Origin of the sequence: Pseudomonas sp. CCI4.2 (genome assembly GCF_034350045.1) — a bacterium.
Taxonomy (GTDB): Bacteria; Pseudomonadota; Gammaproteobacteria; order Pseudomonadales; family Pseudomonadaceae; genus Aquipseudomonas.
On record NZ_CP133781.1, the window covers coordinates 4,590,753 to 4,706,095 of the forward strand.

Genomic DNA, 115,343 nt, shown 5'->3' on the forward strand with positions numbered 1-115,343 from the left:
GCTATTGGGAGGCGTGTTAGTTGTCTTGGTGCTGTTTCTGTTCTTGCTCAATATCCGTACTGCAATCATCTCGGCTACGGCGATTCCGCTGTCCTTGTTAACGGCGGTGATCGTGCTCCATCACTTGGGTGTGAGCCTCAACACCATGACCTTGGGCGGCTTGGCCATTGCCTTGGGAGAGGTGGTGGACGATGCCGTGGTCGACGTGGAGAACATTTTCCGTCGACTGCGCCAAAATCAAGCGCTGGAGCATCACATTTCTCCGGCATTGGTGGTATTACGCGCCTCATACGAAGTCCGCAGTGCCGTGGTGTATGCCACCCTTGTTGTTGCGCTGATTTTCCTACCCGTACTGGCACTGTCAGGGATCGCCGGGAAACTGTTCGCGCCCTTAGGGCTCGCCTATATCCTCGCGATTTTGGCCTCCCTTGTGGTGGCCCTAACGGTCACACCCGCACTCACGTTTATGTTGTTGACCACTAAGCCACTCCAATCGGACGAGCCAAAGTTGGTCCAGCGACTGAAGACCCGCTACCTGAAATTACTCGCCAGGGTCGAATCACACTCTCGCTCAATCGTATGGATGATCATCATTCTCTGCACAGTGGCGGCCAGCGCGCTGCCGTTTTTTGGCGGTAACTTCATACCGGAATTGAAGGAGGGACATTACCTGATCCATATGGCGTTGGCTCCCGGCTCTTCTTTGACCGAATCCATGCGCGTGGGTGACCGTGTGGCGAAGCAGCTGAGCACAGTTCCCGGCGTGCGACTGGTAGCGCAACGCGCAGGGCGAACCAGCGAAGTGGTCGACCCCACCGGCGTCCATGTCAGTGAGTTCGAAGTGGATTTGAATACCTTGTCCGCCGCCGAGGAAACCCAAACCGTGGCGCATATCCAACAAGTACTGGCCAGCTTTCCAGGGCTGACGACGTCGGTGAATACATTCCTGACTGAACGGGTGGACGAAAGCATCTCCGGTGTCACCGCGCCGGTCGTTATCAATATCTTTGGCACTGATCTGGATGTGCTGGAAAGCAAAGCCCAGGAAATTGCCCAGGTAATAGGTCGAATCCCAGGCACCATCGGCCTAAGAGTCGAGTCCGCCCAACATGTACCGCAATTGACCATCAGGCTGCGGCCTGAGCAATTGACCCATTGGGGGTTCGAACCGGTTGATGTGATGGAGGCGATTCAAGTGGCTTATGACGGAGTGACCGCCAGCCAAATCTATCAGGGCAACCAGACTTATGACGTCACCGTCTCGTTAACTCCCACGGCCCATCACAGCATCGCAACAGTTGGGTCACTGCTGCTACGCAACAAAACCGGAACAACGGTGCCGCTTGATCAACTGGCCTTGATCACTCAAACCACCAGTCGTTACCAAATCATGCACAGCGGTGGCCAACGCCTGCAAACCGTCTCGACCGCCGTACATGGCCGTGCGGTGAGCGACTTCGTTCAGGAGGCTCAACGGTTAATAAACAAGGAGGTAGCTCTCCCCAAGGGAACCTATGTTTTGTTTGCTGGTGAGGAACAAGCACGTGCGCAATCACAACAGGACTTACTGGTTTACACAGCTGCAGCGATCATTGGGATTGTGCTGCTTTTGTTTCTCGCCCTCAAAAGTATGCGTGCGTTGGTCTTAGTCCTCGTGAATCTGCCTTTCGCCTTAGTAGGCGGTGTAGTGACCGTGTTGGTGTGCGGTGGAAACTTGTCATTGGGATCGCTTGTCGGGTTTGTCACCCTGTTTGGGATCACGCTGCGCAACTCCATCATGCTCGTCTCGCATTACTCAAACCTGGTGAATGAAGAAGGTATGACATGGGGCCCGGAAGCCGCTCGAAGAGGTGCTGCCGAACGACTGGTGCCGATCTTGATGACAGCCGTGGTGACCGCGCTGGGATTGCTACCGCTGGCGCTCGCCAGTGGGGCAGCGGGTAATGAAATCGAAGGGCCTATGGCTATCGTTATCCTGGGTGGGTTGGTGACTTCGACCGCACTCAATCTGTTGGTGTTACCGACCCTGGCGTTGCATTTTGGACGCTTTGAAAAGCGCGTAGAAGAGTTCCCCGCTGACGTGGCAACTGCGTCATAACGGTTGTGTGACCTCTAGGGAAGAGGCGCATCTTGATTGCTTCATCACCGGTACTACATAGGCAGCCCATGCATGATGACGTCCCTGGTCTCATCGGTCATCGATTTCCTCACGGCGCATCCGCATGTTGCCTATCTGGCGGTGTTTCTTCTGGCACTTTCCGAGTCAATCCCGATCATCGGTGCCGTCGTTCCAGGCACTGCCGTGATCCTCGCGCTCAGTGCCTTGGTGCCAAGTGGCGTATTATTGCTCTGGCCGTTGCTGGTCGCCGCCACGTTGGGTGCCATCGCGGGCGATGGTCTTTCGTTCTCGCTCGGGCATCGATACCACCGTGAGATTCTAGGTTTCTGGCCCTTGAACCGCCACCCGGAACTGATTCAAAGCAGCGAGTCTTTTTTCGAGCGTCACGGGGCTAAGAGTGTTTTTCTTGCGCGCTTTGTACCGGGAGTCCGCGCCTTCGTCCCGCTCTTAGCTGGCATGATGGGAATGGCAGTCAGTCGGTTTTATGCCGTCAATATAGCCTCGGCGATTGCGTGGGCTTCGTCGCATATCCTGTCAGGTGTTCTCGTAGGCGCGACGTTCAGCATTCTCGGAGCCGCTGCAAAACCGCTTGCGATTCTGCTGGTCGTTCTACTCGTGGCGGGCTGGACGCTCCTGCATATCATGCGTTGGACGTTGCGACGCGGAGTCCCATACTTCATCGGCGCACTTGGGCGGCTGCGGTACTGGGCCGGCACCCATGACACCTGGTTGAGCCGCAGACTCTCCCATTTACTAGATCCTTCACGGCCCGAAGTACGGACTCTCGCAGTGTCGGCGGTGCTACTCGTCGGTGCAGCCTGGCTCTTCTTTGGCATCCTTGAAGATGTCGTCACCGGTGACCCATTGCTGCTCGCAGACAGCGCGATATACCACGCGCTTCAGGAGCTTCGTACAGTGCCAGGCGATATGGTGATGATCGCCATTACAGAACTCGGCGACACCACGGTCGTGGTTGCGGTAACGCTGATTGTCTTGCTGTGGCTCATGTGGAAACGCTCCTGGCGTACAGCTGCCTATTGGCTGATTGCGATTGCCGGCGCTTCAGCACTCAACTCGGTCATCAAAGTGGCGTTGCATCGAGCTCGACCCGGCGAGCTTCTCTACTCCGGCTGGAGTGCATTTTCCTTCCCTAGCGGCCATAGCACGGTCAATGTCGTGCTCTACGGCTTCCTCGCCTTCCTCATCGCGCGTGAGATCCGCCCAGCATGGCGCTTCGTGGTCGTTCTCGGCGCAGCAACTCTGATATTTCTGATTGCGTTTTCGCGCCTCTACCTCGGTGCGCATTGGTTTTCCGACGTGCTCGGAGGACTGGCATTCGGGTCGGCGTGGCTGGCACTGCTCGGACTGTCCTACCTGAAGCGCCAAGTCGGACACATTGGGCCAAAGGGCCTGCTCGCCGCTGGATGTTCAGCACTGATTTTCGTCGGAGGATTCAATATCTATCGTAGCCATGCCACCGACAGCGACCGCTATGCTGTCAAAGTAGTAACTCCATCCATGGCCGCCACCGATTGGTTGGCGTCGGGTTGGCAGCAACTGCCGGTACGGCGTATCGATCTGACGGGCGAGACAAATGAACCACTGACGTTCCAGTGGGCCGGTGGTCTGCCGGAGTTGCAAGATGTCCTGCAGCGTAACGGGTGGCGCGACTCAGCGGACTGGACACTGTTGAATACCCTGAATTGGCTTTCCGTCCAGAACGACCCGGCAGCTCTTCCGGTTATTCCACTTTTCGCTAGTGGCCGACTCCCCAGTCTGACGCTCGTTCGAACGAATAGTGGTGGCGCACTGACCAGCTCGCGCCTAGTGCTTCGAGTGTGGGTCGTCGATTTCGAGCTCACGAACGGGCGTACTTCACCGCTGTGGATGGGCTCAGTTGTCGAGGAGCGTTTCTATCATCCCCTATCCCTCTTCACGTTGACGTCGACACAGCAGGATGTGAACGCACCACGGGGCACGCTAACTACTACTTTTGAGGATGGGCGACTCCTTCCTCGCATCCCAGAGATGGCAGATGAGGATTGAGATGGCAAAGTCCTGCTAGCTCGCCATGCAGGGCCTACCCATTACTGACACGCTCTGTTCAACCGGTGAGTTGCTCGAACAGATCGAAACTCTTCCAATCTTTGCCTGAGGCATTATTGTTTCTTAATTAACAGTAAGAGCAGAGCTATTGCGGCAAGCAATGCCGCCATGAGGAACGTGCTGTCTGATCCAATGCTTTGCCATAGCCAGCCGGCAAGAACGCTGGCGATCAGCATGCATACGCCGCTAACTAGATTGAAAATGCCGAAGGCGGTGCCCTTGAGTTTTCCAGGCGCTTTATCTGCCACCAGCGAGGCAAGAATGCCTTGGCTGAATCCCATATGAAGCCCCCACAAGGCAACGCCCAGCAGCATCGTGATGACAGAGCTGGACTGAGCAAGAACCAGATCCGCCAGGACGAGTAGTCCCATACCCACACAGAGCAGTTTCGTGCGACTGATACGATCAGATAACCAGCCGGCAGGGTAAGCGGACAACGTATAGAAAAGAGCCATTACCACCATCACCAGCGGAATCCAGGTGACAGACAAGCCCATCTGCTGCGCACGTAAAACAAGAAACGCTTCACTGAACCGGGCAAGTGTAAACAACCCCCCAACGACGACAACCCACCAATACCCCGTGGAAAAATCGCGAAGGACTCGCCAATGAATTGGAGATCGGTATTTGTGTTCGCTGGAGGCGTGTGTGGGCTCTTTTACACCGGCCACAATGAGCATCACCGCTATTGCTGCCGGGATCACTGCAAACCACAGCACACGCTGGATATCTGCGAGCCATAGCATCAACACAATGGCCAGGGCGGGCCCAAGAAAAGCCCCTACGGTATCCATCGACTGCCGCAGTCCAAAGCAGGCGCCACGGATCTCCGGTGGCGACACATCCGCGACCAGAGCATCTCGTGGTGCCCCGCGAATGCCTTTGCCGATGCGATCCAGAAAGCGGGCTGTAAAGACCACATCTACCGAGTGAGCCAAAGGAAAAAGTGGTTTAGTCAGAGCGGCTAAACCATATCCGACCAGCAGCAATCCTTTGCGCCGACCGATAAAGTCGCTGATAGCGCCAGAGAATATCTTGACGAGCATGGCGGTCGACTCTGCTACCCCTTCGATTACCCCGACGGTTAATGCACTCGCCCCCAATGTAGTGACCAAAAATACGGGCAACAAACTGTGTACCAGCTCAGACGATAGATCCATGAATAAGCTAACAAAGCCCAACGCCCAGATCGCGCGTGGAATACGCAGAGGCTCAGCTTTGGTACTTGAAAATTCGCTACTCATATTTTCACCCTGCATGCGTATTTCGCTCATCGCGACCGATCATTTCGCTAACAACATGAACGATTTTTCCAACCAATTGCGCGTGCTCTAATTCCAACAATATGGGTTAACGATGCCGCTTGTCTTGCGTCTTTTTACGCCGCAGCGGGCATAACGTGCTGTAGCCCGGCGCAAACGCTCAATCCAGATCCAGATCCAACTCTCCGGCTGCCCTTCCGCGCGCCAAGTGTTACTATTACGCCCCTTTAAAGCCGCACTGACTGATTTTGGGTTGCGCGTTCTGCGTTCAACCTGCCTTGGCCGTGCGCTTTTTGGCTGTTTTGGGTTGACGCCCAACGCCATTGTGCCGGGCCCTCAAGCCTTTATGCCTTTGCTACCTTGCAGGACACACTTTTGATCTCCACAGCTAACATCACCATGCAATTCGGTGCCAAACCCTTGTTCGAGAACGTTTCGGTCAAGTTTGGCGGCGGCAACCGTTACGGCCTGATCGGCGCTAACGGCTGCGGCAAGTCCACCTTCATGAAGATCATGGGTGGCGACCTGGAGCCTTCGGGTGGGCAGGTGATGCTGGAGCCGAACGTGCGTCTGGGTAAATTGCACCAGGACCAGTTCGCTTACGAAGAATTCACCGTGATCGATACCGTGATCATGGGTCACGAAGAGCTGTGGAAGGTCAAGGCCGAGCGCGATCGTATTTATTCGCTGCCGGACATGACCGAAGCTGATGGCATGGCCGTCGCTGAGCTGGAAACCGAGTTCGCCGAAATGGACGGCTACACCGCCGAATCCCGCGCCGGTGAATTGCTGTTGGGCCTGGGTATCGGCATCGACCAGCACTTCGGCCCGATGAGCGAAGTCTCGCCGGGCTGGAAACTGCGCGTGTTGCTGGCGCAGGCGTTGTTCTCCAATCCAGAAGTGCTGTTGCTCGACGAACCGACCAACCACTTGGACATCAACACCATCCGCTGGCTGGAAAACATCCTGACCCAGCGCAACAGCACCATGGTCATCATTTCCCACGATAGGCACTTCCTGAACAGTGTCTGCACGCACATGGCCGACCTTGATTACGGTGAGCTGCGTCTGTTCCCAGGCAACTACGACGAATACATGACCGTGGCGACCCAGTCCCGCGAGCAACTGCTGTCGGACAACGCCAAGAAGAAAGCACAAATCAACGAACTGCAATCGTTCGTCAGCCGCTTCTCGGCCAACGCCTCGAAATCCAAGCAGGCCAGCTCACGTGCCAAGCAGATCGACAAGATCCACTTGGCCGAGGTCAAGCCTTCAAGCCGAGTCAGCCCGTTCATTCGTTTCGAACAGAACAAAAAGCTGCACCGTCAGGCGGTCATCGTCGAGCGCATGGCCAAAGGTTTCGATGGCAAGCCACTGTTCAAGGACTTCAGCTTTGTGGTTGAAGCAGGCGAGCGCGTAGCGATCATCGGCCCGAACGGTATCGGCAAAACTACTCTGCTGCGCACCTTGGTCAACGAGCTGTCGCCGGACGCCGGTACCGTTAAATGGACAGACGCGGCTGAACTGGGCTACTACGCCCAGGATCACGCGTCTGATTTCGAAGACGAATCCAACCTGTTCGACTGGATGGGCCGTTGGACTCAGGGCGGCGAGCAAATCGTTCGCGGCACCTTGGGCCGCATGCTGTTCTCCAACGACGAAATCCTCAAATCGGTCAAAGTGATCTCCGGTGGTGAGCAAGGTCGCATGCTGTTCGGCAAGCTGATCCTGCAGCGGCCGAACGTATTGATCATGGACGAACCGACCAACCACTTGGACATGGAATCCATCGAGGCGTTGAACCTTGCACTGGAAAACTACCCAGGCACCTTGATTTTCGTCAGCCATGACCGCGAGTTCGTATCGTCATTGGCTACCCGCATCATTGAGCTGAGCCCAAGCGGCGTCGTCGACTTCAGCGGCACTTACGATGACTACCTGCGTAGCCAAGGTGTTGTGTTCTGATTTGATGACCATGAAAAAAGCCCTGTCCTGATGACGGGGCTTTTTTTGGTCTGGCACTCTCTGTAGCCAACTTGTTGGCGAAGCGGCTTATTGCGGTGTATCAGGTAAGACGCTTCGCCAACAGGTTGGCTCCTATTACAGGTTGTGTACGGATCGACCAGGAGTCTGTGGCAAGCGCAAAACAATCGTTAGCCAGCTTCCTTTTACGCTCGGCCCACGCCATCATGTCGGTCTCCAACCGCCTACCAGCGAATGAGCCACATGTCTGCCGCACAACCTGCACCCTCCCCGGTCACACCCCCAAGTTCCATGGCGATCACCCTGCAGATCGTCTCCATTGTGTTTTATACCTTCGTAGCCTTTCTGTGCATCGGCTTACCGATTGCTGTGATTCCGGGGTACGTACACGACCAGCTAGGTTTCAGTGCTGTCATTGCGGGGCTTGCCGTGGGCTCGCAATATTTGGCGACGTTGCTCAGCCGCCCGCTTGCGGGCCGTGTGGCAGACAGCATTGGCACCAAGCGCGCGATCATTTATGGCCTGTCCGGAATTGTTATCAGTGGCGTAATGACCCTAGTGGCCACGCTGCTTGAAAGCCTGCCCGACCTGAGCCTGACGATTCTCATTATCGCGCGCCTGTTTCTCGGGGTGGCCCAAGGATTGATCGGCGTCGGCACCATCAGTTGGTGCATTGGCCAAGTTGGTACCGAGCACACCGGCCGAGCAATTTCCTGGAACGGCATTGCATCCTATGGCGCCATCGCCATTGGCGCTCCAATTGGGGTGGTCATGGTCGACGGACTGGGCTTCGTCAGCCTCGGCGTTGCGCTGCTGATCATCTCGTTACTCGCCTTGGCGTTGATTCGTAACAAGCCCTCAGTGCCTGTCGTCAGAGGCGAACGGATGCCGTTCTGGGCAGTGTTCGGCCGCGTTGCCCCGTTTGGCGTGAGCTTGACGCTGGCCTCTATCGGTTACGGCACCCTGACCACCTTCATTACCCTGTTTTACTTGAGCAGAGGCTGGAAAGGCGCCGCGTACTGCCTGACGGTCTTCGGGATCTGCTTCATCCTGTCGCGGCTGATTTTCATCAACGCTATCAAGCGCTTTGGCGGCTTCAACGCAGCCATCGCCTGCATGCTGGTCGAAACCGCTGGATTGGTCATGCTGTGGGTCTCGCCCAGCACCCAGTTCGCGTTGATTGGCGCGGGTTTGACCGGTTTCGGCCTGTCGTTGGTTTACCCCGCATTAGGCGTCGAGGCGATTAAGCAGGTACCAAATTCCAGTCGTGGCGCAGGTTTGAGTGCCTATGCGGTGTTTTTCGATTTGGCACTGGCCATCGCCGGGCCGGTGATGGGCAGCATTGCACTGGGGTTTGGCTATTCGATGATATTCCTCGCGGCCGCCCTGCTTTCAGTGGCTGGGTTGGCGCTGACCATTAGTTTGTCTCGTCGCCCCCGCTACTGATCTGTCCAAGCGTCAACGCTCCGACAATTTTCCGGGACGTTGCATTAGCCTCAGCAGCTTAAAGCGCCGCAGCCGTTAAGCTGCGACGCAGGGCACTGTCACTCCGGTTTCGGCTTCAAAATCAGCACCGCCAACGGAGGCAGGTTTAATTGCAGTGAAAACGGCTGGCCATGGCTTTTACCCTCCATCGCCTTCACTTCGCCGCCATTACCGACGTTAGAACCGGCGTAGGTGTCAGCGTCACTGTTCAACAGTTCAATCCATGGCCCTTCGAACGGCACGCCGACACGGTAAGACTCGCGTGGCACCGGGGTCAGGTTCGCCACGATCAACACCGGCTCGCCTTCGCAGCTCCAGCGCATAAACGCAAAGACGCTGTTGGCGGCGTCATCGCCAATCACCCATTGAAAACCCATCGGCTCGCAATCGCGCTCATGCAACGCAGGCTCTTGGCGGTAAAGACGATTGAGGTCGCTGACCAGTTTCTTCACGCCAATGTGTTCAGCATATTGCAGCAAGTACCAGTCAAGCTGCTCGTCGTGGTTCCACTCGCGCCACTGGCCGAACTCGCAGCCCATGAACAGCAGCTTCTTGCCGGGATGGGTCCACATGAACGCCAGATAAGCGCGCAGGTTGGCAAATTTTTGCCAGCGATCACCGGGCATTTTGTCGATCAGTGAGTGCTTGCCGTGAACCACTTCGTCATGGGAGATCGGCAAAACGAACTTCTCCGACCAAGCGTACACCAGACCGAAACTCAACTCACTGTGGTGGTGAGCGCGATGGATCGGGTCCTGCTGCATGTAATGCAGGGTGTCGTGCATCCAGCCCATGTTCCATTTGTATTGGAAGCCCAACCCGCCCTGTTGCGTCGACTGGCTAACGCCGGGCCATGCAGTGGATTCTTCGGCAATCACCATCGAGCCCGGCGCCTCCAACGCGACAACGTCGTTGAGGTGTCGCAGGAAATCGATGGCTTCGAGGTTTTCCCGACCACCGTGGCGATTGGGCACCCACTCTCCGGCCTTGCGCGAATAATCGCGATAGAGCATCGAGGCGACGGCATCGACCCGCAGGCCGTCAATGTGGAAATGTTTGAGCCAATGCAATGCCGACGCCAGCATGAAACCGTGGACTTCGGTGCGACCCAGGTTGTAGATCAGCGTGTCCCAATCCTGGTGGAAACCTTCTTGAGGATTGCCATATTCGTACAACGCGGTGCCGTCGAACTGGGCTAAGCCATGAGTGTCGGTCGGAAAGTGCGCCGGCACCCAATCGAGGATCACGCCAATTTCTGCACGGTGGCACGCATCGACGAATGCAGCGAAGTCTTGCGGCGACCCGAAGCGAGCAGTCGGGGCAAATTGTGACAGCGGCTGATACCCCCATGAACCACCAAACGGGTGCTCCATGATCGGCATCAGTTCGATATGAGTAAAGCCCAGCTCCTTGATGTAGGGGATCAGGCGATCGCCCAGTTCTTGCCAGTTGTACTGACGCACCACGAATTCATCGCTGTGGTCGAGCTGCCATGAACCGGCGTGCAATTCGTAAATCGACAGCGGTGCCTTCTGTGAATGCCGCTCGCCACGAGATTGCATCCAGTTGCCGTCTTGCCAGTCATGATTCAGCGGCGTGGCGACCACCGATGCGGTTTGCGGAGGCATTTGTGTCGCCAACGCCACCGGGTCCGCCTTGAGCGGAAGAATCCCGCCGGTCCCGAGGATTTCGTATTTGTAGGCTTCACCCGGCTTCAGGCGAGGGATGAACACCTCCCACACGCCGGACGGGTAACGTGCGCGCATCGGATGACGACGGCCATCCCAATTGTTGAACGAGCCTACCACCGAGACGCGTCTCGCGTTAGGCGCCCAAACCGCGAATCGAACCCCATCAATGCCATCGACATTCATCACCTGTGCGCCCAGGCAACTGCTCAGGTCCCGGTGATTACCTTCGGCAAACAGGTACAGGTCCATTTCACCCAACAGTTGACCGAAGCTGTAAGGGTCTTCGGTAATTTGCTCGCCACCGGCCCAACTGACCTTCAACAAATACGGTTGAGGGTGGGCAAGGTGTCCTACAAAAAAACCGGGGGTCGAACTCATGTCCAGCGTGGCCAATTCGTGCTCGCCGTCTCGAGCCAAAACTTTCACGCTCAATGCGTCCGGCAAATAAGCGCGAATGTATTGACCGCCCTTGCCATCGTCATGGGGGCCAAGCATCGAAAATGGGTCGTGGTGTTCGGCGCTAATCAACGCGTCCATGTCGGCCGCACCGGGCAGCATTTCCACTGTGCCCCTGCCGTATTCCTTAGGTGCATTCATGTTGGTTCTCCATCAGACAAAGTCAGCAGTCCACGTAGGCCTTGCAAGGGCACGGCCAACCAGTTGGGGCGGTGCTCGGCTTCGTAGACTACTTCATAAGCGGTTTTTTCCAGGGTAAATAATTCCAGCGCGGCGGCTTCGCCAGCGCTGTCCTTCCAGGCGTGGGCCATGTCCGTGGTTGCCGCTCGGTACCCGTTGATAAAGGCTTCCCGGGCTTGGGCCAAGTAGGTGTCGGCCACCGTTTGACGCGCGGTTTTCGCTTCCACCGAGGTGTCGACGGCCTGGGCATTGCGCACGGCCATGGCGGCCGCATAGTCGAACGAACGCAGCACGCCACTGACGTCCTTAAACGGGCTGTACTTGGCTCGGCGTTCGATCAGCGCACGTGCCGGCTCACCTTCAAAGTCAATCAAGTAAGCGTCGCCCTTGACCACCAACACTTGGCCAAGGTGCAAATCACCGTGCACCCGCAGCCGCAAGCCACCTACGGAACGCTCGGCCAAGTTTTTAATATGGGCCAGCACCCGCTTGCGTTGACTCAACAACCCGCTGACCAAGGCTTGGTCGTCCGCTTCCAACTTACTTTGGTGCTGCTCAAGCAACTCCAGCGCACGCTCCATTTGCGCCACAACACTATTGCCTGACGCTTCGCCGTCTTTAGCACTAGTAGGCTGCGCAACGAAGTCCGGATCGTCGGTCGGCGCTGCCAATATTTGGTGCATTTCGCCCAGACGCTGCCCCAATAAGGCCGAGAAATCCGACAATTCCAGCAGCGCGTTAAAGTGTTGATCCAAGTCTGAACGCCCGCGAGACAGCTCGTCACGGACAGCACGTTCGAGGTTGTTTTGAGTCCACTCCCACGCATCGCCCTGATTGCTCAGGTAGCCTTGAGCAATCATCAACAAATTGTCCTGCCCGTCGTTGTCGACCCGCACCACCGAGCCCAGTAACGGTGAAATGTGTTGGAAACCCGCCGCCGTCAGGTACGCGCCCATTTCCAATTCCGGGTGAGTACCCGCACTGACGCGACGAATCATTTTCAACACCAGACTACCGCCGACCACCACCGAACTGTTGGACTGCTCCGCCGACAAGTAACGCACTTCCGATTCATTAGTCAGCCCCAGACGGGTCATTTCTGGCGTTTGTTCAAACCGCAACTCGCCCTCACTGCAAGGCAATATGGTTTCAGCCTGCATCCCCTGAACCACAGCACGAATGAAGGTTTCCAAGGTAAACGCATCGGTGATGAAGCCGACCTGGCGTCCGCGGCGAACCCGGGCCAACGCCAATTGTTGAGGCAACGCGCTGCTGATTTCGTCTTCCGCCAATAGCCCGAACGGCAATTGGTAGCGACCTTGATGGTCGCCGGCCGTCACTTCCAGCTCGCTCAACAGCACCGGATGCTGAACATCGCCAAAACGCACGGCATAGGCAATTTTGACTTGGTCAATGACCTTGTCCTTGCCCGCAAACCAACGACGCTTCGGTAGATACACCGCCAGCGAGGTCTTCTCCATTACGCTGCGCAACGGCTCGTCGAGCAGTTCTTCGAGGCGTTTTTTCAGCACCATCGTTGGGAAGTCCGGCATGCTCTGCGCCGGCTCTACATGCCAGCTGGGCATCTGATTTTCTGCCGCCAGCAAGAACCAGTAATAACCATAAGGCGGCAACGTCAGCAGGTAGGTCAGTTGACCAATCGGCGGAAACGCACTGCCGCCGAGCATTTCCACAGGCACCATCCCGGTGAACGGCGAAAGCTCCAGCTCCGCCGCCTGAGCGGCGGCGGACACGTTGGCCACACACAGGATGATTTCAGTTTTACCGTCCGGCCCGGTGTATTCCCGGGTGTAGGCCAAAATCCTCCGGTTGCTCGGCGAGAGCATTTTCAATGTGCCACGGCCAAACGCCTTCTGCTGTTTACGTACCGCCAACATCCGGCGGTTCCAGTTCAGCAAGGAATGCGGGTCATTGTTCTGGGTTTCGACGTTCACCGATTGGTAGCCGTACAGCGGGTCCATGATCGGCGGCAACACTAGGCTCGCCGGGTCGGCGCGCGAGAAACCACCGTTGCGGTCAATAGACCATTGCATCGGCGTGCGCACACCGTCGCGGTCACCGAGGTAGATGTTATCGCCCATGCCTATCTCGTCGCCGTAGTACAAGGTTGGCGTACCGGGCATCGACAACAACATGCTGATGAGCAATTCAACACGTCGCCGGTCACGCTGGACCAACGGCGCCAAACGACGACGAATGCCGAGATTGATCCGCGCGCGGCGGTCGGCGGCGTAGTAGTTCCACAGGTAGTCGCGCTCACGATCGGTGACCATCTCCAAGGTCAGTTCATCGTGGTTACGCAGGAAAATCGCCCATTGGCAGTTTTCCGGAATTTCCGGGGTCTGGCGCAAAATATCGGTGATTGGAAAGCGGTCTTCCTGCGCCACGGCCATGTACATCCGAGGCATCAGCGGAAAGTGAAACGCCATGTGGCACTCGTCACCGTCTTTGCCTTTGGTGTCGCCGAAGTACATCTGCGTGTCTTCTGGCCATTGGTTCGCCTCGGCCAACAGCATGCGATCAGGGTAATTGGCGTCAATCTCAGCGCGAATTCTCTTGAGTACCTGATGGGTCTCAGGCAGGTTTTCGTTGTTGGTGCCGTCGCGCTCAATCAGGTACGGAATCGCATCCAGACGCAGGCCGTCGATGCCCATGTCCAGCCAATACCGCATCACTTCCAGTACTGCTTCCATCACCGCCGGATTATCGAAATTCAGGTCCGGCTGGTGCGAATAAAACCGGTGCCAGAAGTACTGGCCCGCGACCGGGTCCCAGGTCCAGTTGGACTTTTCGGTGTCGAGGAAAATAATCCGCGTCCCGTCGTACTTCTGGTCGCTGTCGGACCACACGTAAAAGTCACGGGCTTTGGAGCCGCGCTTGGAGGCACGAGCTTTTTGAAACCACGGGTGCTGGTCAGAGGTGTGGTTAATGACCAGCTCGGTAATGACTCGCAGACCGCGATCATGGGCTTCGGCGATGAATTTCTTCGCATCGGACATGGTGCCGTAGTCACTATGGACGCCACGGTAATCAGCGATGTCATAGCCGTCGTCCCGGCGTGGTGACGGGTAAAACGGCAGGAGCCAGATAGTATTGACCCCCAGTTGCGCAATGTAATCGAGCTTGGCAATAAGACCAGGGAAGTCGCCAATACCATCGTTATTCGAATCAAAAAAAGACTTTACATGGACTTGATAAATGACCGCGTCCTTGTACCACAGAGGGTCATCGATGAAGGCCGCACTCCTCGGTTTCTTCGCCATCTTTAGTTCCTTGTAAGGCTTAATTCGTGGTCTGGATACGCCAAATGCCAAAAGGCTGATACGTCGGGTCGATGCGCATCCATTGGTACTTGCCGTACCAGGTCCAGCGGTGGCCGGTCATCAAATCTTCCCCCAATGACGCCGCGTCGTCGGGCAGGCCCATTTCCCACAGCGGCAGTTCAAAGCTCGCTTCCTGGGCGTTGACCGGATCGAGGCTGATGGCAATCAAAATGAAGTTGCTGCCGTCGGCGCTGCGTTTACCGAAGTACAAAATGTTGTCGTTCCAGGCGTTGTAAAGCTTCAGGCCCAAATGGGACTGCAACGCCGGGTTCTGGCGACGAATGCGATTGAGCTGAGCGATCTCGGCAATGATGTTGCCCGGCGCGGTGTAATCCCGTGGCCGCAGCTGATATTTCTCCGAGTCCAGGTACTCTTCCTTGCCCGGTATCGGCGCCGACTCGCACAGTTCGAACCCGGAATACATGCCCCACAGTCCCGAACCCATGGTCGCCAGTGCCGCACGAATCAAAAACCCGGCACGCCCCGACTCATGCAGAAAACCAGGATTGATGTCAGGCGTATTGACGAAAAAATTCGGTCGGTAGCAGTCGCGCCATGGCGATTCGTTCAGTTGCGCAAAGTATTCCGACAGCTCGGCCTTGGTGTTGCGCCAGGTGAAATAGGTATAGCTCTGGGAGTACCCGACTTTACCTAAGCGCGCCATCATCGCCGGTTTGGTAAAGGCTTCGGCGAGGAACATGACGTCAGGGTGCTCATGGCGGATGTCGGCAATCATCCATTGCCAGAACGGCAGTGGTTTAGTGTGTGGGTTATCGACCCGAAAAATCTTCACGCCCTCCTCGACCCAGCCCAGCACTACATCCCGCAGCTCAAGCCACAAACTGGGAATCGCATCCGGCGCGTAAAAGTCGACATTGACGATGTCCTGGTATTTTTTTGGCGGATTTTCCGCATATCGGATCGAGCCATCCGGGCGCCACGAAAACCAACCCGGATGCTCGTTGAGCCACGGGTGATCCTGGGAACATTGAATAGCGAAATCCAACGCGATTTCCAGGCCGTGTTCGGCGGCGGCTTTGACCAGATTGCGGAAATCCACGCGGGTGCCCAACTGCGGGTGAATCGCGTCGTGGCCGCCTTCAGCACTGCCAATGGCGTAAGGACTGCCGGGATCGTCCGGCCCCGCGTTCAGCGAGTTGTTGGGGCCTTTGCGATGCGCCCGCCCGATGGGATGGATCGGCGGGAAATACAACACGTCAAAACCCATGTCATGAATCATCGGCAACCGACCGAGCACATCGTTGAAGGTGCCATGCCGTGCGGGATCGTCGGTGATCGAGCGCGGAAACAGCTCGTACCAACTGGCGAACTGCGCCAGCTCACGCTCCACGTCCACCGGAAACTCAATGCTGCGGCTCAAGTACGCATGGTTTTCCGCCTTGGCCATCAGCGCGGTCGTTTCACGGTTCTGCAACAGCGCGACTTGCGCCTCTAAATCGCTGCTCCCGAACTGCTCAACCACCGCAGCCAGACGCTCATGCAACTCGCCTTCACTGCGCTCCATTGCTTGGGTGAGGTGAATACGGCCCTCCTCCAACTCCAGCTCGATGGGCACGCCGGCCCCATGCTTTTTCTGCAATTCATAGCGGTAACTGGCGAATTGATCGATCCAGGCTTCAAGACGGAATACCGTGCGACTGATAGATGACGGGGTGAACTGACCCACCCAACTGTCGTTAACCAGCTCCTGCATCGGCGCGCTGTGCCACTGCTCTTCATCGGCAGCCCGCCAGCGAATCACCACCGTTAGCTTGTCGTGTCCGTCAGCAAATACCTTACTGGTCACCACAATCGGCTGACCAACGATCGCCTTGACCGCAAACAGCCCGCCCTCGATCGCCGGCATCGTGTCTTCAATCACGATGCGCGGCAATTGCAGCGCTTGGGTCAGGGTTAACGGTTGAGTTTGGTGCGGTACGTCACTGGCCAAAGAATCCGGGCCGTAGGGCTGATCTGCGGTCACATTCATCGAGCATCACTCCTCACGCCCTTATAAAAGACGCTCTCCGGCAAAAATCACACGATTGAAAAAAAAGAGCGAGCCCATCCTGCACCGATCCACCTCACTGGGCCGCATAGTTTCCGAACGTGGACGGACGGAAAAAGTTCAAAAGGGTTTGGGGGAGGCACACGCGTAGACATAGAACAGAACGCTATCTGAACGCAATGCCTTAGGCCTGGACGAAGTAGGTCGACCTGGCGAAAGCGAGGGGCAGAAACGATCATGAGACATCGGGAACGAAACGATCAAAACCAGTTAATCCAACGAACGAAACGGAAGAACTTAATTAACACGGAAAACTCCTACACACTAATAGGATGATAATTACAGTCACTTAGGACACTGCTCAATAATGACTGTAGACCGCATCTCACTTTTATAAAAAACATAATAAACCGCTAACAATTGACACCGCGCACTGTTCCAATTGACCGCACCCTGGCCCTGACCACGACGCCTTGAAGCCCCGCCGAACGGGACCCCGGCGCCGCCGATGAGTACTGAGAGGTCAATCATGCTAATAAAAACCTGCAACTACGAGGTCATGAATTTTGAATGTCACGACCCTGACCTTAATACTTTCCGGACGGAAAAATCATACTTTAGGCTCGACAGAAACTTACGGGATACATCACAGCAGCCCCCAATAATCACCCAACTTTTTCTGGCGATCTGTATCGTCACCCTGAACTGGCTCAGCCCACATTGCTGCGCTCAGAATAACGCTGGAATCAGGCAGCACTACTACTCGCTTTTTATTCAACCACTGCCCAACGCTTTACCCTTGCGCTTCGATGCTTGAACCGCAGGTCGCCAGCGTGGAGTCGTTTTCGACACGCAGTGGTCGTACGTTGAGCGCGCCGAATTGTCCGCGCGCTCGAACGATTACGAGGTGGAATCTATGAACATCCCCATCCCGGCAGAAACGCCTGATCCGATGATCGACGACCCCGCTTTACCCGTGACGCCGCCGGAGAAGGACCCGCCTCCGACGATGCCTCCGGTAATGGAGCCACCGAAGGGTGATCCACCTCCCGAGAAATCGCCGGCGATTCTGGGCGATGTGTTTTATGACTAATGTCTAAACCTTCGTGTGGGCGCAGTGCATAGGCCGAACGTTGATTCACGCCGAGGGTCACAGCGTTATCAACGACCTGAAAGGAGAACAGCCATGCCACTGGAATTCGACAACACCCGTGAACACTGCTCCGCCGTCATCGAAAAGGTGCGCTATCAAAGCCCCATTATTGAGGTGGTGATCATCACAAATGACAGCACTCACATGTCTGAAGCTCACATCGACGGCCAGAGTGTGTCCATCACCGAAGACGAGGCAGATTCATTGACGGTGTTAGGCGCGCTGGATAAACGGCACCACACCGTGGCGGAGTGACGGGTTTCTCGCGATGCAAACACAGGACGTGTAAGAGCCGCCGCAGGCCGCGAAGCCCGGGCGGCTCGATGATTTCATTGACGCAGTCGAACGCATGCAGCCGCAGATACTGTGGGAAATTCTATGTTTGAGGGCAACTCCCACAAAATTCCGGGAGTCTTAGGAAAGTAAACGCTGAACATTCCTCGCAGCCTTCGGCAGCTACGAAAAAATGTTTGCAACGCGACGTATGCGTTTGAGGGGTGCGCGTTGATCACTTTCCAGACAGCAAAAAGCCCGGATAACCGGGCTTTTTGGCTGACCCCTGTAGGGCTGTCAGTCAATCAATAACGCTGATACTGCGAACCAAATTCTTTGCGGTTTTCTGCAACGATAACGTTGCCGTGCAGGTCGCTGCTCAGACGGTCAAAGGTCTTGGACGAAGTGTCAGCGACACGAACGTGGGTCACTTCGGCGCTAACCGGTTTGGCAACCGAAGCCGTGGTTTGAGGGCTGGCAAAGGCTGAACTTGCAGCCAACACCGACAGGGCAAAGCCGAAAGCAAGGGTACGTTTCATGGTTAAGCTCCAGTAGGTCGTTCAAGTAAAAGGCGGGTTCGAGTGGATGGCGCTACGTTACTGTCCGGCCCCTCAGATAAAAAACCACGAGCAGGCATATTGACTATTGGCGGCGTTGATCGGTAACGCAGTTCTTAGGATGTGAATCAGATCGGCCCTCTTCGCAGGCAAGCCTGCTCCCACAGAATCTGTGCTTGCCAAAGGGTCTGTGTCAGATACAGATCCTGTGGGACCCGGCTTGCCGACGAAAGCGGTGTTACAGGTTGACCGACTCGCGCCTCTCACCAAAAAGTTCGCCCCTGCCCGGATTCTCATGCTTTATCCCACTAAATTCCTAGGACAAATACTCCATCTGATCCGCTTTTTATTCAAATGGCTGAGTCTGTTATGCAAACAGTTGCGCGCCCATAGTTCAGCGGCCTGATCGAGGCTGATGAGTACCTACCATGAGCGAACGCATCCCCGTCCAGATCATTGAACTGGTTGAACCTTCCCGAGCGAAACTGAAGGCCACGTCCAGCGACACGCTGATCCATACCCGCAGTTTCACTGGCCTGTTCCGTAATTTGCGCTTGAGCGGCGCTGGACTTTTATTCCTGCTGTTCTTTGGAACGGTATGGCTGGATTGGAGTGGCCGCCAAGCGGTGCTTTGGGATCTGGCCGACAGCAAGTTCCATATCTTTGGCGCGACGTTTTGGCCGCAGGATTTCATTCTGTTGTCTGCACTGCTAATCATCTGTGCGTTTGGTTTGTTCGCGATCACGGTTTTCGCCGGGCGCGTGTGGTGCGGTTATACCTGCCCACAAAGTTCCTGGACCTGGATCTTCATGTGGTGCGAAAAACTCACCGAAGGCGAGCGCAATCAGCGGATCAAGCTGCAAGCCGCGCCGTGGGGCGTGAACAAACTGCTAAGACGGTCCGCCAAACACAGCTTATGGCTAGCGATCAGCGTCTTGACCGGCTTGACCTTCGTCGGTTACTTCACGCCGATTCGGCCGCTGGCCATGGACATGCTGACGTTGCAATTGAGCGGCGTCAGCTTGTTCTGGGTGCTGTTCTTCGCGGCGGCAACGTACATCAATGCCGGCTGGCTGCGGGAAGCGGTGTGCATGCACATGTGCCCGTATGCCCGTTTTCAAAGCGTGATGTTCGACAAAGACACCCTCACCGTTTCTTACGACGCTGCACGGGGAGAAAATCGCGGCCCACGCAAACGTGACGTCGAGCCGGCCTCAGTGGGCCTGGGTGACTGCATCGATTGCCAGGTGTGCGTGCAGGTCTGCCCCACCGGCATCGACATTCGCGACGGTTTGCAGATGGAATGCATCGGCTGTGCCGCGTGCATCGACGCCTGCGACTCGATCATGGACAAAATGGGCTATGAACGCGGCTTGGTCAGTTACACCTCCGAACGCACGCTGCAAGGCGGTCATACCCACCTGCTCCGACCCCGCTTGATCGGCTACTGCGCGGTGTTGGTGTTAATGATCGGTGCGCTGGTGCTGTCGCTGGTCGAGCGGCCGATGGTCTCGCTGGATGTCAGCAAAGACCGAGGGATGTTCCGTGAAAACAGCCAAGGTCAGATCGAAAACATCTACAGCCTGAAAATCATCAACAAAACTCAGCAGCCACAGCAGTATCATCTGGCGCTGGTCGAGGGTAAGGGCTTCGAGTATCACGGCAAAACCGAGGTCAGTCTTGCGGCGGGGGAAATCATCGACATTCCGGTGTCGGTAGCGATGATCGCGGACCACCCGACCAGCAGTTCCCAGAGCATCAGTTTTGAGGTGGTAGACGACGCTGATTCCACGGTGCGCAGCCTGGCGCAAAGCCGTTTTGTTGCGCCGATCAACCGGTGATCACCCCAGAGCAGTCCGTGTACGATATTCCACCGATGGTCAGCCAGCGAGCACCGATGAAACGCTATGAAAAGTTTGCCGAGGACATCGCTGAACTGATCCGCTCCGGGGTTCTCGGCCCTGGCGAGCGGGTGCCATCGGTGCGTTATGCCAGCCAGTCTTATGGTGTCAGTCCTTCTACGGTGTTCCAGGCTTATTATTTACTGGAGCGTCGCGGGTTGATCAGGGCGCGGCCTCGCTCCGGCTATTTCGTCACCAACAATGCGCCTCGGCAGTTTTCTGAACCGGTGATTAGTCATCAGGTCAGCGAGTCCACCGAGGTGGATGTCAGCGAGTTGGTGTTCTCGGTGCTTGCTTCAATCAAAGACCCGCAAACGGTGCCGTTTGGTTCGGCGTTTCCAAGCCCCATGCTGTTTCCCTTGCAACGGTTGGCCCGTTCGCTGGCCAGCTCCGCCCGTGACATGGACCCGCGCTTGGTGGTCACCGACATGTCGCCTGGCAACCCACAGCTACGGCGGCAAATCGCCCTGCGTTACATGGTCGGCGGTTTGATGCTGCCCATGGAAGAATTGATTATCACCAATGGCGCGCTGGAGGCGCTGAACTTGTGTCTACAAGCGGTGACCGAGCCCGGTGATCTGGTCGCCATCGAAGCCCCTGCCTTTTACGCCTGCTTGCAGGTGTTGGAGCGCCTCAAGCTCAAAGCGATTGAAATCCCGGTTCACCCCCGGGACGGTATCGACCTTGAGGTGCTGGCCCAGACCTTGGATCGCCACCCGATCAAAGCCTGTTGGTGCATGACCACGTTCCAGAACCCCATGGGCGCGACCATGCCCGAAGCCAGGAAGCGCCAGTTGGTGGAGTTGCTGCGTCAGCATCAGGTGCCACTGATCGAAGACGACGTATATGCCGAGTTGTATTACAGCGCCCAAGCGCCCAAACCTGCCAAAGCGTTCGACACAGAAGGTTTGGTGATGCACTGCGGCTCCTTTGCCAAAAGCCTCGCACCCGGCTACAGAATTGGCTGGGTCGCCGCGGGACGCTATGCGCAAAAAGTCGAACGGCTCAAATTGATGACCTCGCTCTGCGCGTCGATGCCCGCCCAGGCCGCGATTGCCGACTACCTGCAACACGGCGGTTATGACCGCCATCTACGCAAACTGCGTTACGCATTGGAGGAACAACAAGCCGCCATGCTCAGCGCGATCGTCCGTTACTTCCCGGCACAAACCCGGGTCAGCCAGCCCGCAGGCGGCTACTTTCTGTGGCTGGAACTGCCCGAGCAAATGGATTCGTTGAAGTTGTTTCAGATGGCCCTGGCCCAAGGCATCAGTATTGCGCCCGGGCCAATATTTTCACCGACCCAGCGCTTTCGTAACTGCATCCGGCTTAATTACGGCAGTCCCTGGAACGAGACAGCAGAGAAAGCCATGGAAACCCTGGGGCGAATTATTCGTTCGTTCTGAGCGAAACGACGGCGAGGACGCAAACGATTATCTGCCGCCGCCCAAGTCGATAAATGTCCCGGTGGCGTAACTGGCTTTTTCCGACAGCAACCAGATGATCGCTTCGGCGACCTCTTCTGCGACGCCGCCACGGCCCATGGGAATGCCAGGTTCAAGCTTGCTGACCCGCTGCGGGTCGCCGCTCAGGGCATGGAAATCGGTATAGATGTAACCGGGGCGCACCGCGTTGACTCGAATGCCCTCGCCTGCCAATTCCCGCGACAGGCCGATAGTAAAGGTGTCGAGTGCGCCTTTGGACGCTGCGTAATCAACGTATTCCCCCGCCGAGCCCAACCGCGCGGCCACCGACGACACATTGACGATGCTCCCGCCTTTGCCGCCATGGCGCGGCGACATTCGCAGCACCGCGTGTTTGGCACACAGTATCGGTCCCACCACGTTGGTTTTCATAATCCGCAATAAGCGCAATTCAGACATGTCCTCGACCCGGGACGCCTCAGCGACCGTCCCCGCGTTATTGACCAGCGCGGTGACCGGACCAAATTCGGCATCGATCCTAGCGAACAGGCTGACGATCTGGGCTTCATCACTGACGTCCGCTTGTATCGACATCACCTGCGCGCCAAGCTCGCGAACCTTTGCGCAAGTGCGCTTGGCGGCGACGTGGTCCGACCGATAATTAATGCAGACCCGATAACCTTCACCGGCGGCCAACAAGGCGGTGGCCGCGCCGATGCCACGGGAGCCACCGGTGATAAGAATGACTTTTTCCATAAGTGAGTGCCTGATCGATGCCTGAAGACTGTCAGCCTAGCCCAGTTCACTAAAAGAAATCACCCACCTTAACCCTCAGATATAACGCTCGCGTGCTCACCCGCTTGTACTTCAGCTGCATGGATATCCGCCATGAATTTCTCGGGAGGCAATGGGTGTCCCAAGAGAAAACCTTGAAGCGAATCGCAGCCTAGTCGGGTCAAAAAGCTCTGCTGGAGGTTGGTTTCAACCCCTTCGGCAACGATGCGCAGGCCAAGCGCCTGGCCGACGGCAACGATGGCCGAGACAATCGCCGCGTCATCGCTACCGTGCTCCAAATCGCGGACGAAGCCTCGGTCGATCTTGATTTCATTGGCCGGTAAGCGCTTGAGGTACATCAGGCTGGAGTAGCCGGTGCCAAAGTCATAGATGGACAGGTCGACGCCCATTTCAGCCAACCGTTGCAGCACCTTCATGCTCGTATCGGCATCGCTCATGGCCGTGGTTTCGGTGATTTCCAGTGTCAGGCTGTTGGCGGGTAACTGGTGCAGTTCCAGCGCCGTGGCGACGCTACTGAGCAACCCGGCATGGCAGAACTGCAACGCCGAGAGATTGACCGCGATTCGCCAATGGTTATAGCCAAGCGCGTACCAGACGCGCATCTGCCGACAGGCTTCGTTAAGTACCCAATCGCCGATGGGGATTATCAACCCGGTCTTTTCCGCCAGGCCGATGAATTTGTCCGGCAGCAGCAAACCTTGCTGCGGATGGTGCCAGCGCAGCAGCGCTTCAGCCCCTATCGGCAAGCCCGTCACGGCATCGAATTTTGGTTGGTAATAGAGGCAAAACTGCTGTTCTTTAAGCCCAACACGCAGGTCTTGCAGCAACTGCAATTGATTGCGCGCGTTGGTATTCATCGAGACGTCAAAGAAGCTGTAGCCGTTTTTTCCTGCCGCTTTGGCGTGGTACATCGCGGCATCGGCGTTCATCAGCAATTGGTGCTGCGTCTCACCGCTCCCCGGATACAACGCAATGCCAATGCTCGCGGAAATTTGCACGGTGTTTTCGACGACGATAAAGGGTTGACCAATCAACGCAACCTGGCGGGCAGCGAACGCCGTAACGTCGGCCAGTTCGCCTAGGTCAACCAGCAGCACGAACTCATCGCCACCGATACGGGCCAAGGTATTTTGGCTGTTCAAGTTCTTGCGCAGCCGCAATGCGACTTGGCGCAACAGTTGGTCACCCAAGTAATGGCCGAACGCATCGTTGATCGGCTTGAAGCCATCCAGGTCCATAAACATCAGCGCGAAACTGCCGCCGTGTTTATCTGCCTTGCGCATGGCCTGTTCAACCCGCTCGGCCAGCAACACGCGGTTCGGCAGGCCGGTCAAGGTGTCGTGCAATGCCAGGTGCGTCAGCTCCAGGTTGGCAATGCTCAGGGAATCGGACAGGTCAGCAGTGCGCGCTTCCATCCGCGCATCAAGAATAGAGGTCAGCAAGGCGATGCCCAGCACCGCCAAGCTGGTGACCAGCACCAACATGTCCAGACCGTCGACGCGTAATCCGCTGCCGACTGAGCCACAGAAACTGCCGTCGGCAAACATCGCGGCGGCCATGCCGGTGTAGTGCATGCCAGCAATTGCTGCACCCATGAAAACTGAAGCCACGGCGCGGACCAGGCGCACATAAGGTTTTTCCTGACGCAGACGAAATGCAGTCCACAGCGCAGCAGCCGATGCACTGAAGGCTATCAGCAACGAAAGAGCAACACGAATAGGGTCGTAGGCGATGCCCGGCTGCATGCGCAACGCGGCCATCCCGCAATAATGCATTCCGCTGATCCCGGCGCCCATGATCAACGCGCCGAAAAACAGCTGCAGCAAGGGTAGCTGCGGCTGACTGACTAGCCAGAGGGCGAACCCGGACGCGAGAATCGCAATCAGCAACGACAACAGGGTAATCGGTATGTCGTAACCCAATTCGATGGGCAAGCTAAAGGCAAGCATGCCGATGAAATGCATCGACCACACACCGACGCCCATGGCTAATGCCCCACCGCCCATCCACAGGTACGCAGTGCGCCCTTTTGCAGTGGCAATGCGTCCGGTCAAATCCAGCGCGGTATAAGAGGCCAAGATCGCCACGAATATGGAAATCAAGACCAGCGCTGGCGTGTAATTACCAATGAGCATACGGCTTCTCGTGATCTAGGCGGACGACAGGTTTTTTGCCCAGAGAAAAGCTAAAGATTGTACGCACCTTGTACAAAAAGTCGCTGAATGTTTAGTGTTCTGAACCATCGACTTAAAAACATACGCCATTCGTAGGGGCTGTGTTCCTGGTCTCCCGAAGGGTTACTGGAGCGTCAACCCGCTTTCAGCATTCCAGCCACCGCCCAACGCCGCAATCAATTGAACACTGGCGATGAGTCGGCTTTGCAGCAGGGTCAGCACGCTTCTTTCATTACTCAACGCCGTGGTTTGCACGGTTACCACGTCGAGGTAAGCGATTAGCCCGGCTTTGTACTGGTTGTTGGTCAAGCGCAGTGATTCACGCGCAGCGTCCAACGCTTCAGCGCGCACCGCCGCCTCGTCTTGATAAACCTTGAGTTGAACCAGATAGTTCTCGACCTCTTGGAAACCGTTCAACACGGTCTGTCGGTATTGAGCCACGGTCTGATCGTAGACGGCCTCGGTGCGATCGACTTCAGCGGAGCGTTGTCCGCCATCAAATAACGTGGTCGCCAGTTGCGGCCCGACCGACCAGAAACGGTTTGGCAAACTGATCCAGTTGGTGAAGGTGGAGCTGCTGTAACCGCCGTTCATGCTCAAGCTCAGATCAGGGTAGTAGGCGGCTTTTGCCACACCAATGTCGGCGTTAGCGGCCATCACCGAGCGTTCCGCCGCTGCAATGTCCGGTCTGCGTTCAAGCAATTGCGAAGGAACTTCCAGAGGGATCTGCGGCAGCGCCGGAACCGTGGTGGTAGCGGCGAGGCTGAAATCGGCCGGGGCCTGGCCCATGAGTACTGCAATTGCATTCTCGAACTGCGCTCGCTGCCAAATCAGGTCGATCAAGTCGGCCTGGGTGCTTTTGAGTTGGGTCTGCGCCTGGGCCACCGCATCCTTTCCAGAGACACCGTGGCGGTATTGATTTTGGGTGGTGGTCAACGAGCGCTGGTACGCCTCGACAGTGGCGTCAAGCAAACGCTTCTGTTCATCGATGACCCGCAACTGCAGGTAATTCTGCACCAGTTCCGATTGCAGGCTCAGGCGCATTGAGGCCAGGTCAGCGAGGCTGGCCTGAGCGCTGGCTTTATCCGCTTCCATCCCGCGACGTAATTTGCCCCAAATGTCGGCTTCCCAACTGACGTTCAACTGAGCGTTGTAGGTGTCGCGGATACCGCTGCTCGAACTGCTCAGGCTCGAACTGCTACTGCCGGTGCCCTGGCTGGAGCGGTTCTTACTGGTGGTCAGGTCGAGTGTCGGAAAAAAGGCTCCTCGCGCGCTACGGATCAATGCCTGGGCTTGTCGATATTGGGCATCATATTGAGCGACGGTCTGGTTAGAGCTGTTGAGTTTTTCCACCAAGCCGTTGAGTTGCGCATCGCCATAGAGCTCCCACCATGCGCCCCGGACCAACGCGTCGTTAGGCGTTGCCTGACGCCAGCCCGCAGCTTGCTTGAACTGGGCCGGGGTAGTTACGGACGGTTTTTTATAGTCCGGCCCGACCGCGCAAGCGCTTAACAACAGCACGCACAGGCCGGTGCCCAGCCAACGCACGAGACGCTGAAAAACGGAAGGGAGGTGCAGGCGATCGGTCATAACGGAGTTTCCAATGCGGCATCGGTGCGCACGCCACGCCATTTGTTGACACGATGGCGAAGGCGGTCGAGGTAAAGGTAAACCACCGGAGTGGTGTAGAGGGTCAGGATTTGACTGAAAATCAAACCGCCAATAATGGTCAGGCCCAGCGGATGGCGCATTTCTGCCCCTTCAGCGCTGCTCAGCAATAAAGGCACAGCACCCAAAATCGCCGCCAAGGTGGTCATCAGAATCGGTCGCAGCCGTTGCAAGCACGCGCTGCGGATCGAATCCATCGGGCTCATACCCAGCTCCCGCTCCAGTTGCAGCGCCAGGTCGATCATCAGAATGGCGTTTTTCTTCACCACGCCGATCAACAAAAACAGGCCCAGCAGCGAGATCAGGCTAAATTGCCCGCCCACCATGTAGATGGTGAGCAAGGCACCCACGCCTGCTGACGGCAAGGTTGAAAGAATGGTCAGCGGGTGAATGTAGCTTTCATAGAGAATGCCCAGCACCAGGTACACCACAACCAACGCGCCAAGAATCATGAACGGCTGAGTTTTCTGTGCGGCGGCAAAGGCGTCGGCGGTGCCGGCCATTTTGGCAATGACTTCAGTCGGCAAGCCGACTTTGGCCACGGCCCGCTCCACCGCTGCCGAGGCTTGTTCAAGGGTGGCGCCTTCGGTCAGATCGAAAGATATGTCTTCGGAAGCGAACTGCCCGTCGTGGGTCACCCGGTCATCCGCAAGGCTGCGCTCGTAGTGAGCAATGCTCGACAACGGCACGCGGTCGCCGGCGGCGGTAATTACCTGCACCTGATCGAGGGTGATCGGGTCTTGGGCGTATTTCGGATTGACCTCCATAACCACTTCGTACTGGTTGAGGCTGTCGTAAATCGTAGAGATTTGCCGCTGGCTGTAGGCGTTATTCAACACCGCCGTCACCATGTTCATGTCAATGCCCAGGCGCTTGGCGGTATCGCGGTCAACCTGCAGCGTCACTTGTTGCGCGCCCCGGCCTTCGCGACCGTCAATCGCGGTGAGTTCCGGCACTGATTTGAGGGCTTCGAGCACTTTCGGGTACCACAAGCGCAAGCTGGCCAAGTCGCCGCTTTGCAGGATGTATTGATACTGCGAAGTGGTCTGCTCACGACCGCCACCAAACTGCAGGTCCTGATCAGCCTGAAGGAATAACCGTCCCCCAGGCACCAGCGGCATGTTCTTGCGCAAACGGTCGATGACCTTATCGGCGGCCAATTTGCGCTCAGCGAGCGGCTTGAGGCGCACGATAATCGTCGCGTTGCTGGTTCCGCCGTTACCGCCCACAAAGCCTGCCACACTATCGACGGCAGGATCAGCAAGCACCGCGCGCCGGAAAATTTCCATCTTGGGCTGCATCACTGCGAACGAAAGGCCGTCATCGCCCCGGATGAAACCAATCAACTGTCCGGTGTCCTGTTGGGGCATGAAGGTTTTAGGCACTACGATATACAGCGCGACGTTGACCCCAATGGTGACGAACAGGCTCAACAACGTCAGCCGAGGATGTCGCAACACCCAGCCAAGGGAGCGATCGTATCCAGCGATCAGTCGGTCGTTTAGCCCACGGCTCCAGCGTTGCAGGGCATTTTCTTTTGTCGGGTCGTGGGGCTTGAGCCAGCGTGCGCAGAGCATCGGGGTCAAGGTCAGGGAGACCACTAACGAAACGACGATGGACGCCGCCAAGGTAATGGAAAACTCGCGGAACAGGCTGGCAACGATCCCGCCCATGAACAAGATCGAGAGGAAAACCGCCACCAGTGACACGTTCATCGACAGCAACGTGAAACCAACTTCTTTGGCGCCGAGGTACGCGGCTTCCATCGGCGGCACGCCTTTGTCGATGTGCCGGGAGATGTTTTCCAACACCACGATGGCGTCGTCCACCACCAATCCGGTGGCCAAAATCAGTGCCATCAGCGACAAGTTATTCAGCGAGAAGCCATTCAAATACATGACGGCGAAGGTACCCACCAGCGATACCGGGACCGCCAGCGTCGGAATCAGCGATGCGCGGAAGTTTCCGAGAAAGAAGAACACCACCAGAATCACCAACACCACGGCAATCAGCAACGTGGTTTCGGCTTCATGCAGCGTCGCCTTGATCACTGGCGAACGGTCCATGGCCAGGTCCAGTTTGACGCTGGCCGGGAGCACCGCTTGCAGGGCCGGGAGCTGGGCCTTTATCTGCGCCACGGTTTCGATAATGTTGGCGCCCGCCTGACGGTTGATGACCAGCAATACAGCTTGTTTATCGTTGAAAAAACCGGCGTTGTAACGGTCTTCCACGGCGTCGGTGACTTTGGCCACATGGCTCAGGCGCAAGGCTGCGCCATTCTGGTAACGGATAATCAGCGGTGCGTAGTCCTTGGCTTTCTCTAACTGATCATTGGCCTGGATCTGCCAATGGTGGTTGGCGTCTTCCACCGACCCTTTGGGTTTACGGACGTTGGCGGCGGCAATAGTGGTGCGCACATCGTCCAGCGACACGCCATATTGACTGAGTAACTGCGGCTCCAGCTCGACCCTTACCGCTGGCAACGAACTGCCACCAATCTGCACCTCGCCAACGCCGCTCACTTGAGACAGGCTTTGGGAAAGAATGGTCGAGGCCAAATCGTACAACTCGCCCTTCGCCAATACGTCGGAGGTTAACGACAAGACCATGATTGGCGCTTGAGACGGGTTGACCTTTTTATAGGTCGGCATGCTGCGCATACCGCTGGGCAACAGATTGCGCGCCGCGTTGATCGCGGCCTGAACTTCCCGCGCTGCACCATTGATGTCGCGGTCCAAGTCGAACTGCAAAATCACTCGCGTGGAGCCCAGGCTTGAACGGCTGCTCATGGTAGCGATGCCGGAGATGGTGCCCAGCGAGCGTTCCAAAGGCGTGGCCACGGTGGAAGCCATCACTTCTGGACTGGCCCCGGCCAAGCTGGCCGAAACGACGATCACTGGGAAGTCCATGTTCGGCAGTGGCGACACTGGCAGCAGATTAAACGCAACGCTGCCCAGCAGGATGATCGCCAGGCTCAAGAGCATCGTCGCCACCGGTCGACGAATGAACGGCCCCGACAGGTTCATACTTGCGCCTGCTCCAAATCGGCTGCAGCGTCCGGTTTACGGCCCCAGCGTCGGCCTAACCGGTCGAAGTACAGGTAAATAACCGGGGTGGTGAACAACGTCAGGACCTGACTCACCATCAGTCCGCCGACCATCACCAGACCCAACGGCTGACGCAACTCCGCGCCCGAACCGCTGGCCAGCATCAACGGCACGGCACCGAACAACGCCGCCAATGTGGTCATTAAAATCGGTCGAAAACGCAGCAGCGCCGCTTCGTAGATCGCAGTCTCCGGGTCGACACCACGGTTACGTTCGGCGTCGAGTGCAAAGTCGATCATCATGATGGCGTTTTTCTTAACGATGCCAATCAACAGGATGATCCCGATAATCGCGATCATTCCCAGATCGTTGCCACTGATCAACAAGGCCAGCAATGCACCGACCGCCGCAGACGGCAAGGTCGAAAGAATGGTGATTGGGTGAATGTAACTTTCGTACAGCACGCCCAATACGATGTACATGGTCACCACCGCCGCCAATATCAGCAGCAAGGTGCTCGACAACGAGGCCTCGAACGCCTGAGCAGCGCCCTGGAATTCAGTCTGCACGCCAATCGGCATGCCGATGTCCTTCTGCACCTGATGAATCACTTCAACCGCTTTGCCCAGCGCAACGCCCGGTGCCAGGTTAAAGGACATCATGACGGCCGGAAACTGGCCTATGTGGGCGATCGCCAACTGCCCCTGACGCTGCTCAATCCGGGCCAGGCTCGACAGTTTGACCTGGGTTCCCGCCGTGGTTTTGACGTGAACCTGTTCCAGCGCCTGCGGGCCGAGGTCTACGCCCACTGCCGCTTGCATCACCACGCGGTATTGGCTGGCTTGGGTATAGATAGTGGAAATCTGCCGCTGACCGAACGCGTCGTACAGCGCATCGGTGATGTTCGCGACGCTGACCCCGACCCGACTGGCCGCATCGCGGTCGATGACCAGATAGACCTGCAACCCTTTGTCCTGCAAATCACTGGCGACGTCCTTCAGTTCCGGGCGCTGACCCAAGGCGTCCACCAGTTTGCCGCTCCACAGCGACAACAGCGCGGCATCGGGTGACGACATGCTGAATTGGTATTGCGTACGACTGACCCGATCTTCAACCGTCAGGTCTTGGACCGGTTGCAGGAACAACCGGATGTTCGAAATTTTTTCCAGCTCTGGCTGCAAGCGCTGAATAATCTGCGACGCGCTTAGACTGCGTTGGTCATGCGGCTTAAGGTTAATCAACATGCGCCCGCTGTTCAGCGTGGCGTTGTCGCCGTCGACCCCGATGTAGGACGAAAGGCTTTCTACCGCCGGATCCTGCAAAACGATTTTTGCCAGCGACTGCTGACGCTCGCTCATGGCCGCAAACGACACCGATTGCGGCGCTTCGGAGATACCTTGAATGACCCCAGTGTCCTGCACCGGGAAAAATCCTTTGGGCACGATTATGTACAAAAACACCGTCAGCCCTAACGTGGCGATGGCCACCAGCAAGGTCAGCGGTTGATGTTTCAATACCCAGCGCAACTTGCGCCCATACGCGGCGATCAGCCAGTCGATCCAGGCACCGCTGGCACGGTAGAAACGGCTCTGCTCTTCTGGTTTTGGTTCGCGCTTTAGCAATCGAGCACACATCATCGGCGTCAGGGTCAGCGACACAAACAACGAAATCAGAATCGCAACGGCCAAGGTAATCGCGAATTCACGGAACAACCGCCCCACCACATCGGCCATGAACAGCAACGGGATTAATACCGCGATCAGCGAAATGGTCAGCGAAACCAAGGTAAAACCAATCTGCCGCGCACCTTTGAGGGCGGCTTGAAACGGCGTATCGCCCTCTTCAATGTGCCGCGAAATGTTTTCTAACATGACGATGGCGTCATCCACCACAAAGCCGGTGGCGATGGTCATGGCCATCAGCGTCAGGTTGTTGACCGAGAAGCCGGCGAGGTACATCACGCCAAAGGTGCCGACCAGCGACAATGGCACGGCAATCGACGGAATAATCGTGGCGCTGACCCTGCGCAAGAACAGGAACGTTACCAGCACCACAAGGATGATGGAGATCAGCAATTCATGCTGCACATCCCTGACCGAGGCGCGGATGGTCTGCGTGCGGTCGGTCAATACAATGACGTCCAGCCCGGCTGGCAAGTTATCGGTGATGCTTGGCAGCAGGGCCTTGATCCGGTCAACCACCTGAATCACATTGGCGCCGGGTTGGCGTTGAATGTTCAGCAGCACCGCTTGATTTTCGTTAGCCCAAGCAGCGAGTCGATTGTTTTCCGCGCCGTCGACAATCTCGGCCACGTCTTTGAGGCGTAAGGGTGCGCCATTTTTGTAAGCCAGAATCAGGTCGGCGTATTCCTGAGGGGACTGCAACTGGTCGTTGGCATCCAGGGTCGAGACCCGCGTCGGGCCGTCGAAGCTACCTTTAGGCTGGTTGACGTTAGATGCGGTGATCAGCGTGCGAACGTCGGCCAGATTCAAGCCATTGGCTGCCAGCGCGTCGGGATTCACCTTGATGCGAACCGCCTGACGTTGGCCGCCGGCGATGCTGACCAGACCCACACCACTGATCTGCGAGATTTTCTGCGCCATGCGCGTATCGACCAGATCGTTGAGCTTGGGCAACAGCATGGTTTTCGACGTAATGGCCAAGGTCAGCACTGGCGTGTCGGCCGGGTTGACCTTGTTGTAAACCGGCGGAGCGGGTAAATCGGTGGGCAGCAAGTTAGTCGCGCCGTTGATCGCGGCCTGTACTTCTTGCTCGGCGACGTCCATGTTCAGGTCGAGGCTGAACCGCAGGGTAATGACCGATGCGCCCCCCGAACTGGTGGAGGCCATTTGGGTAAGGCCGGGCATTTGCCCGAACTGGCGCTCCAGCGGTGCCGTGACGGAACTGGTCATGACTTCGGGGCTGGCGCCAGGGTAGAGCGTCAAAACCCGGATCGTCGGGTAATCCACTTGTGGCAGGGCCGACACCGGCAACAGGGTATAAGCGATCAAACCGGCCAACACGATAGCCAGCATACTCAATGTGGTCGCTACCGGGCGCAGGATGAACAGCCGTGAGATGCTCATACGCTGCCTTTGTCCGCCTTGCCAGCCTTGGCTGACTCACTGGAGTCTTGGGGCGGTTTGCCGCGTAGGTCCTGATCGGGCGTGACGGGCACGTCCTTGACGTCGTTCACAACTTCAACGTCGCTGCCATCGCGCAAGCGGTCAGTGCCTTCCAGCACCACGCGCTCGCCCACTGCCAAGCCGCTGGTGATGACCGTAGAAGATTCATCGCTGCCCCCGGCTACCAACTGACGAACCTTGACCTTCTTGTCGCCGTCCATCACGTAGACAAACGTGCCATTGGTTCCGAATTGAACCGCTGCTGAAGGCACCAGGACCGCCTGTTTAAGGGTGTCGGCACGCAAACGGACATTGACGAATTGGTTCGGAAACAGCACCTCATCCTGGTTTTCGAAGCGCGCCTTGAATTTCAGGGTGCCAGTGGTGACGTCAATCTGGTTGTCCAGGCTGGCCAAGACACCCGTGGCCTGGCGCTTCACGTCGCCGCGATCCCACGCTTCTACGGGCAGTTTGTCGCCGCTGTGATAGCGGCCGATGACTGCCGAAAGGTCTTTCTCAGGCAGGGTAAAAACAACCGTGATCGGTTTGGTTTGGGTGATGACCAGCAAGGCTGTGGTGTCGTTGGCGGCGACAAGGTTGCCGACGTCCAGTTGCTTCAACCCGACTCGGCCGTTAATCGGCGCCCGAATCTTGGTGAATTCAAGATTGAGTTTGGCGTCGCCCACCGCAGCCTGATTCGTCTTGATCGTGCCCACGTATTGATTGACCAGCGAAGCGGCGGTATCCAGTGTCTGTTTGGCGATGCTGTCTTCGGCGTACAGACCGCGATAGCGCTCCAGATCAACCTGGGCATTTTTCAACAACGCCTGATTGGTCAATAAGGTGCCTTGAGCCTGTTCCAACACGATTTGATAACTGCGCGGGTCTATTTCTGCCAACAAGTCGCCGGCCTTGACCATTTGCCCTTCTTGAAAGTTGATCTTGACCAACTCCCCTGCCACTCGGCTGCGCACGTTGATGGTGTTCATCGCCGTCACGGTACCCAATGCTTTATAGATAATCGGGAAGTCGCCAACGGTCGCTGCGGCCACTCGCACTGGAACCGGACCGGTTGACCCGCCAAAACCCGGCCTCGGCGCCCCACCCTTGGCCATCCCGCCGCCCCCGCCTTTTTGCCGGGTCGCAGCGGCAGTACCTTTATCGTCAGCAGCTATATTTCCAGCTCCTGGGTGCGAGCCGGTAGACGGCCAAAACTTCCAGCACAAGCCGATAATGACCAACAGGACTAGCAGGCTAATCAGCCAACGACGGGAACTACGGGGGCCAGACGATTGCATGAATATCAACCATTGTGTGCGACGGCTTCATTGAGAGGCAGAACAATAAGCACTGTGGAATGAGAAGCAAAGGGCCTTTACCGGCTATTTACTTAGCGCTTACTTTCTATAAGGCCCTGAAGCACAAATAAAAACGGCCCGGACTAGTCCAGGCCGCTAATGTTTTACAACTTATTACTTTAGTACAGCCAGGGCAGCGTCGTAATCGGGCTCTTGGCCAATTTCCGGTACCAGCTCGCTGTGCAGTACTTTGTCGTTTTCGTCGAGTACAACCACCGCCCGTGCGGTCAGACCGGACAGAGGCCCTTCAACGATTGCAACACCGTAGTTTTCAATGAATTCACGGCCACGCATGGTCGACAGGTTCTGAACATTTTCCAGACCCTCAGCGCCGCAGAAACGGGCTTGAGCGAACGGCAGGTCAGCAGAAATACACAGTACGACGGCGTTGGTCAGGTCGTTGGCCTGAGCATTGAATTTGCGCACGGACGTGGCGCACGTCGGGGTGTCGATGCTTGGGAAAATATTCAGTATTTTGCGTTTTCCGGCAAAGGTTGCCAAGGTCACGTCAGTCAGGTTGCCCGCCACCAGCGTGAACGCAGGTGCTGCGCTTCCGACGGCTGGCAGATCGCCTTTGACTTGGATAGGGTTGCCTCTATGAGTCACTTGAGCCATGAACTGAGTCCTTTTGAAGGGTTTTTGGAAGAGCCGGAAGTTAAACACGAAAGCGCTTAGCGACCTATGGGGTTGGCTGCTTTTTGTCTGACAGATTGTGCCAAGCGCAAAGCTCCACCAGCCAGTCAATAAACACTCGCACTCGACGTGACATCTGCCGATGCGGTGGGTACAAGGCCATCAATGTCATGGTGGGTGGCCGAAATTCCCTGAGCACCTCCAATAATGTCCCGCTACGCAGTTGCTCGACGATGTGATAGTGCGGTGTCTGCATCAAGCCATACCCGGCCTCGCAGGCAGCGAGGTAACCGTCCGCGCTGTTGATTGAAAGTGCCTTGGGCAGGCTTATCTCATGGACCTCATCGCCCAGTTGAAATTCCAATCCGTAGCGCTTGCCGGAATTAGCCGAAAAATACTCGATCACCTGGTGCCCTTGAAGGTCATCCAAGTTGCTTGGCATGCCCACCCGCTGCAAATACTCCCGGCTGGCGCACGTGACTTGGGGTATGTGGGCCAACAATCGAGCCACCAGCGAGTCATCTAGGGAGGGACCTATGCGCACCACGCAATCCACGCCCTCCCGAATCAGCTTGACCGGGCGGTCACTCATGCCGATTTCCAATTCAAGCAGCGGGTAGCGAGCACTGAATTCGGGCAACGCCGGAAGAATGATCAACCGCCCAAAACCTACTGGGATATCGATACGCAGCGTACCTTTTGGCTCGACACGATTGGATGAAAATACCGCTTCAGTGTCTTCAAGGTCGGTTAGCAAGCTGACACAGCGTTGGTAATAAGCCTCTCCGTCCAAGGTCGGTTTGACCTGACGCGTTGTCCGCTGCAACAGTTGAACGCCCAAATGCGCTTCCAGTTGCTTGACCAGAATCGTTGCCGAAGCACGGGGTATGTGCAGGCTGTCGGCTGCCTTGGCAAACCCGCCCAGCTCGACGATACGGGTGAACACCCGCATCGCGTTAAATCGGTCCATGGGCACGGCCTGATGAATGATGATGAAGTCACTGTTTAGATTTTCTAAACAGTGAAAGCATTTTTAGCCGGTTTACCCCTGTTCTGTCGAGGGTAACAATAGGAATCTCTTTATAACGAGCCGGAGTCATCTATGCACACTCGTCAACTCGGAACAAACGGCCCTCAGGTTTCAGCTATCGGTCTTGGCTGCATGGGCATGACCGATTTTTACACCACCGGCACCGATGCGAAGGAAGCGGTGGCAACCTTGCACCGCGCGCTGGAGTTGGGAGTCAATCTGCTGGACACCGCCGACATGTATGGCCCGTTCACCAACGAAGAGCTGATCGGCAAAGCCATTCGTGGCAAACGCGACCAAGTCTTCATCGCCAGCAAGTTCGGTTTTGTTCGCGATCTTGGCGACCCCACTGCGCGAGGCGTGAATGGCAGCCCAGAGTACATCCGCAGCGCTATTGATGGCACGCTTAAGCGCCTGGGGGTTGAAACCCTGGATTTGTATTACCAACATCGGATCGACCCGCAAATCTCGGTTGAAGAATCCGTTGGCGCTATGGCTGAGTTGGTCAAGGCGGGCAAAGTGCGTTTCCTGGGATTGAGCGAAGCCTCTGCCAGTACGTTGGAGCGCGCGCACAAAGTGCATCCGATCAGCGCGCTGCAGACTGAATATTCCCTATGGAGCCGCGACCCTGAAGAAACCGGCAGCCTCCAAGCCTGCCGTCGTCTGGGCATCGCTTTTGTACCTTATAGTCCCTTGGGACGCGGATTTCTGACTGGCACCCTGAAAAGCCCGGATGATTTTGCTCCCGATGATTACCGTCGTTCCAGCCCGCGTTTCTTGGGCGAAAACTTTGGGAAAAATCTGCTATTGGTCGAGAAGGTTCAGAAGCTGGCGTCGGACAAGGGCGTTACAGCCGGGCAACTGGCGTTGGCCTGGGTGCTGGCGCAGGGCAATGACGTGATCCCGATTCCAGGCACCAAACAACGCAAATACCTGGAAGAAAACGTTGCGGCGCTGGACATCAGACTGAGTCCGGGTGAGCTGCAAGCGCTCAAAGATTTGTTCCCGGTCGAGGCCATCGCTGGCAAACGGTATACCGAGACGTCGTTGAAGCTGGTGAATCAGTAACCTCTGTAGCCAACTGGTTGGCGAAGGGCGTAATACGGTATTTCCGATATGACGCTTCCCGAATAACTTCGGTCCCACAGATTTTGGCGCTGCACAGATTTGTAAGAGCTGCCGAAGTCTGCGATAGGGTCCGAAAGACCTTCGCCAACAAGTTCGCTCCTACAGATGATCAGAAATCCCGCTTGTAGAAGATATCCAGCGAGCTGGCAACGCCGCTGGCGGCTTCCAGGTACACCTTCTTGCTCAACGTATAGCGCAACGCAATGGTGTTCGCGGGATCAAATACACCTACCCCATAACGCAGGCTTATTTTATCGGTGATCTTTCCGCTGGCGACTACGCTGGTGGTTGTACCGCTGCCCGCCGTATCCAGTTCAAAATCCTTGATGCCCAGGTTTTTTGCCAACGCGCCGGTAGTGGACGAACTGCCCGCCAAACCCAACGCCAACGCTGCCTGGGCCATCATATTGCTGTCTTCTCCGGTGGTGGTCTGTGCGTGACCCAGAATCAGATAGGAAAGTGCCTGCTCCTGAGTCAGTGCCGGTTCTGAAAAGACCACGGTAGTGGGTTGTTCAGCACTGCCGGTCAGGCGAATGCCCGCCACCACGTCATCGACCTGACGGATCGCTTCGATATCCAGATACGGCTGGTCAATCGGTCCGGCAAACAACAATCGCGCCTTGCGGATAGTTAAACGCTGACCATACGCCCGATAACGGCCGTCGTTGAGGTTCAGTTCCCCGCGGGTGTCGAGGTTGTCGCCAATATGGACATGCCCCGCCAAATTGGCAGTTAATCCAAAGCCGGTAAAGCTGAGTGTTTCCTGGCCCACGATGACGTCGATGTCCATGGCCATTGCCAACTGCTTCGATTGAGCGGAATCACCGGTTTGTTGGCCGATGATGACCGTGTCGCCTGACAGTTTGACCGTCGACGGCGGCAGCTCGCGGACGGTAATCGTGCCTTTGGGAATCAGCACTTTCCCGGAGATCGCCAGTTTGTCTCCCTTCATCGCAATGTGCAGGTCCGGCGCGACGTCGAGTTCGGCATAAGGTTCTACCGTGACGGGCAGGTGCGTGCCTTTGAGACTGATATCCACCGCCAGCGCCTCGCCCCACGCGACCTGACCATTCAAGGTGCCCCGCCCCGCATCGCCGCTGCTCCAACTGCCGTCCAGACGCACGCTTTCTCCGGCGATCAGCGCTTGCACTTTCAGGTCATGCACATTGAGTGGCAACTCTGGCCCGGAGGCCTCGCCACCGCTGAGCGTGACATTGCCGTTGACTTGGGGGGCCAGCAATCCACCGGACACATGCCCACTGCCATTAAGCCGACCCGTCAGCTTTTCGACCATGGGCACAAACGGTCGAGCGATTGAGATATCCAGACCACTGAGATTGAACTCGCCCGTCACAGGCCTGTTTTTTGCCAGCGGATCGATCTGTGCCGTCATCCACAATGTGCCCAGTTTGCCGCCACGAAAATCCAACCGTGAGTCGATACGCTTGGGGGTCAAAGTGCTGGTGAGCTTGAGGCTTTCATACGGAAAATCCAGCCATTGGTCTTTTTCGAGCAGGCGTAGCGTACCGCCGCTGGCGTCCACCGAAATCTGTCCATTGGGGCCGGACGCGGGTAGATCGAGCTGCAGGTCGGCGCTCAACGCGCCTTTCCAGGCAAAATCCTTGGGCAACCATTGCGCCAGGCTGTCGAGGGGGAATTGCCTGAGGTGATAGCGAAGGCGCGGCTCCGGCATCAACCGCTGATCTTCGCCACACAGGCTTGACGGCCCGGATAGCCAGCAGTGCGCACCGAAGTTGATTTTGCCGTCTGCCAGACGCTCAAGCTTAGCGGGCTGTTGCAAGCGCCAATCCTGGCCACCGGTTTGAACATCACCACTGGCCAGGCGGCCGCGCCAGCTGCCTTTATCCAAAACGCCGTCAGCGCCCAGCGCCACTTTCAGCAAGGGGCCTTGCAGATCAAGCTTCATCTGTTGACGTTTGATATCGCCCTGTCCATTGGCGGTCAACGTGCCTAACTGCGTATCGCCTAATTGAATACCCGCAGCTTTCAGGTCCAGATTCCCGCGCTGGGCGTTGTCGAGCTTCGCCGTCAGGGCCAATGTCTGCAGCTGATTATCGGCCATCGCCAACTGCCCACCCTGCAGAATGAGCTGACCTTGCGGCGCTTGCACACTGCCCCCCACGTCCAGGCGGCCCTTCAGCTGCCCTTGCAATTGAGGCCAAAGCTGGGACAAACGCGGCAAATTAATGTCTAGCTGGCCGAGCAATTTCTGTTGCACGCTACCACTGCCGTGAATCCGGTTATCACCCAGGCGGACATCCAGCGCGCTGGCGGTCCATTTGTCACCTGCGCCGTCGGCTTTAGCCTGAAGCAGAGCCGGCTGCCCTCGTAGCTTACCTTTCAGGTCCAGGTCGGCATTCAGCGTCAATTGTTGGTTTTTGAACTCACCCTTGCTGCGCAACGACCCGGCCAGATTTCCCGGCAGTTGCGCCAGCCAATACGCGGGGTTGACTGCGCTTAAGTCCAGCGCCGTGTCCCAGCCAATACCGTCGGCAAATTGCAGATTCAAATGACCGCTCGCCTTGCCCTGACCGGCACCCAATTCAAGCTGCGGCAAAAATACCTGTTTGAGATCACCACTAAACGGGCTGCTCAGGGTGAAGGCCCCCGCCGGACCGTCGAGCGCTGAATCAAAATTGCCAAGGTATTTGCCATCGCTGTAGGAAACTTCACCTCGAAAGGTACGCACCGACACTTGAGGCTCATCGATGGCGGGATAAAGTCGATGCCAGGGGAAACTCAGCCAATCAATTTTTGCGTCGGCGCTGAACCCTTGGCGCCAGTCTAATTTTCCGCTGAGCTTTAAAGATTGTTCGGGGCTGACGGTCAAGTCGAGAGCGGCTATGTCAGCACCTTGAGCGTCGACACGACCTTGCAACCTCAACGCCACCGGGCCTTTTTCCGCAGGCAGGCTGGCGTCGCCAGTGACCTGATAACCGTTTTCCAGATCACCTTGGGCTGTCAGCACAAGCTGGTTGAGTTGCAGCGTGTCAGGCAGCTCGGCGGTCGCCTTGAAACTGTCAGCGGTGATCTTCACCTGCGCCGGCAAATTGTCCCTTAACGGTTGCAGTTGACCGGTCAGGTGTCCTTGGAGATAGCCGGCGCTGTCAGCATTGAGCTGCAAGGCTTTCAACAGGTCGCCTTGAATATTCAGCGCCAAACTCCACGGCACGTTGCCTGGAGCAGGCAGCTTCAATTGACCTTGGGCAGTCAGTGGCCAGTCGCCGTTGGGTTGCAACACACCGGAAAGGTCCAAGACCAGATCGCCGTATTGCAGATGCGCGGTATTAATCTGCAAACCCTGGGATGTCCACTCAGCTCCCAGATGAAGGTCCTTCAATTGCTCGCTGCCGTTGTACAACAGACTGCCAACGCGCACTTCGCCTAAGCGAATCGCCAGCGGTAGCTTCAACGTGGGCAGCGTTATCGGGCTGTTATTCGATTCTGACGCAGGTCCCGGCGGGAACCGCAAACTAACGCGATCAGCCTGCAATTGATCGACACACAAGGTCATCGTCATCAGGCACGAGGGAGACCAGACAAACACCGGGGCGTCAACGTCGACCTGATTATCGCCTTGAACCCAGCGCAGTCGATCCGCTCGCCACTCTCCGGCCAATTGCCCGGTGAAGTTGTCGATTTGCAATCCTGGAACCTGCCCAAGCGCCCATCGACTGCCGGCCTCGGTACTGAGAATCGTGTACAGCCCAAGGACCAGGACAGTCAATAGCGCAAAAAAGGCGATCAGGCTGATGCTGGTAATCTTCGTCGCCCGCCTCACAGTTCAGGCCCCATGGAGAAATGCAAACGAATCCCGCCGTCTTCGTCCAAGGCATGGGCCACATCAAGGCGCAATGGCCCGACCGGCGATACCCAGCGAATGCCGATGCCGACACCGGTTTTCAGGCTGGGAAGTTGTAACGAGTTGAACGCATTGCCTTGATCGATAAAGGTCGCGATCCGCCATTTTTCAGCAATGGAATATTGGTATTCAACGCTGGCCGCTACCATGTACCGGCCGCCGACCCGATCACCATTGGAGTTGGTGGGCGAAAGGGTTTGATAGTCATAACCGCGCACGCTTTGATCGCCACCGGCGAAGAACCTCAATGACGGTGGAATCGATTTATAGCCGTTGGTGGCAGTTCCGCCGAGTTGGAGGCGGCCTAAAAAACGGTGATTTTGAAACACGGTGGTCAGGCCTTTAAGCAGAACGTTGCCATGCAACAGGTTGGTGTCCGACCCCAACCCTTCTTTGGCCACTTGCGCGTCGAATTGCAGACGATAGCCATTGTGGGGATCAATCCGGTTGTCGCTGCGCAGAAATGAGTAGCTGACACCGGGCATCAACAACGTACTGAGGCCCGCGTCATCGCCCAACCGGTAATCCTCGCGTTGCCACTTCAATGACAGTACCCGTTCCCAACCGCTGGGCAATTTACTGTGCCATTCCGGCCCGACCGTGAGCAGTTTGCTGAGGCTGTCGCTGTCAGCGATCTCTTCGTACTGGTATCCGCCGGCGAAACGCAGCTTGTCGGTCAATGGCTTTTCCAGCGGAATGTCGTACCACAACCCGATGTTTTGCTTAGGTGCCGACAACTCCATGTCGGCACCGTAGCTGTCGCCCTGCGGGTTAACCCAATGCCGTGTCCAATTGGCCTTGCCGCGCACGCCGACGTCGGTGGAGTAACCGATGCCCAACCCCATCGTGCGCGGTTTGCGTGTCTCTAGCTGGACCGCTACGGGGATGACTTGGGCCACCGCAGACGTAGGCGCCACATCGACGCGGACAGTGTCGAAATAACCGCTGGATTGCAGATTCTGATTGAGTTCGGCGACCAGCTCAGAGTCATAAGGGGTGTCGGCTTTGAAAGGCACCATCCGTTGCATCAGGTCGTCGTCAAACGGCGCGTCGCCGGTGAAGCTGACCTTGCCCAAGGCGTAACGTGGGCCGCTTTCAAAGACCAGTTCGATATCGGCAACCCCCGCTTTTGGGTCAATGGCCAAGCGTTGTTGAGTAAAATGCCCGCTAAAAAATCCGAAGCGCGAAGCCTGATTTTGAATCAGCCGCTTGGCATCTTCGTAATGGCCGTGGTTGAGCACCGCACCGGGTTTGAGAACGTCGCTCGACGGAATGCGAAATTCCTTGAGCGTGGACGCCGGGCCGTCGACACGTACGGTGACCGTGCGCAAATGCACGGGTTCGCCAGGTTCGATGTTGATGATAAGCCGAAGGTCTTTGTCCTTTCCCGGCTCCACTTCGCTGCCGATGTGCGCTTGGTAGTAACCCAAGGCCTGCACCGCTTTCAGCGCCTGCTCTTCGGCACCCACGCTGAAACGCCGCAGCGCTTCTATATCATCGCGCTCGCCAAGGCTGCCCACATACCCTTCGATGTTGGCTTTAAGTTCGGCGTTGGAGGGTTTGATCCTGACATCCAATTGTGTTTGGGCAAGGGCCGCAAAACTGCTGAGCTGTACAGTGAACAACAGAATCAAACCGCGGGTAAATCTTCCGTGAAATTTCATAGGCGCGAATGCTATCACGAGCTGCGGATGCCACTAGAACGTACCAAACCCAAGAAGTTTCAAGCTGTTACGCCTGGGCTTTGAGCAAAGCCTGTGGATTAGGGTGAAAAAACACATGCTCGCGGATGGGTCCTACGGCGATCTCTCCAATTTCCTCATAACCCTGTCGCTTGTAAAACTCTAAGTAACGGGGATTTCCGGTGTCGAGAACGACCCCTTCCGACGTTTCATCCACGGCACACCATCGATGCAGGGCTTCAAGCAGTTGTTCGCCGAAATGCCGGCCTTGAAATTGAGGGTGAATGCCGAGCAGCGGCAAGACGTGCACTGCGTCTGACGGCAAGCACGCCAGCACCGCCTGGTGATACGCCAAATAACGCTGAGTGCAGCGAAATCCGGTACTGAGCACCATGCGCAGGCGCCAGGCCCAGCTCTCGGTAATACCCAAACGCCGTTGAGGCGGTGCAATCAAGGCGATGCCAATCAGCCGATCCTCGACAAACAATCCCAGCGCGGGCAACTCCTGGAAAAAATGCTGTTTGACCAATTCCCTCACGGTGGCCCGCACTCGGTGCTCATAGCCCGGCCGTTCAGATTCGAACAGATAACCAAAGCTCGGTTCGTGACGGTAGGCGTGGTAAAGCAGCGAGCGCGCTTCCCGTGAATAACCGCTGTCCAGCGAACGGACTTCAGCCACAGCCGTTGAAGTGTCAGGCATTTAATAAACCTCATAGATACAGCGCCCCTCGACCGGCAGCGTTTTGTGATGCGAAGGCTTCGAGTCAGCGTCGGGGCAGTGGTTCCTGCAATCCATTCATTCCCTTATCCGACCCTAGCAGTCGATCGAGCAATCCGCCACGCTGGCCGAGAGCCGACAGGTCAGCTAGCATCGCTTTTTTGTTTTGCCAGGATCGCCGCCCATGAAAATCGTCTCATTCAATATCAACGGCCTGCGCGCCAGACCTCATCAGTTGGCGGCACTGATTGAAAAACATCAGCCAGACGTCATCGGTTTGCAGGAAACCAAAGTGTCCGATGAACAGTTCCCCCACGCCGAGATCGAGGCGTTGGGCTATCACGTGCACTTCCATGGCCAGAAAGGTCATTACGGTGTCGCATTGCTCTCACGCCAAGCGCCGCTGACCCTGCACAAGGGCTTCCATTCCGACGACGAAGAAGCTCAGAAACGCTTCATCTGGGGCACCTTCGCCGATGCCAACGGTGAGCCAATGACGATCATGAATGGCTACTTCCCACAAGGTGAAAGCCGCGATCACCCGACCAAATTCCCGGCAAAGGCCCGCTTCTACAACGACCTGCAGTTGCTGCTGGAAACTCAGTTTAAAAATCATCAGCCGGTCGTCGTGATGGGCGATATCAATATCTCACCGCAAGACAGTGACATCGGTATCGGTGCGGACAACGCCAAGCGGTGGCTGAAAACTGGCAAGTGCAGCTTCTTGCCAGAAGAGCGGGAATGGTTGGCGCGGCTGAAGAGCTGGGGACTGGTGGACAGCTTTCGTCACTTGCACCCGGACGTAATAGACCGCTTCAGCTGGTTCGACTACCGCAGCCGTGGTTTTGAAGACGTACCGAAACGCGGCCTGCGCATTGATCTGATCATGACGTCCCACGGGTTGCAGCCACGCATCAAGGACGCGGGCGTTGATTACGACCTGCGCGCAATGGAAAAGCCATCAGACCATGCACCTATCTGGCTGGAATTGAATTAAGCACACAGGGAAATATGACAGCGCAGCCGCACTGTCATATTTCAGCAATCATCCTGACTTAATCTGCCGACACTTTCTGTCTATATAAGGTGCCGCGCATGCTGTGCGCTCTGTTCACCGGTCAATCCCGCCAACGCGCTGCAGGGTTATTTTTTGGGCTGCTGTGCAGCGCCCTGCCCGCTTCGGTTTTTGCTGCACTGCTTGTGCCTGCCGATGGCGGGGCCGCTTTGCGTATTCAAGGCTCGAACACCATTGGCGCTACATTGGGCCCGGCATTGGTCGAAGGTCTTTTACAAGCGCAAGGCATGCAGGAGGTGCGAATCGAGCCCGGCGCCCACGAAAACGAACAGCGGGTGACGGCTGTAACTGCCGATGGTCATCGGGTATTGATAGAGGTCGCCGCCCATGGTTCCGGCACCGGCTTTAGCGCGTTGAAGGCAGGAACTGCGGATCTTGCCGCGTCATCGCGCCCCATTAAAGAAACCGAACTGAACGATTTGGCAGCTCTAGGCGATCTGAAAAGCTCAAACGCTGAACAGGTTATCGCCATCGACGGTGTGGCCGTCATCCTGCACCCCGGTAATCCACTGCATCAGTTGAACACTGAACAACTGGCGCGGATTTTTTCGGGCGAGGTTCACCGCTGGGAAGAGTTGGGCGGTACGGGCGGCGCAATCCACCTGTATGCCCGCGATGACCAATCCGGCACCTTCGACACGTTCAACGAGTTGGTGTTGGTCAAGAACGGTAAAACCTTGGCACCCAGCGCCAAGCGCTTCGAATCCAGCGAGCAATTGTCTGATGAAGTCAGCCAGGATCGGGGCGGCATCGGCTTTATTGGTCTGCCCTACGTCCGCAAGGCCCAGGCAGTGGCGATTGTTGACGGCAACTCGAAACCGATGCTGCCGACCAACAGCCTGATCGCGACCGAAGACTACCCACTGTCGCGACGGCTTTATTTCTACCTGCCCCCCCTAAGCAACCAACCCTGGGCTAAAGCGCTGGTGCAATTTGCGCAGAGTGCCAAAGGTCAGGCGATTGTTGCCAATAGCGGCTTCATTTCTCAGACGGTGCAGGCGGTGAAGGTGCAGGTCTCTGCCGAAATGCCGGCCGACTACCAGGCCATCGTCAGACAAGCACAACGCTTGTCGGTGAACTTTCGCTTTGCCCAAGGCAGCGCAATCCTCGACAACAAGGCACAGCGTGATTTGAGGCGAGTGCTGGTGTATTTGAAAGCCCACAACAAACTGAACGACGAGGTGACACTGGTGGGGTTTGGTGATCCCAAGAGCGACTCGGCCCGCGCCGCATTACTGTCCAAACTGCGCGCCATGGCGGTACGCCGGGAGTTGGTCAAGAATGGGGTTAATTTCCGCGACATCCGAGGGTTCGGAGACGAAATGCCCGTAGCGGCGAACAATGCCGACGAGGGCCGGATCAAGAACCGTAGGGTTGAAGTTTGGGTGTATTAAGTCCATTGGTGGGCGGGCGCACCGTAAACACAATCCCTGTAGAGCCAACACGTTGGCCCTACAGTTGGTGTGAACCTTATCCCTGACGTTCGCTGCGCAACATCTCCTTGGGCACGTATTTGCCAATCTCGAACTTGCCAATGGCTGCGCGGTGAACTTCGTCCGGGCCGTCGGCCAAGCGCAGGGTGCGTTGCATGGCGTACATGTAGGCCAGTGGGAAATCGTTGGAAACCCCCGCGCCACCGTGGATTTGAATCGCGCGATCAATCACCCGCAGCGCGACGTTGGGCGCCACGACTTTGATCTGGGCAATTTCACTTTTCGCCACCTTGTTGCCGACGGTGTCCATCATGTACGCGGCCTTTAGGGTCAGCAGCCGTGCCATGTCGATTTCCATTCGCGAGTCGGCGATAAGGTCGATGTTGCCACCCAGCCGCGCTAAAGGCTTACCAAAGGCCGTTCGGCTGATCGCGCGCTTGCACATCAACTCCAACGCCCGCTCCGCCATGCCGATGGAGCGCATGCAGTGGTGAATACGGCCAGGGCCGAGTCGACCTTGAGCAATCTCAAAACCGCGACCTTCACCCAGCAACACATTCTCGTAAGGCACTCGCACGTTTTCGAACAGCACTTCGGCGTGGCCATGGGGTGCGTCGTCATAACCGAATACCGGCAACGAACGAACAATGGTCACGCCTGGCGCATCGGTAGGCACTAGAATCATCGAGTGTTGTTGATGACGTGGGCCATCGGGATTGCTTAAGCCCATGAACACCATGATTTTGCAGCGCGGGTCGCATGCACCCGACGTCCACCATTTACGGCCGTTGATCACCCACTCGTCACCGACCCGCTCGGCACGGGCGGACATGTTGGTGGCGTCCGAAGACGCTACATCTGGTTCGGTCATGGCGAAGGCTGAACGAATTTCGCCACGCAACAGCGGCTCTAGCCACTGCACTTTCTGTGCTTCGTTGGCGTAGCGCACCAGCACCTCCATGTTGCCGGTGTCCGGTGCCGAGCAGTTGAACGGCTCAGGTCCGAGCAACGAGCGGCCCATGATTTCCGCAAGCGGTGCATATTCCAGATTGGTCAGGCCGGCACCCCGCTCCGATTCAGGCAAGAACAAATTCCACAGGCCTTCAGCTTTAGCCTTGAGCTTGAGTTCTTCCATGATTGCAGTGGGCTGCCAACGATCACCCTCGCAGACCTGACGTTCAAAGACAGGTTCTGCCGGGTAGACATAAGCTTCCATGAACGCGGTCACACGCTCACGCAGCGCCTGAACTTTAGGGGAATAAGCGAAATCCATGGGCAACTACCTTGTGAAATGAGGTGGGTGAGGACATGAATCCGATGCTAGATCAGCAATGAACATTTATCTAACCTATTCTCAGCGTGTATAAACATTCATAACCGATATATGATCGAGCTTCGCAAGTCACAACAAAAACAACATGAGAGTGCAATGGAATGAATCTGAGCAAAGTCGACCTCAATCTCTTTATTGTGTTTGATGCCATCTATACCGAAGCAAATCTGACTCGCGCAGGGCAAATCGTCGGCATAACCCAGCCGGCAGTGTCGAACGCATTGGCTCGTTTGCGCGAGACCTTCAACGATCCATTGTTCGTGCGGACCGCCCAGGGCATGGTCCCTACGCCGATGGCCCAGAACATCATCGGCCCGGTTCGCAATGCGTTATCGCTGCTGCGGGTTTCGGTGCAGGAAAGCAGGATTTTCAATCCGCTACAGGCCAATAAGACCTATCGCATCAGCATGACGGACCTGACCGAAGCCGTAATTCTGCCCGCACTGTTTCAGCGTCTGCGGCGGTTGGCTCCGGCCGTGATTATCGAAAGCTTCTTGTCCAAGCGCCGGGAAACCACCAAAGAACTGGCGGCAGGCCGACTGGATTTCGCTGTTGATGCGCCGCTTAACACCGACCCTCAGGTGCGTCACGTCAAGCTGATGGAAGACAAGTACGTGTGCGCCATGCGCAAAGGCCATCCGATGGCGACCAAAGAGAAATTTGCCCTCGACGACTACTTGTCCCTGACCCACATCCACATCTCCAGCCGCCGCAGTGGTTTAGGTCATGTTGACTTGGCTTTGGGCAAAATGGGTATTCAACGCAAGATCGCCCTGCGCTCGCAGCATTACCTGATGGCATCGCAAGTGCTGCAACAAACCGACATGGTGATGACCGTCCCGGAACGCTTCGCTCGACGTCATGAACTCCACTATTTCAACTTGCCGGTCAACGATGTGCCGCAGGTGGAAACTCACCTTTATTGGCACGAAAGCACCGATCAAGACCCAGCCAACCGCTGGATGCGTGAGCAAATGATTGAGCTGTGCCAGCAAGTGACGGCACAAGATAAAAAACTCGACAAAGCATTAGATATCCCTAATAAATAACTGACAAATATAGCTATATATCCGTTAGTTAATGTGAATTCTAGATTAGATAATTGCTCTGAATTAGTCATTCCTGAGCAGTTGAAAAAAAAGAACGCATGGCGCGCTGCTTGACGTATACGTCAAGCTCGCCGTAGGTTAACCCCACGTTAACCCCGAGTGACTCCATGAGCAGCCAGACTTACAGCATCTCCGACCTCGCCCGCGAGCTCGACATCACCACCCGTGCTATTCGTTTCTACGAAGAACAAGGTCTGCTCGCCCCCGAGCGACGCGGCCTTGAACGGGTGTACTCGACCCGCGACAAAGTCAGCCTGAAACTCATCCTGCGCGGCAAACGTATTGGCTTTTCCTTGGCCGAATGCCGCGAATTAATCGAGCTGTACGACCCGCGTGGCGACAATCAAAAGCAACTCAACACCATGCTTGGCAAGATCGGGGAGCGCCGTAATCAGCTGGAACAGCAGTTACTGGATATTCAGCAAATGCAGCTGGAATTGGACACTGCCGAAGAACGCTGCTTGTCTGCACTTGAACGTTCGATTGAAAAATCATGATGTTACTGAGTGAATCTCAAATAATTATAAGGTGATGCCATGCCCTTGCCTCAACGTGTACGCCTGGTAGAAGTTGGCCCCCGCGACGGCTTGCAGAATGAAGCGCAGCCGGTGAGCGTGGCCGACAAAGTACGTTTGGTCGACGACCTCACCGCTGCGGGCTTGAGTTACATCGAAGTCGGCAGTTTCGTCTCGCCCAAATGGGTGCCGCAGATGGCCGGCTCCGCTGACGTTTTCGCTCAAATCCAACGCAAGGACGAAGTGACCTACGCCGCGTTGGCGCCGAACCTGAGAGGCTTCGAAGACGCTTTGGCTGCCGGCGTAACTGAAATCGCGATTTTCGCCGCCGCGTCCGAGACCTTCTCACAGCGCAATATCAACTGCTCGATCAGCGAAAGTCTGGAGCGATTTGCCCCGATCATGGAAGCCGCACGCTTGCATGGGATGCAAGTGCGTGGCTACGTGTCGTGCGTGCTGGGTTGTCCCTACGAGGGCCAGGTGACCCCGGAACAAGTGGCGTCGGTCGCCAATGAGCTGTTCGCCATGGGTTGCTACGAAATTTCGCTGGGAGACACCATCGGTACTGGTACGCCGGGGGCTACTCGCACGCTGTTCGAGACCGTTGCCGGGAAAATCCCTAGGGGCAAGTTGGCCGGGCATTTTCACGACACCTATGGGCAAGCGCTGGCCAATATTTACGCCAGCATGCTGGAAGGCATTCAGGTGTTTGACAGCTCCATCGCCGGGCTGGGCGGCTGCCCTTATGCCAAGGGCGCCAGCGGCAACGTTGCGACCGAAGATGTGCTGTACATGCTCAACGGCTTGGACATCGAGACCGGGGTAGATCTCGACCTGTTGATCGGTGCCGGCCAACGGATCTGTGACGTGCTTGGACGTCCTAGCGGCTCAAGGGTGGCCAAGGCGCGATTGGCGAGCTGAGTGTTACCGTAACGATGAGCGGTCGTCGGAAACGGGTAACACGGAAACAATTCCTCGATATTCTGACGGGCCTGAATAGTCGTATTTTATTTAACCAATTGTTTTTTATAGCTTTTATAAAAGCTGGCACGGCATCTGCTATATCTCTTGTACAACAAGAATAAGAAACGAAGCAGTAACCCAATAAAAACAATACGTATCGGCTCTGACATAACAAGAACAACACGGACAGAGACGCAGCTAACAGATCTTTTTGGAGTGGATGGCTTTTCAGGGATTTAGGTCCCGCAACCGGACAGAGAATAATAAAACTACCTCAGGTAGCTCCAGCACTGGTTGGATCGATATTGATAAAAGCAGTATCAGCGCTCAAAAAAATACGTTTGCTCTTGATCCTGAATGGGGATCGATTAAAAAAGCAGTGAAAGGGACTGGTCGCCAAAAACAAAAACAGGCCACCCTCGAATAATAAAAAGAGCATACAAAAAAACTTGAAGGGGAGCCTAAGCTCCCCTTCGTGCTGTCTGGCCTATGATGCCCCTGCGCTAAAAATCTCCTCCCCCCACTCTCTCGTTGACACACAAACACCCGTAGGTTTACGTTAACGTAAAGGTGAACACCGAACTTCAAACAATAATAGAAAAGGCACATACATGAGCTACCCGAGCCTAAACTTCGCCCTCGGCGAAACCATCGACATGTTACGCGACCAAGTTCAATCCTTCGTCGCCGCAGAAATTTCTCCCCGCGCCGCGCAGATTGACCGGGACAACCTGTTCCCGGCTGACCTGTGGCGCAAGTTTGGTGACATGGGTCTGCTGGGCATCACCGTCGACGAAGAGTACGGTGGCGCGGGCATGGGTTACTTGGCGCACGTGGTAGCGATGGAAGAAATCAGCCGTGGTTCGGCGTCGGTCGCCCTTTCCTACGGTGCACATTCAAACCTGTGCGTGAACCAGATCAACCGCAACGGCAGCCCCGCGCAGAAAGCCAAGTACTTGCCCAAGCTGATCAGTGGCGAGCATGTCGGGGCGCTGGCCATGAGCGAGCCGAATGCCGGTTCCGACGTGGTGTCGATGAAGCTTCGCGCCGACAAACGCGGCGATTGCTACGTGCTTAACGGCAGCAAGACCTGGATCACCAACGGTCCGGACGCTAACACCTACGTGATTTACGCCAAGACCGACCTGGAAAAAGGCGCTCACGGTATCAGCGCGTTCATTGTCGAGCGCGACTGGAAAGGTTTTTCCCGCAGCCCCAAGTTCGACAAGCTCGGCATGCGCGGCTCCAATACCTGCGAGCTGTTCTTCGATGACGTCGAAGTGCCAGAAGAAAACCTGCTCGGCGTGCTCAACAGCGGCGTCAAGGTGCTGATGAGCGGCCTCGATTACGAACGCGTCGTACTCTCGGGCGGCCCGACCGGGATCATGCAAGCCTGCATGGACGTGGTGGTGCCTTACATCCACGACCGCAAGCAGTTCGGCCAAAGCATTGGCGAGTTCCAGTTGATTCAAGGCAAAGTCGCCGACATGTACACCCAACTCAACGCCAGCCGTGCCTACCTGTACGCCGTGGCCCAGGCCTGCGAACGCGGCGAAACCACCCGTAAAGACGCCGCCGGGGTGATTTTGTACAGCGCCGAACGCGCCACACAAATGGCCCTGGACGCGATCCAGATTCTGGGCGGAAACGGCTACATCAATGAATTCCCGGCCGGTCGGCTGCTGCGTGACGCCAAGCTGTACGAAATCGGCGCCGGCACCAGTGAGATTCGCCGCATGTTGATCGGTCGCGAACTGTTCAACGAGACAAAATAAGCATCCTCCCCTGTAGGAGCCAACGTGTTGGCGAGCTTGGCGACCCGGTGTGCCAGGTGCGCCAGGTGCGCCGCCTCGCGAACACGTTCGCTCCTACAGGAGATCCACGGAGTAGCCCCATGGCCATCCTGCATACCCAGATCAATACCCGCTCGCCTGAGTTCGCACTCAATGGCGCGGCGATGCTCAATCACGTTGAGAACCTGCGCCAATTGCTGGCTCAAGTTCACCAGGGCGGCGGGCCTAAGGCTCAGGAACGCCATACCTCACGCGGCAAACTACTGCCACGCGAACGAATCAATCGATTGCTGGACATTGGCTCGCCGTTCCTTGAAATCGGACAACTGACCGCGCACGAGGTATATGGCGAGGACGTTCCGGCGGCCGGGTTGATTGTCGGCATCGGCCGAGTTGAAGGCGTCGAATGCATGATCGTCGCCAACGATGCGACGGTTAAAGGCGGCTCGTACTACCCGCTGACGGTCAAAAAGCACCTAAGGGCGCAAGCCATTGCTCAGCAAAACCGCCTGCCGTGCATCTATCTGGTGGATTCCGGTGGCGCCAACCTGCCCCGCCAGGATGAGGTGTTTCCAGACCGGGAGCATTTCGGTCGAATCTTTTTCAATCAGGCGAACATGAGCGCGGTGGGCATTGCGCAGATCGCGGTGGTCATGGGCTCATGCACCGCTGGCGGCGCTTACGTGCCAGCTATGGCCGACGAAGCGATCATGGTCCGGCAACAAGCGACGATTTTCCTCGCCGGGCCGCCGCTGGTGAAAGCGGCCACCGGTGAAGTGGTCAGCGCCGAAGACTTGGGCGGTGCTGATGTGCACTGCAAGATTTCCGGCGTCGCCGACCATTACGCCGACAGCGATGAGCACGCCTTGGCCATCGCCCGCCGCAGCATCGCTAACCTCAACTGGCGCAAGCAAGGCCAACTCAACACACTCGCCCCGATTGCCCCACTGTATGGCAGCGAAGAGCTTTACGGGGTCATTCCGGCTGACGCTAAACAACCGTTCGACGTGCGTGAGGTGATCTCGCGGCTGGTGGACGGCTCGGTATTCGATGAGTTCAAGGCCTTGTTCGGCGCCACGCTGGTCTGCGGCTTCGGCCATCTGCACGGTTATCCGATTGCGATCCTGGCCAATAACGGCGTGCTGTTTGCCGAATCCGCACAGAAAGGCGCGCACTTCATTGAGTTGGCTTGCCAGCGCGGTATCCCGCTATTGTTTCTCCAAAACATCACCGGGTTTATGGTCGGCCAGAAGTACGAAGCGGGCGGCATCGCCAAGCACGGCGCCAAGCTGGTCACCGCAGTGGCCTGTGCCAAAGTGCCGAAATTCACGGTCATCATTGGCGGCAGCTTCGGCGCCGGTAACTACGGCATGTGTGGCCGCGCTTATGACCCGCGTTTCTTATGGATGTGGCCTAACGCGCGCATCGCCGTGATGGGCGGCGAACAGGCGGCGGGCGTTCTGGTGCAGGTCAAACGCGAACAGGCAGAGCGCAGCGGTCAGGTGTTTAGTGCCGAGCAGGAAGCCGCGATCAAACGGCCAATCCTCGAACAATACGAACATCAGGGCCATCCGTATTATTCCAGCGCTCGCTTGTGGGATGACGGCGTGATTGACCCGGCGCAAACCCGCGACATTCTCGCGCTGGCGCTGTCCGCGTCATTGAACGCGCCTATCGAGCCAAGCACATTCGGTGTGTTCCGGATGTAACCCGGCCTCGCCAAAGGAGTGAACATGACCGACTTCAATACCCTAGAACTGAACACCGACCCACGGGGATTTGCCACGCTTTGGCTGAACCGCCCTGATAAGAACAACGCCTTCAACGCGCAAATGATCCGCGAGCTGATTTTGGCGCTGGATGAGGTTCAAGCCAATACCAGCCTGCGCTTCATGTTAATCCGTGGCCGAGGCAAGCACTTCAGCGCGGGCGCCGACTTGGCCTGGATGCAGGAATCGGCGAAGCTCGATTACAGCACCAACCTTGACGACGCCCGGGAATTAGCCGAGCTGATGTATAACCTGGCCAAACTGAAAATCCCGACCTTGGCCGTTGTCCAAGGCGCCGCGTACGGCGGTGCACTGGGGCTGATCAGTTGCTGTGACATGGCGATCGGCACGGACGATGCGCAGTTTTGCCTGTCGGAAGTGCGCATCGGTTTGGCCCCGGCAGTGATCAGTCCGTTCGTGGTGCAAGCCATCGGCGAACGTGCTGCCCGACGCTATGCATTGACCGCCGAGCGTTTCAGCGGGGTTCGGGCACAGGAGATCGGCCTGCTTGCCGAGTGCTACCCAGTCGCCGAGTTTGAACAGCGGGTCGACCAGTGGGTCGACAACCTGTTGCTCAATAGCCCTCAAGCCATGCGCGCCAGCAAAGACTTGCTCCGTGAAGTGGGGAATGGCGCGCTAACCCCTGCCCTGCGCCGTTACTGCGAAAACGCCATCGCGCGGATTCGCGTCAGCCCGGAAGGCCAGGAAGGTTTGCGCGCCTTTCTGGAAAAGCGCCCACCCACGTGGCAGCCAGAACTCAATAAGGAGCCGCGCCCATGAGCGCTTCGCCAACGCCTTCATTAACTGCAGCCCCACTGCTAACGCGGATTCTGGTGGCCAACCGGGGCGAAATCGCCTGCCGGATCATGCGCACCGCCAAAGCCCTGGGCCTGACCACCGTCGCGGTGCACAGCGCCACTGATCGCGAGGCTCGGCATGTTCGTGAAGCCGACATCGGTGTCGATTTGGGTGGCAGCAAAGCCGCAGACAGCTATTTACTGATCGACAAACTGATCGCCGCCGCCAAGGCCAGCGGTGCCCAGGCGATCCATCCCGGGTATGGCTTTTTGTCGGAAAACGCCGGTTTTGCCCGCGCCATCGAAAACGCCGGACTGATTTTCCTCGGCCCGCCCGCCTCGGCCATTGATGCCATGGGCAGCAAGTCCGCCGCCAAAGCGTTAATGGAAGACGCTGGCGTTCCGCTGGTGCCGGGTTACCACGGCGCGGCGCAAGACGTTGACACCTTCCGCCTTGCGGCTGAGCGCATCGGCTACCCGGTATTGCTCAAAGCCACGGCGGGTGGTGGCGGTAAAGGGATGAAGGTCGTTGAGCAGGTCAGTGAACTGGCTGAAGCGCTGGCCTCGGCTCAGCGGGAAGCGCAGTCATCGTTCGGTGATTCGCGGATGCTGGTGGAGAAATACCTGCTCAAGCCACGCCATGTGGAAATTCAAGTGTTTGCCGACCAACACGGCAATTGTTTGTACCTGAATGAGCGCGACTGTTCGATTCAGCGTCGCCATCAAAAAGTCGTGGAAGAAGCCCCCGCCCCCGGTCTCACCCCGGAACTGCGCCGGGCCATGGGCGAAGCTGCGGTGCGTGCGGCGCAAACCATTGGCTATGTTGGGGCGGGTACTGTCGAGTTTTTGCTCGACTCACGCGGTGAGTTCTTCTTCATGGAGATGAACACGCGCCTGCAAGTCGAACACCCGGTCACCGAAGCCATCACCGGCCTGGACCTGGTGGCGTGGCAGATTCGCGTCGCACAGGGCGAGCCGCTGCCGATTACTCAAGCGCAGGTGCCGCTGATCGGGCATGCGATCGAAGTCCGACTTTATGCCGAAGACCCGGCTAACGACTTCTTGCCTGCAACAGGCACTTTGGCGATTTACCGTGAGTCGGCGGCGGGTCCCGGACGCCGGGTGGACAGCGGCGTGGCTGAGGGCGACAGCGTGTCGCCTTTCTATGACCCGATGCTCGGCAAGCTGATCGCCTGGGGTGAAAACCGCGAGCAAGCGCGCTTGCGTTTGCTGGCGATGCTGAATGAGTTTGCCATTGGTGGTCTGAAAACCAACGTGGCGTTTCTGCGCCGCATCATTGCCCACCCAGCGTTCGCCGCGGCGGAGTTGGATACTGATTTCATTCCGCGTTATCAGGCGCAATTGCTGCCGCCAGCGGGTGAACTGACGGCTGAGTTCTGGCAGGCGGCCGGTGAAGCGTTCAGCCAAAGCCAGGCAAACGCTGTTCGTCAGGATGATCTGCATTCGCCCTGGTCCAGCAACCGGGGCTTACGCGCCGGTCTTCCAGCCGAAATAGACTTGCATCTGAGCTGTAACAGCCAGAAACAGGTGATCCAGCTGCGCAACACGAATGCATCCAGCGCCAGGTTGCAGGGCGAACAGTTGGTCATCGAACACGACGGTGTTCGGCATCAGCACTTGGCGATCCGGCGCGGCGACACGCTGTACCTGAATTGGCAGGGCGAGCTGCATACGATCAAGCGTCTTGATCCGATTGCCGAAGTCGAGGCCAGCCATACCCAACAAGGCGGCCTGACTGCGCCCATGAACGGCAGCATCGTGCGGGTGATGGTCGAGGTCGGGCAAAGCGTCGACATCGGCGCGCAACTGGTGGTGTTGGAAGCCATGAAAATGGAACACAGCGTTCGGGCGCCCCATGCAGGGGTGGTCAAAGCGATTTATTGCGTAGAGGGCGAGATGGTCAGTGAAGGCACCGCGTTGGTGGAGCTGGAAGATCCGTCGGTTCTATAGGCTCTGCGTCACTATTGAGAATCTTTCTTGAACAAAGAAGGAAAAAGCTTTGACTTGCGAATGATAACGATTAGTATTGCGGCAACTGATCGCAAGATCAGTCTGATAACTCAAGAGCCTTAGGTCGGCTCTTGGTTTATCTCCTCATCAGGCTAATCACGGTTTTGACCCGGCATTTTTGCCGGGTCTTTTTTTTGGGTTGGTTTTCTATGGTGTAGAGTAGCCGGCTTATTTGGCACTGCCGTACTCAGGAAACAATCGTGACTCAGACCTCTCTCAAAATCAGCGCTGATTTCGACAGCGGCAACATCGAAGTAATCGACGCCAGTAACCCTTCCCGCACAATACTGGCGATTCGCCCAGACACTCGCAGCCCGCACTTTCAGTGGTTTCACTTCAAGGTCGAGAACCTGCACGTGGGCCACGCGCACGCCTTTAGCCTCAATAATGCAGGGCAATCCAGCTACAGCCGTGCCTGGAGCGGCTATAACGTCGTGGCGTCCTACGACCATGAACACTGGTTTCGCGTACCCACCACCTATGACGGAGCCGCTCTTGATTTCAGCATCGAACCGACTGAGCCGCAGGTCTATTTTGCTTATTTCGAACCCTACAGCCGGGTGCGTCACGACCGGTTGATCGAGCAGGCCATCAATAAGGCCGGCCTAGAGCTGATCGCGACCGGCAAGAGCATCGAAGGCCGTGATGTTCAGTTGTTACGTAGGGGTGATGGGAACGCGAGCAAACGCAATATCTGGATCATTGCCCAGCAGCATCCGGGTGAGCACATGGCCGAATGGTTCATGGAAGGATTGATCGAGCGGTTGCAGGACGTCGCTGACCCGGTCATGGCGCAATTACTCTCGGTGGCCAATCTGTACCTGGTGCCACACATGAACCCGGACGGCTCATTCCATGGCCATTTACGCACCAACGCCATGGGCAAGGACCTCAATCGGGCCTGGCAAGACTCCACCGAAGCGCTCAGCCCGGAGGTGTTTTTCGTTCGGCAGCAGATGGAACAGTACGGTGTTGATCTGTTCCTTGATGTACACGGTGACGAGGAGATTCCTTATATCTTCGCCGCTGCCTGCGAGGGCAACCCCGGTTACACGCCTCATCAGCAGCAGTTGGAAGAACATTTCCGCCGCCGTTTGAGCGAGATCACCCGGGATTTCCAATCACGCTATGGCTATCCCCGCGCACGTCCTGGACACGCCAACATGGACTTGGCCTGCAACAGCACCGGCGAGCGCTATAAGTGCTTGGCGCTGACCTTGGAGATGCCGTTCAAAGACAACGACGATGCGCCGGACGCGCTCACGGGTTGGTCGGGTAAGCGCTCGAAACAACTGGCCAAGGACGTGTTGACCACGATTGCGGAGATGATTCCGGTTTTGCGTTGAGACAAAAAGCTTCCCGAATAAATTCGGTCCCACAGCGGATCGTGGGATTAGCTGACAGGACTGTAGATACCAACTTGTTGGCGAAGGCCCTTTGGCCTGATCGCAGCCTTCGGCAGCTCCTACAGAAAATCAGTACATCGCCAGAATCTGTGGGACCGAATTCATTCGGGAAGCGAGCGGCGCGGTTTGTCTGACGTACCGCAGCGCCCATCTCATCGCCAACACGTTGCCTCGTCCTCAATCCTCCCCACGCACCATGCTGTCCAGCACGTCATCGCGGCGGATGAAGCCATGGAACAAAGCAGCCGCCACGTGCAGCAGGATGGTCAGGAAGAACAGATACGCCAAGTAGGTGTGTGCCTTGCGCAGCAACGCGAAGGTGTGTGGGTTGGCCGCCATGATCGAAGGCAACTCTATTGAGTGGCTGAGCATGACGGGGTCACCGGCTGCCGAGATCATTGCCCAGCCAATCAACGGCATTACCAGCATCAGGGCATACAGCAAATAGTGCGACAGCTTTGCCGCCAGCGCCTGAATGCTTGGCAGGTCTGCTGGCAAGGGCGGCGTTTTGCTGGAGAAGCGCACGAAGAGCCGCACAATCACCAGCACTAAAATAGCGATGCCCAGCGGTTTGTGAATGTGCAACAGCCACTCATGCCGTTCTGAAACTGAAGCAACCATTCCGGCACCGATGAACAGCATCGACAAAATCATCAACGCCATCAGCCAATGCAACAGGCGCGCCAAGGGTGCGAAATGCGAAGGTTGGCCGTTCATTATTTGGACTCCTGAGTCGAGGCTGAGGTGGGTAGCTGGTCCACTTCACGGGTCCGGCGCAGGTAGGATGATGCGTAAACCGCCGACCGCGCCGCCAGTAACGGGTCGTCAGAACCTTCGATACCGCTTGGCAGTACCAACGGGTCGTAGTTGACGTCACGGCAGTCGCCGTTGAGTTGTGGCTGGGTGCTTTCCAATACCAGCGTGCCAGCATTCACCGTCCGGTGATCGGCGGACCAGGATTTGCTGGCGTCGTTGATCGGGTCACCCGCATTGGCCAAGGTGAAAATCAGGTCCCACCGCAGCGGGCCGCTAGCCAAGTGCTGATCCAGGTCTTTTTCCAAATAATCCTTGGCCTCAGGTGCCTGGGCGCCCGGCTCGTCTTTATCTACTGGCACCATGCTCCAGCGTACGGCTTGGCGTTTGCCGTCGGCACCCACGAGGTAGAACGCATTGAGGCTGTTGTACTGCTCGGTGGTGTAACTGGCCGACGGTTTGGCGGTCTTGACCCATGCCAGAAACGGTCCGGCCTCAGGATGCGCGGCGAAGAACGCGGGCGGCTTGCTCGGGTCGGGTTTACCCGTTGCGGGATCCGGGGCGGTGGCGGTGAGCAACCCGTAGAACGCTTCCGGTGTACCCACTGGGAACACCGGCATGCTGTTCATCCCGGTTCGCCATTGCTGACCATTTGCCTGTTTGAAACGCAAGGCCATGCTGCGAATGGGCGCCGCGCTGTCGGGCGAATACGGATTGCCTGTCGGCAACGCGAACCGGCCAACCACCGGCGTACGCGTGGCGCTTAGCACCTGCGCACTGGAAAACTCGGCGGCTGCACCGTTGCTTTCGAAGTACCCTGCTACGCAGACACCTTTTGAGTGATTGCGCCGAAAACCCGGATGGATGCCGTTGCTCTGTTCAAGACGATCAGTAAACAACTTGGGCGTCAGTCGCTGCGGGTCGAAATAGCCCCCCACGTAGGCGAAGATACCGGCGGCGGCGGCGACCACTACCGCGATGCCCGCCAGTCGAAAAACAGTGCTTGCGGCACTCAAGGGCGGCTTTTGCGGGCGCGATGTCGGCGGTAAAGGGTCAACCATGAAAAACTCCAGGGCCGTTGGCCTCAAGGTGTAAGTACTGTGTGACGCTGGCGCTGACGAGTTATTCCATCGGTGAGATTTTATTTTTCGGCCGTGGAATAACCTTCACCGACAGGCGTCTCTCTGGTCACACGATCTGAATTGATCATAGTTGCTGACATGGAACCCGCAGGCCGATGAACGAATTTGACGATCAACTCCGTGAGTTATTGCCGCGAATGCGTCGCTTCGCCGTATGGCTGACCCGCGACTCCAGCAGCGCGGATGACCTGGTGCAGTCGAGTCTTGAGAAAGCCCTGTCACGTTGGGCCGACAAACGTCCCGAGGGTGATTTGCGCGCGTGGCTATTTTCGATTCTGTATCGGCAGTTCCTGGATGCGCATCGCCGGTCTCGGCGTTATAGCCGCATGTTGGAACTGTTCACTGGCGGCCGTGACGATCACTATGAGCCGTCCGTCGAACGCACGGTGGTCGCGCAATCGACACTCGAAGCCTTCGGCCTGTTGAACACCGAGCAACGTGCGCTGTTGTTGTGGGTGTCGGTCGAAGGCCTTAGTTATAAAGAAGTCGCTGAGATTCTTGATGTTCCTGTTGGCACCGTCATGTCCCGTTTGTCCCGTGCTCGCCAAGCCTTGCGCCAACTCAGCGACGGTGAAATCACACTTCCCTCTTTGCGGATATTGAAATGATGACCCTGCCCCCCAGCGAACGCGACTTGCACGCTTATGTCGATCATCAACTCAGTGATGCCGACTGCCTGACTCTGGAAACCTGGCTGGCCGCACACCCAGAGCAGGCCGAGCACATTGCCGCGTGGCAGCTGGACGCCCAGCATTTGCGCGCAGCATTGAGCGGTGGTCTACACCAAGCACCCAATGCCGAGCTGGACCCGGCGTTCATTCGTCAGCGCCTGCGTCGTTCGTCTTATCGGAACTACGCCTCGGCGGCGGTGTTGCTGATCGCTGTCAGCGTCGGCGGTTTGAGCGGTTGGCAGGCGCGGGAAATGACCCTGAGCAACAACGTCCTGCCGATGGCCGACGCAGTACAGGCGTACCGGATGTTTGCGGTGAATGACAATGTGGCATCGGACTGGAATGCGCAGAAAACCAGCAACGCCCAGGGTTGGCTGGACAAAAATTTTTCTCACGCCAGTCGCCTTCCGGACCTTGAGGCGGCAGGGTTCAAACCGATCAGTGGGCGTTTGACCAGCACCGAACAGGGTGCGGCAGCGATGGTGGTTTATGAGGATGGGACTGGGCGCAAGGTGAGCTTCTATATCCGCCCACCAGGACCACACAATCATATGCTGCCGCGTGGAAGCCGTCGTGACGGTGAACTGCAGGCCGATTATTGGTCCAGTGGCGGTTACAACTATGCAATGGTCAGCCAAGCCGACGACCCGGCAGCGCAAGCAGCCCGGCAGGTTATTCAGCAGCCTATCTAGGGTTGATCAGGTGTCCGTGGGATATAGCGGCGTTAGCGCCCACTCAATGATGCACATCGGCGACGCCACCGTTCAAACCGCGTCTACTTGCAGTTGTTACGCGGTATCTGGGTTGCATTCCAAACGGGCAAACCGCGCAGAAAGAAGCTGGGCATCGAGAGTGCTGGTGGGATCGTCGAGCCGCGCGGTGCTGCCAAAATTCAGCAGCCCCGCCGACTCTAGGCTGGCATCGCTGACTTGGGAGACCAGCAAGCAGCCGCGCTGCACATTGACGCGAACCTCAACTTGAAGCTGCGCACCTGACGTGGTTTCGCTGAGCATTAGGCTCAAAAACGCGTACAGCAACCGACCTTTCAAATCCACAACCCTTGCGATTAAGTGCAATGCAAGGAGTAGGTTAGCAGCGGATAAATATCTCGTTGGAAAACACAGCAGTTCTATCGCACTTTCCGATGAACACCCGTTCGAGTGAGTTTTTTACTAAAAAACACTCATTAGGGCACTAACAACATACGACGAGCGAGTCACCCTCAAACGTGGTGAACAGTACGCAATTCCATAAGCCCCGCCAGAGGAAAATCCCCTTCCAGTTCAGCCAGGCTCGCCGTATTCATGGGTTGCGCGTGGCGATAATGCCCATGAACCAACACGCTCACCAACGAGCCCACCAAGGGTTGGTGGCTTACCAGAAGCACGTCTTGCGTGGAATAGTTATCCAATTGATTGAGCACCAGGCGCGAGTCGCTGTCTGGCGTTAGCCAAGGGACGGTCAGGATCGGTTCGCTGAACCCCAACACCTGATGGACCAATTCGGCGGTCTGCTGCGCTCGCCGGTAAGGGCTGGCGATGATTCGGGTCAGCGGTTTGCCCAGCAGGTGCGCCGCACTGCTCAGAACCTGACCTCTGCCGTGGGGCGTCAACTCCCGCTCAGCATCACTGGGCGCCTGAGAGTGGGCTTCCCCATGACGCAGGATCCACAACTTCATAGTTTCGGCTCCTCGTCACGCACCGGATGAGGTGCTGGCGGTACACGGTGCGGCGCTTCGCCTTCCGGTGCGCGTGCTATTGGCCAATCGGCGAAAGGCCACGGTTTTTGATCGCTGTGAAAAGTACCAAACCGTCCAATTTGGGCCAGGTATTGACTGACGCTGTCGCCAAAGTTCATCAGGCTGCCGCTCGGTGCGCCATAGGCTATTCGATAGCCCAATTGCACCAGCACCACGCAACCGAGCACCACTTGCGTCAGTTGCCAAATCAACACGAACAACAGCATCCACATAATGCGCAGCAACACTGATTCATGCTGCTTGAGTTTGGATTCGTTCAAGATTCTCACCTGTTATCTGTGGCGTCAGTATCAGTGGCGCAGTTAGAACCCACTGGTCGAAATAAAGTCGACATCGGTTTTTGGCTCGGCCCGCATCAATACTTCAATGACCTGATTGAGCGTGCGGCCCTCAAAGAGAATCGCATGCAAACCCGCGACCAGTGGCATATAGACCTGTAGCTCATCGGCTTTGACCTTAAGCACCTTCAGAGTGTTCACCCCTTCGGCAACTTCGCCCAACCGTGTCACCGCGTCTTCAAGGCTTAAGCCCTGGCCGAGGGCAAAACCCACCTGATAATTCCGGCTTTTGGGCGATGAGCAGGTCACGATGAGATCGCCCACCCCGGCCAGGCCGAGGAACGTCATTGGGTTGGCGCCCTGGCTCACGGCGAATCGGGTCATCTCGGCCAAGGCGCGGGTGATCAGCATGCTTTTGGTGTTTTCACCCATGCCCAGTGCCACGGCCATCCCGGCAATAATCGCGTAGACGTTTTTCAGTGCCCCGCCTAATTCCACGCCAAACCGATCAGCGCTGGCATACACCCGAAAGGTGCGCCCGTGCAGCACTTCCTGAACCTGTTGGCAAAGGTCTTCATCGGCACTGGCGACCACGGTGGCGGTCAGCGCGTGTTCGGCGATTTCACGCGCCAGGTTGGGACCGGACAACACACCGATGCGCGCTTGGGGAGCAATATCCTCAAGAATTTCGCTCATCAGCTTGAAGGTGTTCGCCTCAATGCCTTTGGTCAGGCTGACCAGCATTTTTCCGGTCAAGCGCGGCGCGTGTTCGGCCAGCACCGCACGCAGCGCACTGGAAGGTAAGGCGACAAAGATGAGTTCGCTGTCGTCCAGGGTTGTCACCAGATCGGTCAACGGTTCAACCGTCGGGTGGACCTTGATGCCTTTTAGATAACGCGGGTTTTCTCGATTCACCCGTATGGCTTCGGCTTGGGCCGGATCGCGCATCCATTGCCTGACTGGATAGCCGTTCTCTGCCAGCAGGTTCGCCACTGCAGTACCGAAGCTGCCGCCTCCAAGAACCGCGATAGGTCGCTGTTGAGTCATAACCAATCCATCTAGAGCCATCTGTTTGGCGATGGCAGCATTATACGGCGCCACGCTGGCGCGACCAGTCCTGACGACTGTTCAATTGAGCCTGATCAATGCGCAGCAAGTTGCATGGAATTTACCGCCACGTCGGTTAACATGCGCAACGGATGTTTTTCATCAAGGGGCTGAAAATTTGTGTGTCGATGACAGGGATCTCCCGGCAATGCTGGCCCTCTACGGGACACACCAGCCGATGCAGAGCAGCCGGCAAGAGAAGTCAGGCCAATGACTTTCCGAAACAGTTGGGGCATCAATACCCGCACGCAAATCATCAGTTTGGGTCCAGCGCTGCTGCTGACCCTGCTGTTGATCAGTTTTTTCACCTTCGTGCGCATTCAGGATTTACGCCAAGAGTTGAATTACACCGGCCAACTCATCGCCAACCAATTGGCTCCGGCTTCGGAATACGGCGTCATCGTCGGTAATTACGAAGTCCTCGAAGGCTTAATGCGCGCGACCTTGGCGACGCCCCATGTGCGCTTCGTGGAAGTTCAGGACAACACCAATCATGTGTTGGTGTACGTGGAGCAACCGGACCTGACCGGTGCGCGGCCAACCCAGGTGGAAATGTTTCAGGCGCCCATCCGCTTGCAAAGTATCCGCTTGGAGGCAGACTCCCAACGCGGCTCGACACCTCGATCCCACCCCGAGGATTATATCGGCCGGGTATTGGTGGGCATGTCCAACGACGCGTTCAGCGAGCGCCAGCAAGAAATTCTGCTCAAAGCGGCCATCCTCGCTCTCTTCGCCCTGCTGTTCACCTATATTTTGGCCCGGCGTTTGGCGCTGAGCCTGTCGCAGCCAATCAGTGACATGGTGGAGGCGGTCAAAGCCATTCAACAAGGCGACTACAGCACGCCGTTGCCAGTACCCGATGACAGCGAGCTGGGCGACTTGGCGCGCCATATCAACCATTTAGCTTTCGGCCTTGAGGAGGCCAGCGGCGAACAGCAGCGGGCCATTGCGCAGTTGATCCAGACCCGGGAAGAGGCCGAGCGCGCCAACAGCGCCAAATCCGATTTTCTGGCGATGATGAGCCATGAGCTGCGCACCCCCATGAATGGCGTATTGGGGATGTTGCAGTTGATGGAAACCACTCGGATGACTGAGGAACAGGCCGAATATTCGGCGTTGGCCACCGAGTCAACCGAGCACCTGCTGCGGGTCATCAACGACATTCTCGACTTCTCGCGTATCGAGCGTGACGCCCTTGAGCTGGAGCACATCCCGTTCAACTTGGCAGAGTTGATCAGCACCTCAGCTCAAGCGTTCCATCACAACGCGCAGCAACGCGGTCTCTCCCTGGAATTAATCTCCCCGCCGGGCCTCGATGCGCTGGAAGTGTTGGGTGATCCGACGCGCATTCGCCAGATTTTGGTGAACTTGATTGGTAACGCGATGAAGTTCACCGAGCTGGGCAGCGTTCAAGTGGAAACCCAATGGCAGCCACTGGACCATGAATTGATCTGGTTTACCTGCATCGTGCGCGACAGCGGCATCGGTATTTCCGCTGAGCGCCTTGAATTGATGTTTAACGCGTTCCAGCAAGCGGACAGTTCTATTTCCCGGCGCTACGGTGGCACCGGATTGGGTCTGCCGATCGCTCGAACACTGGCCGAGCGCATGGGCGGGACCTTGCGCGCGAAGAGTGAAGAAGGCATGGGGTCGGTCTTCACCCTGGAGATTCCTCTGACGTTGTATCGGCACCAGAAAGCAGAAAAAATCCCTCCGGCCTTCATTGGCAATGACGACGGTCATAACCAACAGGTACTGCTGGTGGAAGACAACCCCGTGAACCAGACGGTGATCGAGGCCATGCTGCGCAGTCTGGGCTTCAGGATCAGCGTGGCTAATGACGGTGCGCAGGCAGTCAGAATGGCTGAAGCAAATGATTTTGCGGTGATTTTGATGGATTGCCGACTGCCTGTAATCGACGGGTACGAAGCCACGCGACAGATCCGGCTATTACCGGAGCGCGCCAATGTGCCGATCATTGCCTTGACCGCCAATGCGCTGCACGGTGACCGCGAGATTTGTTTACAGGCAGGGATGAATGATTATCTGGCCAAGCCGTTCAAACGAGCTGATCTACAGCATATTCTTCAGCATTGGCTACCCTTTCCAGCATCTGCGACTGGCGATAAATGATAAATTACGGCAGTCTTGTTCGCCAAATCAGCGACTAAAAGCTGTTGGATTATGATTTCAGTGCACAAGTGTGCTTTCATTCCGCTTGTGCTGTGACTTTCATTACAACGCAATAGTCTATGAGTAGGCTGACGGCTGAGATCTGGCGCGTCATCCGGCCAGGACTTGTTATGTGGGGCACGTTACGCCCCCACCTGCCGCACAAGATTATTGAGGAGCTCGCATGACCCAACAAAACGCCTATACCCGGGAAGATCTGCTGCGCTGCAGTCGTGGCGAGTTGTTCGGCCCAGGTAACGCGCAACTGCCCGCCCCGAACATGTTGATGGTAGATCGCATCACCCATATCAGCGCCGAGGGCGGCAAGTACGGTAAAGGTGAATTGGTCGCCGAGTTGGATATCAATCCCGACCTGTGGTTTTTTGCCTGTCACTTCGAAGGCGACCCCGTAATGCCAGGCTGCCTGGGCCTTGATGCCATGTGGCAACTGGTCGGCTTCTACCTCGGTTGGCAGGGAAATCCTGGCCGTGGTCGCGCCCTAGGCTCAGGCGAAGTCAAGTTTTTCGGTCAGGTGTTACCTACCGCGAAAAAAATCACTTACAACATCCAAATCAAACGCACCATGCGCGGCAAACTGGTCCTGGCGATTGCCGACGGTACCGTTAGCGTCGATGGCCGCGAAATTTACAGCGCCGAAAGCCTCCGTGTCGGCCTGTTCACTTCCACTGACAACTTTTAAGGGTATCCGCATGCGCCGCGTCGTTATCACTGGTCTGGGCATTGTTTCCTGCTTGGGCAATGACAAAGACACCGTTTCCGCTAGCTTGCGTGCAAGCCGCCCTGGCATCCGTTTTAATCCGGAATATGCCGAAATGGGTCTACGCAGTCAGGTTTCGGGCTCCATTGACCTCAACCTCGAAGAATTGATCGATCGAAAGATCTATCGCTTCGTCGGCCATGCAGCGGCTTACGCTTATTTGGCCATGAAAGACGCCATCGCCGACTCAGGCCTGAGCGACGATCAAGTCTCCAACCCGCGCACTGGCCTGGTTGCAGGCAGCGGCGGTGCGTCGACTCTGAACCAGATGGAAGCGCTGGACATCATGCGCGAAAAAGGCGTCAAGCGCGTCGGTCCCTACCGCGTTACGCGGACCATGGGCAGCACCGTTTCCGCTTGTCTGGCGACCCCGTTCAAAATCAAAGGTCTGAACTATTCCATCTCGTCCGCTTGTGCGACCAGTGCTCACTGCATTGGTACCGCCATGGAACAGATTCAGATGGGCAAGCAAGACATCGTTTTTGCCGGCGGCGGTGAAGAAGAACATTGGAGCCAATCGTTCCTGTTCGACGCCATGGGCGCGTTGTCTACCCAGTACAACGAGACACCGGAGAAAGCCTCCCGTGCGTACGACGCCAAGCGTGACGGTTTCGTCATTGCCGGCGGTGGCGGTATGGTCGTGGTTGAAGAGCTGGAACATGCTCTGGCCCGCGGCGCCAAGATTTACGCCGAGATCGTCGGCTATGGCGCTACGTCCGACGGCTACGACATGGTCGCACCCAGCGGTGAAGGTGCCATCCGCTGCATGCAGATGGCAATGTCTACCATTGAAGGGCCGATTGATTACATCAATACCCACGGCACTTCGACGCCGGTGGGCGATGCGAAAGAAATGGAAGGCGTGCGTGAAGTCTTCGGTACCAACGCACCCGTGATCAGCTCGACCAAAAGCTTGTCCGGTCACTCTTTGGGTGCCGCTGGTGTGCACGAAGCGATCTACTGCCTGTTGATGATGGAAGGCAACTTCATTGCCGGTTCCGCTAACATCGACGAGTTGGACCCGGTTGTCGCTGACATGCCGATCCTGACCAAGACTCGCGAGAACGCCAAGATCGACCAGGTGATGAGCAACAGCTTCGGTTTCGGTGGCACCAATGCCACGCTGGTACTGAAACGCTGGCAGGGTAAGTAATTCCCCCTGCAGTGAAAAAACGGCACCCTCGGGTGCCTTTTTTTTAACCGGCTGTCGCGTACTTGCAAAAGGCCATCTTGTAAAAGAATGAATTGTGGTAAAGGATGTAAAAGGCTTTCGACCCCTATGGCCCCTGCCCTTTTTCTAAGGGAAGTGTAGCTACGCAATAAGGAACGAAGCGCCTGCACTCTGTCCCTCCGGGGGCCTGATGACAGACACTGGTGTGTCCTCGCGGATACCCGTGGCACTGGCTTTTCATCGAAAAGGGATGTCATGGAAGAAACTAATCATGGCGATCCGATCGCCCACGTCATGCGCCGTAAACGCTTGGGTCGTCTAACGCGATCAAGCGTGCCTAAGATATTTTTAATTTCTACCGTTTTCTTTCTATCTTCAGGTCCGGTCCTTGCCCAGGATTTGTCCCCCCTCCCTGCCAACGTGAATGCTGAAGACTCCCGCGCCTTTGTCACCCAAGCCAAACAGACTGTTGCAAGAGCGACCCGGGAAGCCGTGCGCTGGAACGGCCCCGAAACAGGGCCGCAGGCACCTAAAGGCAAGGTCATTGCACTGGTGGCCGAAGACCTGCGTAACGGCGGGATAATCGGCGTTGCTCAAGGCGCACGCGAAGCGGCGGTTGCCATGGGTTGGACGTTAAGGGTATTCGACGGTGCCGGCATCTCGACCGGGCGCGCCAAGGCGCTGGCTGATGCACTGGCGAGCAAGCCCGACGGCTTGGTGTTGTGTGGTTCAGACGCCGTTGAAAACAAACTGGCCTTGGCCGCGATTGCCCGCGCAGGCACTCCTATTGTGGGCTGGCACACAGGGCCGCAACCCGGCCCCATCGCCGGCACGTCCTTAGCGATGAACGTCACCAGCGCACCGATTGAAGTCGCCCAGCTCGCGGCCCTCGCGGCAGTGGCGCAATCCGATGGACACGCAGGCGTGGTGATCCTGACGGACAGTCATTTCAGCATCGCGATGGCCAAAGCCAAGGCTATGGAGGACGTTATTCGCGCCTGCAAAAACTGCACGTTGCTGGAAGTGCGTGACGTTGCGCTGTCGGACAGCAACGACCGTATGCCCGCCATTACCCAGCAATTAATGCTGCGATATGGCAAACGCTGGACGTATACCTTGGCAATCAACGACCTCTATTTCGACTACGCCATTGCCACCCTCACCACTGCCGGGATCCCAGCCAACGACCTCAGTTTGATTTCGGCCGGGGACGGTAGCGCATCCGCCTTTCTCCGCATCCAGGCCAATACCTATCAAACCGCCACCGTCGCCGAGCCCCTGAATCAACAGGGCTGGCAGGTAATGGATGAATTGAATCGGCTGATTGCCGGTCAAGCCGTCAGCGGTTTCGTGGCGCCGATCCATTTGGTCAACGCCGACAACGCAGGCGCAGACGGCGGCAAGCAATTTCGATATGACCCCGACAATGGTTACAGGGACAGGTACCGCAAAATATGGAATCCCTGACGGTGGCACCGACGCTTCGACTTTCCGCGGCTTATCAGCGATTGGCACCGCAATCGCTGCGCGCGCAGTTCACCCTCGCACTGCTGGCATTGGCGTTGCTGATCGCGGCCGGTGGGGCCACGGCGGTCTATGCCTTGCGCAGTGCGAACAATGCCACCCGTCAATTGACCCAAGAGCGGCTGATGCACATGCAGGCTGGGCAGGACATGCTGCAAAACACGTTATTGATCGAGCGCCAGACCGACCAGTTGCTGACCACTACCTCGTTTGAGACCCTTCGTTCGACCTATTTAACGATGATCGAGCGGCTCGAAGCCGTCGACTACTCAATGCTGCAACTGACCGACACTAACGACACTAACGACGGGCTCGCCGTGCTCGATTTGCACCAGTCGAGCCAGCTGTTTCGCAACACCGCCAACGTCGTTGCGCAACTGCGGGAAGGCGCGCTGCAGAGTGAAGTCGCTTTTGATCTGGCGCTCAACGACCGAACAGCAGCGCTTAAGCGAAGCCACACCGCCAGTAGCCTCGAACTTGCGGTGCTGCTCTATAGCCTGCCGTCAGCGAATGATCCAGATGCTGTGCAATCGTTGCGGACCTCGTTTATTGAAAAAGGTAAGACCGCAGGCTCGCTGCCTGCAATCGTCCGCGAGGATCTGATCGCCCTGAGCGCGCAGCCATCGGGCGCTATTGATGCTAGCGCACACGACCTGTTCTCTTTGCGTCTGAAGTTGATCAATCAGCATCAGACCCTGCAGCGTTTCCACGATGAACTGCAAAATCAGGCTCGCGCATTGGTGCATGCCGCACGGGTGCAATCCGGGGTATTTACCCAAGAGTATCGCGTCGCCGTGGAGCAACTGGTCGATGCATCCACCCGTAGCCAACGCTGGATCTTGATCATCCTGGCGGGAAGTCTGTTGATTGCCGGGTTTGTGGCGCGCGTATTCATGGGCCGTCGGGTCTTGGTGCGGTTGAATGAAATCAGCCGCCAACTACGTCAGGGCCGGATCGACCAAGAGCAACACACCCTGGACCTGCATGAGCAAGACGAAATCGGTGCCATGGCGGGTGCGGTGAGTCAGTTTCTAAGCGACCGTCAGCAATTGGAAAGCCGCACCGCACAACTCAGCGCAGCCCAAGAGCGACTCGCGCTGCAAAACACTCAGCTGCAACAAGAAGTTGTTACCCGTACCGGACAAAGCCATGTGCTGGAGCTGATTGCGACCAGCACCGAGCTGGAGGCCGTCCTGGACACCTTGGCTCGGGTGACTGAATCCCAGCTGGAGGGAATGATGGTGTCCATTCTGCTGCTGGACGAAGATGGCGAGCACCTGCAACACGGCGCAGCACCCAGCTTGCCGGATGATTATTGTCAAGCGATCAATGGCGTCGCCATCGGTCCCTGTGGTGGATCTTGTGGCACTGCCGTGTATCGACGCGAATCAGTCATTGTCTCGGACATTGAGCAGGACCCTTTGTGGGCCGACTATCGTGAACTGGCCACCACCCATGGCATTCGGTCGTGCTGGTCGACACCGATTTTTTCCCGAGAGCGAGAAGTCCTTGGCACGTTTGCCTTGTACTCGCTGACAGAGCGCAGCCCGACGACAACCGAGATCCAACTGCTCGACGGGGCAACGCAACTGGCGGGCATCGCCATCGAACGCAAACACACGGAAAATCGTATCCGCTACATGGGCGACCATGATGCGTTGACCGGACTGCCCAACCGTCTGTTGCTAGAAGATCGACTCAAACAAGCCATTATTTATGCCCAGCGTTTCGCCCGTTTGGTCACAGTGGCATTTATCGACTTGGACAAATTCAAACTGGTGAACGATAGCCTGGGCCACAGCGCTGGCGATGAACTGTTGAAAACCGTTGCTAACCGAATGGTCAAGTCTGTAAGGCGCACCGATACAGTTGTTCGGTTGGGCGGCGACGAATTCGTCATTATCCTGTTCGACCAACCTTCGGACGCCGAGGACATCACGTCGGTCCTGCAGAATATCCAGGAATCCATCCTGCAACCGATTCATCTCAGTGGGCACACGCTTCACGTCACTTGCAGCATGGGCCTGGCGACCTACCCAGCCGATGGCATTGATACCGACACGCTGCTAAGAAACGCTGACGCCGCCATGTACCGCTCCAAAGAGATGGGCCGTAACGGTTACCAGTTTTACACCGATGAGATGAACACCAAGCACCAAGGCAAGCTCGCCCTGCAAGACGGGCTGCGTAATGCCATTGAGAACGATGAATTCCTGTTGCTCTATCAGCCTCAACTGGACCTGCACACCGGCGAGATTATCGGTGTGGAGGCTTTGATCCGTTGGCAGCATCCAGAACTGGGTCTGGTTTCTCCGATCAAGTTCATCTCGCAGGCTGAAGAGACTGGTTTGATCGTACCGATTGGCGACTGGGTCATTCACAGCGCGTGCCGTCAGACCAAAGCTTGGCAAGACGCTGGCCTGCCGCCTATTACCATGTCGGTCAATATCTCCGCCCGCCAATTCATCGAGCGGGATTTGATCCGACGCGTCGAGCATGCGCTGAAGGAAAGCGGTCTGGAGCCGATGTACCTGGAACTGGAACTGACTGAAAGCTTGATCATGCAAGACCTTCAGCAAGCCATCAGCAAGATGGAAGAATTGCAGGCGATGGGGATCAGGCTTTCTATTGATGATTTCGGCACGGGTTATTCAAGCCTCGCAGCGCTGAAAAGCTTTCCTATCGTGCGCTTGAAGATCGATCAATCGTTCATTCGGGACCTTCCCGAAAACGAAAATGACAAAGCCATCGCCACTGCGGTCATATCACTGGGCCATAAGCTGAATCTGAAGGTCATCGCCGAGGGTGTCGAAACCGAAGCACAGAAGGCGTTCCTACGTGACAACGGTTGTGATGAAATGCAAGGGTACTTGTTCAGCAAACCCGTTTTTGCGCGGGAAATCGAGCAGCTGTTCCCACTCCACGGATATAGCGCCGAAACCCGCGTTAGCCGCCCACGAGGTATTTCATGAGCGTCACCATCAATACCCTGTCCAGCACTGGATACCGCCACACGATTGAAGTCGATGAAAAACACCCGCTGTTTACCGACCTGCCGGTTTCAGCAGGCGGCGAAGGTTCGGCACCTGACCCCCATGACTATTTCGACGTCGCGCTGGGCGCGTGCAAGGCCCTGACAGTCAAACTCTACGCCAAACAACATGACATCCCACTCACCGGGGTAACCGTTGAAGTCAACCACGACGGCAGCCTGGAACGGGAAGGTAAATACGCCATCAGTGTTCAACTGACGCTGCTGGGTGCCCTGAGTGACGAGCAACGCACCTTGCTTCATCGCATCGCTGATCGCTGTCCGGTACACAAGCTGATGACCCGCACTGAAGTCACGATTGAAACCCATCTGGCTGAAGGTGCATTCAGTCAGTAGCCTCGACGAGGTGACGCTCATGATCGTAATTAAGCCTCGCGCCGAAGACGTTGAGGGTCAGCCGATTCTGCGCCCACTGCCGTCCGCCAGATGCCGCAGCGTCGGACCGTTCGTGTTTTTTGATCACATGCTGGAAACCGATTACCCGGCCGGTAGCGGCATGAATATTCGTCAGCACCCACACATCGGCTTATCGACCCTCACCTACCTGTTTGAGGGCGAGTTGTTGCACAAAGACAGCCTGGGCAGCGATCAACGGGTTCAACCGGGTGAAGTGAGCTGGATGACCGCCGGCAGCGCCGTTTCTCACATCGAGCGTACCCCGGATGATCTGCGTATTCGGGGGTCACGCATGCACGGTTTGCAGGTGTGGCTGGCTTCGCCGAAAGAACGTGAGCAAGGCGCGGGGCATTACAGCCATCACCCGGCGCACACCCTCCCCGTGAGCGACACTATGGGCATCCGCATTCGCATGATCGCTGGCAGCGGGTTTTGCCTGGTATCGCCGGTGCCAGTGCTGTCGCCGACGCTGTATGCCGAAATCAACCTGCAAACCGCCACCACGCTGTTGATTCCCGCAGAACACGAAGAGCGGGCGCTGTACGTGCTGTCGGGTGAAGCGCTATTGGATGGCGAGCAAATGGAGCCGCGAACGCTGGTGGTGCTGCCGATGGGCGAAGCGCTGACCCTAAGCGCCGGCAGTGAATGCCACGCCGTACTGATAGGCGGCGCCGTATTGGACGGACCACGGCGCATGAACTGGAACTTCGTCGCCAGCGACCTCGCATTGATCGATCAAGCCCGCGCTCGCTGGGCGGCAGGAGATTGGCCGACGGTGCCGGGTGAGTTCGACAGGATCGAATTGCCGAAATAGCCTCTGTGAGCAGCTTGCCCGCGATCGGCTGCGCAGCAGTCGTGACATCAGCGACCCGGTTCTTTCAGTTGAAACCGAGTCAGCCGATTGGGACCGCTTCGCGCTCCATCGCGAGCAAGCGCGCTCCTACAGATCGGTGAACCAGTATGGGGTTTCGGTGTTAGCGGGGGTGAGAGTTGTAAGCTTTTTCCGAGGTTCTTGTAAGGTTGTACAGCTTGGCTTGTAGGGCGTCTCTCCATTTTTTCGGCGATATTTTACTTCGGTTTTGTGGCTGGTAGGGTGGCGAAATTCTAGCCAGGAGCCAGCGCCATGACCCAGTGTTTCAAAGACCACGAATGCGACACGCAGCTGTTGAACCAACCCACCAAACCGATCGAAGAGTGCGAGACGCACAGGATCGAGTTGTACGGGGTCATGCAGGACGTTGTTGACGTGCCGTTTTTGACTTGCTCGGGAATCTGGCGAGTCTTCCAGCGCGAAGCCGAAGAAATCGTCGCCCCCGGCGGCGTCCTGATCGCCGACCCCATCGAACGCAATCGCGTGATCAATGCCGCCTATGCCCGGTTGTGGTTGCACGACAACCGCTTTCAGTGGGCCGGCCTGGCAGCCTTTGCCTCCAAGCAAGTCGGTTGCGGGTTGTTGCATGCTGCCGATATGACTGACGTCATTCAAGCTGAACGCGACGCCAGGCAGCGCTTGATCGACTCCAATGCGGCATCGAATCCCGGTTTCCTCGGGGCTCATATTTTCAAAGATACGGATCAGCAGGCGCTGGATGATTACCAAACCGCCCGCAGCAATAATCCCGTTCCTCTAAGCGACCTTGCTTTGGGCCCGGAACCCTCATCCTTGATGCAGCAACAGTTCCAGCACGTCTACGAAATGATGGCGCTGGGCAACACCACCTTGTTTCTGGATATCTTCCCGTTGCATGCGTTTTACAAAAAGCGTGGCATTGAAGAGTTAAGGACCTGTCTTAAAGAGCGGGCGGGTATTTATGGTCATCCGAAGTTTCCGGTGTTGTGGCCGGTGGAGAAGGAGAAGCTCGAGTTCGGGGGGCTGTATGCAGAAATCCTGCAGGCCTTCGAGGCGATAGAGGGGGGAGATATTGCCGAGAGCGTGAGGCAATTGGCGAAACATGAGCAACTCAATATCCTGCAACCGACCATCTACCAAGACCCACAACTTAAACTGCTACTTCGCGGCAACCATGCCTCCTATGTGACCGGTTTTCCTTCGGGGGTGGCTCAAGCGATTGAGCTGACCCTGGCGAGCCAATGCCAGCCAATCGAGGATGGACGCACCCTCGAATTCAGCAGCAACCCGTTTGCAGACTTATCAATTTACAAGCAGCGCATAGCCTTCGTGATGCAAGCAGCGGCGCGTTTCCACGAGATGTTGGGCGACGAAAATCGACATCTGCTGGAGCAGTCAATAAAAGATATCGCCGAAGGATCGGGTGTCCGATGAAACGGCGATATTGGTTCTGCTGGGCACTGCTAGCGGTATGGGGCGCCGATGTCGCCCGGTCGTGGTATGAACGAGAGATCGTCATGGAGATCGGTGGAACTTACGAGCACATGCGACAACAGTCATCAGCCCGCTTTAGTCCACCTTACCCAGACGGTGGCATATCGTGGGGCGGGGCAGAGTCCAACGCACGCTTACGGTTCGTCGACCCGCAATATGGGTTTATCACTCCCATAGGCACTCATTTCACTATGGGATTCAGAGGCAACATCATTGAGGACGTTCGCATTTCTCCGCAGATCGAACCCTTGTTACTCGATGACGCACTGAAGGTTGTTCTAGATTTACAAGAACAATGGCGTCGGGGTGGCTGGATGGATAAAAAACAAAAAAAATTCCCGCCCTTTGCTGATACGCCGCAATGGCGCGCTCATTTGCGCGACGCGCCCAACGGTAGAGCAACTTTTTGGTATGCCGGAGATAAATATCAGGCCACGCTAACAATGCATCGCTTTAAAGACCGTAAACACCCCGAAGAAGAGCGTTATAAAATTATCCTGAGTGTGTCCAAACCTTGGACGCCTTACCCGTGACTCGGCGTCGTTGGGCCTAAAATATCAGGCCCTGTTAAGCGTGCACCGCGTAAAGGACCGCAAACACCCCGAAGAAGCACGCTGAGTTTCAGGGGCAAGAACGCGGGCACCACGGTGGTTGTGGGCGGTTGGGGTGTGGTGGCGCAAATCCACTTGTGGACCAGATTGGCGTTCAAATTATTGCGCAGGGCAACACTGGCAATTGTGGCTCCGGGCTGGAAGCACTCTTCGACGATCTGTGGAGCCAACTTGTTGGCGAAGCGGTAGGTCCTGCAAACCGCGTCAGGCCCTCTTGCCAGTTCAAGTTGGCTCCTACAGACAGCTAAAGGCGGCGCGGTTTGTCTGATGTATCGCATCGTGGCCTTCCCGAATAAATTCGGTCCCACAGATTTGGCGCTGCACACACTTCTGTAGGAACTGCCGGAGGCTGCGAACAGCCCGAAGGACCTTCGCCTACAGAAGGATCTGAAGCGTTAGCCCTTGAACACTTCATCCAGCAAGTTATGCATTGAAACAAACGCGCGCTTGGCGGTTTTAGCGTCGTACATCATCTTGCCCGGCACGTTGGCGTGGGGGTCAGTGAATGAATGCACCGCGCCGCCGTAGCTCAGCAATTGCCAATCCACGCCTGCGGCATTCATTTCTTCTTCGAACGCTGGCAGTTGGTCCTTCGCGACCAGGGGGTCGGACGCGCCGTGCAGGACCAATACCGAGCCTTTGATGTTGTTGGCATCAGCTGGATCAGGCGTATCCAACGTTCCGTGGAACGTGACGGTGGCTTTCAGATCCGCGCCGCTACGGGCCAGTTCCAGGGAGCAGCAACCACCGAAGCAGAAACCAAAGGTCGCCAACTTGCGGGTATCTACCGGGGCATCTGTCTGCGATTTAAGCGCATCGAGCGCCGCTTGCATGCGCTTGCGCACTAACGCCCGGTCATTCTTCAACGGCATCATGGCGGCGCCTGCTTCATCGCCGTTCTGTGGACGAACCCCCTGCCCATAAAGATCAGCGAGCAACACCACATAACCTTGCTCAGCAACCGACTGTGCAATCATCTGCGCACCTTCGCTAACGCCCATCCAGTTTGGCGCCATTACCAGGCCTGGGCGTGAGGAAGCATCGCTGGAATCAAACACCAGACGGCTTTCGTAGGATTGGCCATCAATTTGGTAAACCACGGAACGAACGATAACGTTGCTCATTTGCAGCCCTCGAAAAAAACTATAAAAAAAACCCGCCGAAGCGGGTTTTTTGCTGGTGTTTAAACTGACAACTCTACCAGTAGCTTGTTCAGTCGACGCACATAAGCAGCCGGGTCTTTCAGGCTATCGCCTGCGGCCAACGCCGCTTGGTCAAACAGGATGTGTGACAGGTCACCGAATCGCTCTTCGCTTTGCTCTGCATCGAGCTTGGCAATCAGCGGGTGGGCCGGGTTGAACTCGAAGATAGGCTTGGAATCCGGAACCTTCTGACCGCTGGCTTCAAGGATCTGGCGCATTTGCAGGCCCAGATCTTGTTCGCCGATGGCCAGAATCGCCGGGGAGTCGGTCAAACGGTGGGAAACCCGCACTTCGCTGACAGCCTCGCCCAGCGCGGCTTTCAGACGCTCGATCAGACCTTCTTTATCCTTGGCGACTTCTTCTTGGGCTTTCTTGTCCTCTTCGGAGTCCAATTTGCCAAGATCCAAGTCACCACGCGCGACGTCGACAAACCCTTTGCCGTCGAAATCGCTGAGGTAGCTCATCAACCATTCGTCGATGCGGTCAGTCAACAGCAGCACTTCAATGCCTTTCTTGCGGAAGACTTCCAGATGCGGGCTGTTTTTAACCTGAGCGTAGGTTTCGCCGGTCAGGTAATAGATCTTGTCCTGACCTTCCTTGGCGCGGGCCAAGTACTCGGTCAGTGCGACGACTTGTTCGCCACCGTCTTCGTGGGTCGATGCGAAACGCAGCAAGCCGGCGATTTTTTCCTTGTTGGCGAAATCTTCTGCCGGGCCTTCCTTCATGACCTGGCCGAAGTTTTTCCAGAAGCCTTTGTATTGATCAGGCTCGTTTTTCGCCAGTTTTTCCAGCATGTCCAAGACACGCTTGGTCAGCGCCGATTTCATCGAATCGATGATCGGGTCTTTCTGCAGAATTTCCCGCGACACGTTCAACGAAAGGTCATTGGAATCGACCACGCCCTTGATGAAGCGCAGGTACAGCGGCAGGAACGACTCAGCTTGATCCATCACGAAAACGCGCTGCACGTACAGTTTCAGACCGCGAGGTGCTTCACGCTGATAAAGATCGAACGGAGCACGGGCTGGCACATAGAGCAACGAGCTGTATTCCAGCTTGCCTTCAACCTTGTTATGGCTCCAGCTCAGCGGGTTTTCGAAGTCATGGGCTATGTGCTTGTAAAACTCCTGGTATTCCTCGTCCTTCACCTCGGTCCGAGGACGGGTCCATAGCGCACTGGCGCGGTTAACGGTTTCCCACTCCACTTCAGGCGTGGCTTCACCTTCGGCAGCGGCCTGTTCTTTTGGCAGCTCAATGGGCAACGCGATGTGGTCAGAATATTTCTTGATGATGTTGCGCAGACGGTAGCCGTCTGCGAATTCATCTTCAGCGCTTTTCAGGTGCAAAACGATGCGCGTACCACGATCAGCCTTTTCGACGGTAGCGATTTCAAATTCGCCCTCGCCTTTTGAGGACCAATGCACGCCTTCGCTAGCAGGAACGCCAGCACGACGGCTGAACACTTCAACCTTGTCGGCGACGATGAATGCTGAGTAGAAGCCCACACCGAACTGGCCGATGAGGTGCGAATCTTTTTTCTGATCACCGGACAAATTCTTCATGAAGTCCGCAGTACCCGACTTGGCAATGGTGCCCAAGTGAGTGATCGCGTCTTCGCGGCTCATGCCGATACCGTTGTCTTCGAGGGTGACGGTTTTCGCGTCCTTGTCGAAGCTCACACGGATTTTCAGCTCAGCGCCGCCTTCGAGCAGGTCCGGCTTGGACAAGGCTTCGAAGCGCAATTTATCAACAGCGTCAGAGGCGTTCGAGATCAATTCGCGAAGGAAAATTTCCTTGTTGGAATACAGCGAATGGATCATGAGGTGCAGCAGTTGCTTCACCTCGGTCTGGAAGCCCAGGGTTTCCTTTTGAGTTTCCACACTCATGGTCGTCAAACTCCAATCAGATGGTACAAGCCGCATACACAGCGGCGGGATGTCATCAAAGTGGGGGCTGGGTCAGAGATTTCAAGGGCTTGAGTTGTGTGATCTACGATTCTTCGATTTTGAAATGCGCCCGCGCAGTGGCAATCGGTTCGGCGGAAAGGGTTTGCCAGGCGGTAACAGCAACGTTTGCCACCCGCCGCCCCTGACGCCAGACCTGACACTGCGCGTAGGTATCGCGAACGTGTCCGGCACGCAGGTAGTCCACCGAAAAATCGATGATTTTCGGCACAGCTCCCGAGTCAGTAGCGATCAGCAAGTGCATGGCCGCTGCCAGCTCCATGAACCCGGCGATTACACCCCCATGAATGGCCGGCAGCAAAGGATTGCCAATGTTGTCGCTGTTGGCCGGCAGACGAAAAATCAAGGCGCCGTCCTGCCGGGTGCATTCGATGCCGATCAGACGGGCATAAGGAATCAGCTCGAATAACGCTTCATAACTGTTTTGTTGATGCGCCTGACGAACCTGTGCCTTGAAGTCGATGGTCATAGCGCTGAGCCCCGTATCGGTCCGCTCAGGCGGCTGTCGCCTTTGATGCCTTTACCCATGCGCATGAACGTCCCGACCACATGAGCAATGGGTTGCTGTGGGTCATCTTGATAGGCAAACCCACGGGTAAAAATGACATCGCTGGTGACCCGATAACATTGAGCAAATCCATAAACGTCTTTATTGGGTTCGGCCGAATGCATGTAATCGATACGCAGGTCGAGGGTTGGGCAGACCTCAAACTCAGGCAATACGCACAGGATGGCTATTCCACAGGTGCTGTCCATCAACGAGGTTAACGCACCGCCATGGATGACCCCGGTTTCAGGGTTTCCGACAATACTCAAGCTGTAAGGAAGGATCAGGGTCATACCATCGGCGTTCGCGCTGTGAACGCGCAGCCCCAGCACCTGACAATGCCTGAGCACCGAAACGAAACGCACTGCGCTATCGAAAATCGCATTTTCGCTCATCCGTTGATCTCTTGTTTTAGTGGACCCAGCATAGCCGCAGCGCAAAGCGGTTGACACGGCAACCTATAGATTTCTATAGGAAATGTTGAACTTAATTTACCGAGCCACGCTCGAAAGGCCAGTAGATATGTTCAATAAGGAGAAAAACCCCATGCGTAAATCTTTAGCTTTTGCCCTCATGCTCACTGCCACCGTCGCTTTGGCCGCTTGCGATAAATCCAGCGAGAACAAACAGCAAGAAGCCAACAAAGCAGCTCAGGAATCCCAGGATTCGATGAGCAAGGCCCAAGACAAGGTCAATGACGCCGCCAAAGAAAGTCAACAGGCCGCTCAGAAAAATGCCGAAGCCGCTCAAGAGCGGACTAAAGAAGCTAACTCTCAGGCGCCGGCGCCTACCACCACCAAATAAACTGAGCCGCTCTCAGGATCATGAAGCCCGCCACCAGCGGGCTTTATTCGTTAGGCCAGCGCTTCGCGGCGCTTACCCAGCAGGCGGTCGCAGACGAATGCACCGATCAACGTAATCACCGTTGGCACCAGCCATGCCAGGCCCTGCTCACTCAACGGCAAATGCGCCAGTTGGCTCGGTAATCCGTCCGCTAGCCCGGCGACTTTAAGGGCATCGATAATGCCAAACAGCAGAGACACCAGCATCACCGGCGCGACAATCAAACGCTGTGAATACCAGAAGTCTTTGCAGAAGCTCAGGGCCACCAGCACGATGCACGGCGGGTAGATCGCGGTCAGCACCGGGACTGAGAAGTGTATTAATTTAGTCAGGCCCAGGTTCGATATCAACAACGAAAAAACCGCCAGCATCAGCACCAGGGTTTTATAAGATAACGGCAGTACTGCGCTGAAATATTCGGCGCACGCGCAGGTCAGACCGACGGCGGTGACCAAGCACGCTAATGAAATCAGTACCGCAAGGAAACCGCTGCCCAACGAACCAAAGGTGTGCTGCACATAGGCGTGCAGCACCACCGCGCCGTTGCCCGCCCCCGCAGCAATCGCGTGACTGCCCGAGCCTAGGCGAAACAAACTGACGTAGACCAGCGCCAGCCCCACCCCGGCAATCAGACCGGCAATAATGGCGTAGCGAGTGATCAACTGCGGTGAAGTGACCCCGCGCGAACGAATGGCATTGACGATGACAATGCCGAATACCAACGCGCCCAGGGTGTCCATGGTCAGGTAGCCGTTGATAAAACCTTGAGAAAAAGGCGCCGCCACGTAGGCCGGCTCCGCGACACCGACGTCCCCTGCCGGCAAAGCAAACGCCGCGATGCCCAACACGGCCAGCGCAAAGATCTTCATCGGCGCAAGAAACCGGCCAACCGTGTCAAGCAGTCGACCCGGATACAGCGAAACCCAAAATACCACGATGAAGTACACCAAGCTGTACAGGAACAACGCCAACGGACCGTCCCCGGTCAGTGGCGCAAGGCCGACTTCGAACGACACACTGGCTGTCCGTGGCGTGGCGAACAGTGGGCCTACCGCCAAGTAGCAGACTGCGGCGAGAATCCCGCCCGCAACTTTGCCGATTGGACTGCTCAACGCATCCATCGCGCCGCCTACTTTAGCCAGCGCAACTACGGTAATAACCGGAAGGCCCACCGCCGTAATCAGAAAACCCAGCGCCGCCAGCCAAACGTGTGGTCCGGCCTGAAGTCCGACGATGGGTGGGAAGATGATATTGCCAGCCCCAACAAACAGAGCAAAGGTCATAAAACCGAGTGCCAGGATGTCCTGACCTTTCAACACTTTCATTACGGGGAATACCACATTGCTGGATCGGGGCGATACAAAGCGGCGACTAGCCTAACGAATTAGCGTGTCCGTCGCACCATTAAGGGGCAAATAGTCCCATTTACGACAGCAAGCGTCGCATACGGATAACATTAATAGCGTGGCCAACGAATTACGCGAATTTCGATACGGTGCTCAAACCCGTAGATCTGCGTCACCCACAATTATCAAAACCTAAAACGCACAAAGGCCACCCGAAGGTGGCCTTTGCTGGTTGTTGCGTCAGTTCAGCAGAAGCTTACTTGACAGCCCAACCGGTCAGCTCAGCCAAAGCCTTGCCGATGTCTGCCAGAGAACGCACGGTTTTAACGCCAGCGTCTTCCAGTGCAGCGAATTTCTCGTCTGCAGTACCTTTGCCGCCGGAGATGATTGCGCCAGCATGGCCCATGCGCTTGCCCGCAGGGGCAGTCACACCAGCGATGTAGGAAACAACCGGCTTGGTCACGTGTGCCTTGATGTAGGCAGCCGCTTCTTCTTCAGCCGAACCGCCAATTTCACCGATCATGACGATCGCTTCAGTCTTCGGGTCTTCCTGGAACAGTTTCAGGATGTCGATGAAGTTCGAGCCTGGGATCGGGTCACCGCCGATGCCAACACAGGTCGACTGGCCGAAACCGGCGTCAGTCGTCTGCTTCACAGCTTCGTAAGTCAGAGTGCCAGAACGCGACACGATACCGACTTTACCTGGCAAGTGAATGTGACCTGGCATGATGCCGATCTTGCATTCACCCGGAGTGATCACGCCTGGGCAGTTAGGCCCAATCAGAATCACGCCCAGTTCGTCGCACTTGACCTTGGCATCCAGCATGTCCAGGGTAGGAATGCCTTCGGTGATGCACACGATCAGCTTGATGCCACCGAACGCCGCTTCAAGGATGGAATCCTTGCAAAAAGGAGCTGGAACGTAGATCACGCTGGCGGTTGCGCCAGTTTGTGCCACAGCGTCTTTCACGGTGTTGAACACTGGTAGACCCAGGTGCTCAGTGCCGCCTTTGCCCGGAGTGACACCACCGACCATCTTGGTGCCGTACTCAATGGCTTGCTGGGTGTGGAAACTACCTTGCGAACCGGTAATACCCTGGCAGATAACTTTTGTGTCTTTATTGATCAGGACGCTCATTATTTGCCCTCCGCAGCTTTGACAACTTGTTGAGCAGCGTCGGTCAAGCTGGTAGCAGCGATGATGTTCAAGCCGCTTTCTGCCAGTACTTTAGCGCCCAGTTCAGCGTTGTTACCTTCAAGGCGCACAACAACCGGGATTTTCACGCCAACTTCTTTCACTGCACCGATGATGCCTTCGGCAATCATGTCGCAGCGAACGATGCCGCCGAAGATGTTAACCAATACTGCCGCGACGTTAGTGTCTGACAGAATGATTTTGAACGCTTCAGTAACGCGTTCTTTGGTAGCACCACCGCCCACGTCGAGGAAGTTCGCTGGTTTGCCGCCATGCAGATTGACGATGTCCATGGTACCCATGGCCAAGCCAGCACCGTTGACCATGCAACCGATGTTGCCTTCCAGCGCTACGTAGTTCAGTTCGAACTTGGCAGCGTGCGCTTCACGCGGATCGTCTTGCGACGGATCGTGGAAAGTTTTCAGCTTAGGCTGACGGTACATCGCGTTAGCGTCGATGTTCAGTTTGGCATCAAGGCAGTGCAGATCGCCGTCAGCTTTGATGACCAATGGATTCACTTCCAGCAAAGCCAGGTCGTGATCCTTGAACAGTTTCGCCAGGCCAACGAAAATTTTCGCGAACTGAGTAACTTGCTTACCTTCCAGACCCAACTGGAAAGCCAACTCGCGACCTTGGAATGGCTGAGCGCCAACCAGTGGATCGATCGTGGCTTTGAGGATCTTCTCTGGTGTGTCGTGAGCGATTTTCTCGATGTCCACGCCACCTTCGGTGGAAGCCATGAACACGATACGACGGCTCGAACGATCCACTACAGCGCCAAGGTAAAGCTCTTTAGCGATGTCGGTGCAGGACTCGACCAGGATTTTGGTGACTGGCTGACCATTTGCATCGGTCTGGTAAGTCACAAGACGCTTGCCCAACCACTGTTGAGCGAATGCTGCTGCGTCTTCTTTGCTGCGAACCAGCTTAACGCCGCCCGCTTTACCGCGACCGCCAGCGTGAACCTGTGCTTTGACGACCCATTCGGTACCGCCAATTTTGTCGCAAGCTTCTGCTGCAGCTTCCGGGGTGTCTACAGCGTAGCCTTTGGATACTGGCAGGCCGTATTCAGCGAACAGCTGCTTACCCTGATACTCGTGGAGATTCATGCTTATTACCGTCTTCGTTAGTACTGCGCATTCGGTGCCGCACTTATAAAAGTGGCGCACCACCTGTGACTGACTCCAGGTGACCTCAGGAATGTGCCGAACATGAGTTCTGAACGTTCCTGAATTCGCCTTATGAGGTCTGGTCCAGCGGACATTCCGCGGTGAGTCTTGCTCGCAAGACCCACGACGGGCAGTCCGCCGTGGTTTCCTTTTTAACGTTTTTTCTTATTCTGGATGTGGATGGCGTGGCCATTCACAGCCAATGCGGCTTCGTGTAGAGCTTCGGACAGGGTCGGGTGAGAGAAAACCATCATCCCGATATCTTCGGCACTGGTACCGAATTCCATACCGATTGCGCCTTGCTGTACCAGCTCGGCAGCGCCTGGACCAATAACGTGAACGCCCAAAACGCGGTCAGTCTTGGCGTCAGCGATAACTTTGACGAAACCACCGGTGTCGTTGGCAGCCATGGCACGGCCACTGGCAGCGAACGGGAAGACGCCGACATTAACTTCAACGCCTTCAGCCTTCAAGGTCTGTTCGGTTTTACCCACCCATGCAATTTCAGGGTGAGTGTAGATAACCGATGGAATCAGGTCGTAGTTCATCTGGGTTTTGTGACCCTTGATGCGCTCGACAACCATGATGCCCTCTTCCGAGGCTTTGTGCGCCAGCATCAGACCACGAACCACGTCACCAATGGCGTAAACGCCTGGAACGCTGGTTTCGCACTGATCGTTGACGAAGATGAAACCACGTTCGTCAAGGTTCACGCCACTGTCGGAAGCCAGCAATTCGGTGGTCACCGGACGACGGCCCACGGAAACGATCAAACGGTCAAACGTGATGGTTTGCTCGCCGGTCGAATCAGTGTAGGTCACAACGACTTCTTCGCCGTTGACCTTCGAGCCGGTCACGCGAGCACCGAGTTTGATGTCCAGACCTTGCTTGGTGAAGGTCTTCAACGCTTCTTTGGAGACAGCTTCATCAGCGGCTGGAATGAATTTTTCCAGTGCTTCCAGAACCGTAACCTGTGCGCCAAGACGTGCCCAGACCGAACCCAATTCCAGGCCAATCACACCAGCGCCAATCACGCCAAGACGTTTTGGAACTTGCTGGAATTCAAGAGCGCCCGTCGAATCGACGATCACGTTGTTATCAACCGGAGCCGGCGGAATGTCGATCGGACGTGAGCCAGAAGCCAGAATCACGTGGTCCGCTTCGATCACTTCAACCGTGCCATCAGGCTTGGTCAATTCAACTTTCTTGCCGGCCAGCAACTTGCCGTGACCTTGCAGGGAAGTCACGCCATTGGCTTTGAACAGGCTGGCTACGCCGCCGGTCAGGCCTTTGACGATGGTAGCTTTGCGGCCGATCATTGCAGCCACATCCATGGTGACTTCAGACGTCGAAATACCGTGGATTTTGAAGCCGTTTTTAGCTTCGTAGAACTTCCAGGAGCTGTCCAGCAGCGCCTTGGATGGAATGCAACCAACGTTCAGGCACGTGCCGCCGAGGGCCAGCTTGCCCTCTTTGTCCTGATACTTTTCGATGCAAGCCGTCTTAAGACCAAGTTGCGCAGCCTTGATAGCAGCAACATAGCCACCAGGGCCCGCGCCAATCACTACTACGTCAAATTTCTGGGACATAAAAAAGAGTTCCTCTTTAGCTGCAAGCTTTCAAGCTACACGCCGCAAGCTGGTCTGCGATAAATTACAGACGAGCTTGCGACCTGTTCATTTAGGTGTCCGCGCTACAAGCCACAACGCAGGCTGCTTTTACTTGCAGCTTGACGCTAGAAACTTATAGCGATTCCCGTTAGATATCCAGCAGCAGGCGAGCGGGATCTTCCAGCAAGTCTTTGATGGTCACCAGGAAGGTCACTGCTTCTTTGCCGTCGATCAAACGGTGATCGTACGAGAGTGCCAGGTACATCATTGGCAAGATCACGACTTCGCCTTTGACCGCCATTGGACGTTCCTGGATTTTGTGCATGCCCAGGATAGCCGCTTGTGGCGGGTTAACGATTGGCGTGGACAACAGCGAACCGAAGGTACCACCGTTGGAGATGGTGAAGGAACCGCCGGTCATGTCATCCATGGTCAGCTTGCCGTCTTTGGCTTTTTTGCCGAAAGCAGCAATGCCGCCTTCGATTTCAGCCAGGCTCATCAGCTCAGCGTTACGCAGAACCGGAACCACCAAACCGCGATCACTCGACACGGCAACGCCGACGTCTGAATAGCCGTGGTAGACGATGTCGGTGCCGTCGATGGAAGCATTGACCGCCGGGTAGCGTTTCAGCGCTTCGGTGGCCGCTTTCACGAAGAACGACATGAAGCCCAGGCGTACGCCGTTGTGGGACTTCTCAAACAGGTCCTTGTACTTCGAACGCAGCTCCATGATCGGCTTCATGTTGACTTCGTTGAACGTGGTCAGCATCGCCATGTTCGACTGAGCTTCAACCAGACGCTCGGCAACCTTGGCACGCAGGCGGGTCATCGGAACACGTTTTTCAACGCGATCACCGGCGGCAAAAACAGGCGCGGCCGCAGCCGCTTTAACCGGTGCAGGAGCAGCGGCAGGCGCGGATTTCTTCGCGTCTACAGCAGCAACAACGTCTTCCTTGGTAACGCGACCGTCTTTACCGGTGCCTTTAACGCTGGCCAGATTGATGCCATTTTCTTCAGCCAGCTTGCGCGCGGCAGGTGCAGCAATTGCATCTTCATCGCCAGCGGTAGGCGCTGCTGCAGGAGCAGAAGCGGCCTGAGCCGGTGCAGCAGCGGCAGCAACAGCGGCGCCAACCGCTTCAAGCGTGCCCAGCAATTCATCGGAGAGAACGGTGTCGCCTTCGTTTTTAACGATGGAGCCCATCACGCCGTCAGCGGTAGCCAGAACTTCAAGCACCACCTTGTCGGTTTCGATGTCGACGATCAGATCGTCACGCTTGACGGCATCCCCAGGCTTTTTGTGCCAGGTAGCAACGGTACCGTCGGCAACCGATTCCGGGAAAGTGGGGGCTTTGATTTCGATAGCCATTATCTGTGGTTCCTTAAATTCGGTTTCTGATGCACGAAGGCGTTAAACGGTGAATGCATCTTTCAGCAGTTTTGCCTGCTGTTCGGCATGCATCGAGGCATAACCACAAGCCGGAGCCGCAGACGCGTCACGACCAGCGTACTCAAGGACCAATGCCTTGTTGTGACCGCTGATGATGCGACGCATGTGATGCTGACTCCCGTACCAGGCGCCCTGGTTCATCGGTTCTTCCTGACACCAGACGATGTGCTTGAGGTTTTTGTACGGGCCCAGGACTTCGATCAAGTCGTCTTCCGGGAACGGGTACAGCTGCTCAAGACGCACGATGGCGATGTCATCACGACCTTCGGCACGGCGTTTTTCCAAGAGGTCGTAGTAAACCTTGCCGCTACACAGTACGACGCGACCGACTTTGGCCGGGTCTTGTGCATCCACTTCTGGAATCACGGTCTGGAACGAGCCTTCGGCCAGATCTTCCAGAGTCGAAACGGCCAGTTTGTGGCGCAGCAGTGACTTCGGTGTCAACACGATCAGCGGCTTGCGCAGCGGACGGATAACTTGACGACGCAACAGGTGATAGATCTGAGCCGGTGTGGTCGGTACGCAAACCTGAATGTTGTGCTCGGCACACAATTGCAGGTAACGCTCCAAACGCGCAGACGAGTGCTCTGGACCCTGACCTTCATAACCGTGAGGCAGCAACATGGTCAGACCGCACAGACGGCCCCACTTGTGCTCGCCGCTGGTGATGAACTGGTCGATAACCACTTGGGCACCGTTGGCGAAATCGCCAAACTGAGCTTCCCAGATAACCAGCGCGTTAGGCTCGGTGGTCGAGTAACCGTACTCAAACGCCAGTACCGCTTCTTCCGACAGCAGGGAGTCGTACAAGTCGAAACGCGGCTGACCTTTGTACAGATTCTGCAATGGAATGTAGGTAGCGCCATCTTTCTGGTTGTGCAGGGCTGCGTGGCGGTGCGAGAACGTGCCGCGACCGACGTCTTGGCCAGTAATGCGAACCGGGTGACCTTCGAATGCCAGGGTCGCGTACGCCATGGTTTCAGCGTAACCCCAGTTGATCGGCAGGCCACCGACTTGCATCTTCTGACGGTCTTCGTAGATCTTCGACACCTGACGCTGAACCACGAAGCCTTCTGGCAGCTCCATCATTTTTGCGGACAGTTCTTGCAAGGTCTTCAAGTCGAAACGGGTGTCGTGACGAGCAGTCCAGGCATGACCCAGATAAGGGCGCCAATCGACGAACAACTCTTTGTTCGGCTCTTTGACCAGGCTTTTCACTACGTGCAAACCGGCGTCCAGCGCATCGCGATAGTCGTCGATTTTTGCTTGTACACGGGCGTCATCGATCACACCGGCCTTGGTCAGGCGTTCAGCGTACAGCTCACGCGTGGTGCGCTGCTTGGCGATTTGCTGGTACATCAACGGCTGAGTACCGCTCGGCTCATCCGCTTCGTTGTGTCCACGGCGACGGTAGCAAACCAGATCGATCACGATGTCACGCTTGAACTGCATGCGGTAATCGATGGCCAACTGGGTTACAAACACGACGGCTTCAGGGTCATCACCATTTACATGGAGAATCGGCGCCTGAATCATCTTGGCAACGTCGGTCGCGTACTCGGTGGAGCGAGCGTCTTCCGGGTTGCTGATGGTGAAACCAACCTGGTTGTTGATGACGATGTGGATCGTGCCGCCTGTCTTGAAGCCGCGAGTCTGCGACATCTGGAAGGTTTCCAGGACCACGCCTTGACCTGCAAACGCAGCGTCACCGTGGATGGAAATAGGCAGAACCTTGTCACCAGTCGGATCGTTACGACGATCCTGACGCGCACGTACCGACCCTTCTACCACCGGAGAAACGATCTCCAGGTGAGACGGGTTGAACGCCATCGCAAGGTGAACTTCGCCGCCGGCGGTCATCACGTTGGACGAGAAGCCCTGGTGATATTTAACGTCACCGGAACCCAGCTCGACCTTCTTCTTGCCTTCGAACTCGTCGAACAGGTCGCGCGGGTTTTTGCCGAAGGTGTTGACCAAGACGTTCAACCGACCACGGTGGGCCATGCCGATCACGATTTCCTTGGTGCCGTAAGAACCCGAACGCTGGATCAGCTCATCGAGCATTGGAATCAGGCTTTCACCGCCTTCCAGACCGAAACGCTTGGTACCTGGGTACTTGGTGCCCAGGTATTTTTCCAGACCTTCAGCTGCCGTCACACGCTCGAGCAGGTGGCTTTGGATGTCAGCGGAAAACGCTGGACGTCCGCGCACGCTTTCGAGGCGTTGCATGAACCAGTTACGCTGCACGGAATCGACGATATGCGTAAATTCAGAACCGATGGTGCGGCAATATGTCTGCTGCAACGCATCAAGAATTTCGCGTAGGCTCGCCTCCTCTTTGCCGATGTACAAATCACCGGCGCGGAAAGTGGTGTCAAGATCAGCGTTGGTCAAACCGTAATGATTGATCGACAGGTCAGCCGGCGCTGGACGTTGCCACAAACCCAATGGATCGAGCTGGGCGCCTTGATGGCCCCGCATCCGATACGCCTGGATAAGCCGCAACACTTCAACCTGCTTCTTCTCGTGCTCGCTGCTCACGCTGCCGGCAGATACCGGTTGGGCGCGGCGCTGGTTTTTAGCCAGCAACACGAAATGATCGCGAATCGTCGAATGCGATACATCGGTGGCAGTGTTGCCGTCAGCGGGCAACTTCTGAAAGTAGGTGCGCCATTCTTCTGGCACAGCGTTAGGGTCGTGCAGGTAGAGCTCGTAGAGCTCTTCCACATAGGCAGCGTTACCACCGGAAAGGTGGGCACTGTTCCACATGCGCTGCATCACGCTTTCTTGCATGCTTGGTCACCCTCGGTAAGGGGACACCACCGGCGAAGACACCACAGCCAGCCTGAAAAAGCCCATGTATCGCGACTAAAACAAGCCACCGAGGTCCACGCAGATAGTCCGGGTACCAGCCCGGATGCCCCTGCTGGTCTCATTTCTTCAAAATAAGAGCCGTAGCTTCATGAGCTACTGCTCAGGTTAAAACTACGGCGCCGGTTGAAGCCTGCGCCGCAGCTAGTACGGGTAAATCAATTACAGGTGCAACGTTACAAATTAAACGCCGCTTTGGAGCAGCATGCTGCGAATGTGACCGATAGCCTTGGTTGGGTTCAGGCCCTTCGGACACACGTTCACGCAGTTCATGATCCCGCGGCAGCGGAATACGCTGAATGGATCATCCAGCGAAGCCAGACGTTCCTGGGTATGAGTGTCACGGCTGTCAGCCAGGAAACGATAAGCTTGCAGCAGTGCCGCTGGACCGAGGAACTTGTCTGGGTTCCACCAGAAAGACGGGCAGGAAGTCGAGCAGCAAGCGCACAGGATGCACTCGTACAGACCATCAATCTTTTCACGTTCTTCTGGAGTCTGCAGGCGCTCGATGGCCGGAGCCGGCGTATCGTTCAGCAGGTATGGCTTCACCTTCTCGTATTGCTTATAGAAGATGCTCATATCGACGACCAGGTCACGAATAACCGGCAAACCAGGCAATGGACGTACCACTAGCTTGTTGCCTTTGACCACGGCAGACAGTGGCGTGATGCACGCCAAGCCGTTTTTGCCGTTGATATTCATACCGTCGGAACCACAGACGCCTTCACGGCAAGAGCGACGATAAGAGAAACCTTCATCCTGCTCTTTGACCAGCGCCAGCACATCCAGAACCATCAGGTCTTTACCGTTGGTATTGACCTGAAATTCCTGCATGAACGGCGCCGCGTCTTGATCAGGGTTGTAGCGATAAACACTGACTTGCAACATATCGGCCACCCTTAATAAGTACGGATCATGGGTTCGAAAGTCGGAACAGTCTTCGGCGAGAAGTTCACGGCACGTTTGGTTACACGCTTGTCACCCGGGAAATACAGGGAGTGGCATAGCCAATTCACATCATCGCGATCTTCGAAGTCTTCACGGGCGTGAGCGCCGCGGGACTCTTTACGAACTTCTGCGGCGATTGCCGTGGCTTCCGCCACTTCCAGCAGGTTTTGCAATTCCAGAGCTTCGATTCGAGCGGTGTTGAAAGCCTGGCTCTTGTCGTTGATCTTGACGTTGGCGATGCGCGTACGCAGATCCGCCAATTGGGTAATACCTTTCTGCATGTATTCGCCGGTACGGAACACACCGAAGTAGTTCTGCATGCAGCTTTGCAGCTCTTTGCGCAGCGAAGCGACATCTTCACCGGTGGTACGTTCGTTCAAGCCAGCAAGGCGCTCGAGGGCGAAGTCGATGTCAGTTTCAGAAGCGCGACGGTAGTCAACGCCTTCACGCAGGCTTTGTTCCAGGTGGATACCGGCAGCACGACCAAAGACCACCAGATCGAGCAACGAGTTGCCGCCCAGACGGTTGGCGCCGTGAACCGATACGCAGGCCACTTCGCCAACCGCGAACAGACCCGGAATGATCTGATCCACGCCTTCGGCATTCTGGGTGATCGCCTGACCATGAATGTTGGTCGGAACGCCGCCCATCATATAGTGGCAAGTTGGAACCACTGGAATCGGAGCCACTGCAGGATCGACGTGAGCGAAGGTCTTGGACAGTTCCATGATCCCGGGCAGACGGCTGTGCAGTACTTCTTCGCCCAAGTGATCTAGCTTGAGCATCACGTGGTCGCCATCTGGACCACAACCGTTGCCGGCAATGATCTCTTTAACCATGGAGCGTGCTACCACGTCACGACCAGCAAGGTCTTTCGCGTTCGGAGCATAACGCTCCATGAAACGCTCACCGTGCTTGTTGATCAGGTAACCGCCTTCACCACGGCAGCCTTCAGTGACCAGTACACCTGCGCCGGCGATGCCGGTCGGGTGGAACTGCCACATTTCAATGTCTTGCACCGGCACGCCTGCACGCAGCGCCATGCCAATACCGTCACCGGTATTGATCAGGGCGTTGGTCGTCGAGGAATAGATACGGCCCGCACCGCCAGTGGCCAATACAGTCGCGTTTGCACGGATGTATGAGGTTTCACCGGTTTCGATGCAAATGGCGATGATGCCGACAAAAGCGCCATCCTGGTTCTTCACCAGATCAACACCATAGTATTCGTTAAGGAATACGGTACCGGCCTTCAGGTTGGCCTGGTACAAGGTGTGCAACAGCGCGTGACCGGTACGGTCGGCTGCTGCGCAAGTACGCGCAGCCTGCCCGCCCTTGCCGAAGTCTTTCGATTGACCGCCGAAGGGGCGCTGATAGATGCGGCCCTGTTCGGTACGGGAGAACGGAAGACCCATGTGTTCGAGTTCGAAAACGGCTTCTGGGCCTACGGAACACATGTATTCGATAGCGTCTTGGTCACCGATATAATCGGAGCCTTTGACGGTATCGTACATGTGCCAGCGCCAATCATCGTTTGGATCTGCGGAGGCGATGGCGCACGTGATGCCACCCTGAGCAGAGACGGTGTGGGAGCGAGTCGGGAAGACCTTGGTCACTACAGCGGTCTTGTGACCACCTTGAGCCAACTGCAACGCAGCGCGCATGCCGGCACCGCCACCACCAATAATGATGGCGTCGAAAGAAAGCGTATTTATGTTAGCCATGAATCAGATACCCCAAAGAATCTGCACACCCCAGACGAAGTAAGCGAACATGGCGATGCCGCATACTGCCTGGAAAAGGAAACGTATTGCAGTCGCGGACTTGCCCAGCGCCATCGGCGTCAGGTAGTCGGTCGCGATGGTCCACATGCCAACCCAGGCATGAGCGCCGAGTGCGACAAGGGCCAGCAGACTGAAGATACGCATCCAGCTGTTCGCGAACAGCTCATGCCATTGGGCGTAGCCCAGGCCTGGGTGTACGACGATGTATCCGATCAGGAATAAAAAATAAGCCGCGAGCACGACCGCAGATACGCGCTGCGCCATCCAGTCGTAAAGGCCCGAACGCGACAGGTTAGTGACGTTGGTTACCATATCCATACTCCTGCCAGAACGATCAACACCACGGATACGGCGAGAACGATTTTCGAGCCCAGCTTGCCGCCTTCCAGCGATTCACCGATGCCCATGTCCATGATCAAGTGGCGAATACCGGCCACCAAGTGATACAGCAAGGCGGACAGGAGGCCCCAAATCACTAGCTTGGCTAGCACACTAGTCAAACACGCCTTCACTTCGCCGAAGCCTTCCTCTGAACCGAGCGACTTGCCTAATGCATAAAGCATGATGGCAAGGCCGACAAACAGGATGATTCCGGAGATACGGTGAAGAATGGACGTGTAAGCAGTGACTGGGAGTTTGATGGTCCTTAGGTCGAGGTTTACAGGTCGTTGGCTATTCACGGCTTTTTTCACACTGAAGAGCCCCTAACAATCAGGGCAAAGTTGTTGGGAAGTGCACTGGTCAGGTACCCACACCCAGGGAGTGACGACCCCCGTGGAACAGGGCCAAAAGCCCCTGGCGGTCGGACGCCGAGTATAGACAGTTAGGTCGCTAATGACAACGCGCACACAGTCCCTCTAATAGGCAATTGCGCCTGTCAACTAAAAGGCGTAATGGCAGGAAAATTCGAGGAAAAGTCGCCCTAAGAGCCTTCTACTGCAAGACTTTAGGCAAATTGACTTTAGGATTTATCTCACTATAGTGGTCCGGGCCCTGCGTGGGGGGTTTGTCTGATGATTTGAAGCATAAATAGGAGGCCACATGGCTGACAAAAAAGCGCAGTTGATCATCGAGGGCGCAGCCCCCGTCGAGCTGCCGATTCTGACCGGCACCGTTGGTCCCGATGTAATCGACGTTCGCGGTCTTACCGCCACCGGCCGCTTCACATTCGACCCTGGTTTCATGTCGACCGCCTCTTGCGAGTCGAAGATCACGTATATCGACGGTGACAACGGCATCTTGCTGCACCGCGGCTATCCGATCGAGCAACTGGCCGAGCAATCGGACTATCTGGAAACCTGTTACTTGCTGCTCAACGGCGAACTGCCAACCGCCGAGCAGAAAGCTGACTTCGTTGTCATGGTAAAGAACCACACGATGGTGCACGAACAGTTGAAGACCTTCTTCAACGGCTTCCGTCGCGACGCTCACCCAATGGCTGTGATGTGCGGCGTGGTGGGCGCGCTGTCTGCGTTCTATCACGATTCCCTAGACATCAATAACCCGCAGCATCGCGAAATTTCCGCGATCCGTCTGGTTGCCAAGATGCCAACCCTGGCAGCGATGGTCTACAAGTACTCCATGGGTCAACCCATGATGTACCCGCGTAACGACCTGAACTACGCCGAAAACTTCTTGCACATGATGTTCAACACGCCGTGCGAGATCAAACCGATCAGCCCTGTGTTGGCCAAGGCCATGGATAAGATCTTTATCCTGCACGCCGATCACGAACAGAATGCATCGACATCGACCGTGCGCATGGCTGGCTCTTCGGGTGCTAACCCGTTTGCCTGCATCGCCGCTGGTATCGCTGCACTCTGGGGTCCCGCACACGGCGGCGCGAACGAAGCCGTATTGGCCATGCTGGATGAAATTGGCGATGTGTCGAACATCGACACCTTCATTGCCAAGGCCAAGGACAAGAACGATCCGTTCAAGCTCATGGGCTTCGGTCACCGCGTTTATAAAAACCGCGACCCACGTGCCACTGTGATGAAGCAGACGTGCGACGAAGTATTGAGAGAGTTGGGGATCAAAAATGATCCACAGCTGGAACTGGCTATGCGTCTCGAAGAGATCGCACTGACTGACCCGTACTTCATCGAACGCTCGCTGTACCCGAACGTCGATTTCTATTCGGGCATAATCCTCAAGGCGATCGGCATTCCGACTAGCATGTTCACCGTGATCTTCGCCTTGGCGCGGACCGTCGGCTGGATTTCGCACTGGAAAGAAATGCTGTCCAGCCCGTACAAGATTGGCCGTCCGCGCCAGTTGTACACCGGCTACGTGGCTCGCGACATTGTGCCGCTTAAAGACCGCAAGTAAACGTCGGCCTTAACCCCCGAAGCAAAAAAGGGCTGCCAGTGGCAGCCCTTTTTCATGCCCTCAGAACCGGCGATTATTTCTCCGCCCGCTCCTTCAATGCCTTTAACGTATTGAACGGTGCATCGACGACAAACTTGTTCGCGACCCATGAAGGCACGCTACCACCAGGTTCCGTGTGAACCTGATAGGTCACTTCTGTCTGATCCGAGCCCTTGGGCACGAACTTCCAGAACCCTTCTACCTGAGCAACCCGCACAAAGCCCTTTTCTTCCGGGATGTAGGTGGGAACGCCTTCAAGCTTGCGGGTCAGGACGCCATCAGCCCCCTCCTCCGTGGTGACCATCAACACCGAATCACGTGGAGTCACTGGCCAAGGCGTATTGAATTGGGTGTAAGTCCAGACCTTGCCGCCGTCTATCTTCAGCACTTTCTGCGTCTTGCACTCATGTATCCAGGCACAGGCACCTACCACGTCCTCCTGCAATTTGCGCAGCTGCGCCAAGCTTGCCTTGATCGTGGTAACACCGCGATAAGCCTTGTACTGCGAACCTGCTACCTCGCTCAGAGAAACCGTTATCCCGCCCTCATTCTTGGCAACCTGCCAATTATCAGCGTGAGCGGTAGCAGCCATCAACACAGTCAAACCACCTACAACAGCCATCCGATGCAACGAACCCATTGTTATATTCCTTTTTGGCAAAGTTCTGGTAAATCGGTTTGCGGTATATCCGTTTGCTCACTCATCACATAAAACCAATTGCTTATACGCTCGCGGTGGCGTGCTCCCACCAGCCAATCAAGCGAATCGCTTCAGACTGGCTAGTGCCGCAGACTTCCTCATCTGCCGAAAAAGCGCTACACACCGCCGGCCGCTCCGGCCTACCGAACAAGGCGCACATCGATTCGACAGAAAGGTGCAGGCAGCGTTCTCCAGCGGCTTTGCCATTTGGCATGCCAGGGATAGGCGAACTGATGGAGGGAGCGACGCAGCAAGCGCCGCACTGCGGACGACAGTCCATGACCGGTATTCTCGCGCAAGGAAGCAATGGGCTAACCGAGGAAGATAGTACAGGCTAAAACGACCGTTTGAAATCAGGACATTTTTGGACGCCTACACACGCTATTGCTTGAATTCAAAATCCAGGGCGGCGCCCTCGACTTCCCGATGACTTTCATCGCGAAGCTGCAACTGCATTTGATTGCTCAATAAACGACCGTTCAGTTGGAACGGGCTGTCTTTGCTGGACTTTTTCTCACTGAACATAGGCGGCAGGACCGCTTTATGAATCATGGGCGCGACTTTGCCGGCAGGCTGCAGTTGGTCAACCATGTCGCTGGGTAAGGTCAAATCGAGACTCGGCTTGTCCAGGCGTGTTTGCTGGACCACCTCACTGGCGGGCTTGGTTTTGCTGGCGATCGGAGCATGGGACTTGCCCGTCACTGCGTTGGCCGTCGTTTTGACGATTACCGGTTTCTTAACTGACGAGGATTGAGCATGAGCGATTATGACGGGCACCACCGCTACATTGGGTGCCAAGACGTGCTCAGGCTCTCGCTCCAGTTGCTTGAACGGCGCAGCAGCAGGTGCTTCAGCGACCAATGGCGCTGAAGGTTTCACCACAGCCTGCGACGAATCACTGTGGGGCTGCGCCGCTGGTTTTATTTCAACTGGAACGGACTCGACCGATACCTTGGGCGTTGGCGCGGGAGGCGCTGACGACTTGTCAGCGTCACACGCGCTTAACAGCGTAATCAGCAGCAGACCAATAAACCTAGAAAAGTTATTCATGATTTGACACGAAAGTTACACATAGGCAGAGGGCCATATGCTCGCCTGTTGGCCGGTCCGTGACAAGCAGTCCGACTCATCAAGCCATAGAAAACCATTGGCGCGGTTTCTGTTTCGACGCTGAATCCCTAATACGCTAACGCCGCTTCCTGACACAATTGCTTGGCCAGCATTCCTAATGTCATCACTGCACGCTCAGCTTCGCGGTTCCATGGGACACCACAGTTAAGCCGAATGCAGTGATTGAACTGCTCTGTATTGCTGAAAATCAACCCCGGGGCGATGCTAATCCCCTGCTCAAGCGCTCGAACATGCAACTCTTGGGTATTTACCCGTCCTGGCAAACTCACCCACAGAATAAAACCACCCGTCGGACGGCTCATTTGTGTGCCTTCCGGGAAATACTGCTGCACTGCCAGTTGGAAGGCGCTGAGGTTCTTGCGATATTCAAGCCGAATAAAGCGCAAATGGCGGTCATAGCCACCATTTTCCAGATAAGCGGCAACTCCCATTTGCGTAACGCTGCATGCCGAATGAGTGCTAAACGTCTGCAAGCGCTGAATTTCCGCCTGATACTTGCCAGCGATTACCCAACCAATACGCACGCCGGGTGACAACGTTTTGGAAAAACTGGAGCAATAAATCACATGCCCCAATCGATCAAACGCCTTTAACGACTTAGTGCGCCCTAGCTCAAACATCAATTCGCCGTATATGTCATCTTCAACTATCTGAATATCGAAGTCGGACGCCAGGCGCAGCAGGTGTTTCTGCCGCTCTTCGGGAACGGTTCCGCCCAACGGATTACTCAGCCGCGAGGTCATCACCAATGCCTTGATCGACCATTGATTGGCCGCCAACTGCAATGCTTCAAGACTGATGCCAATGGCCGGATCACTGGGAATCTCGATAACCTTGAGCCCCAACAGGTCCGCCAACTGCAATAGGCCATAGTAGGTGGGCGATTCGGTCGCGATCAAATCGCCTGGACGGGTCAATACGCGCAGGGACATCTGCAATGCGTCAACGCAACCATGGGTGATCACAACTTCGGACGGGTCCACCACCACGCCAGCGTCACGCATGCGAATGGCAACTTGCCGGCGCAACGGCTCAAAGCCGGGGCTGAACATGTAACTAAAGGCACGCGGGCTTTGAAAACGCGTCACTTTGGCAATTTGTTGATGAAGGGCACGCACTGGCAAATAGTCGACATGAGGCGTGGCGGCCCCCAGCGGAAATACACCCTCTCGCCGTGATTCGACCAATACTTGCTGAATTATGCTGCTGCGCGTAACCAGGCCGGGACGCTCGACACGGGCGATATCAGGGGTCGGCGCGGTCAGCGCCGGAGTTTGGTGCACGTAATATCCAGATTGCGGCCGCGCACGGATCAAACCCTGATCTTCAAGGTTCGCGTAGGCCTGTAGCACGGTGGCATGACTGACGTTGAGCTGCGAACTCATTTTGCGAACCGAGGGTACACGCTCGCCAGGCTGATAAACGCCGCGACGAATATCCTCAGCCAACTGCTGGGCAATGCGCTGATAAAGCAGAAGATTAGTCACGAGACGGGCCTCGATTTCACTGACAACGTATTTTTATAGGGAATTTAAGTCGGTCGCCGACCGTAACAGTTAAGAAGTGTACTGGAACAGTTCGTTTAAACAATAGTGGCTTTTAACAGTGTAAAAATCTAATGGCGGGTGTAAGTGCCAATATCGAGGATTTCTCGCGCACAGTAGAACCCGGTACTGCGCAGGCACCGGGCTTTATTCACAAATAAAGTTAGCGTTTAGAGCCTAGAAAGCCTTTATCGTCGGAAAAAACGATCTCGACGCGACGATTTTTCGCCCTGCCCCGCTCCGATGCGTTCTCATCGATAGGAAACTGATCGCCGTAGCCTTCGACCTGGATACGCGCGTCATCAATGCCCAAATCGGTGATCACATCCGCCACCGCCTGAGCGCGCTCTTTGGATAACTGAAGGTTTTCCTGCGCGTCGCCCGTACTGTCGGTATAGCCCTCAATGCGAACAATGCGTTTCGGATTGAGCTGAAGAAACTGCACCAGCTTCAGCAGCGTGCGGTTGGCCGAAGATTTGAGTTCTGCGTTGCCCGTATCAAACAACACGTCGCCCAAGGTCATGACCAGACCGCGATTCGTTTGCGTCGTCACCAGAGCGACCATTTGCTCTTCCAGCCATTTCCCTCGCTGCTGAAGACTGGACAACTTCGCTTCACGTAGCTCTAACTGCAAACGCTGGCGCTCCAGTTCGGACTTGGCGAGCTGCTCCTGATTGAGCATAAGTTTTGTGTGCTCGCGAGCAATTGCGCTGTAGCGACTGCTGAGATAAGCGTAGTGATTGACGTCTGCGCCGCTGCCCCAATACGTGGACAGTCGTTCAGCCCGGGCCAACGACTCACCGGCCCGAATAACATCCTTGGGCGCCCCTCGCAGAACATCAGAGTCTTCTTTGACTTTCTGGAAATCGGCGCTGGCTTGCTGCAACGCATGATCGCTGCCTTGATGGCCGGCACACCCATAAAGGCTCGCCGCGGTCAACATCATCAACACACTGACAAGCCGAGGAACTTGATTCAATGGGCGGCTCATTCCGTCACCCCAACTTGCTTGTGCAAGCGATTTAGCCGGATATTCAGTTGCGACAGTTGCTCTTCGCTTTTTTCGGTCAGTACCCGAGCTTCGGCCAACCTGGCATCCAACTCTGATTGTTCAGCCTGCATGCGAGCGGCTTTAAAGGCGTTTTTACCCATGTCGACATGAGCCTGTATACGTTTCGACTGAGCAAGATCCATCTCCGGCATGTCATCGGTGGCGCCCACTGCTTTAGCTTGTTCGACCGCCTGGTCCGTGAGTTTCAATTGCGCAATGGGGGCTGGATCGTTGGCGCAGCCAACCAGAGCGGCAAAGGCCGCCGCGACGAATAAAGGTCGAATAGTCACGAAAATATCCCTACTGATTGGAGGCACTGGCCGGTTGCAATTGCGCTTTCCACAGCTCTAGATTGCGCGTCACCGCATCGCTTGATAGGCCTGAGGCGGACAATTCTGTCATCTTTTTCGTCAACTGTCCGCGCAGCCAGGGTTCGTTGCAGGCCGAGTTGAATGACACGCCGAGGTACAAACCGGTTTTATCGACAGGCAATTGCTGGGCGATCAGGTCGGCGGATAATCCCAGCGTTTGGGTCCTGGCCAGCCCTGAGTAACGACCAGCAAGGACATATTCAAACTGCCCACCCATCAGTTTTTGAAAGGCTTCGGTCAGATTGACCGTGCGCGCTACGCTGAGGTGCTCGGCGACTGCCGTTTCGAAATCAGGGCTCAAACGGATCTTTTCAGACATGCCACCGGGATGCCCGTGCAAATCGGCCAGCGCATTGAACGGTTGCAAATGACCACGTCGAGTCCAGACCATGATTTCGTTCTGGATGATCGCGGGATGGATGTAATCCAACGATTCCAACTCTGTGGTTTTCAGCGGCGCATCGATCAGCAAATCCATCCGGCCGCTGCGCACCTCATCCAGCGCCTCGCTGCGTTTGCCGGCATACAAAATGTCGACTTTCACGCCCATTTCTTGCGCGGCTTGCTTAAACAAATCCGCATTGGCGCCCATCAGGTGTATTGGGTCCCGAGGATCGCGCCATAAATAGGGAGGCGCATCGGGGCTTCCGGTTGCGATCACGCGTTCGCATTTACCGACGGCAAAGGCGCACATGGGCAGCATGAACATACCGAAGAGAAACGCTGACGGTAGCAGCCGAGGCTTGCTCATGGATGAATCCTTAATCGAAGCCAATAAAAAAACCCGCTCATTAGAGGCTGCGCAAAATGTGCGGCGCGTCGACATCCGACTCACCGCTTTTCACTCAACCCCGAAACGAACGGGTTCTCTTTATAAGTGAAGAGCCTGGATTAAACCAGCTTCTCAAACTCAGGTACGGCGTCGAACAAATCAGCAACCAGGCCGTAATCAGCCACTTGGAAAATCGGCGCTTCTTCGTCTTTGTTGATCGCAACAATTACTTTGGAGTCTTTCATACCGGCCAAATGCTGGATCGCGCCGGAAATACCGACGGCGATATACAGCTGTGGCGCAACGATTTTGCCGGTCTGACCGACCTGCATGTCGTTGGGTACAAAACCTGCGTCGACGGCGGCGCGTGAAGCACCCACCGCTGCGCCCAGCTTGTCAGCCAGAGCGTACAGGTGTTTGAAGTTGTCGCCGTTCTGCATGCCACGACCGCCGGAAACGACGATTTTAGCGGCTGTCAGCTCTGGACGGTCCGACTTGGCCAACTCTTCGCTGACGAAGGAAGATTTGCCCGCATCGTGAGCAGCAGCAATCGCTTCAACCGAAGCCGAACCACCTTCAGCGGCGACCGGATCAAAACCCGTTGCTCGCACAGTGATTACTTTGATCGCTGCCGAAGACTGTACGGTGGCAATGGCGTTACCGGCATAGATCGGACGCTTGAAGGTGTCAGCGCTTTCGACAGCGACGATTTCCGAAATCTGATCAACATCCAACTGCGCAGCAACACGCGGCAGGATGTTTTTACCGTTGGACGTCGCGGCGGCCAGAACGTGGCTGTAGCCCGAAGCCAGTTCGACAATCAGCGGTGCAACGTTTTCCGGCAACTGATGCGCGTAGGCAGCGTTGTCTGCGACCAGAACTTTCGAAACGCCCGCAATTTTCGCGGCGGCTTCAACCACTGCACCGACATTGGCACCGGCTACCAGCAGGTGAATGTCACCGCCGATTTTTACAGCGGCAGCCACGGTGTTCAACGTTGCAGGCGCAACGACGCCATTTTCGTGTTCTGCAATAACCAAGATAGTCATTTAGATTACCTTCGCTTCGTTTTTCAGTTTCTCAACCAGTTCAGCCACGGACTTGACCTTGATGCCTGCGCTGCGAGTGGCCGGCGCTTCAACTTTCAGGGTTTTGGTCGTGGAGGCGGTAGATACGCCCAAAGCGTCAGGAGTCAGCACTTCAAGCGGCTTCTTCTTGGCTTTCATGATGTTTGGCAAGGACGCGTAACGTGGCTCGTTCAGACGCAAGTCTGTGGTCACGATCGCTGGAAGGCTCAGGGAAACAGTTTGCAAGCCGGCATCCACTTCGCGAGTGACGCTGACTTTGTCCCCAGACACTTCGATTTTAGAAGCGAAGGTACCTTGGGCGTATCCGCTCAAGGCAGCCAGCATCTGACCGGTCTGGTTGTTGTCGCTGTCGATGGCCTGTTTACCCAGGATCACCAGCTGCGGTTGTTCTTTGTCGACTACTGCCTTGAGCAGCTTGGCCACGGCCAGCGAATTCAACTCTTCGGCGCACTCAACCAGAATGGCGCGATCAGCCCCCAGAGCCAGTGCAGTACGCAGTTGCTCCTGAGCCGTGGTCGGACCGACAGAAACGACGACGATCTCGGTGACGACGCCTTTTTCTTTCAGGCGTACGGCTTCTTCCACAGCGATTTCGCAGAAGGGATTCATCGACATTTTGACGTTAGCGAGGTCGACGCCGGAGTTGTCCGCTTTGACGCGAACCTTGACGTTGTAGTCGACCACTCGTTTGACAGCTACAAGAACCTTCATGGATTCCTCGTTACTCTCCGGTGAAAAGGAAGTCGCCTGGACAGACCTGGCGATCGGTGCAGCCTACGGCGAGCGCAAAACCGCCCGTATCTTGACCGGAACACGTTTTCTGGTCAATACGACAAAACGGCCACTTATAAGCCGTGCGACTTTGATTTATCAGGGTTACAGCGCATTCAAACAAACGTTTGTATTGGACCTGCGCGATGGTGTAGCTATAATGCGCCCCTTTGACTGCGCGCGGCGGTAAGAATGTTTGATGCGCGGCTTCATTTATTACCTATAAAACTTAGTCTTAATAAAACTTAGTACCTATAAAAATACTGTTGAGCCCTGAGTAGGAGATAGCCTGTGGAACGCGAATACATGGAATTCGACGTCGTCATCGTCGGCGCCGGCCCCGCGGGCCTTTCCGCCGCTTGCCGCCTGAAACAAAAGGCTGCCGAAGCCGGAAAGGAAATCAGCGTCTGCGTGGTTGAAAAAGGCTCCGAAGTGGGCGCTCACATTTTGTCCGGCGCGGTGTTCGAGCCTCGCGCGCTCACCGAATTGTTCCCAAATTGGAAAGAACTGGGCGCGCCGCTGAACACGCCGGTCAAACGCGACGACATTTTCGTGCTTAGAACCGCTGACACCGCGACCAAAGTACCTAACTTCCTTGTGCCTAAAACCATGCACAACGAAGGCAACTACATTATCTCGCTGGGTAACCTTTGCCGCTGGCTGGCTCAGCAGGCCGAAAACCTCGGCGTGGAAATCTACCCTGGCTTTGCTGCCCAGGAAGCACTGATCGACGACAAAGGTGCCGTCACCGGGATTCTTACCGGCGACTTGGGCGTTGACCGTGAAGGCCATCCGAAAGACAGCTTTACCCCCGGCATGGAACTGCGCGGCAAATACACGCTGTTCGCCGAAGGCTGCCGTGGGCACATCGGCAAGCAACTGCTCAAGCGCTTCAACCTGGACGTCGAAGCCGACACCCAGCATTACGGCATCGGCCTGAAAGAGATCTGGGAAGTCGATCCAGCCAAGCACGAACAAGGCCTGGTGGTTCATACCGCCGGCTGGCCGCTGGACGTGATGAGCAGCGAGAACACTGGTGGTTCTTTCCTTTATCACCTGGAAAACAATCAGGTGGTTGTCGGATTGATCGTTGATCTGTCGTACAGCAACGCCTTCTTGTCGCCGTTCGACGAATTTCAGCGCCTCAAGCACCACCCGGTCATCAGCCAATACCTGGAAGGCGGCAAGCGCATCAGTTACGGCGCGCGGGCTATCTGCAAAGGCGGTCTGAATTCCCTGCCGAAGATGGTTTTCCCCGGCGGCGCGCTGATCGGTTGCGAACTGGGCACCCTGAACTTCGCCAAAATCAAAGGCAGCCACACCGCCATGAAGTCCGGCATGCTCGCAGCGGACGCCGTGGCTGACGCGCTGTTCGCTGGCAATGAAGGCGGCGATGAACTGACCACCTACGTTGACGCGTTCAAAGCCAGTTGGCTGTATGAGGAATTATTCGCCAGCCGCAACTTCGGCCCGGCGCTGCACAAGTTCGGCCCGATCATGGGTGGCGCATTCAACTTCGTCGATCAGAACCTGTTTGGCGGCAAAATTCCGTTCACTCTGCACGATACCAAGCCGGATTACGCCTGCATGAAGCTGGCCGCCGACTCGACGAAGATCAGCTATCCAAAGCCGGACGGCAAACTCAGTTTCGACAAACTCAGCTCGGTCTTCCTCTCCAGCACTAACCATGAAGAAGAGCAGCCGTGCCACCTGAAGCTGACCGACCCAAGCATTCCGATCAGCATCAACCTGCCGCTGTATGACGAACCGGCACAGCGTTACTGCCCGGCCGGCGTGTACGAAGTGATCACCAAGGAAGACGGTGAGAAGCGCTTCCAGATCAACGCGCAAAACTGCGTCCACTGTAAAACCTGCGACATCAAAGACCCGTCGCAGAACATCACCTGGGTGGCGCCAGAAGGCAGCGGCGGCCCGACTTACCCGAATATGTAAGCCCAACGGTAGGAGCCAACTGGTTGGCGAGGCGTCCTGATGTGCTGTACATCAAATTGCTTCGCCAACACGTTGGCGCCTACAGACGGTGTGTGTTTTTAGACCTTAAAACCGCACGCCAACCCCCTCCTCCCCAGGGTTTCGCTCAAAGTAGCGCTTATATTCGCGGCTGAATTGCGAGGTGCTTTGATAGCCGACCCGCATCGCCACTTGCGCCACTCCAAGGCCTTCGGCGACCAAAATCTGTTGCGCCTTTAGCAGCCGCAAACGTTTCAAATACTGAACCGGCGACAGCAACGTGCTGCGTTTGAAATGCTCATGAAAGGTCGAGGCGCTCATGTTTGCGCAGCGAGCCAAGGTGTCAACGCTGAGCGGCTCAGCAAAGTGCGTGTGCAGGTGAGTCAACGAAGCCGCCACCCGGGCAAATTGCCCGTGTTGCTCGACCAAGGCGCGCAACACGCCCGCTTGCGGTCCACGCAACGCGGCATACAACACTTCCCGCAGCCGCGCGCGGCCCATGATCCGGCATTCCAATGGGTCATGCAGACAGCGCAATAACCGTTCAACGCTCTCGCGCATTTCCGTATCCAGCGCCACCGACGTCATGGACTCCGGGGTTTGTACTTGAGCGTTAGAACCCGGCATCAACCCCATGGCCAATACCAACTCGCCCAGCACTATCCGATCGATGTCGATGGAGACGCCCAGCAAAGGCGCCTCCGGCGAGGCGTAGGTTTCATACTCGAAGGGCACCGGCAACGCCTGAATCAAGTAATGGCCAGCACCATATTCCAGGGTTCGATCCCCCAAATACGCGATTTTGCTGCCTTGGGCGATGATGACCAGACTAGGCTCGTAGATCTGCGGGCAGCGTGCGACATTTCGGTCTGCAGACCAGATGTTTACCTCAGGCAATAACGTCGACACCAGGCCGGTACGCAGGGCGAGCGGCTGTAGCAGGGAAACCAGCGTGGCGTTAGCTTCGAGGTGACGCGTCAAGAACATGGCCGATGCTTCATAAAGAGTGGATGGTTGCATCATCGCAGATCTAACCCAGGATTCGACCCAAAACAGGTTATGTCGGAGGAATAGGCATAACAGGCGGAGGAATTGCCATAGCCGATAAAACGATGCACGGGGAGAATGGTCTGTGTCATTCCAGTTAACGTTTTTGCGAGGTTCAACATGTTCAAAGCCATTGGTTACGCCGCTCAATCAGCGACCGCACCCCTAGCCCCCATGACGTTCGAACGCCGCACTCCACGCGCCGATGACGTGGCCCTTGAGGTCCTGTTCTGCGGCGTGTGCCACTCCGACATTCACCAGGCACGCAACGAATGGGGCTTCGCCAGCTACCCATTGATGCCCGGCCATGAAATTGTCGGCAAAGTCACCTCAGTCGGCGCAGACGTCAGCAAATACAAAGTCGGCGACATCGTCGGCGTTGGTTGCCTGGTCGACTCTTGCCGCACCTGCGAAGCCTGTGAAGCCAATCTTGAGCAATATTGCCTCGACGGCCCGACTCAGACTTACGCTTCCCGCGACCGCGTTGATGGCACCCTGACCATGGGCGGCTATTCAAACGCCATGGTAGTCAGCGAGCGTTTCGTAGTGCGTATTCCAGAGAAACTGGACTTGGCCAGCGCTGCACCAATCCTGTGTGCCGGTATCACCACCTACTCGCCGCTGAAGCATTTCGGTGTCAAGCCGGGCGACAAGGTTGGCGTACTCGGCATGGGCGGTCTGGGCCACATGGGCATCAAGTTCGCCAAGGCCATGGGCGCTGAAGTCACCCTGTTCACCCGTTCCGAAGCCAAGGCTGAAGAAGGCCGTCGTCAAGGCGCGGACCACGTGATCGTTTCCACCAATGAGAACCAGATGAAGGACGCCGCTGGGCGTTTCAACTTTTTGCTGGACACCATTCCGGTGCAACACGACCTCAACCCGTACCTGCAAACCCTGCGTTTCGACGGCGTGCATATCCTGGTGGGCTTGATCGAACCGATTGATCCGCCTGTGCACGGCTTCAACTTGGTGGCCAAACGTCGCGTCATCGCAGGTTCAATGATCGGCGGCTTGGCGGAAACTCAGGAAGTGCTGGATTTCTGCGCGGAACACGGCATCACTTGCGACATCGAAATGCTCGACATCAAGAACATCAACGAAGCCTTTGAGCGCGTCGTCAAAGGCGACGTGAAGTACCGCTTCGTGATCGACATGAAAACGTTGAAAGCCTGATCAGGGCCTTGCCCCTAACTCGGCCGAGAGTCGCGCTGCGGCGTCTTTGATCAGCGGAATCAACTCGGCCATTTTCTCCAAGGGCATATAGGGCAAGGTACTGGCGATGCTGATGCCGGCGACAATCACGTTGCTGGCGTCACGCACCGGCGCTGCCACACAGCGAATCGACGGTTCGTTGTCTTCCAGATCAAACGCATAGCCCCCCGCCACATACTCCTGCATCCGCTGCTGAAACTGCTCCCACGACTGCTCTCGGTGCTGCGGCCACAACGTCGCTTTGCCATCGACCGGCAGGCTGATGTGGTACAAGCGACGCCATTCCTCCGGCACACAATCAATCATCAGCGCTTTACCAATCCCGGTGCGCGCCAACGGCATGCGATGGCCTACCCGCGAACGCATTTCCGGTCCATTGCGGCCGGGATTTTTGTGCAGGTACAGCACGTCATCGCCTTCACGAATCGCCAGATGCACGGTGTCACCGGTCAGCGAGGACAGTTCGTCCAGGTACGGACGCGCCAATATCGCCAGCGGCACTTCTTCGCGGGCCTGAAAACCCAACTCGATCAGCTTGGGGCCCAACAAATAACCCACGTGGGGCATTACGCGCAGATAACGCTCGTCCACCAGGCAACTGACCAGCCTGTGGGTGGTGCTGCGCGTGGTACCGATGATGCGCGCGATCTCCTTGAGGTCGCGGGCACCGCTAGCGACTGCCTGGACCACGCCAAGACCGCGCAACAGTGTTTGGGTCCCGGTGGGTGCCGCGTCCTTGTCTTTGACCGCGCCGTTGTTCGCCGTGGCGATTGAGTCGTGTGGCATATCAGCGCCTTATCCATTCAAAAAGCGGGCGGCATTATCGCCGCCCACGTGCAGGGCTTACAACTCGATGCGCTCGACCTTGCCCACCAGCAAGATGTAGGACAGCGCGCCGACCAAAGCCAGCACCGCGACGTAGGTGATGGCCGGTGCGAAGGAATCGCCGGTTGCCAAGAAGCCGATCACAATCGGCGTGGTAATGGCCGACAAATTACCGATGAAGTTGAAGGTGCCGCCGGTTAAACCGAGCAACCGCGCCGGGGCCAAGGTGGACACCAGTGACCAGGTGATGGACGCCAAGCCATTACCGAAAAACGCCAAGGCGAGAAAGGCAATCACCAACGGTGTCGATTCAACGTAGTTAGCGCCGATGATCGAAGTGGAAATCAGCAACCCACCGATGATCGGCAGCTTGCGGGCGAAACCCACACTGTTGCCCCGGCGAATCAGCCAATCGGAAAAGAACCCCGAGCACAGCACCCCCACGAACGCGGCGAGAAACGGCAGCGATGCCAACAGCCCGGACTTGATAAAGTCCATGCCACGGTATTTCACCAGGTAGGTGGGAAACCACGTCAGGAAAAACCACAGCGTGGAGTTCAAGCAAAACTGGCCCAGGTAAATACCCCATAGCTTGCGTTTGCTCAGTACGATCCTCAGGTCCAACCAACTGAAACGGCGTTTCTCTTTCTCGGTAGTGGCCTGGATATCCACCAACCCTCCACCGTCGCGGATCAGCTCGATTTCCGCCTCATTGATGCCCCTGAAGTCACGCGGCTCGCGATACACCGCAAACCAAATCAGCGCCCAAATCACACCAACTACACCCGTACTGACGAAGACCATTTGCCAGCCGAATTGCGCTTGCAGCCACGCCAATACCGGGGTTAGAAAGGCCAGGCCGACGAATTGGCCAGAGGTGTAAAAGCCAATGGCAGTTGCCCGTTCACGCTCTGGAAACCAGGTGGTGACGACGCGACTGTTGATGGGGTACGCAGGGGCTTCCATCGCCCCGACTGCCAAGCGCAGGAAGAACAGCGCAATAAAGCTGGCGGCGAATCCCAGCAGGACAGTGGCCAGTGACCACAACAGCAGCGCGGCCGTGTACAGAATCCGCGGTGGTACGCGGTCAACCAGCCAACCCCCGGGGAGTTGCATGGCGGCGTAAGTCCAACCGAAAGCGGAGAAAATCAGGCCGACGTGAATCGGATCGATGCCCAACTCAGTGGTCAAGGCCGGAGCGGCAATCGACAGGTTGCTGCGGTCGAGATAATTGATCACCACGGTGATGAACAGCAGCACCATGATGAAGAAACGCTTACGGCTGGGCGTTACAAGCGACGCCTTACCCGCGAAGGCTTGAGGTTGCATGGCGAGTGCCTCTTTTTATGGTTATTTGAGGGCGCTGTAGAACCTGCGGGAGTAGGCTTGCCTGCGAATGGCAGAATGCGGTGTGTCAGACAAACCGCATTCGCAGGCAAGCCTGCTCCCACAGTATTTAGTCAGTTTTACGGTCTACCACTCAGCAAAACTGCCATCGGCGTGGCGCCAGATCGGGTTGCGCCAGCGGTGGCCGATGGCCGCGCGTTCAATGACGTATTCCTCGTTGATTTCAATGCCCAACCCCGGGCCGTTAGGGATCTTCACCATGCCTTTGTCGTAATCGAACACTTCGGGATTTTTGATGTAGTCCAGCAGGTCGTTGCTTTCGTTGTAGTGGATGCCCAGGCTTTGCTCCTGAATGAACGCGTTGTAACAGACCGCGTCCAGCTGCAAACACGCCGCCAGAGCAATCGGCCCCAACGGGCAGTGCAACGCCAGCGCAACGTCGTAGGCTTCGGCCATGTTGGCAATTTTGCGGGTTTCGGTGATACCGCCCGCGTGGGACGCATCCGGTTGAATGATGTCGACATAACCCTCACTCAAGATCCGCTTGAAATCCCAACGCGAGAACAACCGCTCACCCAGGGCAATCGGGGTGCTGGTCAGCGGCGCCAATTCCTTGAGCGCTTCATAGTTCTCGCTGAGCACCGGTTCTTCGATGAACATCAGCTTGAACTGATCCAGCTCTTTCATCAGAACCTTGGCCATGGGCTTGTGGACCCGGCCGTGGAAGTCAACGCCAATGCCGACGTTAGGCCCGACGGCTTCGCGCACAGCGGCGACATTGGCGAGCGCCAGCTCAACTTTTTCAAAGGAATCTAGAAATTGCAGCTCTTCGGTGCCGTTCATCTTCACCGCAGTAAAACCGCGCTCCACCGCATCTTTGGCCGCCTTCGCGGTTTCTGCAGGTCGATCGCCGCCGATCCATGAATACACGCGAATCTTGTCGCGCACCTGGCCGCCCAGCAAGTCGCTGACCGAAACGCCCAGCGCCTTGCCCTTGATGTCCCACAGCGCTTGATCGATACCCGCCAGCGCGCTCATGTGAATCGCGCCACCCCGGTAGAAGCCGCCGCGATAGAGCACCGTCCAGATGTCTTCAATGTTGCGTGGGTCTTTGCCGATCAAGTAATCAGACAATTCTTCTACCGCTGCGGCCACCGTGTGTGCACGACCTTCGACCACCGGCTCGCCCCAACCGGTGACGCCTTCGTCGGTTTCTATCTTGAGAAACAGCCAGCGCGGCGGGACGATGTACGTCGTAAGTTTGATGATTTTCATGGGTGCGCTCTCTTATTGGAGGCGACGCTCGGGGCGTCGATCAGATCAATGCAATTCGTTCCAGGCCGACACGTAGGCCTTGGCCCGCTCCTCGACATCGGCAGCGCTCATGCCGGGTGTGAACAACCCGGAACCCAAACCAAAGCCCGACACACCGGCGTCGATGAACACCTGCATGTTGTCCGGCGTGATGCCACCCACCGGAATTAACGCGGTGCCCTTGGGCAGTACCGCAAGAAACGCCTTGACCACGGCCGGGCCCATTTGCTCGGCCGGGAACAGCTTCAGCACATCAGCGCCTTCAGCCAGCGCCGCAAACGCTTCGGTCGGTGTTGCGACACCCGGCGACAGGAACAAACCCGCAGCTTTAGCCGCGCGCAATACCTTGGGGTCGCTGTGGGGCATGACGATAACCTGTCCGCCCGCTTCTTTGACCAACGCCACTTGCTCCGGGGTCAACACCGTGCCGGCACCGATCAGGCAATCAGCAGGCAACGACTGACGCAGAATTCGGATGCTGTCGTAGGGTTGCGGCGAGTTGAGCGGCACCTCGATGACCCGAAAGCCGGCCTTGTACAACACCGCACCAATGGCGGCGGCTTCGTCTGGGCGCAAGCCACGAAGAATGGCTATCAAGCCGTTTTTAACCAATGCTTGTTTGAGCATGTCAGACCTCTGAAAAAGTGGGTTTGAGCAAGTTGGCCTGCACCGCCAACTGCCACAAACCGCGTTCGGTGGCCTGTTCGGCCAAGGTCACCTGAGCGAAACCGCAGGCAGCCAGCGCACGAGAATAGCGCGCGCAGAGCTGGGCATTGCCGATCAGGATGATGGGGGGAAGCCGTGTATCTAAAGCGTGGCGTCGTCGCTGTAAGGCGGCCAACGCGACCAATTCGTGACCGATCAACAGCCCCGACAGGTAATCAGGCTGGGCATCAGCACTCAGCTCACCGGTCAAGCCCAAGGTCCGGCAACTGAAGATGGTCGACAGCGGCCCGGCAGCGCCATCGTCTGACAGAGCAACCTCGACGCCTCGATCAAATGCGGCGCCGTCGAAGGTTTCGCTGATACGCATGGTGCGACCCAGGATGGTGTGGGTGCTGAGCGCTGCATACACCTCGCCGGTCATGAACGTATCGAAGTGCACGATGCAACCGTCAGCCACCTGGACCCATTTCGAATGGCTGCCCGGTAGGCCGATCAAGATTGATTGCTCTGGGGCTTGGATGGGCAAACTGGCGAGAATACCCAGCACTTGGGTTTCTTCGCCGCGCATTACATTGGGCAACGCCGATCGCTGCAACACACCGGGGACGATGTGGACGTCAACTCCGCGCGCACTGCGCACGGTTTGCAACGCAGCGCTGAGACCGGCGACATCCGCTGGCGTTTCGCGGTACACCGCTTCGCGCCAGCCTTGCGCGCTACCAACCATGCCGCAGGCGATAACCGGTGTTCCCGGCTGTGCGTCGAGCCAGTCACCACAGGCCTCGTCGAACGCCAGTTCAAATCCATTGGCACACATCACGCCCGCGATCAGTCGCGGCGTGGTGGGCAGTTGCATGATGCCTGCGCTCAGGAAGCGCTGGTCCAGCACTTGGCCGTGTTCGCCAAGTCGATAAGCACGAAGGGAGGTTGTTCCCCAGTCGAGCGCGATCAAATGCGCCTGCATCGCTTCACCTTTTATTGTTCGGGTAATGAAGGTGCCATTTGCGTGGCGAGATCGACTATAAACCCGAAACACAACATATCTCAATATGTAAATTCATATCCCATATATAGGGATAGTGCGAAGAAGTAATAGGTGCTCTACGCTGGCAGTGTCGGCACAGACTGAACATTCCAAGGATGAACCTGATGAAGCAATTTCAAGCATTGAATAGCCTTCGCGGCCTGTGTGCCTTAGCCATGGTCGTTCACCACTCTCATGTGCTGCAAAGCATCACTGAATGCCCGCTGTTCAAGACGGCCCATTACCTCGTCGAGTACTTTTTCGCGCTGAGCGGGTTTGTGTTGTATCAGCGCTATGCCCAGTCGTTGGGTTCGACGGCGCAACTGCGTCAGTTCATGGTCACGCGTACGTGCCGGGTGTATCCGTTGCACCTGTTCATGCTGCTGGTCTTTATAGGCTTCGAGTGTTTGAAGCTGATCCTTGAGCGCCGCGGCATTACCCTCAACAATGTCAGCTTTACCGGCGACCGGGCTGTCGGCGAGATTGTGCCCAACCTGTTGCTGATCCAAGCCTGGTGGCCGGGCTTCAACGCCCTGTCATTCAACTATCCATCGTGGATCGTCAGCGTCGGGTATTACGTATGCCTGCTGTTTGGCGGGGTCGCACTGATGTTGCCGCGACAATCGACCAAGGCCTATGGGGCGCTGGCTGTGCTGGCGGTACTTGGGCTGTATGTCGGCAATACACCGCTGGCGGACAACGTCTTACGCGGTGTGAGCTGTTTCTTTGCGGGGGGCATCACGTATCGGATTTATACCCGATTGCGCCCTCTGCGCTTGAGCCTATTAGTGGGCAGCGTGTTGGAGGTGATGATTCTTGGGCTGATTTACCTCGTCATGACCCGCAGCGAAACATCACAGGACGCCGCGCTGGCGATACTGTTCTGTGTGGCAGTCGGGGTCTTTGCGTTTGAGGCAGGTGCGATATCGTTACTGCTGCGCGGGCGTCTATTGGAGTGGCTTGGAGAGCGCTGGTTTTCGATCTACATGACCCACGCTGCAGTGATTTTCGTGACCACTGTCGCTGTGATGATGAGCGCTAAGCTCTCCGGTTTGTCGCTGATGATTGATCTACCGGGCACAGCGATACGTTACATCAGCACCGGCAGCGCGCTGCTGGATAACCTGCTGATCATGGTTGAGTTGATTGCGGTGCTGGGTGTATCAGCGCTGACCTACCGGTACATCGAACGGCCCGGCATAGCGCTGGGCAAGCGATGGAATACGTTGCGTGGCGATGAAAGGCTTGCCGACTGATCAGATCGTATTCTTCTGGAGCCAACGTGTTGGCGAAGGGCTTGACGCGGTGTATCACGTCAAACGCCTCGCCAACACGTTGGCTGCTACAGACGTTTAACCAAAATGAACAAAAAAACCGCGTCATTTTTAGACGCGGTTTTTTAAGCTTCGACTAAATCAACGCTCCAGCAAAATTCGCAGCATGCGACGTAGCGGTTCGGCTGCGCCCCAGAGCAATTGGTCGCCAACGGTAAACGCGCCCAGGTATTGCGACCCCATGTTCAGCTTGCGCAAACGTCCAACTGGAATGCTCATGGTGCCGGTCACTGCCGTCGGGCTCAGGTCTTGAATGCTGGCCTCCCGGTGGTTTGGCACCAGTTTCACCCAAGGGTTGTGCTGGCTGATCATGCCTTCGATGTCGGCAATCGGTACGTCTTTGTTCAGTTTGATGGTCAAAGCCTGGCTGTGGCAGCGCATGGAGCCGATGCGCACGCAAATACCGTCCACCGGAATCGGGCTCTTGAAGCGACCTAGAATCTTGTTGGTCTCAGCCTGGCCTTTCCATTCTTCACGGCTCTGACCGTTGGGCAGTTCCTTGTCGATCCACGGGATCAGGCTACCGGCCAATGGCACACCGAAGTTTTCCGTCGGGAACCCTTCGCTGCGCATGGCTTCAGCCACCTTGCGGTCAATGTCGAGGATAGCGCTGGCGGGATTCGCCAATTCGTCCGCCACCGAGGCGTGGGCGGCGCCCATCTGCTTGATCAGTTCACGCATGTTCTGCGCGCCAGCCCCGGAGGCCGCCTGATAGGTCATGACATTCATCCACTCGACCAGACCGGCTTCAAACAAGCCGCCCAAGCCCATCAACATCAAGCTGACGGTGCAGTTGCCGCCGATGTAATTCTTGGTTCCGGCATCCAGTTGCTGGTCAATGACCCGGCGGTTAACCGGGTCCAGCACGATCACGGCGTCATCCTGCATACGCAGGCTCGACGCGGCATCGATCCAGTAGCCCTTCCAGCCCGCTTCACGCAGCTTCGGAAATACTTCGTTGGTGTAGTCGCCACCCTGACAGGTCAGAACCACGTCAAGGGTTTTGAGTTCGTCGATGCTGTAAGCATCTTTGAGCGGTGCAGTATCCTTGCCCACAGCCGGGCCTTGGCCACCCACGTTGGACGTGGTGAAGAACACCGGTTCGATCAGATCAAAATCCTGCTCTTCCAGCATCCGCTGCATGAGCACGGAACCGACCATACCGCGCCAACCGATCAGACCTACACGTTTCATCGCAACTACACCCTTAACAAAAAGTGGGACGCTGCCGCCAAAGACTTTGGAGGCAGCGGGCCCGAGAGATTACAGATTCCGCAGCGCGGCGACTACTGCATCGCCCATTTCCTGTGTTCCAACCTTGGCGTTACCCGTAGACCAGATGTCACCGGTGCGCAAACCTTGGTCCAGAACCAGGCTCACAGCCTTCTCGATGGCATCGGCGGCGTCGTTCAGATTGAAGCTGTAACGCAACATCATTGATACCGACAGAATCGTCGCCAGCGGGTTGGCAATGCCCTGCCCGGCGATGTCCGGCGCCGAACCGTGACACGGCTCGTACATGCCCTTGTTGTTGATGTCCAGCGACGCCGACGGCAGCATGCCGATGGAACCGGTGAGCATCGACGCCTGATCGGACAAGATGTCGCCAAACATGTTTTCGGTGACGATCACGTCGAACTGTTTCGGCGCCTTGACCAATTGCATGGCAGCGTTGTCGACGTACATGTGGCTCAACTCAACGTCAGGGTAATCCTTCGCAACTTCTTCGACCACTTCACGCCACAACTGGCTGGCTTCAAGCACGTTGGCTTTGTCCACTGAACACAGCTTTTTGCTGCGCAGACGCGCCATGTCGAAACCTGCACGGGCAATACGACGGATCTCACTCTCGCTGTACGGCAGCGTGTTGTAGCCTTCGCGCTCGCCATTATCGAGGGTTCGGATGCCGCGTGGGGCGCCGAAATAGATACCACCGGTCAGTTCGCGAACGATGAGGATATCCAGCCCCGACACCACTTCTGGCTTCAAGGTCGAAGCCTCAGCGAGTTGCGGGTACAGAATGGCCGGACGCAGGTTAGCGAACAGCTTCAATTGCGAACGGATTTTCAACAGGCCTTTTTCCGGGCGAATCGAACGGTCCAGCTTGTCCCATTTCGGTCCACCCACCGCGCCGAGCAATACGGCGTCAGCTGCGTGAGCACGGGCCAGGGTTTCATCCGCCAATGGCACGCCGTGCTTATCGATGGCTGAACCGCCAATCAGATCGTGACTGAGTTCAAAACCCAGCTGATATTTGTCATTGGCCAGTTCCAGCACCTTAACCGCCTCAGCCATGATTTCAGGACCGATGCCATCACCCGGGAGAATCAGAATCTGCTTGCTCATGGTTTCCTCAATTCTTTATAAAACGTAAACGAACCTCTGTAGGAACCAACTTGTTGGCGAAGCGGCGTATCTGATACACCGCGTTGTACGCCTCGCCAACACGTTGGCTCCTACAGGTACGATCAGTCGCGAAACAACCAAGGCTGGCTAGCCCGGTGCTTGCCTTCAAAACTGGCAATCGCATCGGCGTCCATCAAGGTCAGGCCGATGTCATCCAAACCGTTGAGCAGACAATGTTTACGGAACGCATCGACTTCAAAGCTCAACACTTTACCGTCTGGACGGGTCACCGTCTGCGCTTCCAGATCAATGCTCAGTTGATAACCCGGATTGGCGTCGACTTGCTCGAACAATTCATCGACTTCTAC

At 56.5% G+C, this 115,343-nt stretch carries 91 protein-coding genes (2 of these 91 cut by a window edge); 36 read left to right on the forward strand and 55 right to left on the reverse strand.

All coding sequences use genetic code 11. The annotated features are described in order from the left end of the window. Together RHM65_RS20780 and RHM65_RS20785 are read left to right on the forward strand one after the other, a co-directional pair. A protein-coding gene (locus RHM65_RS20780; RefSeq protein WP_322169422.1) for an efflux RND transporter permease subunit crosses the window boundary here: on the forward strand, positions 1-2,098 show its 3' portion. It extends 1,022 nt beyond the left edge of the window; only the last 2,098 of its 3,120 coding nucleotides appear in the window; its start codon lies beyond the left edge, outside the window; its stop codon occupies positions 2,096-2,098. A 72-nt stretch (positions 2,099-2,170) separates the two neighbouring features. Further along, positions 2,171-4,165, forward strand: a complete 1,995-nt coding sequence (locus RHM65_RS20785; RefSeq protein ID WP_322169419.1) for a bifunctional DedA family/phosphatase PAP2 family protein — start codon at positions 2,171-2,173, stop codon at positions 4,163-4,165. Between the two features lie 113 nt (positions 4,166-4,278). On the opposite strand, the gene RHM65_RS20790 is transcribed toward RHM65_RS20785, so the two are convergent. Then, positions 4,279-5,469: an MFS transporter gene (locus RHM65_RS20790; protein WP_322170884.1), complete on the reverse strand. Its 1,191-nt coding sequence runs from the start codon at positions 5,467-5,469 to the stop codon at positions 4,279-4,281. Between the two features lie 393 nt (positions 5,470-5,862). Between RHM65_RS20790 and RHM65_RS20795 the strand changes: the two genes are divergently transcribed. Together RHM65_RS20795 and RHM65_RS20800 are read left to right on the forward strand one after the other, a co-directional pair. Further along, positions 5,863-7,452, forward strand: coding sequence for an ABC-F family ATPase (locus tag RHM65_RS20795; protein ID WP_322183958.1), 1,590 nt, complete (start codon positions 5,863-5,865; stop codon positions 7,450-7,452). Positions 7,453-7,713: 261 nt separating this feature from the next. Further along, positions 7,714-8,916, forward strand: coding sequence for an MFS transporter (locus tag RHM65_RS20800; RefSeq protein WP_322169414.1), 1,203 nt, complete (start codon positions 7,714-7,716; stop codon positions 8,914-8,916). A 98-nt stretch (positions 8,917-9,014) separates the two neighbouring features. Here the strand turns inward: RHM65_RS20800 and glgB are convergent, their stop codons facing one another. From glgB to RHM65_RS20815, 3 genes are read right to left on the reverse strand one after another with little or no spacing between them, the layout of a single operon-like run. After that, positions 9,015-11,243 (reverse strand): 1,4-alpha-glucan branching protein GlgB, encoded by a 2,229-nt coding sequence (glgB, locus tag RHM65_RS20805; protein WP_322169411.1) that lies wholly within the window; start codon positions 11,241-11,243, stop codon positions 9,015-9,017. Continuing rightward, the gene (gene treS / locus RHM65_RS20810; protein ID WP_322169409.1) at positions 11,240-14,566 is read right to left on the reverse strand and encodes a maltose alpha-D-glucosyltransferase; all 3,327 of its coding nucleotides are present in this window, start codon (positions 14,564-14,566) and stop codon (positions 11,240-11,242) included. Before treS ends, glgB begins: the two co-directional genes overlap by 4 nt. A gap of 19 nt (positions 14,567-14,585) precedes the next feature. Continuing rightward, a complete protein-coding gene (locus tag RHM65_RS20815) occupies positions 14,586-16,616 on the reverse strand; it encodes an alpha-1,4-glucan--maltose-1-phosphate maltosyltransferase (RefSeq protein WP_322169406.1) in 2,031 nt (676 codons plus the stop codon). Between the two features lie 934 nt (positions 16,617-17,550). Between RHM65_RS20815 and RHM65_RS20820 the strand changes: the two genes are divergently transcribed. Together RHM65_RS20820 and RHM65_RS20825 are read left to right on the forward strand one after the other, a co-directional pair. Then, positions 17,551-17,727: a hypothetical protein gene (locus RHM65_RS20820; RefSeq protein ID WP_322169404.1), complete on the forward strand. Its 177-nt coding sequence runs from the start codon at positions 17,551-17,553 to the stop codon at positions 17,725-17,727. 93 nt (positions 17,728-17,820) lie between these two features. Further along, on the forward strand, positions 17,821-18,042 hold the full coding sequence (locus RHM65_RS20825) for a DUF3203 family protein (RefSeq protein WP_322169401.1): 222 nt from the start codon (positions 17,821-17,823) through the stop codon (positions 18,040-18,042). A 323-nt stretch (positions 18,043-18,365) separates the two neighbouring features. On the opposite strand, the gene RHM65_RS20830 is transcribed toward RHM65_RS20825, so the two are convergent. Beyond that, positions 18,366-18,599: a hypothetical protein gene (locus tag RHM65_RS20830; RefSeq protein WP_322169397.1), complete on the reverse strand. Its 234-nt coding sequence runs from the start codon at positions 18,597-18,599 to the stop codon at positions 18,366-18,368. A gap of 446 nt (positions 18,600-19,045) precedes the next feature. Here RHM65_RS20830 and ccoG point away from each other — a divergent pair, with 446 nt between their 5' ends. Both ccoG and mapR read left to right on the forward strand, forming a co-directional pair. Further along, the gene (gene ccoG, locus RHM65_RS20835) at positions 19,046-20,458 is read left to right on the forward strand and encodes a cytochrome c oxidase accessory protein CcoG (RefSeq protein ID WP_322169394.1); all 1,413 of its coding nucleotides are present in this window, start codon (positions 19,046-19,048) and stop codon (positions 20,456-20,458) included. A 56-nt stretch (positions 20,459-20,514) separates the two neighbouring features. After that, entirely contained in the window at positions 20,515-21,924 is a 1,410-nt protein-coding gene (gene mapR, locus RHM65_RS20840; RefSeq protein WP_322169390.1) for a GntR family transcriptional regulator MpaR, read from the forward strand. Between the two features lie 27 nt (positions 21,925-21,951). Here mapR and RHM65_RS20845 read toward each other — a convergent pair whose 3' ends face one another. The 8 genes from RHM65_RS20845 to RHM65_RS20880 all read right to left on the reverse strand — a co-directional run bounded on the left by RHM65_RS20845 (position 21,952) and on the right by RHM65_RS20880 (position 35,712). Further along, a complete protein-coding gene (locus tag RHM65_RS20845; RefSeq protein ID WP_322169387.1) occupies positions 21,952-22,698 on the reverse strand; it encodes an SDR family oxidoreductase in 747 nt (248 codons plus the stop codon). Between the two features lie 68 nt (positions 22,699-22,766). Next, positions 22,767-24,872 (reverse strand): putative bifunctional diguanylate cyclase/phosphodiesterase, encoded by a 2,106-nt coding sequence (locus RHM65_RS20850; protein WP_322183960.1) that lies wholly within the window; start codon positions 24,870-24,872, stop codon positions 22,767-22,769. A 162-nt stretch (positions 24,873-25,034) separates the two neighbouring features. Beyond that, on the reverse strand, positions 25,035-26,501 hold the full coding sequence (locus RHM65_RS20855) for an efflux transporter outer membrane subunit (RefSeq protein WP_322169380.1): 1,467 nt from the start codon (positions 26,499-26,501) through the stop codon (positions 25,035-25,037). Next, entirely contained in the window at positions 26,498-29,605 is a 3,108-nt protein-coding gene (locus RHM65_RS20860) for an efflux RND transporter permease subunit (RefSeq protein WP_322169378.1), read from the reverse strand. Before RHM65_RS20860 ends, RHM65_RS20855 begins: the two co-directional genes overlap by 4 nt. Continuing rightward, positions 29,602-32,712 (reverse strand): MdtB/MuxB family multidrug efflux RND transporter permease subunit, encoded by a 3,111-nt coding sequence (locus RHM65_RS20865; RefSeq protein WP_322169376.1) that lies wholly within the window; start codon positions 32,710-32,712, stop codon positions 29,602-29,604. Before RHM65_RS20865 ends, RHM65_RS20860 begins: the two co-directional genes overlap by 4 nt. Beyond that, a complete protein-coding gene (locus RHM65_RS20870; protein ID WP_322169372.1) occupies positions 32,709-34,049 on the reverse strand; it encodes an MdtA/MuxA family multidrug efflux RND transporter periplasmic adaptor subunit in 1,341 nt (446 codons plus the stop codon). The genes RHM65_RS20865 and RHM65_RS20870 overlap by 4 nt, the downstream gene beginning before the upstream one ends. A gap of 174 nt (positions 34,050-34,223) precedes the next feature. Then, complete coding sequence (gene tpx / locus RHM65_RS20875) at positions 34,224-34,724, reverse strand: thiol peroxidase (RefSeq protein ID WP_322169369.1); 501 nt, start codon at positions 34,722-34,724, stop codon at positions 34,224-34,226. A gap of 64 nt (positions 34,725-34,788) precedes the next feature. Beyond that, positions 34,789-35,712 carry a LysR family transcriptional regulator gene (locus tag RHM65_RS20880; protein ID WP_322169364.1) on the reverse strand — a complete coding sequence of 308 codons (924 nt, stop codon included), beginning with the start codon at positions 35,710-35,712 and terminating at the stop codon, positions 34,789-34,791. A gap of 132 nt (positions 35,713-35,844) precedes the next feature. On the opposite strand from RHM65_RS20880, the gene RHM65_RS20885 reads away from it, so the two are divergent. Further along, entirely contained in the window at positions 35,845-36,840 is a 996-nt protein-coding gene (locus RHM65_RS20885; protein WP_322169361.1) for an aldo/keto reductase, read from the forward strand. A 169-nt stretch (positions 36,841-37,009) separates the two neighbouring features. On the opposite strand, the gene RHM65_RS20890 is transcribed toward RHM65_RS20885, so the two are convergent. The 3 genes from RHM65_RS20890 to RHM65_RS20900 all read right to left on the reverse strand — a co-directional run bounded on the left by RHM65_RS20890 (position 37,010) and on the right by RHM65_RS20900 (position 43,165). Beyond that, on the reverse strand, positions 37,010-40,702 hold the full coding sequence (locus tag RHM65_RS20890; protein WP_322169358.1) for a translocation/assembly module TamB domain-containing protein: 3,693 nt from the start codon (positions 40,700-40,702) through the stop codon (positions 37,010-37,012). Continuing rightward, entirely contained in the window at positions 40,699-42,447 is a 1,749-nt protein-coding gene (locus tag RHM65_RS20895; protein ID WP_322169355.1) for an autotransporter assembly complex family protein, read from the reverse strand. The genes RHM65_RS20890 and RHM65_RS20895 overlap by 4 nt, the downstream gene beginning before the upstream one ends. 67 nt (positions 42,448-42,514) lie before the next feature. Next, a complete protein-coding gene (locus RHM65_RS20900; protein WP_322169352.1) occupies positions 42,515-43,165 on the reverse strand; it encodes a GNAT family N-acetyltransferase in 651 nt (216 codons plus the stop codon). A 202-nt stretch (positions 43,166-43,367) separates the two neighbouring features. Here RHM65_RS20900 and xthA point away from each other — a divergent pair, with 202 nt between their 5' ends. Together xthA and RHM65_RS20910 are read left to right on the forward strand one after the other, a co-directional pair. After that, positions 43,368-44,180, forward strand: a complete 813-nt coding sequence (xthA, locus tag RHM65_RS20905) for an exodeoxyribonuclease III (protein ID WP_322169349.1) — start codon at positions 43,368-43,370, stop codon at positions 44,178-44,180. Between the two features lie 98 nt (positions 44,181-44,278). Further along, entirely contained in the window at positions 44,279-45,652 is a 1,374-nt protein-coding gene (locus RHM65_RS20910) for a phosphate ABC transporter substrate-binding/OmpA family protein (protein WP_322169346.1), read from the forward strand. Between the two features lie 76 nt (positions 45,653-45,728). Here RHM65_RS20910 and RHM65_RS20915 read toward each other — a convergent pair whose 3' ends face one another. Next, positions 45,729-46,964: an acyl-CoA dehydrogenase gene (locus tag RHM65_RS20915; RefSeq protein WP_322169343.1), complete on the reverse strand. Its 1,236-nt coding sequence runs from the start codon at positions 46,962-46,964 to the stop codon at positions 45,729-45,731. A gap of 161 nt (positions 46,965-47,125) precedes the next feature. Here RHM65_RS20915 and RHM65_RS20920 point away from each other — a divergent pair, with 161 nt between their 5' ends. The 8 genes from RHM65_RS20920 (at position 47,126) to RHM65_RS20955 (ending at position 57,347) form a co-directional block, all read left to right on the forward strand. Beyond that, positions 47,126-48,073: a LysR family transcriptional regulator gene (locus RHM65_RS20920; RefSeq protein WP_322169339.1), complete on the forward strand. Its 948-nt coding sequence runs from the start codon at positions 47,126-47,128 to the stop codon at positions 48,071-48,073. 167 nt (positions 48,074-48,240) lie between these two features. After that, positions 48,241-48,630 (forward strand): MerR family DNA-binding transcriptional regulator, encoded by a 390-nt coding sequence (locus RHM65_RS20925; RefSeq protein ID WP_322169336.1) that lies wholly within the window; start codon positions 48,241-48,243, stop codon positions 48,628-48,630. Between the two features lie 39 nt (positions 48,631-48,669). After that, complete coding sequence (locus RHM65_RS20930) at positions 48,670-49,569, forward strand: hydroxymethylglutaryl-CoA lyase (RefSeq protein ID WP_322169334.1); 900 nt, start codon at positions 48,670-48,672, stop codon at positions 49,567-49,569. Between the two features lie 653 nt (positions 49,570-50,222). Then, positions 50,223-51,386, forward strand: coding sequence for an isovaleryl-CoA dehydrogenase (locus RHM65_RS20935; RefSeq protein ID WP_322169331.1), 1,164 nt, complete (start codon positions 50,223-50,225; stop codon positions 51,384-51,386). A gap of 119 nt (positions 51,387-51,505) precedes the next feature. Further along, entirely contained in the window at positions 51,506-53,113 is a 1,608-nt protein-coding gene (locus RHM65_RS20940) for a carboxyl transferase domain-containing protein (RefSeq protein ID WP_322169327.1), read from the forward strand. A gap of 24 nt (positions 53,114-53,137) precedes the next feature. Further along, positions 53,138-53,953 carry a gamma-carboxygeranoyl-CoA hydratase gene (locus tag RHM65_RS20945; RefSeq protein WP_322169323.1) on the forward strand — a complete coding sequence of 272 codons (816 nt, stop codon included), beginning with the start codon at positions 53,138-53,140 and terminating at the stop codon, positions 53,951-53,953. After that, positions 53,950-55,941, forward strand: coding sequence for an acetyl/propionyl/methylcrotonyl-CoA carboxylase subunit alpha (locus RHM65_RS20950; RefSeq protein ID WP_322169320.1), 1,992 nt, complete (start codon positions 53,950-53,952; stop codon positions 55,939-55,941). Before RHM65_RS20945 ends, RHM65_RS20950 begins: the two co-directional genes overlap by 4 nt. Before the next feature lie 260 nt (positions 55,942-56,201). Further along, positions 56,202-57,347: a M14-type cytosolic carboxypeptidase gene (locus RHM65_RS20955; protein WP_416195114.1), complete on the forward strand. Its 1,146-nt coding sequence runs from the start codon at positions 56,202-56,204 to the stop codon at positions 57,345-57,347. A 237-nt stretch (positions 57,348-57,584) separates the two neighbouring features. On the opposite strand, the gene RHM65_RS20960 is transcribed toward RHM65_RS20955, so the two are convergent. Further along, complete coding sequence (locus RHM65_RS20960; protein WP_322169317.1) at positions 57,585-58,124, reverse strand: cytochrome b; 540 nt, start codon at positions 58,122-58,124, stop codon at positions 57,585-57,587. Further along, complete coding sequence (locus RHM65_RS20965) at positions 58,124-59,221, reverse strand: catalase family peroxidase (RefSeq protein WP_322169313.1); 1,098 nt, start codon at positions 59,219-59,221, stop codon at positions 58,124-58,126. Before RHM65_RS20965 ends, RHM65_RS20960 begins: the two co-directional genes overlap by 1 nt. A gap of 176 nt (positions 59,222-59,397) precedes the next feature. Between RHM65_RS20965 and RHM65_RS20970 the strand changes: the two genes are divergently transcribed. Together RHM65_RS20970 and RHM65_RS20975 are read left to right on the forward strand one after the other, a co-directional pair. Next, positions 59,398-59,910: a sigma-70 family RNA polymerase sigma factor gene (locus RHM65_RS20970; protein WP_322169310.1), complete on the forward strand. Its 513-nt coding sequence runs from the start codon at positions 59,398-59,400 to the stop codon at positions 59,908-59,910. Beyond that, positions 59,907-60,665, forward strand: coding sequence for an anti-sigma factor (locus tag RHM65_RS20975; RefSeq protein ID WP_322169307.1), 759 nt, complete (start codon positions 59,907-59,909; stop codon positions 60,663-60,665). Before RHM65_RS20970 ends, RHM65_RS20975 begins: the two co-directional genes overlap by 4 nt. 96 nt (positions 60,666-60,761) lie before the next feature. On the opposite strand, the gene RHM65_RS20980 is transcribed toward RHM65_RS20975, so the two are convergent. From RHM65_RS20980 to RHM65_RS20995, 4 genes are all read right to left on the reverse strand, one after another. Further along, positions 60,762-61,022, reverse strand: a complete 261-nt coding sequence (locus RHM65_RS20980) for a hypothetical protein (RefSeq protein ID WP_322169304.1) — start codon at positions 61,020-61,022, stop codon at positions 60,762-60,764. A gap of 173 nt (positions 61,023-61,195) precedes the next feature. Next, on the reverse strand, positions 61,196-61,651 hold the full coding sequence (gene sixA, locus RHM65_RS20985) for a phosphohistidine phosphatase SixA (RefSeq protein WP_322169301.1): 456 nt from the start codon (positions 61,649-61,651) through the stop codon (positions 61,196-61,198). Beyond that, positions 61,648-61,992, reverse strand: a complete 345-nt coding sequence (locus tag RHM65_RS20990; RefSeq protein WP_322169298.1) for a DUF4389 domain-containing protein — start codon at positions 61,990-61,992, stop codon at positions 61,648-61,650. The genes sixA and RHM65_RS20990 overlap by 4 nt, the downstream gene beginning before the upstream one ends. 42 nt (positions 61,993-62,034) lie before the next feature. Beyond that, positions 62,035-63,057 (reverse strand): NAD(P)H-dependent glycerol-3-phosphate dehydrogenase, encoded by a 1,023-nt coding sequence (locus RHM65_RS20995; protein ID WP_322169295.1) that lies wholly within the window; start codon positions 63,055-63,057, stop codon positions 62,035-62,037. A 270-nt stretch (positions 63,058-63,327) separates the two neighbouring features. On the opposite strand from RHM65_RS20995, the gene RHM65_RS21000 reads away from it, so the two are divergent. From RHM65_RS21000 to RHM65_RS21040, 9 genes are all read left to right on the forward strand, one after another. Further along, positions 63,328-65,250, forward strand: a complete 1,923-nt coding sequence (locus RHM65_RS21000; RefSeq protein ID WP_322169292.1) for a response regulator — start codon at positions 63,328-63,330, stop codon at positions 65,248-65,250. Between the two features lie 223 nt (positions 65,251-65,473). Continuing rightward, a complete protein-coding gene (fabA, locus tag RHM65_RS21005) occupies positions 65,474-65,989 on the forward strand; it encodes a 3-hydroxyacyl-[acyl-carrier-protein] dehydratase FabA (RefSeq protein ID WP_322169289.1) in 516 nt (171 codons plus the stop codon). 10 nt (positions 65,990-65,999) lie between these two features. Continuing rightward, a complete protein-coding gene (fabB, locus tag RHM65_RS21010; protein WP_322169286.1) occupies positions 66,000-67,220 on the forward strand; it encodes a beta-ketoacyl-ACP synthase I in 1,221 nt (406 codons plus the stop codon). A gap of 273 nt (positions 67,221-67,493) precedes the next feature. Beyond that, entirely contained in the window at positions 67,494-68,705 is a 1,212-nt protein-coding gene (locus RHM65_RS21015) for a substrate-binding domain-containing protein (protein WP_322169284.1), read from the forward strand. Beyond that, on the forward strand, positions 68,693-71,734 hold the full coding sequence (locus RHM65_RS21020; RefSeq protein ID WP_322169280.1) for an EAL domain-containing protein: 3,042 nt from the start codon (positions 68,693-68,695) through the stop codon (positions 71,732-71,734). Before RHM65_RS21015 ends, RHM65_RS21020 begins: the two co-directional genes overlap by 13 nt. Then, positions 71,731-72,150 (forward strand): OsmC family protein, encoded by a 420-nt coding sequence (locus tag RHM65_RS21025; protein WP_322169277.1) that lies wholly within the window; start codon positions 71,731-71,733, stop codon positions 72,148-72,150. Before RHM65_RS21020 ends, RHM65_RS21025 begins: the two co-directional genes overlap by 4 nt. A 19-nt stretch (positions 72,151-72,169) precedes the next feature. Then, complete coding sequence (locus RHM65_RS21030) at positions 72,170-73,024, forward strand: pirin family protein (RefSeq protein ID WP_416194769.1); 855 nt, start codon at positions 72,170-72,172, stop codon at positions 73,022-73,024. 309 nt (positions 73,025-73,333) lie between these two features. Further along, on the forward strand, positions 73,334-74,494 hold the full coding sequence (locus RHM65_RS21035) for a DUF2515 family protein (RefSeq protein ID WP_322169273.1): 1,161 nt from the start codon (positions 73,334-73,336) through the stop codon (positions 74,492-74,494). 83 nt (positions 74,495-74,577) lie between these two features. Further along, on the forward strand, positions 74,578-75,087 hold the full coding sequence (locus RHM65_RS21040) for a hypothetical protein (protein ID WP_322183963.1): 510 nt from the start codon (positions 74,578-74,580) through the stop codon (positions 75,085-75,087). Between the two features lie 473 nt (positions 75,088-75,560). Here RHM65_RS21040 and RHM65_RS21045 read toward each other — a convergent pair whose 3' ends face one another. The 4 genes from RHM65_RS21045 to RHM65_RS21060 form a co-directional block, all read right to left on the reverse strand. Next, on the reverse strand, positions 75,561-76,289 hold the full coding sequence (locus RHM65_RS21045; protein WP_322169268.1) for a dienelactone hydrolase family protein: 729 nt from the start codon (positions 76,287-76,289) through the stop codon (positions 75,561-75,563). A gap of 59 nt (positions 76,290-76,348) precedes the next feature. After that, positions 76,349-78,253 carry a molecular chaperone HtpG gene (gene htpG / locus RHM65_RS21050; RefSeq protein WP_322169265.1) on the reverse strand — a complete coding sequence of 635 codons (1,905 nt, stop codon included), beginning with the start codon at positions 78,251-78,253 and terminating at the stop codon, positions 76,349-76,351. 103 nt (positions 78,254-78,356) lie between these two features. Then, positions 78,357-78,800, reverse strand: a complete 444-nt coding sequence (locus RHM65_RS21055; protein ID WP_322169263.1) for a PaaI family thioesterase — start codon at positions 78,798-78,800, stop codon at positions 78,357-78,359. Next, positions 78,797-79,273 carry a PaaI family thioesterase gene (locus tag RHM65_RS21060; protein ID WP_322169260.1) on the reverse strand — a complete coding sequence of 159 codons (477 nt, stop codon included), beginning with the start codon at positions 79,271-79,273 and terminating at the stop codon, positions 78,797-78,799. Before RHM65_RS21060 ends, RHM65_RS21055 begins: the two co-directional genes overlap by 4 nt. A gap of 151 nt (positions 79,274-79,424) precedes the next feature. On the opposite strand from RHM65_RS21060, the gene RHM65_RS21065 reads away from it, so the two are divergent. Then, positions 79,425-79,682: a hypothetical protein gene (locus RHM65_RS21065; RefSeq protein WP_322169257.1), complete on the forward strand. Its 258-nt coding sequence runs from the start codon at positions 79,425-79,427 to the stop codon at positions 79,680-79,682. 50 nt (positions 79,683-79,732) lie between these two features. Here RHM65_RS21065 and brnQ read toward each other — a convergent pair whose 3' ends face one another. The 10 genes from brnQ to sdhC all read right to left on the reverse strand — a co-directional run bounded on the left by brnQ (position 79,733) and on the right by sdhC (position 92,783). Next, entirely contained in the window at positions 79,733-81,046 is a 1,314-nt protein-coding gene (gene brnQ, locus RHM65_RS21070) for a branched-chain amino acid transport system II carrier protein (RefSeq protein WP_322169253.1), read from the reverse strand. A 277-nt stretch (positions 81,047-81,323) separates the two neighbouring features. Then, positions 81,324-82,205: a succinate--CoA ligase subunit alpha gene (sucD, locus tag RHM65_RS21075; protein WP_322169250.1), complete on the reverse strand. Its 882-nt coding sequence runs from the start codon at positions 82,203-82,205 to the stop codon at positions 81,324-81,326. Next, on the reverse strand, positions 82,205-83,371 hold the full coding sequence (sucC, locus tag RHM65_RS21080) for an ADP-forming succinate--CoA ligase subunit beta (protein WP_297837759.1): 1,167 nt from the start codon (positions 83,369-83,371) through the stop codon (positions 82,205-82,207). Before sucC ends, sucD begins: the two co-directional genes overlap by 1 nt. Positions 83,372-83,583: 212 nt before the next feature. Further along, positions 83,584-85,020 (reverse strand): dihydrolipoyl dehydrogenase, encoded by a 1,437-nt coding sequence (gene lpdA, locus RHM65_RS21085; RefSeq protein WP_322169247.1) that lies wholly within the window; start codon positions 85,018-85,020, stop codon positions 83,584-83,586. Between the two features lie 169 nt (positions 85,021-85,189). Next, on the reverse strand, positions 85,190-86,407 hold the full coding sequence (odhB, locus tag RHM65_RS21090) for a 2-oxoglutarate dehydrogenase complex dihydrolipoyllysine-residue succinyltransferase (protein WP_322169245.1): 1,218 nt from the start codon (positions 86,405-86,407) through the stop codon (positions 85,190-85,192). 42 nt (positions 86,408-86,449) lie between these two features. Then, the gene (locus RHM65_RS21095; protein WP_322169242.1) at positions 86,450-89,281 is read right to left on the reverse strand and encodes a 2-oxoglutarate dehydrogenase E1 component; all 2,832 of its coding nucleotides are present in this window, start codon (positions 89,279-89,281) and stop codon (positions 86,450-86,452) included. A 261-nt stretch (positions 89,282-89,542) separates the two neighbouring features. After that, positions 89,543-90,247, reverse strand: coding sequence for a succinate dehydrogenase iron-sulfur subunit (locus tag RHM65_RS21100; RefSeq protein ID WP_322169239.1), 705 nt, complete (start codon positions 90,245-90,247; stop codon positions 89,543-89,545). An 11-nt stretch (positions 90,248-90,258) separates the two neighbouring features. Further along, a complete protein-coding gene (gene sdhA / locus RHM65_RS21105; RefSeq protein WP_322169236.1) occupies positions 90,259-92,031 on the reverse strand; it encodes a succinate dehydrogenase flavoprotein subunit in 1,773 nt (590 codons plus the stop codon). 3 nt (positions 92,032-92,034) lie between these two features. Next, a complete protein-coding gene (gene sdhD, locus RHM65_RS21110; RefSeq protein WP_322169233.1) occupies positions 92,035-92,403 on the reverse strand; it encodes a succinate dehydrogenase, hydrophobic membrane anchor protein in 369 nt (122 codons plus the stop codon). Next, positions 92,397-92,783 (reverse strand): succinate dehydrogenase, cytochrome b556 subunit, encoded by a 387-nt coding sequence (gene sdhC, locus RHM65_RS21115; protein ID WP_322183965.1) that lies wholly within the window; start codon positions 92,781-92,783, stop codon positions 92,397-92,399. Before sdhC ends, sdhD begins: the two co-directional genes overlap by 7 nt. Before the next feature lie 349 nt (positions 92,784-93,132). Between sdhC and gltA the strand changes: the two genes are divergently transcribed. After that, positions 93,133-94,422 (forward strand): citrate synthase, encoded by a 1,290-nt coding sequence (gene gltA, locus RHM65_RS21120; RefSeq protein ID WP_322169229.1) that lies wholly within the window; start codon positions 93,133-93,135, stop codon positions 94,420-94,422. A 73-nt stretch (positions 94,423-94,495) separates the two neighbouring features. Here the strand turns inward: gltA and RHM65_RS21125 are convergent, their stop codons facing one another. From RHM65_RS21125 to RHM65_RS21165, 9 genes are all read right to left on the reverse strand, one after another. Further along, positions 94,496-95,101, reverse strand: a complete 606-nt coding sequence (locus RHM65_RS21125; protein WP_322169226.1) for an START domain-containing protein — start codon at positions 95,099-95,101, stop codon at positions 94,496-94,498. A gap of 82 nt (positions 95,102-95,183) precedes the next feature. Then, positions 95,184-95,441, reverse strand: coding sequence for a YkgJ family cysteine cluster protein (locus RHM65_RS21130; RefSeq protein ID WP_322169223.1), 258 nt, complete (start codon positions 95,439-95,441; stop codon positions 95,184-95,186). Positions 95,442-95,542: 101 nt separating this feature from the next. Then, positions 95,543-96,211: a hypothetical protein gene (locus RHM65_RS21135; protein WP_322169220.1), complete on the reverse strand. Its 669-nt coding sequence runs from the start codon at positions 96,209-96,211 to the stop codon at positions 95,543-95,545. 128 nt (positions 96,212-96,339) lie between these two features. Beyond that, the gene (locus RHM65_RS21140) at positions 96,340-97,779 is read right to left on the reverse strand and encodes a PLP-dependent aminotransferase family protein (RefSeq protein WP_322169217.1); all 1,440 of its coding nucleotides are present in this window, start codon (positions 97,777-97,779) and stop codon (positions 96,340-96,342) included. Between the two features lie 220 nt (positions 97,780-97,999). After that, positions 98,000-98,827: an OmpA family protein gene (locus RHM65_RS21145; protein WP_416194768.1), complete on the reverse strand. Its 828-nt coding sequence runs from the start codon at positions 98,825-98,827 to the stop codon at positions 98,000-98,002. Further along, positions 98,824-99,177, reverse strand: coding sequence for a DUF4398 domain-containing protein (locus tag RHM65_RS21150; protein ID WP_322169215.1), 354 nt, complete (start codon positions 99,175-99,177; stop codon positions 98,824-98,826). Before RHM65_RS21150 ends, RHM65_RS21145 begins: the two co-directional genes overlap by 4 nt. 10 nt (positions 99,178-99,187) lie before the next feature. Then, on the reverse strand, positions 99,188-100,009 hold the full coding sequence (locus tag RHM65_RS21155) for a substrate-binding periplasmic protein (protein WP_322169212.1): 822 nt from the start codon (positions 100,007-100,009) through the stop codon (positions 99,188-99,190). A gap of 140 nt (positions 100,010-100,149) precedes the next feature. Then, positions 100,150-101,079, reverse strand: a complete 930-nt coding sequence (locus tag RHM65_RS21160) for an electron transfer flavoprotein subunit alpha/FixB family protein (RefSeq protein ID WP_322169209.1) — start codon at positions 101,077-101,079, stop codon at positions 100,150-100,152. Continuing rightward, the gene (locus RHM65_RS21165) at positions 101,080-101,829 is read right to left on the reverse strand and encodes an electron transfer flavoprotein subunit beta/FixA family protein (protein WP_322169207.1); all 750 of its coding nucleotides are present in this window, start codon (positions 101,827-101,829) and stop codon (positions 101,080-101,082) included. Between RHM65_RS21165 and RHM65_RS21170 the strand changes: the two genes are divergently transcribed. Both RHM65_RS21170 and RHM65_RS21175 read left to right on the forward strand, forming a co-directional pair. Beyond that, a complete protein-coding gene (locus tag RHM65_RS21170) occupies positions 101,828-102,079 on the forward strand; it encodes a hypothetical protein (RefSeq protein WP_322169204.1) in 252 nt (83 codons plus the stop codon). The genes RHM65_RS21165 and RHM65_RS21170 overlap by 2 nt on opposite strands. 101 nt (positions 102,080-102,180) lie before the next feature. Beyond that, on the forward strand, positions 102,181-103,842 hold the full coding sequence (locus tag RHM65_RS21175) for an electron transfer flavoprotein-ubiquinone oxidoreductase (RefSeq protein ID WP_322169202.1): 1,662 nt from the start codon (positions 102,181-102,183) through the stop codon (positions 103,840-103,842). Positions 103,843-103,947: 105 nt separating this feature from the next. Here the strand turns inward: RHM65_RS21175 and RHM65_RS21180 are convergent, their stop codons facing one another. Then, complete coding sequence (locus RHM65_RS21180) at positions 103,948-104,847, reverse strand: AraC family transcriptional regulator (protein ID WP_322169199.1); 900 nt, start codon at positions 104,845-104,847, stop codon at positions 103,948-103,950. Positions 104,848-105,027: 180 nt separating this feature from the next. Between RHM65_RS21180 and RHM65_RS21185 the strand changes: the two genes are divergently transcribed. Further along, positions 105,028-106,080: an NAD(P)-dependent alcohol dehydrogenase gene (locus tag RHM65_RS21185; protein ID WP_322169196.1), complete on the forward strand. Its 1,053-nt coding sequence runs from the start codon at positions 105,028-105,030 to the stop codon at positions 106,078-106,080. On the opposite strand, the gene RHM65_RS21190 is transcribed toward RHM65_RS21185, so the two are convergent. From RHM65_RS21190 to RHM65_RS21210, 5 genes are all read right to left on the reverse strand, one after another. Then, positions 106,081-106,905, reverse strand: coding sequence for an IclR family transcriptional regulator (locus tag RHM65_RS21190; protein WP_322169192.1), 825 nt, complete (start codon positions 106,903-106,905; stop codon positions 106,081-106,083). It abuts the gene before it with no gap. A 57-nt stretch (positions 106,906-106,962) separates the two neighbouring features. Continuing rightward, entirely contained in the window at positions 106,963-108,273 is a 1,311-nt protein-coding gene (locus RHM65_RS21195) for an MFS transporter (protein WP_322169189.1), read from the reverse strand. 144 nt (positions 108,274-108,417) lie between these two features. Further along, positions 108,418-109,566 carry a galactonate dehydratase gene (dgoD, locus tag RHM65_RS21200; RefSeq protein WP_322169186.1) on the reverse strand — a complete coding sequence of 383 codons (1,149 nt, stop codon included), beginning with the start codon at positions 109,564-109,566 and terminating at the stop codon, positions 108,418-108,420. Between the two features lie 45 nt (positions 109,567-109,611). Further along, complete coding sequence (locus tag RHM65_RS21205) at positions 109,612-110,232, reverse strand: 2-dehydro-3-deoxy-6-phosphogalactonate aldolase (protein ID WP_322169183.1); 621 nt, start codon at positions 110,230-110,232, stop codon at positions 109,612-109,614. Between the two features lies 1 nt (position 110,233). Then, positions 110,234-111,235, reverse strand: coding sequence for a 2-dehydro-3-deoxygalactonokinase (locus RHM65_RS21210; protein WP_322169180.1), 1,002 nt, complete (start codon positions 111,233-111,235; stop codon positions 110,234-110,236). 185 nt (positions 111,236-111,420) lie between these two features. On the opposite strand from RHM65_RS21210, the gene RHM65_RS21215 reads away from it, so the two are divergent. Beyond that, positions 111,421-112,551, forward strand: a complete 1,131-nt coding sequence (locus tag RHM65_RS21215; RefSeq protein WP_322169178.1) for an acyltransferase — start codon at positions 111,421-111,423, stop codon at positions 112,549-112,551. 159 nt (positions 112,552-112,710) lie between these two features. On the opposite strand, the gene asd is transcribed toward RHM65_RS21215, so the two are convergent. From asd to leuD, 3 genes are all read right to left on the reverse strand, one after another. After that, positions 112,711-113,823 carry an aspartate-semialdehyde dehydrogenase gene (gene asd / locus RHM65_RS21220; protein WP_322169176.1) on the reverse strand — a complete coding sequence of 371 codons (1,113 nt, stop codon included), beginning with the start codon at positions 113,821-113,823 and terminating at the stop codon, positions 112,711-112,713. A 69-nt stretch (positions 113,824-113,892) separates the two neighbouring features. Next, entirely contained in the window at positions 113,893-114,975 is a 1,083-nt protein-coding gene (gene leuB, locus RHM65_RS21225) for a 3-isopropylmalate dehydrogenase (protein WP_322169173.1), read from the reverse strand. 122 nt (positions 114,976-115,097) lie between these two features. Further along, positions 115,098-115,343, reverse strand: the 3' portion of a protein-coding gene (leuD, locus tag RHM65_RS21230) for a 3-isopropylmalate dehydratase small subunit (RefSeq protein ID WP_322169170.1). 396 nt of this gene lie beyond the right edge of the window; 246 of the gene's 642 nt are visible here — the last part of the coding sequence; its start codon lies beyond the right edge, outside the window; it ends in the stop codon at positions 115,098-115,100.

Excerpts from the sequence above, each read along its gene's own strand:
- RHM65_RS21125 (WP_322169226.1), bottom strand. The coding sequence starts at position 95,101 with ATGGGTTCGTTGCATCGGATGGCTGTTGTAGGTGGTTTGACTGTGTTG.
- RHM65_RS20895 (WP_322169355.1), bottom strand. The coding sequence starts at position 42,447 with ATGAAATTTCACGGAAGATTTACCCGCGGTTTGATTCTGTTGTTCACT.
- RHM65_RS20950 (WP_322169320.1), top strand. The coding sequence starts at position 53,950 with ATGAGCGCTTCGCCAACGCCTTCATTAACTGCAGCCCCACTGCTAACG.
- RHM65_RS20855 (WP_322169380.1), bottom strand. The coding sequence starts at position 26,501 with ATGACCGATCGCCTGCACCTCCCTTCCGTTTTTCAGCGTCTCGTGCGT.
- RHM65_RS21095 (WP_322169242.1), bottom strand. The coding sequence starts at position 89,281 with ATGCAAGAAAGCGTGATGCAGCGCATGTGGAACAGTGCCCACCTTTCC.
- RHM65_RS20970 (WP_322169310.1), top strand. The coding sequence starts at position 59,398 with ATGAACGAATTTGACGATCAACTCCGTGAGTTATTGCCGCGAATGCGT.
- RHM65_RS20995 (WP_322169295.1), bottom strand. The coding sequence starts at position 63,057 with ATGACTCAACAGCGACCTATCGCGGTTCTTGGAGGCGGCAGCTTCGGT.
- RHM65_RS21130 (WP_322169223.1), bottom strand. The coding sequence starts at position 95,441 with ATGGACTGTCGTCCGCAGTGCGGCGCTTGCTGCGTCGCTCCCTCCATC.
- RHM65_RS20930 (WP_322169334.1), top strand. The coding sequence starts at position 48,670 with ATGCCCTTGCCTCAACGTGTACGCCTGGTAGAAGTTGGCCCCCGCGAC.
- RHM65_RS20945 (WP_322169323.1), top strand. The coding sequence starts at position 53,138 with ATGACCGACTTCAATACCCTAGAACTGAACACCGACCCACGGGGATTT.
- RHM65_RS20825 (WP_322169401.1), top strand. The coding sequence starts at position 17,821 with ATGCCACTGGAATTCGACAACACCCGTGAACACTGCTCCGCCGTCATC.
- RHM65_RS20885 (WP_322169361.1), top strand. The coding sequence starts at position 35,845 with ATGCACACTCGTCAACTCGGAACAAACGGCCCTCAGGTTTCAGCTATC.
- RHM65_RS21000 (WP_322169292.1), top strand. The coding sequence starts at position 63,328 with ATGACTTTCCGAAACAGTTGGGGCATCAATACCCGCACGCAAATCATC.
- RHM65_RS21135 (WP_322169220.1), bottom strand. The coding sequence starts at position 96,211 with ATGAATAACTTTTCTAGGTTTATTGGTCTGCTGCTGATTACGCTGTTA.
- htpG (WP_322169265.1), bottom strand. The coding sequence starts at position 78,253 with ATGAGTGTGGAAACTCAAAAGGAAACCCTGGGCTTCCAGACCGAGGTG.
- tpx (WP_322169369.1), bottom strand. The coding sequence starts at position 34,724 with ATGGCTCAAGTGACTCATAGAGGCAACCCTATCCAAGTCAAAGGCGAT.
- RHM65_RS21205 (WP_322169183.1), bottom strand. The coding sequence starts at position 110,232 with ATGCTCAAACAAGCATTGGTTAAAAACGGCTTGATAGCCATTCTTCGT.
- RHM65_RS21060 (WP_322169260.1), bottom strand. The coding sequence starts at position 79,273 with ATGAGCGAAAATGCGATTTTCGATAGCGCAGTGCGTTTCGTTTCGGTG.
- RHM65_RS20920 (WP_322169339.1), top strand. The coding sequence starts at position 47,126 with ATGAATCTGAGCAAAGTCGACCTCAATCTCTTTATTGTGTTTGATGCC.
- RHM65_RS20860 (WP_322169378.1), bottom strand. The coding sequence starts at position 29,605 with ATGAACCTGTCGGGGCCGTTCATTCGTCGACCGGTGGCGACGATGCTC.
- RHM65_RS21155 (WP_322169212.1), bottom strand. The coding sequence starts at position 100,009 with ATGAGCAAGCCTCGGCTGCTACCGTCAGCGTTTCTCTTCGGTATGTTC.
- RHM65_RS20845 (WP_322169387.1), bottom strand. The coding sequence starts at position 22,698 with ATGGAAAAAGTCATTCTTATCACCGGTGGCTCCCGTGGCATCGGCGCG.
- RHM65_RS20925 (WP_322169336.1), top strand. The coding sequence starts at position 48,241 with ATGAGCAGCCAGACTTACAGCATCTCCGACCTCGCCCGCGAGCTCGAC.
- sucC (WP_297837759.1), bottom strand. The coding sequence starts at position 83,371 with ATGAATCTCCACGAGTATCAGGGTAAGCAGCTGTTCGCTGAATACGGC.
- RHM65_RS21160 (WP_322169209.1), bottom strand. The coding sequence starts at position 101,079 with ATGACTATCTTGGTTATTGCAGAACACGAAAATGGCGTCGTTGCGCCT.
- RHM65_RS21195 (WP_322169189.1), bottom strand. The coding sequence starts at position 108,273 with ATGCAACCTCAAGCCTTCGCGGGTAAGGCGTCGCTTGTAACGCCCAGC.
- RHM65_RS20910 (WP_322169346.1), top strand. The coding sequence starts at position 44,279 with ATGCTGTGCGCTCTGTTCACCGGTCAATCCCGCCAACGCGCTGCAGGG.
- RHM65_RS21020 (WP_322169280.1), top strand. The coding sequence starts at position 68,693 with ATGGAATCCCTGACGGTGGCACCGACGCTTCGACTTTCCGCGGCTTAT.
- ccoG (WP_322169394.1), top strand. The coding sequence starts at position 19,046 with ATGAGCGAACGCATCCCCGTCCAGATCATTGAACTGGTTGAACCTTCC.
- RHM65_RS20790 (WP_322170884.1), bottom strand. The coding sequence starts at position 5,469 with ATGAGTAGCGAATTTTCAAGTACCAAAGCTGAGCCTCTGCGTATTCCA.
- RHM65_RS21145 (WP_416194768.1), bottom strand. The coding sequence starts at position 98,827 with ATGAGCCGCCCATTGAATCAAGTTCCTCGGCTTGTCAGTGTGTTGATG.
- glgB (WP_322169411.1), bottom strand. The coding sequence starts at position 11,243 with ATGAATGCACCTAAGGAATACGGCAGGGGCACAGTGGAAATGCTGCCC.
- RHM65_RS21040 (WP_322183963.1), top strand. The coding sequence starts at position 74,578 with ATGGAGATCGGTGGAACTTACGAGCACATGCGACAACAGTCATCAGCC.
- xthA (WP_322169349.1), top strand. The coding sequence starts at position 43,368 with ATGAAAATCGTCTCATTCAATATCAACGGCCTGCGCGCCAGACCTCAT.
- RHM65_RS20880 (WP_322169364.1), bottom strand. The coding sequence starts at position 35,712 with ATGGACCGATTTAACGCGATGCGGGTGTTCACCCGTATCGTCGAGCTG.
- brnQ (WP_322169253.1), bottom strand. The coding sequence starts at position 81,046 with ATGAAAGTGTTGAAAGGTCAGGACATCCTGGCACTCGGTTTTATGACC.
- RHM65_RS20865 (WP_322169376.1), bottom strand. The coding sequence starts at position 32,712 with ATGAGCATCTCACGGCTGTTCATCCTGCGCCCGGTAGCGACCACATTG.
- fabA (WP_322169289.1), top strand. The coding sequence starts at position 65,474 with ATGACCCAACAAAACGCCTATACCCGGGAAGATCTGCTGCGCTGCAGT.
- RHM65_RS21165 (WP_322169207.1), bottom strand. The coding sequence starts at position 101,829 with ATGAAGGTTCTTGTAGCTGTCAAACGAGTGGTCGACTACAACGTCAAG.
- RHM65_RS20940 (WP_322169327.1), top strand. The coding sequence starts at position 51,506 with ATGGCCATCCTGCATACCCAGATCAATACCCGCTCGCCTGAGTTCGCA.
- RHM65_RS20915 (WP_322169343.1), bottom strand. The coding sequence starts at position 46,964 with ATGGATTTCGCTTATTCCCCTAAAGTTCAGGCGCTGCGTGAGCGTGTG.
- fabB (WP_322169286.1), top strand. The coding sequence starts at position 66,000 with ATGCGCCGCGTCGTTATCACTGGTCTGGGCATTGTTTCCTGCTTGGGC.
- sdhA (WP_322169236.1), bottom strand. The coding sequence starts at position 92,031 with ATGGCTAACATAAATACGCTTTCTTTCGACGCCATCATTATTGGTGGT.
- RHM65_RS20820 (WP_322169404.1), top strand. The coding sequence starts at position 17,551 with ATGAACATCCCCATCCCGGCAGAAACGCCTGATCCGATGATCGACGAC.
- RHM65_RS21035 (WP_322169273.1), top strand. The coding sequence starts at position 73,334 with ATGACCCAGTGTTTCAAAGACCACGAATGCGACACGCAGCTGTTGAAC.
- RHM65_RS20960 (WP_322169317.1), bottom strand. The coding sequence starts at position 58,124 with ATGAACGGCCAACCTTCGCATTTCGCACCCTTGGCGCGCCTGTTGCAT.
- mapR (WP_322169390.1), top strand. The coding sequence starts at position 20,515 with ATGAAACGCTATGAAAAGTTTGCCGAGGACATCGCTGAACTGATCCGC.
- treS (WP_322169409.1), bottom strand. The coding sequence starts at position 14,566 with ATGGCGAAGAAACCGAGGAGTGCGGCCTTCATCGATGACCCTCTGTGG.
- RHM65_RS21210 (WP_322169180.1), bottom strand. The coding sequence starts at position 111,235 with ATGCAGGCGCATTTGATCGCGCTCGACTGGGGAACAACCTCCCTTCGT.
- RHM65_RS21015 (WP_322169284.1), top strand. The coding sequence starts at position 67,494 with ATGGAAGAAACTAATCATGGCGATCCGATCGCCCACGTCATGCGCCGT.
- RHM65_RS20850 (WP_322183960.1), bottom strand. The coding sequence starts at position 24,872 with ATGCTCATTGGTAATTACACGCCAGCGCTGGTCTTGATTTCCATATTC.
- RHM65_RS21170 (WP_322169204.1), top strand. The coding sequence starts at position 101,828 with ATGGATTCCTCGTTACTCTCCGGTGAAAAGGAAGTCGCCTGGACAGAC.
- RHM65_RS20830 (WP_322169397.1), bottom strand. The coding sequence starts at position 18,599 with ATGAAACGTACCCTTGCTTTCGGCTTTGCCCTGTCGGTGTTGGCTGCA.
- RHM65_RS21215 (WP_322169178.1), top strand. The coding sequence starts at position 111,421 with ATGAAGCAATTTCAAGCATTGAATAGCCTTCGCGGCCTGTGTGCCTTA.
- RHM65_RS20965 (WP_322169313.1), bottom strand. The coding sequence starts at position 59,221 with ATGGTTGACCCTTTACCGCCGACATCGCGCCCGCAAAAGCCGCCCTTG.
- RHM65_RS20800 (WP_322169414.1), top strand. The coding sequence starts at position 7,714 with ATGTCTGCCGCACAACCTGCACCCTCCCCGGTCACACCCCCAAGTTCC.
- RHM65_RS21065 (WP_322169257.1), top strand. The coding sequence starts at position 79,425 with ATGCGTAAATCTTTAGCTTTTGCCCTCATGCTCACTGCCACCGTCGCT.
- RHM65_RS21055 (WP_322169263.1), bottom strand. The coding sequence starts at position 78,800 with ATGACCATCGACTTCAAGGCACAGGTTCGTCAGGCGCATCAACAAAAC.
- RHM65_RS21190 (WP_322169192.1), bottom strand. The coding sequence starts at position 106,905 with ATGCCACACGACTCAATCGCCACGGCGAACAACGGCGCGGTCAAAGAC.
- dgoD (WP_322169186.1), bottom strand. The coding sequence starts at position 109,566 with ATGAAAATCATCAAACTTACGACGTACATCGTCCCGCCGCGCTGGCTG.
- odhB (WP_322169245.1), bottom strand. The coding sequence starts at position 86,407 with ATGGCTATCGAAATCAAAGCCCCCACTTTCCCGGAATCGGTTGCCGAC.
- RHM65_RS21180 (WP_322169199.1), bottom strand. The coding sequence starts at position 104,847 with ATGTTCTTGACGCGTCACCTCGAAGCTAACGCCACGCTGGTTTCCCTG.
- asd (WP_322169176.1), bottom strand. The coding sequence starts at position 113,823 with ATGAAACGTGTAGGTCTGATCGGTTGGCGCGGTATGGTCGGTTCCGTG.
- RHM65_RS20785 (WP_322169419.1), top strand. The coding sequence starts at position 2,171 with ATGATGACGTCCCTGGTCTCATCGGTCATCGATTTCCTCACGGCGCAT.
- RHM65_RS21030 (WP_416194769.1), top strand. The coding sequence starts at position 72,170 with ATGATCGTAATTAAGCCTCGCGCCGAAGACGTTGAGGGTCAGCCGATT.
- RHM65_RS21025 (WP_322169277.1), top strand. The coding sequence starts at position 71,731 with ATGAGCGTCACCATCAATACCCTGTCCAGCACTGGATACCGCCACACG.
- RHM65_RS21185 (WP_322169196.1), top strand. The coding sequence starts at position 105,028 with ATGTTCAAAGCCATTGGTTACGCCGCTCAATCAGCGACCGCACCCCTA.
- leuB (WP_322169173.1), bottom strand. The coding sequence starts at position 114,975 with ATGAGCAAGCAGATTCTGATTCTCCCGGGTGATGGCATCGGTCCTGAA.
- RHM65_RS20935 (WP_322169331.1), top strand. The coding sequence starts at position 50,223 with ATGAGCTACCCGAGCCTAAACTTCGCCCTCGGCGAAACCATCGACATG.
- lpdA (WP_322169247.1), bottom strand. The coding sequence starts at position 85,020 with ATGTCCCAGAAATTTGACGTAGTAGTGATTGGCGCGGGCCCTGGTGGC.
- sixA (WP_322169301.1), bottom strand. The coding sequence starts at position 61,651 with ATGAAGTTGTGGATCCTGCGTCATGGGGAAGCCCACTCTCAGGCGCCC.
- RHM65_RS21100 (WP_322169239.1), bottom strand. The coding sequence starts at position 90,247 with ATGTTGCAAGTCAGTGTTTATCGCTACAACCCTGATCAAGACGCGGCG.
- RHM65_RS21045 (WP_322169268.1), bottom strand. The coding sequence starts at position 76,289 with ATGAGCAACGTTATCGTTCGTTCCGTGGTTTACCAAATTGATGGCCAA.
- RHM65_RS20870 (WP_322169372.1), bottom strand. The coding sequence starts at position 34,049 with ATGCAATCGTCTGGCCCCCGTAGTTCCCGTCGTTGGCTGATTAGCCTG.
- RHM65_RS20975 (WP_322169307.1), top strand. The coding sequence starts at position 59,907 with ATGATGACCCTGCCCCCCAGCGAACGCGACTTGCACGCTTATGTCGAT.
- RHM65_RS20900 (WP_322169352.1), bottom strand. The coding sequence starts at position 43,165 with ATGCCTGACACTTCAACGGCTGTGGCTGAAGTCCGTTCGCTGGACAGC.
- gltA (WP_322169229.1), top strand. The coding sequence starts at position 93,133 with ATGGCTGACAAAAAAGCGCAGTTGATCATCGAGGGCGCAGCCCCCGTC.
- sdhD (WP_322169233.1), bottom strand. The coding sequence starts at position 92,403 with ATGGTAACCAACGTCACTAACCTGTCGCGTTCGGGCCTTTACGACTGG.
- RHM65_RS20815 (WP_322169406.1), bottom strand. The coding sequence starts at position 16,616 with ATGAATGTGACCGCAGATCAGCCCTACGGCCCGGATTCTTTGGCCAGT.
- sucD (WP_322169250.1), bottom strand. The coding sequence starts at position 82,205 with ATGAGCGTCCTGATCAATAAAGACACAAAAGTTATCTGCCAGGGTATT.